Source organism: Streptomyces sp. NRRL WC-3742 (assembly GCF_000720635.1).
Lineage (GTDB): Bacteria > Actinomycetota > Actinomycetes > Streptomycetales > Streptomycetaceae > Kitasatospora.
The window spans coordinates 1-112,873 of the sequence record NZ_JOCF01000036.1 but is presented as its reverse complement, the minus strand read 5'-3'; the positions used below and the strand labels follow the sequence as shown (position 1 = coordinate 112,873).

Annotated in this window: 105 protein-coding genes and 3 riboswitches (1 of these 108 cut by a window edge); of the genes, 65 read left to right on the top strand and 40 right to left on the bottom strand. The window is 72.7% G+C overall.

Going from position 1 to position 112,873, the window contains the following annotated elements; translation table 11 throughout:
- Positions 1–445, bottom strand: the 5' portion of a protein-coding gene (locus IH61_RS0120840; protein ID WP_031071970.1) for a DUF3043 domain-containing protein. 155 nt of this gene lie to the left of the window's left edge; 445 of the gene's 600 nt are visible here — the first part of the coding sequence; the start codon lies at positions 443–445; its stop codon lies off the left edge, out of view.
- Between the two features lie 301 nt (positions 446–746).
- On the opposite strand from IH61_RS0120840, the gene IH61_RS0120835 reads away from it, so the two are divergent.
- Both IH61_RS0120835 and pspAA read left to right on the top strand, forming a co-directional pair.
- Positions 747–1,559, top strand: coding sequence for a PspA/IM30 family protein (locus IH61_RS0120835; RefSeq protein ID WP_078911275.1), 813 nt, complete (start codon positions 747–749; stop codon positions 1,557–1,559).
- A 32-nt stretch (positions 1,560–1,591) separates the two neighbouring features.
- Positions 1,592–1,885: a PspA-associated protein PspAA gene (pspAA, locus tag IH61_RS0120830; RefSeq protein WP_031071967.1), complete on the top strand. Its 294-nt coding sequence runs from the start codon at positions 1,592–1,594 to the stop codon at positions 1,883–1,885.
- Positions 1,886–1,990: 105 nt separating this feature from the next.
- Here the strand turns inward: pspAA and nadA are convergent, their stop codons facing one another.
- Positions 1,991–3,175 carry a quinolinate synthase NadA gene (gene nadA / locus IH61_RS0120825; protein WP_031071965.1) on the bottom strand — a complete coding sequence of 395 codons (1,185 nt, stop codon included), beginning with the start codon at positions 3,173–3,175 and terminating at the stop codon, positions 1,991–1,993.
- Between the two features lie 337 nt (positions 3,176–3,512).
- Between nadA and IH61_RS0120820 the strand changes: the two genes are divergently transcribed.
- Both IH61_RS0120820 and IH61_RS0120815 read left to right on the top strand, forming a co-directional pair.
- On the top strand, positions 3,513–3,977 hold the full coding sequence (locus IH61_RS0120820; RefSeq protein ID WP_051837564.1) for an Lrp/AsnC family transcriptional regulator: 465 nt from the start codon (positions 3,513–3,515) through the stop codon (positions 3,975–3,977).
- Positions 3,978–4,166: 189 nt separating this feature from the next.
- On the top strand, positions 4,167–5,534 hold the full coding sequence (locus IH61_RS0120815) for a pyridoxal phosphate-dependent decarboxylase family protein (RefSeq protein ID WP_234327269.1): 1,368 nt from the start codon (positions 4,167–4,169) through the stop codon (positions 5,532–5,534).
- Between the two features lie 59 nt (positions 5,535–5,593).
- On the opposite strand, the gene IH61_RS0120810 is transcribed toward IH61_RS0120815, so the two are convergent.
- The gene (locus tag IH61_RS0120810; protein WP_031071958.1) at positions 5,594–6,454 is read right to left on the bottom strand and encodes a GNAT family N-acetyltransferase; all 861 of its coding nucleotides are present in this window, start codon (positions 6,452–6,454) and stop codon (positions 5,594–5,596) included.
- A 245-nt stretch (positions 6,455–6,699) separates the two neighbouring features.
- Here IH61_RS0120810 and IH61_RS0120805 point away from each other — a divergent pair, with 245 nt between their 5' ends.
- The gene (locus IH61_RS0120805) at positions 6,700–7,053 is read left to right on the top strand and encodes an iron-sulfur cluster assembly accessory protein (RefSeq protein ID WP_031071956.1); all 354 of its coding nucleotides are present in this window, start codon (positions 6,700–6,702) and stop codon (positions 7,051–7,053) included.
- Between the two features lie 66 nt (positions 7,054–7,119).
- Here the strand turns inward: IH61_RS0120805 and IH61_RS0120800 are convergent, their stop codons facing one another.
- Positions 7,120–7,776 carry a hypothetical protein gene (locus IH61_RS0120800; RefSeq protein ID WP_031071954.1) on the bottom strand — a complete coding sequence of 219 codons (657 nt, stop codon included), beginning with the start codon at positions 7,774–7,776 and terminating at the stop codon, positions 7,120–7,122.
- A gap of 117 nt (positions 7,777–7,893) precedes the next feature.
- Positions 7,894–8,103, bottom strand: coding sequence for a hypothetical protein (locus tag IH61_RS0120795; protein ID WP_031071952.1), 210 nt, complete (start codon positions 8,101–8,103; stop codon positions 7,894–7,896).
- A gap of 279 nt (positions 8,104–8,382) precedes the next feature.
- Between IH61_RS0120795 and IH61_RS0120790 the strand changes: the two genes are divergently transcribed.
- Positions 8,383–9,360: a carbohydrate kinase family protein gene (locus tag IH61_RS0120790; protein ID WP_031071950.1), complete on the top strand. Its 978-nt coding sequence runs from the start codon at positions 8,383–8,385 to the stop codon at positions 9,358–9,360.
- On the opposite strand, the gene IH61_RS0120785 is transcribed toward IH61_RS0120790, so the two are convergent.
- Positions 9,353–10,879 (bottom strand): cysteine desulfurase/sulfurtransferase TusA family protein, encoded by a 1,527-nt coding sequence (locus tag IH61_RS0120785; protein ID WP_420713987.1) that lies wholly within the window; start codon positions 10,877–10,879, stop codon positions 9,353–9,355. The two genes, IH61_RS0120790 and IH61_RS0120785, sit on opposite strands and share 8 nt — an antisense overlap.
- A 363-nt stretch (positions 10,880–11,242) precedes the next feature.
- Between IH61_RS0120785 and coxB the strand changes: the two genes are divergently transcribed.
- The 4 genes from coxB (at position 11,243) to IH61_RS0120765 (ending at position 15,716) form a co-directional block, all read left to right on the top strand.
- Positions 11,243–12,097 carry a cytochrome c oxidase subunit II gene (gene coxB, locus IH61_RS0120780; RefSeq protein ID WP_031071946.1) on the top strand — a complete coding sequence of 285 codons (855 nt, stop codon included), beginning with the start codon at positions 11,243–11,245 and terminating at the stop codon, positions 12,095–12,097.
- The gene (ctaD, locus tag IH61_RS0120775) at positions 12,094–13,869 is read left to right on the top strand and encodes a cytochrome c oxidase subunit I (RefSeq protein ID WP_031071943.1); all 1,776 of its coding nucleotides are present in this window, start codon (positions 12,094–12,096) and stop codon (positions 13,867–13,869) included. The genes coxB and ctaD overlap by 4 nt, the downstream gene beginning before the upstream one ends.
- Positions 13,869–14,285: a cytochrome c oxidase subunit 4 gene (locus IH61_RS0120770; RefSeq protein WP_031071941.1), complete on the top strand. Its 417-nt coding sequence runs from the start codon at positions 13,869–13,871 to the stop codon at positions 14,283–14,285. Before ctaD ends, IH61_RS0120770 begins: the two co-directional genes overlap by 1 nt.
- Before the next feature lie 171 nt (positions 14,286–14,456).
- A complete protein-coding gene (locus tag IH61_RS0120765; protein WP_031071939.1) occupies positions 14,457–15,716 on the top strand; it encodes a L,D-transpeptidase in 1,260 nt (419 codons plus the stop codon).
- Positions 15,717–15,766: 50 nt separating this feature from the next.
- Here the strand turns inward: IH61_RS0120765 and IH61_RS0120760 are convergent, their stop codons facing one another.
- The 5 genes from IH61_RS0120760 to IH61_RS0120740 all read right to left on the bottom strand — a co-directional run bounded on the left by IH61_RS0120760 (position 15,767) and on the right by IH61_RS0120740 (position 20,579).
- Positions 15,767–16,138 (bottom strand): GntR family transcriptional regulator, encoded by a 372-nt coding sequence (locus IH61_RS0120760; RefSeq protein WP_031071937.1) that lies wholly within the window; start codon positions 16,136–16,138, stop codon positions 15,767–15,769.
- A gap of 101 nt (positions 16,139–16,239) precedes the next feature.
- The gene (locus IH61_RS0120755; RefSeq protein ID WP_031071935.1) at positions 16,240–17,904 is read right to left on the bottom strand and encodes a cytochrome b; all 1,665 of its coding nucleotides are present in this window, start codon (positions 17,902–17,904) and stop codon (positions 16,240–16,242) included.
- Positions 17,901–18,953 (bottom strand): ubiquinol-cytochrome c reductase iron-sulfur subunit, encoded by a 1,053-nt coding sequence (locus tag IH61_RS0120750; protein ID WP_031071933.1) that lies wholly within the window; start codon positions 18,951–18,953, stop codon positions 17,901–17,903. Before IH61_RS0120750 ends, IH61_RS0120755 begins: the two co-directional genes overlap by 4 nt.
- Positions 18,954–18,961: 8 nt before the next feature.
- Positions 18,962–19,771, bottom strand: coding sequence for a c-type cytochrome (locus tag IH61_RS0120745; RefSeq protein WP_031071931.1), 810 nt, complete (start codon positions 19,769–19,771; stop codon positions 18,962–18,964).
- Positions 19,772–19,958: 187 nt separating this feature from the next.
- Positions 19,959–20,579 (bottom strand): cytochrome c oxidase subunit 3, encoded by a 621-nt coding sequence (locus tag IH61_RS0120740; protein WP_031071929.1) that lies wholly within the window; start codon positions 20,577–20,579, stop codon positions 19,959–19,961.
- A 341-nt stretch (positions 20,580–20,920) separates the two neighbouring features.
- Between IH61_RS0120740 and IH61_RS0120735 the strand changes: the two genes are divergently transcribed.
- The 3 genes from IH61_RS0120735 (at position 20,921) to IH61_RS0120725 (ending at position 24,218) form a co-directional block, all read left to right on the top strand.
- A complete protein-coding gene (locus tag IH61_RS0120735; RefSeq protein WP_031071927.1) occupies positions 20,921–21,346 on the top strand; it encodes a hypothetical protein in 426 nt (141 codons plus the stop codon).
- A gap of 155 nt (positions 21,347–21,501) precedes the next feature.
- A complete protein-coding gene (trpD, locus tag IH61_RS0120730; RefSeq protein WP_031071926.1) occupies positions 21,502–22,578 on the top strand; it encodes an anthranilate phosphoribosyltransferase in 1,077 nt (358 codons plus the stop codon).
- Positions 22,579–22,686: 108 nt separating this feature from the next.
- A riboswitch (SAM riboswitch) is annotated at positions 22,687–22,804 on the top strand.
- Positions 22,805–22,856: 52 nt separating this feature from the next.
- A complete protein-coding gene (locus IH61_RS0120725) occupies positions 22,857–24,218 on the top strand; it encodes an aminotransferase class V-fold PLP-dependent enzyme (RefSeq protein ID WP_031071924.1) in 1,362 nt (453 codons plus the stop codon).
- 15 nt (positions 24,219–24,233) lie between these two features.
- On the opposite strand, the gene IH61_RS0120720 is transcribed toward IH61_RS0120725, so the two are convergent.
- Positions 24,234–24,515 carry an Lrp/AsnC family transcriptional regulator gene (locus tag IH61_RS0120720; protein WP_031071922.1) on the bottom strand — a complete coding sequence of 94 codons (282 nt, stop codon included), beginning with the start codon at positions 24,513–24,515 and terminating at the stop codon, positions 24,234–24,236.
- Positions 24,516–24,555: 40 nt separating this feature from the next.
- Positions 24,556–25,338: a rhomboid family intramembrane serine protease gene (locus tag IH61_RS0120715; RefSeq protein ID WP_078911274.1), complete on the bottom strand. Its 783-nt coding sequence runs from the start codon at positions 25,336–25,338 to the stop codon at positions 24,556–24,558.
- Between the two features lie 204 nt (positions 25,339–25,542).
- Between IH61_RS0120715 and IH61_RS0120710 the strand changes: the two genes are divergently transcribed.
- The 6 genes from IH61_RS0120710 to IH61_RS0120685 all read left to right on the top strand — a co-directional run bounded on the left by IH61_RS0120710 (position 25,543) and on the right by IH61_RS0120685 (position 32,720).
- Positions 25,543–25,815, top strand: coding sequence for a hypothetical protein (locus IH61_RS0120710; RefSeq protein ID WP_031071917.1), 273 nt, complete (start codon positions 25,543–25,545; stop codon positions 25,813–25,815).
- A gap of 228 nt (positions 25,816–26,043) precedes the next feature.
- Positions 26,044–27,408, top strand: coding sequence for an NYN domain-containing protein (locus IH61_RS0120705; RefSeq protein WP_031071915.1), 1,365 nt, complete (start codon positions 26,044–26,046; stop codon positions 27,406–27,408).
- Between the two features lie 208 nt (positions 27,409–27,616).
- The gene (locus tag IH61_RS0120700; protein WP_031071914.1) at positions 27,617–28,654 is read left to right on the top strand and encodes a C40 family peptidase; all 1,038 of its coding nucleotides are present in this window, start codon (positions 27,617–27,619) and stop codon (positions 28,652–28,654) included.
- A 316-nt stretch (positions 28,655–28,970) separates the two neighbouring features.
- A riboswitch (cyclic di-AMP (ydaO/yuaA leader) is annotated at positions 28,971–29,121 on the top strand.
- Positions 29,122–29,131: 10 nt separating this feature from the next.
- On the top strand, positions 29,132–30,241 hold the full coding sequence (locus IH61_RS0120695; protein ID WP_031071912.1) for an NlpC/P60 family protein: 1,110 nt from the start codon (positions 29,132–29,134) through the stop codon (positions 30,239–30,241).
- 227 nt (positions 30,242–30,468) lie between these two features.
- The gene (locus tag IH61_RS0120690; RefSeq protein ID WP_031071910.1) at positions 30,469–31,515 is read left to right on the top strand and encodes a C40 family peptidase; all 1,047 of its coding nucleotides are present in this window, start codon (positions 30,469–30,471) and stop codon (positions 31,513–31,515) included.
- A gap of 149 nt (positions 31,516–31,664) precedes the next feature.
- A complete protein-coding gene (locus tag IH61_RS0120685; RefSeq protein ID WP_051837562.1) occupies positions 31,665–32,720 on the top strand; it encodes a hypothetical protein in 1,056 nt (351 codons plus the stop codon).
- A 5-nt stretch (positions 32,721–32,725) separates the two neighbouring features.
- On the opposite strand, the gene IH61_RS0120680 is transcribed toward IH61_RS0120685, so the two are convergent.
- Entirely contained in the window at positions 32,726–34,102 is a 1,377-nt protein-coding gene (locus IH61_RS0120680) for a glycosyltransferase 87 family protein (RefSeq protein ID WP_234327268.1), read from the bottom strand.
- A 238-nt stretch (positions 34,103–34,340) separates the two neighbouring features.
- Here IH61_RS0120680 and IH61_RS0120675 point away from each other — a divergent pair, with 238 nt between their 5' ends.
- Entirely contained in the window at positions 34,341–35,477 is a 1,137-nt protein-coding gene (locus tag IH61_RS0120675; RefSeq protein WP_031071905.1) for a glycosyltransferase family 4 protein, read from the top strand.
- Between the two features lie 65 nt (positions 35,478–35,542).
- Here the strand turns inward: IH61_RS0120675 and IH61_RS0120670 are convergent, their stop codons facing one another.
- Positions 35,543–37,336 (bottom strand): AMP-dependent synthetase/ligase, encoded by a 1,794-nt coding sequence (locus IH61_RS0120670; protein WP_031071904.1) that lies wholly within the window; start codon positions 37,334–37,336, stop codon positions 35,543–35,545.
- Positions 37,337–37,683: 347 nt separating this feature from the next.
- On the opposite strand from IH61_RS0120670, the gene IH61_RS0120665 reads away from it, so the two are divergent.
- From IH61_RS0120665 to IH61_RS0120645, 5 genes are all read left to right on the top strand, one after another.
- Positions 37,684–38,142: an SRPBCC family protein gene (locus IH61_RS0120665; protein WP_031071902.1), complete on the top strand. Its 459-nt coding sequence runs from the start codon at positions 37,684–37,686 to the stop codon at positions 38,140–38,142.
- A 25-nt stretch (positions 38,143–38,167) separates the two neighbouring features.
- On the top strand, positions 38,168–39,340 hold the full coding sequence (locus IH61_RS0120660) for an ArsA family ATPase (RefSeq protein ID WP_031071900.1): 1,173 nt from the start codon (positions 38,168–38,170) through the stop codon (positions 39,338–39,340).
- Positions 39,341–39,413: 73 nt separating this feature from the next.
- Positions 39,414–39,785, top strand: coding sequence for a DUF5304 family protein (locus tag IH61_RS47050; RefSeq protein ID WP_051837560.1), 372 nt, complete (start codon positions 39,414–39,416; stop codon positions 39,783–39,785).
- Between the two features lie 192 nt (positions 39,786–39,977).
- Complete coding sequence (locus IH61_RS0120650) at positions 39,978–40,922, top strand: ROK family glucokinase (RefSeq protein ID WP_031071897.1); 945 nt, start codon at positions 39,978–39,980, stop codon at positions 40,920–40,922.
- 7 nt (positions 40,923–40,929) lie between these two features.
- Complete coding sequence (locus IH61_RS0120645; RefSeq protein WP_031071895.1) at positions 40,930–41,697, top strand: endonuclease/exonuclease/phosphatase family protein; 768 nt, start codon at positions 40,930–40,932, stop codon at positions 41,695–41,697.
- A gap of 21 nt (positions 41,698–41,718) precedes the next feature.
- Here the strand turns inward: IH61_RS0120645 and IH61_RS0120640 are convergent, their stop codons facing one another.
- Positions 41,719–42,444 (bottom strand): hypothetical protein, encoded by a 726-nt coding sequence (locus tag IH61_RS0120640; RefSeq protein WP_051837558.1) that lies wholly within the window; start codon positions 42,442–42,444, stop codon positions 41,719–41,721.
- 10 nt (positions 42,445–42,454) lie between these two features.
- Complete coding sequence (locus IH61_RS0120635) at positions 42,455–43,249, bottom strand: alpha/beta hydrolase (RefSeq protein ID WP_037973149.1); 795 nt, start codon at positions 43,247–43,249, stop codon at positions 42,455–42,457.
- A gap of 148 nt (positions 43,250–43,397) precedes the next feature.
- On the opposite strand from IH61_RS0120635, the gene IH61_RS0120630 reads away from it, so the two are divergent.
- Genes IH61_RS0120630 through IH61_RS0120620 form a run of 3 tightly spaced genes read left to right on the top strand, consistent with a single transcriptional unit; the run spans position 43,398 to position 46,130 of the window.
- Positions 43,398–44,231, top strand: a complete 834-nt coding sequence (locus IH61_RS0120630) for a lysophospholipid acyltransferase family protein (RefSeq protein WP_031071889.1) — start codon at positions 43,398–43,400, stop codon at positions 44,229–44,231.
- A 31-nt stretch (positions 44,232–44,262) separates the two neighbouring features.
- Positions 44,263–45,456 carry a MacS family sensor histidine kinase gene (gene macS, locus IH61_RS0120625; RefSeq protein WP_234327267.1) on the top strand — a complete coding sequence of 398 codons (1,194 nt, stop codon included), beginning with the start codon at positions 44,263–44,265 and terminating at the stop codon, positions 45,454–45,456.
- Positions 45,456–46,130 carry a response regulator gene (locus IH61_RS0120620; RefSeq protein WP_031071885.1) on the top strand — a complete coding sequence of 225 codons (675 nt, stop codon included), beginning with the start codon at positions 45,456–45,458 and terminating at the stop codon, positions 46,128–46,130. Before macS ends, IH61_RS0120620 begins: the two co-directional genes overlap by 1 nt.
- A gap of 79 nt (positions 46,131–46,209) precedes the next feature.
- Here IH61_RS0120620 and IH61_RS0120615 read toward each other — a convergent pair whose 3' ends face one another.
- Positions 46,210–48,168: an anthranilate synthase family protein gene (locus IH61_RS0120615; protein ID WP_031071884.1), complete on the bottom strand. Its 1,959-nt coding sequence runs from the start codon at positions 48,166–48,168 to the stop codon at positions 46,210–46,212.
- A gap of 327 nt (positions 48,169–48,495) precedes the next feature.
- Here IH61_RS0120615 and IH61_RS0120610 point away from each other — a divergent pair, with 327 nt between their 5' ends.
- Both IH61_RS0120610 and IH61_RS43065 read left to right on the top strand, forming a co-directional pair.
- The gene (locus tag IH61_RS0120610) at positions 48,496–49,830 is read left to right on the top strand and encodes a class II 3-deoxy-7-phosphoheptulonate synthase (protein WP_031071883.1); all 1,335 of its coding nucleotides are present in this window, start codon (positions 48,496–48,498) and stop codon (positions 49,828–49,830) included.
- A gap of 256 nt (positions 49,831–50,086) precedes the next feature.
- Positions 50,087–50,377, top strand: a complete 291-nt coding sequence (locus tag IH61_RS43065; RefSeq protein WP_420713985.1) for a (2Fe-2S)-binding protein — start codon at positions 50,087–50,089, stop codon at positions 50,375–50,377.
- 16 nt (positions 50,378–50,393) lie between these two features.
- Here the strand turns inward: IH61_RS43065 and bfr are convergent, their stop codons facing one another.
- Positions 50,394–50,873: a bacterioferritin gene (gene bfr / locus IH61_RS0120600; RefSeq protein WP_031071881.1), complete on the bottom strand. Its 480-nt coding sequence runs from the start codon at positions 50,871–50,873 to the stop codon at positions 50,394–50,396.
- Positions 50,874–51,115: 242 nt separating this feature from the next.
- Between bfr and IH61_RS0120595 the strand changes: the two genes are divergently transcribed.
- Complete coding sequence (locus tag IH61_RS0120595; protein ID WP_031071878.1) at positions 51,116–51,745, top strand: molybdopterin-dependent oxidoreductase; 630 nt, start codon at positions 51,116–51,118, stop codon at positions 51,743–51,745.
- Positions 51,746–51,758: 13 nt separating this feature from the next.
- Here IH61_RS0120595 and pknB read toward each other — a convergent pair whose 3' ends face one another.
- The 4 genes from pknB to thiO form a co-directional block, all read right to left on the bottom strand.
- Complete coding sequence (gene pknB / locus IH61_RS0120590; protein ID WP_158845122.1) at positions 51,759–53,549, bottom strand: Stk1 family PASTA domain-containing Ser/Thr kinase; 1,791 nt, start codon at positions 53,547–53,549, stop codon at positions 51,759–51,761.
- 108 nt (positions 53,550–53,657) lie between these two features.
- Positions 53,658–54,455, bottom strand: a complete 798-nt coding sequence (locus IH61_RS0120585) for a thiazole synthase (RefSeq protein WP_031071875.1) — start codon at positions 54,453–54,455, stop codon at positions 53,658–53,660.
- 3 nt (positions 54,456–54,458) lie between these two features.
- Complete coding sequence (gene thiS, locus IH61_RS0120580; protein ID WP_051837575.1) at positions 54,459–54,698, bottom strand: sulfur carrier protein ThiS; 240 nt, start codon at positions 54,696–54,698, stop codon at positions 54,459–54,461.
- 11 nt (positions 54,699–54,709) lie between these two features.
- Entirely contained in the window at positions 54,710–55,879 is a 1,170-nt protein-coding gene (gene thiO, locus IH61_RS0120575; RefSeq protein WP_031071869.1) for a glycine oxidase ThiO, read from the bottom strand.
- Positions 55,874–55,986, bottom strand: a riboswitch (TPP riboswitch). Its footprint overlaps the gene before it by 6 nt.
- 76 nt (positions 55,987–56,062) lie before the next feature.
- On the opposite strand from thiO, the gene IH61_RS0120570 reads away from it, so the two are divergent.
- Genes IH61_RS0120570 through thiE form a run of 3 tightly spaced genes read left to right on the top strand, consistent with a single transcriptional unit; the run spans position 56,063 to position 58,314 of the window.
- Positions 56,063–57,262: an FAD-dependent oxidoreductase gene (locus tag IH61_RS0120570; RefSeq protein ID WP_031071867.1), complete on the top strand. Its 1,200-nt coding sequence runs from the start codon at positions 56,063–56,065 to the stop codon at positions 57,260–57,262.
- A gap of 33 nt (positions 57,263–57,295) precedes the next feature.
- Positions 57,296–57,661 (top strand): Rv2175c family DNA-binding protein, encoded by a 366-nt coding sequence (locus IH61_RS0120565; RefSeq protein WP_031071865.1) that lies wholly within the window; start codon positions 57,296–57,298, stop codon positions 57,659–57,661.
- Entirely contained in the window at positions 57,661–58,314 is a 654-nt protein-coding gene (thiE, locus tag IH61_RS0120560) for a thiamine phosphate synthase (protein WP_031071863.1), read from the top strand. Before IH61_RS0120565 ends, thiE begins: the two co-directional genes overlap by 1 nt.
- An 84-nt stretch (positions 58,315–58,398) precedes the next feature.
- On the opposite strand, the gene IH61_RS0120555 is transcribed toward thiE, so the two are convergent.
- The gene (locus IH61_RS0120555) at positions 58,399–59,505 is read right to left on the bottom strand and encodes a polyprenyl synthetase family protein (RefSeq protein ID WP_031071861.1); all 1,107 of its coding nucleotides are present in this window, start codon (positions 59,503–59,505) and stop codon (positions 58,399–58,401) included.
- Positions 59,506–59,690: 185 nt separating this feature from the next.
- Between IH61_RS0120555 and metF the strand changes: the two genes are divergently transcribed.
- Together metF and IH61_RS0120545 are read left to right on the top strand one after the other, a co-directional pair.
- Positions 59,691–60,605, top strand: coding sequence for a methylenetetrahydrofolate reductase [NAD(P)H] (gene metF / locus IH61_RS0120550; protein ID WP_031071859.1), 915 nt, complete (start codon positions 59,691–59,693; stop codon positions 60,603–60,605).
- A gap of 165 nt (positions 60,606–60,770) precedes the next feature.
- On the top strand, positions 60,771–61,688 hold the full coding sequence (locus tag IH61_RS0120545) for a hypothetical protein (RefSeq protein WP_031071857.1): 918 nt from the start codon (positions 60,771–60,773) through the stop codon (positions 61,686–61,688).
- A gap of 30 nt (positions 61,689–61,718) precedes the next feature.
- Here the strand turns inward: IH61_RS0120545 and IH61_RS0120540 are convergent, their stop codons facing one another.
- Entirely contained in the window at positions 61,719–62,861 is a 1,143-nt protein-coding gene (locus IH61_RS0120540; RefSeq protein WP_051837551.1) for a phytoene desaturase family protein, read from the bottom strand.
- A 398-nt stretch (positions 62,862–63,259) separates the two neighbouring features.
- Positions 63,260–63,895 (bottom strand): DUF4126 domain-containing protein, encoded by a 636-nt coding sequence (locus IH61_RS0120535; protein ID WP_031071854.1) that lies wholly within the window; start codon positions 63,893–63,895, stop codon positions 63,260–63,262.
- A 658-nt stretch (positions 63,896–64,553) separates the two neighbouring features.
- Here IH61_RS0120535 and IH61_RS0120530 point away from each other — a divergent pair.
- The 3 genes from IH61_RS0120530 to IH61_RS0120520 all read left to right on the top strand — a co-directional run bounded on the left by IH61_RS0120530 (position 64,554) and on the right by IH61_RS0120520 (position 66,760).
- Positions 64,554–65,105, top strand: coding sequence for an SAV_6107 family HEPN domain-containing protein (locus tag IH61_RS0120530; RefSeq protein ID WP_063763236.1), 552 nt, complete (start codon positions 64,554–64,556; stop codon positions 65,103–65,105).
- A gap of 46 nt (positions 65,106–65,151) precedes the next feature.
- Complete coding sequence (locus IH61_RS0120525) at positions 65,152–65,904, top strand: methyltransferase domain-containing protein (protein ID WP_037973148.1); 753 nt, start codon at positions 65,152–65,154, stop codon at positions 65,902–65,904.
- A 466-nt stretch (positions 65,905–66,370) separates the two neighbouring features.
- A complete protein-coding gene (locus IH61_RS0120520) occupies positions 66,371–66,760 on the top strand; it encodes a DUF3040 domain-containing protein (RefSeq protein WP_031071848.1) in 390 nt (129 codons plus the stop codon).
- Between the two features lie 106 nt (positions 66,761–66,866).
- Here the strand turns inward: IH61_RS0120520 and IH61_RS0120515 are convergent, their stop codons facing one another.
- The 4 genes from IH61_RS0120515 to IH61_RS0120500 all read right to left on the bottom strand — a co-directional run bounded on the left by IH61_RS0120515 (position 66,867) and on the right by IH61_RS0120500 (position 72,459).
- The gene (locus IH61_RS0120515; RefSeq protein ID WP_051837549.1) at positions 66,867–69,305 is read right to left on the bottom strand and encodes a transglutaminaseTgpA domain-containing protein; all 2,439 of its coding nucleotides are present in this window, start codon (positions 69,303–69,305) and stop codon (positions 66,867–66,869) included.
- Positions 69,302–70,582, bottom strand: coding sequence for a DUF58 domain-containing protein (locus IH61_RS0120510; RefSeq protein ID WP_078911277.1), 1,281 nt, complete (start codon positions 70,580–70,582; stop codon positions 69,302–69,304). The genes IH61_RS0120515 and IH61_RS0120510 overlap by 4 nt, the downstream gene beginning before the upstream one ends.
- Positions 70,583–70,628: 46 nt before the next feature.
- Positions 70,629–71,672: an AAA family ATPase gene (locus IH61_RS0120505; RefSeq protein ID WP_031071842.1), complete on the bottom strand. Its 1,044-nt coding sequence runs from the start codon at positions 71,670–71,672 to the stop codon at positions 70,629–70,631.
- Positions 71,673–71,916: 244 nt separating this feature from the next.
- The gene (locus tag IH61_RS0120500) at positions 71,917–72,459 is read right to left on the bottom strand and encodes a beta-class carbonic anhydrase (protein ID WP_031071840.1); all 543 of its coding nucleotides are present in this window, start codon (positions 72,457–72,459) and stop codon (positions 71,917–71,919) included.
- A 550-nt stretch (positions 72,460–73,009) separates the two neighbouring features.
- Here IH61_RS0120500 and rsmH point away from each other — a divergent pair.
- The 16 genes from rsmH to IH61_RS0120415 all read left to right on the top strand — a co-directional run bounded on the left by rsmH (position 73,010) and on the right by IH61_RS0120415 (position 91,634).
- Entirely contained in the window at positions 73,010–73,984 is a 975-nt protein-coding gene (gene rsmH / locus IH61_RS0120495; protein ID WP_031071838.1) for a 16S rRNA (cytosine(1402)-N(4))-methyltransferase RsmH, read from the top strand.
- A gap of 133 nt (positions 73,985–74,117) precedes the next feature.
- Positions 74,118–74,645: a hypothetical protein gene (locus IH61_RS0120490; RefSeq protein ID WP_031071836.1), complete on the top strand. Its 528-nt coding sequence runs from the start codon at positions 74,118–74,120 to the stop codon at positions 74,643–74,645.
- On the top strand, positions 74,642–76,975 hold the full coding sequence (locus IH61_RS0120480) for a peptidoglycan D,D-transpeptidase FtsI family protein (protein WP_078911271.1): 2,334 nt from the start codon (positions 74,642–74,644) through the stop codon (positions 76,973–76,975). Before IH61_RS0120490 ends, IH61_RS0120480 begins: the two co-directional genes overlap by 4 nt.
- A gap of 6 nt (positions 76,976–76,981) precedes the next feature.
- On the top strand, positions 76,982–78,649 hold the full coding sequence (locus IH61_RS0120475) for a UDP-N-acetylmuramoyl-L-alanyl-D-glutamate--2,6-diaminopimelate ligase (RefSeq protein ID WP_078911270.1): 1,668 nt from the start codon (positions 76,982–76,984) through the stop codon (positions 78,647–78,649).
- On the top strand, positions 78,646–80,049 hold the full coding sequence (locus IH61_RS0120470) for a UDP-N-acetylmuramoyl-tripeptide--D-alanyl-D-alanine ligase (RefSeq protein WP_031071829.1): 1,404 nt from the start codon (positions 78,646–78,648) through the stop codon (positions 80,047–80,049). Before IH61_RS0120475 ends, IH61_RS0120470 begins: the two co-directional genes overlap by 4 nt.
- Positions 80,049–81,110 (top strand): phospho-N-acetylmuramoyl-pentapeptide-transferase, encoded by a 1,062-nt coding sequence (gene mraY, locus IH61_RS0120465; RefSeq protein ID WP_031071826.1) that lies wholly within the window; start codon positions 80,049–80,051, stop codon positions 81,108–81,110. The genes IH61_RS0120470 and mraY overlap by 1 nt, the downstream gene beginning before the upstream one ends.
- Positions 81,107–82,558: a UDP-N-acetylmuramoyl-L-alanine--D-glutamate ligase gene (gene murD, locus IH61_RS0120460; protein ID WP_031071824.1), complete on the top strand. Its 1,452-nt coding sequence runs from the start codon at positions 81,107–81,109 to the stop codon at positions 82,556–82,558. The genes mraY and murD overlap by 4 nt, the downstream gene beginning before the upstream one ends.
- Positions 82,559–82,643: 85 nt before the next feature.
- Positions 82,644–84,014 (top strand): putative lipid II flippase FtsW, encoded by a 1,371-nt coding sequence (ftsW, locus tag IH61_RS41160; protein WP_051837544.1) that lies wholly within the window; start codon positions 82,644–82,646, stop codon positions 84,012–84,014.
- Between the two features lie 6 nt (positions 84,015–84,020).
- Positions 84,021–85,127, top strand: coding sequence for an undecaprenyldiphospho-muramoylpentapeptide beta-N-acetylglucosaminyltransferase (murG, locus tag IH61_RS0120450; protein WP_031071821.1), 1,107 nt, complete (start codon positions 84,021–84,023; stop codon positions 85,125–85,127).
- Positions 85,120–85,896 carry a cell division protein FtsQ/DivIB gene (locus IH61_RS0120445; RefSeq protein WP_051837533.1) on the top strand — a complete coding sequence of 259 codons (777 nt, stop codon included), beginning with the start codon at positions 85,120–85,122 and terminating at the stop codon, positions 85,894–85,896. Before murG ends, IH61_RS0120445 begins: the two co-directional genes overlap by 8 nt.
- Positions 85,897–86,260: 364 nt before the next feature.
- Positions 86,261–87,484, top strand: coding sequence for a cell division protein FtsZ (ftsZ, locus tag IH61_RS0120440; RefSeq protein ID WP_031071817.1), 1,224 nt, complete (start codon positions 86,261–86,263; stop codon positions 87,482–87,484).
- Complete coding sequence (gene pgeF / locus IH61_RS0120435; RefSeq protein ID WP_031071815.1) at positions 87,481–88,212, top strand: peptidoglycan editing factor PgeF; 732 nt, start codon at positions 87,481–87,483, stop codon at positions 88,210–88,212. The genes ftsZ and pgeF overlap by 4 nt, the downstream gene beginning before the upstream one ends.
- A complete protein-coding gene (locus IH61_RS0120430; protein WP_078911269.1) occupies positions 88,212–89,018 on the top strand; it encodes a YggS family pyridoxal phosphate-dependent enzyme in 807 nt (268 codons plus the stop codon). The genes pgeF and IH61_RS0120430 overlap by 1 nt, the downstream gene beginning before the upstream one ends.
- A 213-nt stretch (positions 89,019–89,231) precedes the next feature.
- A complete protein-coding gene (locus IH61_RS0120425; RefSeq protein WP_031071810.1) occupies positions 89,232–89,834 on the top strand; it encodes a cell division protein SepF in 603 nt (200 codons plus the stop codon).
- Between the two features lie 97 nt (positions 89,835–89,931).
- Positions 89,932–90,213 carry a YggT family protein gene (locus tag IH61_RS0120420; RefSeq protein ID WP_031071808.1) on the top strand — a complete coding sequence of 94 codons (282 nt, stop codon included), beginning with the start codon at positions 89,932–89,934 and terminating at the stop codon, positions 90,211–90,213.
- A 59-nt stretch (positions 90,214–90,272) separates the two neighbouring features.
- Positions 90,273–91,634 carry a DivIVA domain-containing protein gene (locus IH61_RS0120415; RefSeq protein WP_031071806.1) on the top strand — a complete coding sequence of 454 codons (1,362 nt, stop codon included), beginning with the start codon at positions 90,273–90,275 and terminating at the stop codon, positions 91,632–91,634.
- Positions 91,635–91,835: 201 nt separating this feature from the next.
- Here the strand turns inward: IH61_RS0120415 and ileS are convergent, their stop codons facing one another.
- Entirely contained in the window at positions 91,836–94,967 is a 3,132-nt protein-coding gene (gene ileS / locus IH61_RS0120410; protein ID WP_031071805.1) for an isoleucine--tRNA ligase, read from the bottom strand.
- A gap of 632 nt (positions 94,968–95,599) precedes the next feature.
- On the opposite strand from ileS, the gene IH61_RS0120405 reads away from it, so the two are divergent.
- From IH61_RS0120405 to IH61_RS0120390, 4 genes are all read left to right on the top strand, one after another.
- Entirely contained in the window at positions 95,600–96,058 is a 459-nt protein-coding gene (locus tag IH61_RS0120405) for a TraR/DksA family transcriptional regulator (RefSeq protein WP_234327266.1), read from the top strand.
- Between the two features lie 197 nt (positions 96,059–96,255).
- Positions 96,256–96,885 carry a signal peptidase II gene (lspA, locus tag IH61_RS0120400; protein WP_420713984.1) on the top strand — a complete coding sequence of 210 codons (630 nt, stop codon included), beginning with the start codon at positions 96,256–96,258 and terminating at the stop codon, positions 96,883–96,885.
- 59 nt (positions 96,886–96,944) lie between these two features.
- Positions 96,945–97,883, top strand: coding sequence for an RluA family pseudouridine synthase (locus IH61_RS0120395; protein ID WP_031071799.1), 939 nt, complete (start codon positions 96,945–96,947; stop codon positions 97,881–97,883).
- Position 97,884: 1 nt separating this feature from the next.
- A complete protein-coding gene (locus IH61_RS0120390) occupies positions 97,885–98,346 on the top strand; it encodes a GNAT family N-acetyltransferase (RefSeq protein WP_031071797.1) in 462 nt (153 codons plus the stop codon).
- A gap of 60 nt (positions 98,347–98,406) precedes the next feature.
- On the opposite strand, the gene IH61_RS0120385 is transcribed toward IH61_RS0120390, so the two are convergent.
- Positions 98,407–99,426 carry a mechanosensitive ion channel family protein gene (locus tag IH61_RS0120385; RefSeq protein ID WP_037973145.1) on the bottom strand — a complete coding sequence of 340 codons (1,020 nt, stop codon included), beginning with the start codon at positions 99,424–99,426 and terminating at the stop codon, positions 98,407–98,409.
- Between the two features lie 164 nt (positions 99,427–99,590).
- Here IH61_RS0120385 and IH61_RS0120380 point away from each other — a divergent pair, with 164 nt between their 5' ends.
- The 3 genes from IH61_RS0120380 (at position 99,591) to IH61_RS0120370 (ending at position 103,976) form a co-directional block, all read left to right on the top strand.
- On the top strand, positions 99,591–102,392 hold the full coding sequence (locus tag IH61_RS0120380) for an alpha/beta fold hydrolase (protein ID WP_031071793.1): 2,802 nt from the start codon (positions 99,591–99,593) through the stop codon (positions 102,390–102,392).
- Between the two features lie 11 nt (positions 102,393–102,403).
- Positions 102,404–103,288, top strand: coding sequence for an ABC transporter permease (locus IH61_RS0120375; RefSeq protein ID WP_031071792.1), 885 nt, complete (start codon positions 102,404–102,406; stop codon positions 103,286–103,288).
- Between the two features lie 88 nt (positions 103,289–103,376).
- Positions 103,377–103,976 (top strand): dienelactone hydrolase family protein, encoded by a 600-nt coding sequence (locus tag IH61_RS0120370; protein WP_031071790.1) that lies wholly within the window; start codon positions 103,377–103,379, stop codon positions 103,974–103,976.
- Positions 103,977–104,030: 54 nt separating this feature from the next.
- On the opposite strand, the gene IH61_RS0120365 is transcribed toward IH61_RS0120370, so the two are convergent.
- The gene (locus tag IH61_RS0120365) at positions 104,031–105,314 is read right to left on the bottom strand and encodes an MFS transporter (RefSeq protein WP_051837532.1); all 1,284 of its coding nucleotides are present in this window, start codon (positions 105,312–105,314) and stop codon (positions 104,031–104,033) included.
- Between the two features lie 162 nt (positions 105,315–105,476).
- Between IH61_RS0120365 and IH61_RS0120360 the strand changes: the two genes are divergently transcribed.
- Together IH61_RS0120360 and IH61_RS44695 are read left to right on the top strand one after the other, a co-directional pair.
- Positions 105,477–105,815 (top strand): ArsR/SmtB family transcription factor, encoded by a 339-nt coding sequence (locus tag IH61_RS0120360; protein ID WP_037973152.1) that lies wholly within the window; start codon positions 105,477–105,479, stop codon positions 105,813–105,815.
- Between the two features lie 109 nt (positions 105,816–105,924).
- Complete coding sequence (locus tag IH61_RS44695; RefSeq protein ID WP_078911266.1) at positions 105,925–107,109, top strand: GyrI-like domain-containing protein; 1,185 nt, start codon at positions 105,925–105,927, stop codon at positions 107,107–107,109.
- A 202-nt stretch (positions 107,110–107,311) separates the two neighbouring features.
- On the opposite strand, the gene IH61_RS0120345 is transcribed toward IH61_RS44695, so the two are convergent.
- The 3 genes from IH61_RS0120345 to IH61_RS0120325 all read right to left on the bottom strand — a co-directional run bounded on the left by IH61_RS0120345 (position 107,312) and on the right by IH61_RS0120325 (position 110,343).
- Positions 107,312–108,028: a hypothetical protein gene (locus IH61_RS0120345; RefSeq protein ID WP_031071782.1), complete on the bottom strand. Its 717-nt coding sequence runs from the start codon at positions 108,026–108,028 to the stop codon at positions 107,312–107,314.
- Between the two features lie 8 nt (positions 108,029–108,036).
- A complete protein-coding gene (locus IH61_RS0120340; protein WP_031071780.1) occupies positions 108,037–109,302 on the bottom strand; it encodes a HEAT repeat domain-containing protein in 1,266 nt (421 codons plus the stop codon).
- A gap of 405 nt (positions 109,303–109,707) precedes the next feature.
- The gene (locus IH61_RS0120325; RefSeq protein ID WP_031071777.1) at positions 109,708–110,343 is read right to left on the bottom strand and encodes a TetR/AcrR family transcriptional regulator C-terminal domain-containing protein; all 636 of its coding nucleotides are present in this window, start codon (positions 110,341–110,343) and stop codon (positions 109,708–109,710) included.
- 91 nt (positions 110,344–110,434) lie between these two features.
- On the opposite strand from IH61_RS0120325, the gene IH61_RS0120320 reads away from it, so the two are divergent.
- Complete coding sequence (locus tag IH61_RS0120320) at positions 110,435–111,214, top strand: alpha/beta fold hydrolase (protein ID WP_031071775.1); 780 nt, start codon at positions 110,435–110,437, stop codon at positions 111,212–111,214.
- A 7-nt stretch (positions 111,215–111,221) separates the two neighbouring features.
- Here the strand turns inward: IH61_RS0120320 and IH61_RS0120315 are convergent, their stop codons facing one another.
- From IH61_RS0120315 to IH61_RS47045, 4 genes are read right to left on the bottom strand one after another with little or no spacing between them, the layout of a single operon-like run.
- Positions 111,222–111,479, bottom strand: coding sequence for a DUF6221 family protein (locus IH61_RS0120315; protein ID WP_031071774.1), 258 nt, complete (start codon positions 111,477–111,479; stop codon positions 111,222–111,224).
- 19 nt (positions 111,480–111,498) lie between these two features.
- Positions 111,499–111,819, bottom strand: coding sequence for a DUF6191 domain-containing protein (locus tag IH61_RS0120310; RefSeq protein ID WP_051837530.1), 321 nt, complete (start codon positions 111,817–111,819; stop codon positions 111,499–111,501).
- 53 nt (positions 111,820–111,872) lie between these two features.
- Complete coding sequence (locus tag IH61_RS0120305) at positions 111,873–112,274, bottom strand: Imm50 family immunity protein (protein ID WP_031071770.1); 402 nt, start codon at positions 112,272–112,274, stop codon at positions 111,873–111,875.
- The gene (locus IH61_RS47045; protein WP_031071769.1) at positions 112,267–112,779 is read right to left on the bottom strand and encodes a hypothetical protein; all 513 of its coding nucleotides are present in this window, start codon (positions 112,777–112,779) and stop codon (positions 112,267–112,269) included. Before IH61_RS47045 ends, IH61_RS0120305 begins: the two co-directional genes overlap by 8 nt.
- Between the last annotated feature and the right edge of the window lie 94 nt (positions 112,780–112,873).

Here is a 112,873-nt window from a genome sequence, read left to right as displayed (position 1 = left end):
AGTCCAGGATCACGAAGACGAAGAACAGCAGGAACAGCAGCGTGGAGAGCTGCTGGATCGCGCCGACCTTGACGATGCTCAGCACCAGGATGACCACGGCGGCCGGGAGGAAGAACTCGGCGAGCGACCAGCGGGCGTCCACGAAGTCGCGGGCGAACTTGCGCACCGGGCCCTTGTCGCGGACGGGCAGGTGGCGCTCGTCGCCGTTGAGCAGCGCCTGGCGCTCCTTCTCGCGCTCGGTGCGCATCCGGTCACGCGCCTGGCGGCTGGCCTCCTTGCGGTCCTTGGGGACCGTCACCCGGGTGCGCCGCGTGGCCTCGGCCTCGCTGCGCTTGGGGGTGGGGCGGCCCTTCTTGGCCTCGGGGTGGCGGGCCTGGGGCGTCTCGTCCTGCTTCTCCAGTACGGAGGAGGAGGCGGCGGCATCATCTGAACGGCGTCGGAACACACCACCAGCGTACGGGGTGCGGCGGTGCTTCCACCGGTCCGATCGGACCCAAACGCATATCGATCGGCCGGTCACCCGCCGTGTGGGGGTTTCCGGGGTCCTTCCCGTAGGGGATCAGTCGGATGGAGGATGGGAGGGACGAGCGGCAGATCCACCCGGGGGATGAGGCAATGCCGCTGGTCGCTGTAGCAGTCTTGTTGCAGGCAGGTGCACTGCGGCGGACGGCTCGCTGCACATACACTCGTCGTGTCTGGTAACGAGATTTGAGACCGCAGGCCGGAGAAGGGGGCACCCGAGGCCCATGAGCGACGGAATCATGAAGCGTATGGGGCTGATCTTCCGCTCCAAGGCGAACAAAGCCTTGGACCGGGCGGAAGACCCGCGTGAGACGCTCGACTACTCCTACCAGAAGCAGCTCGAGCTGCTGCAGAAGGTACGGCGTGGTGTCGCGGACGTCGCGACGTCGCGCAAGCGCCTGGAGTTGCAGCTGACCCAGCTCCAGCAGCAGTCGGCGAAGTACGAGGACCAGGGCCGCAAGGCGCTCTCCCTCGGCCGGGAGGACCTGGCCCGTGAGGCGCTGACCCGCAAGGCCAACATGCAGTCCCAGATCAACGACCTGGAGACGCAGTACCAGCAGTTGCAGGCCGAGGAGGAGAAGCTCACGCTGGCCTCCCAGCGGCTGCAGGCCAAGGTGGACGCCTTCCGCACCAAGAAGGAGACCATCAAGGCGACCTACACCGCCGCCCAGGCGCAGACCCGCATCGCGGAGTCCTTCTCCGGCATCTCCGAGGAGATGGGCGACGTGGGCCTGGCGATCCAGCGGGCCGAGGACAAGACCGCCCAGATGCAGGCCCGGGCGGGCGCGATCGACGAGCTGCTGGCCTCCGGCGCGCTCGACGACGCGAGCGGTCTCGGCCGCAAGGACGACATCGAGGCCGAGCTGGAGCGCGTCGCCGGCGGGTCCGACGTCGAGCTGGAGCTGGCCCGGATGAAGGCCGAGCTGTCCGGCGGGTCCCCCTCCGGGCCGGCCGCCATCGAGCAGGGCAAGCCGCAGCAGGCGCCGCAGGACGCGCACCCGCAGGACACCCCGCGCATCAACTACAACAAGGGCTGAGCCCGACCCCACGGACCAGGGAGATGCACGGCATGATCATGAGGGTCATGGGTGAAGGGCAGTTCGTGGTGGGGGAGGACCACCTGAACCTGCTCAACCAGCTCGACTCCGACCTCGTCACCGCTGTCGAGTCGGGTGACGAGGCGCTGTTCCGCCAGGCTTACGGCAAGCTGCTCGACGCGGTGAAGCAGTACGGCACCCCGGTGCCGCTGGATTCGCTGGAGCCGTCCGAGCTGATCCTGCCGAGCGCGGACGCGACCATCGAAGAGGTCCGCGAGCTGCTGATGGCCGACGGCGAGGGCGTGATCCCGGGCTTCCCGGACTAGCACCTCCTGCGGACGCTGCCAGACGAAAGGGCGGGCCCCCTCCGATCGGAGGGGCCCGCCCTTCGGCTGTTGCCCGCCGGCCGGGAGCCCGGGGGCTCCGGACGGCTACGGCAGGGCGAGCATCCGGTCCAGCGCCGCCTTGGCGTACTTCTCGGTCTCCGGGTCGACGGTGATCACGTTCGGCACCCGGCCCTCGACCAGGGACTCCAGCGCCCAGACCAGGTGCGGCAGGTCGATGCGGTTCATGGTCGAGCAGAAGCAGACCGTGCGGTCGAGGAAGACGATCTCCTTGTCCGGGTGCGCCTTGGCCAGGCGGCGGACCAGGTTCAGCTCGGTGCCGATGGCCCACTTGGAGCCAGGCTCGGCGGCGTCCAGCGCCTTGATGATGTACTCCGTCGAGCCGACCATGTCGGCGGCCGCGACGACCTCGTGCTTGCACTCGGGGTGCACCAGGACGGTGACGCCGGGGATGCGCTCGCGCACGTCGGCCACCGAGTCCAGGCTGAAGCGGCCGTGCACCGAGCAGTGGCCGCGCCAGAGGATCATCTTGGCGTCGCGCAGCTGCTCGACGGTGAGCCCGCCGTTCGGCTTGTGCGGGTTGTAGAGGACGCAGTCGTCCAGGGAGAGGCCCAGGTCGCGCACGGCGGTGTTGCGGCCGAGGTGCTGGTCGGGCAGGAAGAGCACCTTCTGTCCCTGCTCGAACGCCCACTCCAGGGCGCGCTGGGCGTTGGAGGAGGTGCAGATGGTGCCGCCGTGCCGGCCGGTGAAAGCCTTGATGTCGGCGGAGGAGTTCATGTACGAGACGGGGACGGTCACGTCGGCTATGCCGGCGTCGGTCAGCACGTCCCAGCACTCGGCGACCTGCTCGGCGGTGGCCATGTCGGCCATGGAGCAGCCCGCGGCGAGGTCGGGCAGGACGACCTGCTGCTTCTCGCCGGTGAGGATGTCCGCCGACTCGGCCATGAAGTGCACGCCGCAGAAGACGATGTACTCGGCCTCGGGGCGGGCCGCGGCGTCGCGGGCGAGCTTGAAGGAGTCGCCGGTGACGTCGGCGAACTCGATGACCTCGTCGCGCTGGTAGTGGTGGCCGAGGATGAAGACGCGGTCGCCGAGGGCGGCCTTCGCGGCCCGGGCGCGCTCGACGAGGTTCGGGTCCGAGGCCGGGGGGAGGTCACCGGGGCAGTCGACGCCGCGCTCGCTGTTCGGGTCGGCCTCACGGCCGAGCAGCAGCAGAGCGAGCGGCGTCGGAGTGGGGTCGACGCCGTGGGTCTCGGTGATGGTGGTGGTCACGGGCGGGTGCCCTTCTGTGCGGCCGATGGAGCGGTGGGCCTTCTCGTCTAACTGACGCTATCTATTCTAACCGGTTAGCGTCAGAGTGACGATGGCCATCCCGTCGATGTGACGAGAACCGCTCGACGCAATGGCGTGCCCGCACGGCCCGGGGCCCGGAATCCCGGGGGTTTCGCTGCGGCTGGATCGATATTTCGAAGGACGCTCCCTTCCCGTCATCTGCCGGCGGTGAAGTCGCACCTGGCATCGGCCAGAATGGGTGGCGAACCGTTTCAGCATGTGTCGGCAGGGCAATGGCGCCCCGCCGGCGCTCGTACGCCCCGTGGAGCCCGCACCGATGACCAGCAGCCGAGCGCACGAGGTGACCGGGGCCGATCTGGACGAGACCGACCGGCTCCTCCTCGCCCGGCTCGGCGCCGACGGCCGCGCCTCGTACGCCGAGATCGGCCTGCAGGTGAACCTCTCCGCCACCGCCGTGCGCCGCCGGATCGACCGGCTGCGGGCCCGGGGCGTGGTGCGCGGCTTCACCGTGGTGCTCGACCCGGGCGTGCTCGGCTGGCAGACCGAAGCCTTCGTCGAGGTCTACTGCCGCGAGCGCACCGCCCCCGAGGAGATCCTCGCCAGCCTGCGCCAGTTCCCGGAGGTCGTCGCCGCCTGGACGGTCACCGGCGACCCGGACGCCCTGGTCCACCTGCGCGCCGCCGACATGCGCCACCTCGAGGCCGTCATCGAGCGCATCCGCCGCGAGCCCGGCGTCCAGCGCAGCCGCTCCTCCGTCGTCCTCTCCCAGCTCATCGGCTGACTCGAACACCCTTGCGCAGGATTCGTGCGCCGGGCGCCCCGAAGACGCCCGAAAGCTGCCTGACCAGCCGCGTTCCGACGCGCGGGGAAGCCCCACCGCTGCCTACGCTGATCAGGTCCGGTCCACGCGGTGAAGCGTCCCGCCGAAACCGGACGGCCCCCTTCACCCCCATCGCCGAGAGGGACCGCCGTGTCCGCAGCACCCGACCGCATGCACCGGCCCGACAACGACCTGGTCGACCTGGTCTTCGACTACATGCGGGAGCGGCTGCAGTACGACCCCGTCCCGCTCGACCACCCCGGCGACGGCGAGCACCTGCGCACCCAGCTGTCCGGCCTGCTCAACCAGGACGGCAACAACCCCGCCGACGTGCTCAAGCTCTACGACCACGAGCTCTCCCGCGCCGTCATCTCCGCCGACAGCCCGCGCTACCTGTCCTTCATCCCGTGCGCCCCCACCAAGGCCGCGCTGCTGTTCGACATGGTCGTCTCCTGCGCCTCCCTCCAGGGCATCTCCTGGCTGGAGGCCGCCGGCGCCATCGCCGCCGAGAACCAGGTGCTGCGCCTGATCGCCGACCGGGCGGGCATGCCCGAGACGGCCGGCGGCTGCTTCGTCTCCGGCGGCTCGGCGGGCAACCTCTCCGCCCTGGTCGTCGCCCGCGACACCGCCCGCCGCAAGTTCAACGTCGGGCCGGAGGCCCGGCTGCGGATAGCCGTCGCCGACCAGGTGCACTCCTCGGTCAAGAACACCTTCAACATCATCGGCGTCGAGGCGTTCAAGGTCCCGACCGTGAACCGCCGCTTCACCGGCGAGGCCCTGCGCGCGGCCCTGGCCGCCGACCCCAACCCGGAGACGGTCATCGCCGTGGTCGGCACGGCGGGCACCACCAACGAGGGCATCGTCGACGACCTCGCGGGCCTGGCCGAGGTCGCCCGCGAGCACGACCTCTGGTTCCACGTGGACGGCGCCTACGGCGGCGCGGGCCTGTTCGCCCCCTCCGTGCGCGAGCGCTACAACGGCATCGAGCACGCCGACTCCTTCGTCGTCGACCCGCACAAGTGGCTCTTCGCGCCCTTCGACTGCGCCGCGCTGATCTACCGCAACCCGCAGCTCGCCCGCGCCGTGCACACCCAGGACGCCTCCTACCTGGACGTCCTGCACACCGAGGGCGACGAGTGGAACCCCACCGACTACGCCTACCACCTCACCCGCCGCGCCCGGGGCCTGCCGCTGTGGTTCTCCCTCGCCGTCCACGGCGTCCAGGCGTACACCGACGCCATCGAGGCCGGCCTCACGCTCGCCCGGGAGACCGCGCAGCTCATCCGTGACACCGAGCACCTGGAGCTGCTGTTCGACCCGCAGCTCTCGGCCGTCTGCTTCAAGCGCCGGGGCTGGACCAACGACGACTACTACCGCTGGTCGCAGCAGCTGCTCGCCGACCAGATCGGCTTCGTCACCCCCACCGGCTGGGACGGCGAGACCGTCGCCCGCTTCGCCTTCCTGCACCCGGGCACCACGATGGACATGGTCCGCGAGATCCTCGACACCATGGCCTGATCCCGAGGCGGTACTACGCCCGTAGTGCCACTACTGCAGTAGTGGCACTACGGGCGTAGTCACAGGAACGCCCCGCTCGGCAGGTACGGCGTCGGCGGCCGCATCCCGCGCAGTCCGACGAACCCGCTGGTCTGCGGTGCCAGCCCGACCTCCAGCCCCACGTCCAGCGCCCACTCCTGCTCGGCGGTCAGGTACTCCACCCGCGCCTCCACCCCGTCCGGCACCCGGGCCAGCGCCTCGCGCAGCAGCCGGGCGGCGATCCGCTTGGAGGTGGCCGCCAGCAGCCGGATCGTGCCGCCGTCCCGGTAGCAGTAGCCGCTGCCGGCCAGCGAGTCCGCGATCAGCAGCTCCTCGAAGTGCCCGAGCATCAGCTCGTGGTCCTCCCCGTGGGCCGAGCCGCGCAGCCGCCGGTCCACCGAGTCCAGCAGGTGCCGGTGGGTGGCGTTGCCCCGGTGCACCGGGATGTCCCCGGGATCGACCAGCCCCTCCCGGTCCACCTTCCCCGTCATCCGCATCGCCGGGTGCAGGGTGAACCCCGCCAGCCGGTAGCGCCGGGCCGCCGCGGCCGAGGAGGAGGCGCAGACCATCCCGCGCAGGCAGCCCCGGGCGTACCCGCCCGCCTGCTCCAGCAGCAGCCGCCCGACGCCCTGGCCCCGCGCGGAGGGCCGCACCGCGAACAGCGAGGGCATCCAGAGCCCCTCCCGGCGCAGCGACAGCACCACCCCGACCGCCTCCCCGTCGACCGAGGCCAGCCAGCAGCCCCCGGGATCGGTGCGCGCCAGGTGTCTGGTCCTGGCCAGCTGCAGGGGCGTCGCCCGGGGCGGGGCCGCGTCGGCGGACGGCTCGGCGAAGGCGGCGAAGGACAGCTCCTGGACGGTCTCCGCGTCCTCGGCGGTGTCCCTGACCTGGCGAAGGATCATGGCCACCATCCTCGTACCCGGGCCGCCGCCGCGGGGCCCGTTCGCCGGGATCGGGCTCCTCGGCGGTGACCGGGCCTCCCGGGTTGTGCGAGCATGGGGAGCGTATGGGGACCCGGGTGACACACCCGGCCCACGGAAGACCACCGCCGACAGGGCGCCGAAAACATCCGCCGTCCGGGAAATGAAACCGGACGGCCGGTGGTTGACACTGGCGGCAGACCGTCGTCAAGACCGGGAGAAAGCAGATGACCGTCCAGGACGAGACCACCGTAGAGAGTGGCATCCTCCTCACCGAGGCCGCCGCGGCCAAGGTCAAGGCCCTGCTGGAGCAGGAAGGCCGCGACGACTTGGCGCTCCGCGTTGCCGTCCAGCCCGGTGGCTGCTCGGGCCTGCGTTACCAGCTGTTCTTCGACGAGCGCTCGCTCGACGGCGACGTGCTCAAGGACTTCGGCGGCGTCAAGGTCGTCACCGACCGCATGAGCGCCCCGTACCTGGGCGGCGCCACCGTCGACTTCGTCGACACCATCGAGAAGCAGGGCTTCACGATCGACAACCCGAACGCCACCGGCTCCTGCGCCTGCGGCGACTCGTTCAGCTAAGCCTGACGCGCGAACGACGGCGGCGGCCCCGGGGATCACCCCGGGGCCGCCGCCGTTTCCCAGGTCCTACTGGGCGCCGTCCGGCGTCACCGGGTCCGGCCCGGCGTGCGCGTCGCCCTGCAGCGGCACGTCCTGGCCGCTCTCCTTGTCGATCACCGTCCGCCCGGCCAGCGGGGAGCGCAGGTCGACGGCCACCGACTGCCGCTTGGCCAGCGCGGTGCACACCTGCCCGGGCTGGGTGACGGGCCGGCCCGGGATCACCATCACCTCGACCCTGCCCTGGGTGGACTCGTCCGCCTTCACCGAGTACGTGGTGCAGACCCCGCCGTAGAAGTAGACGGTCAGGTGGCTGGTGCCGTCCAGGCGGTAGGCGATCGCCGGGCGGGAGGTTCCGGCCGGGTTGGGCTCGCCGGGGGCGATGCCGTTCGGCGGCGGGGTGCCCGGCGTTGACGGCCGCCCGGGCGCGGGGGAGGCCGGGGTGGGGGTGACGGCCGTCGGTGGCTGCCCCGGGGCACTCGGCGCGGCCGCCGAGGACGAGTCGGTGGGGGAAGGGGTCCCCGAGGCCGACGCGGACGCCGAGGCGCTAGGAGTCCCGCTCGCCGCCGCGTCCGAGGCGCTCTTGCCGCCGTCGTCGCACCCGGCCACCGCCATCACCGCCGCCAGCGCCACACCGGCCAGGGCCACCGCCCGGCGACGGCGCCGGGGCATCGTCTCCAGATCCATCTGTACAACCTCCCGAGGGCTCAGCGGCGCCGCTCCTCGGCCGCTCCGCGCGGATCTGACGTGAACCGGGCGAATCCGGTTCCCGGTTCTGGACCGGCCGACAGACGGGGGTCGGTCCTACAGGCCGTACTCGGCCATCCCCGCCACCACGCGCTGCGCGCCCGACGGCACCCGGACCCCGGCCGGCGCCGGGGCGGCGGGCTGCGGGTCGGCCGCGGTCGGCAGCGGCCAGAAGCGCCGCAGCCGCCGGGAGGAGTTCACCAGGGCGTCGAGGGTCTCGTCCGCGTCGGCGCGCACTACGGGCGGGGAGGAGGGGTGGGTGACCATCGGGCATCGCTCCGATCCAGGGCCGTGGCCTCATTGCCACGGCCGACGACGGGGCCCGCCGGGATCGGCGGGGCTCCCTGGGGCCGACCCTAGGCCGGGGCCGTGCGGCCCACCAGTGCTACCCGGAGGTAGTACACGTTCGACGGCGCAGGGTGTCACCATGTCCATGCAGGGTGCCGATCCGCGGCACTCTTGCTGGGGCCCGCGTGTCGCCGGGTACCGTAGGCGGGTTCACCACACCTGCTCGCCGGCCCCGCCGCCACACTGAGGAGACCATTCGTGCGTATCGCCGTCGCCGGCTCGATCGCCACCGACCACCTGATGACGTTCCCCGGTCGTTTCGCCGACCAGCTCGTCGCCGAACAGCTGCACACCGTGTCGCTGTCCTTCCTGGTCGACACCCTCGACATCCGCCGTGGCGGCGTCGCCCCCAACATCGCCTTCGGCATGGGCGTCCTCGGACTGCGCCCCGTCCTCGTCGGCGCGGCCGGCGCGGACTTCGCCGAGTACCGCAGCTGGCTGGAGCGCAACAACGTCGACTGCGACTCCGTCCACATCTCCGAGACGCGGCACACCGCCCGCTTCATGTGCACCACGGACGAGGACCACAACCAGATCGCCTCGTTCTACACCGGTGCCATGGCCGAGGCCCGCAACATCGAGCTCAAGCCGATCGCCGACCGCGTCGGGGCCCTCGACCTCGTCCTGATCGGCGCCGACGACCCGCAGGGCATGGTCCGCCACACCCAGGAGTGCCGCACCCGCGGCTACGCCTTCGCCGCCGACCCCTCCCAGCAGCTGGCCCGCCTCGAGGGCGACGACATCCGCGAGATCGTCGACGGCGCCGCGTACCTGTTCACCAACGAGTACGAGGCCGCGCTGATCGAGACCAAGACCGGCTGGGACGCCGAGGAGGTGCTCACCCGCGTCGGCACCCGCATCACCACCCTGGGCAGCAAGGGCGTGCGGATCGAGCGCAAGGGCGAGGCCCCGATCCTGGTCGGCTGCGCCAAGGAGGAGGCCAAGGTCGACCCGACCGGCGTCGGCGACGCCTTCCGCGCCGGCTTCCTGGCGGGCCTGTCCTGGGACCTCGACCTGGAGCGCTCCGCCCAGCTCGGCTGCATGCTCGCCACCCTGGTGATCGAGACCGTCGGCACCCAGGAGTACGAGCTGCGCCCGGCCGCCTTCCTCAAGCGCTTCGAGGCCGCCTACGGCGCCGAGGCCACCGCGGAGATCCGCGCCCGCCTGGTCAAGTAGTGCGCCGCACGACGAGGTAGGCCGAGCCCCGGTCGCCGCCGTAGTCGGCGGCCGGGGCCTCGCCCGCGTACTCCTGGTCGCGCATCTCGCACCAGGCCGGGATGTCCAGCCGCGCCGCCTCGTCGTCCGCCAGCACGGCGACCGTGCCGCCCAGCGGCACCTCGCCGATCCGCTTGGCCAGCTCGATCACCGGCAGCGGGCAGCGCTTGCCCAGCGCGTCGATGACTGTGACTCGCCCGCTCGCCTCCGGGCGCTCGAACCCGGCGCCGACGCTCCTCGCTCCGGCACTCCCTCCTTCGTCGGTCGCTTGTCGCTCGTCGCTTTCGGCACCGGCGCGCCCTTCGGCCCGGGGCGGGAGCGACCCCGAACTCCCCTGCGGCTGAGTGAGGTTGAGCCCGAGGGGTGCCCTGATCCCGGCGATCAGCTCCGGCAGCACCGCCAGGAAGCGATCCACGTCCGCCTCGGCCGTCCCGTAGGGCAGCGAGACCCGGACGTTCCCCTCGGTGAGCACCCCCATCGCCGCCAGCACATGGCTGGGCGTCAGCGTGGAGGAGGTGCAGGAGGAGCCGGAGGAGACGGCGAAGCCCGCCCGGTCCAGCTCGGTGAGCAGCACCTCCCCGTCGACGTACAGGCAGGAGAAGGTGACGAGGTGGGGGAGCCGGCGCACCGGGTCGCCGACCACCTCGACCTCGGGCACCAGCTGCGGCACCCGGGCCCTGATCCGCTCCACCAGCGCGTGCAGCCGCGCGTTCTCCTGCCGGGCCTCGGCCCGTACGGCGCGCAGCGAGGCGGCGGCCGCCACGATCGCGGGGACGTTGACGTAGCCGGGCACCCGGCCGCCCTCGCGCTCGTCGGCCGGCAGCGGCGAGGAGTAGCGCACGCCCTTGCGCACCGCCAGCACGCCGACCCCGGGCGGGCCGCCCCACTTGTGCGCACTCGCCGTCAGCAGGGACCAGCCGGCGGGGACGTCCACCCGTCCGGCGCTCTGCGCCGCGTCCACCAGCAGCGGGACTCCGGCCTCCGCGCACAGTTCGGCCGTCTCGGCGACGGGCTGGAGCGTGCCCACCTCGTGGTTGGCGCTCTGCAGCGCGGCCAGCGCGGTGTCCGGGCGCAGCAGCGCGCCGAACACCTGCGGGTCGACCCGGCCGGTGCGGTCCACCGGCGCCACCGTGATCTCGCCGCCGCCCAGTTCCAGGCGTTCGGCGACGTGCAGCACGCTGGAGTGCTCCACGGCGGAGTGCACCAGGTGGGAGCCGCGCCGCCGGTTGCCGGTGAGGGCGCCCAGCATGCCGAGCTGCACGGCCTGGGTGCCGCTGGCGGTGAAGGAGACCTCGTCCGGCCGGGCGCCGAGCTCGGCGGCCACGGTCTCGCGGGCCGCGTCGAGCAGCATCCGGGCCTGCCGGCCGGAGCGGTACAGCCGGGCCGGATCGGCCCAGCCCTCGTCCAGGGCGGCGGTCAGCGCCTGCCGGGCGACGGGGTGCAGAGGGGCCGTCGAGGCCACGTCGAAGTACACGGTCACATTTAACGACACACCCGGGTGGCCGGACGGCTGGATTCCCCACCTCACCACCCGTCAGTCGATCACCCCGAATGTCCGCTTCGTCCGCCTCCGACGGGCCGTCACCCACGTTGTCCGAGCTCATCCCCCGATCGGGCGTACGGACCTCGAATGCCTACGATGACCTGCGGTGCAGTGCCTGCCGGGCCTGATCGGGCGACCGGGCGGCGCGTTACCGGGGGCTGCCCGTCAGGAGCGCATAAGGCTGGAGTAGGGTTTGGCCCGCATAAGCATTCAAACCGTGCCCGTGGACGGGTCGCCGGGGAGGCTCACCACCTTTCTCGGGGCGACGCGAAGGCGGGCGAGACTTCGGGAAGGCGCTACGTGAGTCCCAACGGCTCCGACCGCTCGCCGCGGCGCACGATGCGGCGGAAGCTGCCTCAGGCGCTGGCACTGGGCCTCGTCATCGCTACCGCCACCGGCTGCTCGGCCAACGACCTCCCCAGGCTTGGCCTCCCGAGCCCCGTCACCAAGGAAGGGCCGATGGTCCTCCAGATGTGGCAGGGGTCCTGGATCGCGGCGCTGGTGGTCGGCGTACTGATGTGGGGTCTGATCATCTGGAGCGTGATCTTCCACCGGCGCAGCCGCACCGGCGTGGAGGTCCCCCCGCAGACCCGGTACAACGTGCCCATCGAGGCGCTCTACACCGCGGTCCCCATCATCATCGTCTCGGTGCTCTTCTACTTCGTCGCCCGCGACGAGTCGAAGCTGATCAAGGTTTCCGAGAAGCCGCAGCACATGGTCAACGTGGTCGGCTTCCAGTGGAGCTGGGCGTTCAACTACGAGAACACCGAGACCCCCGACCCGGCCAACAAGAACGCCGCGTACGAGGTCGGTACTCCGAAGGACGTGCCGACGCTCTGGCTGCCGGTCAACGAGACGGTGCAGTTCCGTCTCACCTCGCGTGACGTCATCCACGACTTCTGGCCCGTCAACTTCATGATGAAGATGGACGTCGTCCCGGGCGTGGTGAACAAGTTCGAGGTCACCCCGACCGTCAAGGGCGAGTACATGGGCAAGTGCGCCGAGCTGTGCGGCACGGACCACTCGCGCATGCTGTTCAACGTCAAGGTCGTCGACCGCGCCGAGTACGACAAGCACCTGGCCGATCTCCGTGACAAGGGCCAGGCCGGTGCCGTGCCCTCGGGCCTGATCACCATGGGAAGTGAAGAGAAGTGACCATCCTCAACGAGCCCGCCGCGGCCGGCGGGGGCGCCGAGGCCGTCACGGTCGGGGCGCAGCGGACCCGGAAGCCGGGTTCGACCATCATCAAGTGGCTCACCACCACGGACCACAAGACGATCGGCACCCTGTACCTGGGCACGTCGTTCGCCTTCTTCCTGATCGGCGGCATCCTCGCCCTGGTCATGCGCGCCGAACTCGCTCGCCCCGGGACGCAGATCCTGTCGAACGAGCAGTTCAACCAGGCGTTCACGATGCACGGCACGATCATGCTGCTGATGTTCGCGACGCCGCTGTTCGCGGGCTTCGCGAACTGGATCATGCCGCTGCAGATCGGCGCCCCGGACGTGGCCTTCCCGCGTCTGAACATGTTCGCGTACTGGCTGTACCTGTTCGGCTCGATCATCGCCGTCGCCGGTTTCGTGACCCCGAACGGCGCCGCCAACTTCGGCTGGTTCGCCTACTCCCCGCTGTCGGACGCGGTTCACTCGCCCGGCATCGGCGGCGACATGTGGATCATGGGTCTGGCCTTCTCGGGCTTCGGCACGATCCTCGGTGCGGTCAACTTCATCACCACGATCATCTGCATGCGCGCCCCCGGCATGACGATGTTCCGGATGTCGATCTTCGTCTGGAACACCCTGCTGACCGCCGTGCTGGTCCTGCTGGCCTTCCCGGTCCTGGCCGCCGCGCTGTTCGCCCTCGAGGCCGACCGCAAGTTCGGTGCCCACGTCTTCGACCCGGCCAACGGCGGGGCGATGCTGTGGCAGCACCTCTTCTGGTTCTTCGGCCACCCCGAGGTCTACATCATCGCGCTGCCGTTCTTCGGCATCATCTCGGAGATCATCCCGGTCTTCAGCCGCAAGCCGATGTTCGGCTACTCCGGCCTGATCGCGGCCACCATCGCGATCGCCGGTCTGTCTGTGACGGTGTGGGCGCACCACATGTACGTCACCGGCCAGGTGCTGCTGCCGTTCTTCTCGTTCATGACCTTCCTGATCGCCGTTCCGACCGGTGTGAAGTTCTTCAACTGGGTCGGCACGATGTGGAAGGGCTCACTGAGCTTCGAGACGCCGATGCTGTGGACGGTCGGCTTCCTGGTCACCTTCCTCTTCGGTGGTCTGACCGGTGTTCTGCTGGCCTCCCCGCCGATCGACTTCCACGTCTCGGACTCGTACTTCGTCGTCGCCCACTTCCACTACGTGGTCTTCGGCACCGTCGTCTTCGCGATGTTCGCCGGCTTCCACTTCTGGTGGCCGAAGATGACCGGCAAGATGCTGGACGAGCGCCTCGGCAAGATCACCTTCTGGACGCTGTTCTTCGGCTTCCACGCCACCTTCCTGGTGCAGCACTGGCTCGGCGCGGAGGGCATGCCCCGCCGCTACGCCGACTACCTGGCCTCGGACGGCTTCACCACGCTGAACACCGTCTCGACCATCGGCTCCTTCGTGCTCGGCCTGTCGATCCTCCCGTTCCTCTACAACGTGTGGAAGACCGCCAAGTACGGCGAGAAGGTCGAGGTCGACGACCCGTGGGGCTTCGGCCGCTCGCTCGAGTGGGCGACCTCCTGCCCGCCGCCGCGGCACAACTTCCTCACGCTGCCGCGCATCCGCTCCGAATCCCCGGCCTTCGACCTCCACCACCCGGAGATCGCCGCGCTGGACTACCTGGAGAACCACGGTGAGCCGGCCAAGCACCTCGCCGGTGTGACCCCCGCGAAGTACGACGCCCCGAAGCTGGGCAAGGGCAAGACGGAGGGTGACGTCTGATGAAGGAACAGGGAAAGATCTTCCTGGGCCTGTCGGTCTTCGTCCTGGCCATGGCCATCACGTACGGCCTGTGGACGAACAACTCCGACACCGGCATCGAGGCCGCCGGTACGACCGCGCTGTTCCTGGCGTTCTCGCTGTGCGCGTTCATCGGGTACTACCTCGCCTTCACCGCCCGCCGGGTGGACAGCGGCGCGGGTGACAACCCCGAGGCCGAGGTCGCGGACGACTCCGGCGAGCTGGGCTTCTTCGCCCCGCACAGCTGGCAGCCGCTCTCGCTGGCGCTCGGTGGCGCCCTCGCCTTCCTGGGCGTGATCTTCGGCTGGTGGCTGATGTTCTGGGCCGCCCCGATCATCCTGGTCGGCATCTTCGGATGGGTCTTCGAGTTCTACCGGGGCGAGAACCAGAACCAGTAGGTTCCGGCTCACCCCACGAGGGCCGGTCCTCCCGCACGGGAGGACCGGCCCTTTTGCGTTCCCGAGGGTGAGGACCTCACCCGCCCGGGCGAACGAGGGGACGCTCGGATGTCGCTCGACCGAGGGATGTTCCTACGATCTGATCAATCGTGCGAACCCTCGGAGGCGGTCATGGCCGACAGGCGCGGAATAGCGGGTATCGGCGGCATCTCGCTGGCCCTGGCACTGCTGACCCCGCTGGCCGCCTGCTCCTCCGGCGGCGAGGACGATCCCGGCACGCCGCACCGGATCGACGCGGGCCCGCTGGTCCACCTCTCGGCCGAGGGCAAGGCCGACCCGTCCAAGCCGGTCACCGTGACCGCCGTGGACGGCAGCAGGCTCACCGACGTCACCGTGGTCGGCCCGGACGGCCGGGTGGTCGCCGGGAAGCTCGCCGAGGACCAGCGCAGCTGGCAGACCACCGGCCGCCTCAAGGCCGGCACCGCCTACGCCGTGCGGATCTCCGCCGACGACGGGAGGAACGGCCGCGGCGACACCACCGCGAACTTCACCACCCTCGCCGCCCAGCGCCTGCTCACCGCCAAGCTCGGCCCGGACTCCTCCGGCAGCGGCGTCTACGGCGTCGGCCAGCCGCTCACCGTGCAGCTCTCCGAGGCCGTCAAGGACCCGCAGGCCCGTCAGGAGGTCGAGCGGGCCCTCAGCGTCACCTCCCAGCCGGCCGTCACGGGCGCCTGGTACTGGGTGGACGACAAGGACCTGCACTTCCGCCCCGAGGACTACTGGCCCGCCGGGACGACCGTCTCCCTGGCCTTCGAGGGCACCGGCAGCCTGATCTCCGACGGGCTGTACGGCGGGGACCGCAGCGCGCTGCGGCTGAGGATCGGCGAGCGCGTCGAGTCGGTGGTCGACGCGGCCACCCACGAGCTCACCCTCAAGCGCGACGGCGAGGTGGTCCGGACGATCCCGGTCACCACCGGCAAGCCCGGCTTCGACACCCGCAACGGCGTCAAGGTGGTGCTCGGCCAGGAGCGCTCCGTCCGGATGAACGGCGAGACGATCGGCATAGCCGCCGGCAGCACCGAGTCCTACGACCTCGACGTCCTGTGGGCCACCCGGGTGACGTGGAGCGGGGAGTACGTCCACGCGGCGCCCTGGTCGGTCGGCTCGCAGGGCTACGAGAACGTCAGCCACGGCTGCACGGGCATGAGCACCGACAACGCCAAGTGGTTCTACGACAACACCCGGGTGGGTGACCTGGTGACGGTGGTCAACAGCCACGGCGCCGTGATGGAGCCCTTCGGCAACGGCTTCGGGGACTGGAACGTCGCCTGGGCGTCCTGGGTCAAGCACAGCGCCCTGGGCCAGCCCCTCAGCACCACCGGCCCCGCCGCCCAGGCCCCGGCCGCCGGGATCATCCGTCCCGAGGTCTGACCCGAGCGCTGGCCCGAGGTCCGACCCGAGGGGCCTGACGCGCGGACGCCCTACGCCTGCGGCAGGACAGCCCGCAGGGCGCCGTCCACCGCGGCCAGGGCCTCGGCCCGGGTGAGCCCCAGCCGGGCGGCCCGCTCGGCGAACTCGGCGGCGGCCGCGGCGGCCAGCCGGTGCGCGGTGTCCCCGGTGGCGGCGATCAGCGTCCCGCGCCGCCCGTGGGTCTCCACCACCCCGTCCGCCTCCAGCTCCTTGTAGGCCCGGGCGACCGTCCCGGCGGCCAGGCCCAGCTCCTCGGCGAGCGCCCGTACGGTCGGCAGCCGCAGCCCGGTGGGCAGCTCACCGGAACGCGCCCGGTCGGCGATCTGGGCGCGGATCTGCTCGTACGGGGGAGTGGCGGCGGCGGGGTCGACGGACAGCTGCACGGGGGCCTCCAGACACGGTGCGGGTACGGAAAGGCCCGAGGGCCGCCGACCAGATGAACTCTGGTCAGCGGCCCTCGGGGTGACGCTGTGCGCGTACGGGATCAGTGGTGGCCGTGGCCGCTGGTGATCTCGTGGTGCTCCTCGGCGGTCGGCTTGGGGATCTGGCCGGCCTCGCCGTAGAAGCCGCGGGAGAGCTTGGCCCGGGTACGGGTGAGGATGCCGGCCTTGCGGGCCACGCCGTTCTCGTCCGTCTGGGCCGGGAGCTGGACCGGCTGGATCTGCTCGTGGGCGGTCAGCTTGTGCAGGTCGCCCTGCGGCAGCTGGGCGTGCACCTCGACGAACTCACCGTGCGGCAGCCGCTTGATGACACCCGTCTCGCGGCCGTGCAGCACCTTCTCCTTGTCACGGCGCTGGAGGCCGAGGCACCAGCGCTTGGTGACGATGAAGGTGATGACCGGGACGGCAAAGAAGCCGACGCGGACGAAGTAGGTGATGGTGTTCAGCGACATGTGCAGGTGGGTGGCGAACAGGTCGTTGCCACCACCGATCAGCAGCACCAGGTAGAGGCTGATCCAGGCGGCACCCAGGGCGGTGCGGACCGGGGCGTTGCGCGGGCGGTCCAGGATGTGGTGCTCGCGCTTGTCGCCGGTGATCCAGCCCTCGATGAACGGGTAGACCGCGATCGCGACCAGGACCAGCGGGAAGACCACCATCAGCGGGATGAACACGCCCAGGTTCAGGGTGTGACCGCCCCAGACGCTGATCTCCCAGCCCGGCATGACACGGATCAGGCCCTCGGAGAAGCCCATGTACCAGTCGGGCTGGGCGTCGGTCGACACCTGGTCCGGACGGTACGGGCCGTACGCCCAGATCGGGTTGATCGAGGCGATCGCCGACATGGCGGCGATGATGCCGAACACCAGGAAGAAGAAGCCACCGGCCTTGGCCATGTAGACCGGCATCAGCGGCATGCCGACGACGTTCTTCTCGGTCTTGCCCGGGCCCGCCCACTGGGTGTGCTTGTGGTAGAAGACCAGGATCAGGTGCGCCACCAGCAGGCCGAGCATGATGCCCGGGATCAGCAGCACGTGGATCGTGAAGAACCGCGGCACGATGTCGTGGCCGGGGAACTCGCCCCCGAAGAGGAACATCTGGACGTAGGTGCCGATCAGCGGGGTCGCGAGGACCGCGCCCTCCATGAAGCGGATACCGGTGCCCGACAGCAGGTCGTCCGGCAGCGAGTAGCCGAAGAAGCCGTCGAACATGCCCAGGACCAGCAGCAGGAAGCCGAAGACCCAGTTGATCTCACGCGGCTTGCGGAACGCGCCGGTGAAGAACACGCGCATCATGTGCACGAGCATCGCGGCCACGAAGACCAGGGCGGCCCAGTGGTGGATCTGACGGATCAGAAGACCGCCGCGGACCTCGAAGCTGATGTCCACCGTCGACTTGTACGCCTCGGACATGCCGATGCCCTTGAGCGGGATGTACGAGCCGTCGTAGATGACCTCGCCCATGGAGGGCTTGAAGAACAGCGTCAGGTACACGCCCGTCAGGATGATGATGACGAAGGTGTAGAGGCAGATCTCGCCCAGCATGAAGGACCAGTGGTCCGGGAAGATCTTGCGCAGGTTGGCCTTGGCGAGGGAGTAGATCCCCAGCCGGCCATCCGTCCAGTCAGCGGCGGCTTCCCACTTGTTGGCGGGCTTTTCGCGCGTGCTGGAGGGCTTGGCGGCACCGGAGGTGGTGCTGCTCGCGCTACTCATCGAGCACGCTCCCAGAAGCTCGGGCCGACGGGCTCCGCGAAGTCGCCGGTGGCGACCAGGAAGCCCTTCTCGTCAGTGGTGATCTTCAGCTGCGGCAGCGGGTGGCCGGCCGGGCCGAAGATGACGCGCGCGCCGTCCGCCAGGTCGAAGGTCGACTGGTGGCAGGGGCAGAGCGCGTGGTGGGTCTGCTGCTCGTAGAGGCTGATCGGGCAGCCGACGTGGGTGCAGATCTTCGAGTAGGCGAGGATGCCCTCGAAGCCGAGGCCCTTGGACTTCTCGTCCTTGATGTCCTCCGGCGCGATGCGCACCAGCATCAGGGCGTCCTTGGCGATCTGCTGCTGGAAGTCCTCGTCGTGCGTGGTCATACCCTTGGGCATGGCGAAGGTCAGCGACCCGACGACGATGTCCTCGGGCTTCAGCGGCAGCATGGTGCTCATGTTGACGAGCTCCAGCGGCTGGGCCTCGGTGGCCTTCTTCCAGCCGGTCTCGGCCAGCTTCTTCTCGGGCAGCGGGCCCAGGTCGCGCAGCAGGACCACGCCGGAGAGCGGGACCAGCGCCATCGAGCCGATGAGCGTGTTGCGGATCATCTTGCGGCGGCCGAAGCCGGACTCCGCGGCACCGGTCCTGAACTGCCCGATGACGTCCGCGCGGACCTCGTCGTCGGCCTCGATCGGGTGGCGCTCGGCCGGGATCTCGACGTCCGACATCAGGGTGCGGGCCCAGTGGACCGCACCGGCGCCGATCATGAACAGCGCGACGCCCAGGGTCAGGCCCAGCGCGAAGTTCAGCGCGCTGACGTGACCCAGCGGGAAGATGTAGACGATCTTGTCCGGGTCGATGGCCACGTACGAGACGATGAAGCCGACCGTGGCGACCATGGACACCAGGAACATCAGCGAGACCTGGCGCTCGGCGCGCTTGGCGGCTCGCTCGTCGATGTCGGTGCGACGCGGCTCGTGGGCCGGCAGGCCCGGGTCGGCGAACGGGTTGCCGTGGTCGGCGACCTCGCCGGCGGAGCCGTGGGACTCCGGCAGGTTCTCTTCTGACATGTCGTGGCTCATGACTTCTTGGCCTTGGTGGTGTGGGCGGCGACCCAGATCGCGACCGCGATGAGCGTGCCGAGCCCGAAGATCCAGCCGAACAGACCCTCGGTCACCGGACCGAGGCTGCCGAGCGTGAGACCACCGGGGTTGGGCTCCTCGCTGGTGGTGTGGCGGACGAAGGCCACGATCTGCTTCTTCTGCTCCTCGGGCATCGTGCTGTCCGGGAACGACGGCATGTTCTGCGGGCCGGTCTGCATGGCCTCGTAGATGTGCTTGGCGTCGACGCCCTCGAGCGACGGGGCGTACTTGCCCTTGGTCAGGGCACCGCCCTGGCCCGCGAAGTTGTGGCACTGGGCGCAGTTGGTGCGGAACAGCTCGCCACCCTTGGAGATGTCCTCCGGGTTGGTCGAGTTGTACTGCGCCGGCTTCGGCGTGACCGGGCCGGGGCCGAGCGAGCCGATGAACGCGGCGAGCTGGTCGATCTGGGCCTGCGAGTAGATGTTCTTCTTGCGCGGCACCTGGGCGCCGGGCTGCTGGGCGGGCATGCGGCCGGTGCCGACCTGGAAGTCGACGGAGGCGGTGCCGACGCCGACCAGGCTCGGGCCGTCGCTGCTGCCCTGGCCGTTCAGACCGTGGCAGGAGGAGCAGCCGACGGCGAAGAGCTTCTTGCCCTCTTCGATGTCGAGCGACTGCGCGGCGACCTCGGCCTGCGCCTTGTCGGCGGGCGCGAACGCGGCGTACAGCCCCCCGGTTGCCGCCAGGGCGAAGAGTAGGACGACCAGCGCCGCCAATGGGTGGCGCCGTCGTGCGGAGAGCTTTTTCACGGAATAACCCCGGTGTCAGGATCTGGTCGACTGGTGGGTGCACCCGGCGGCCGGTCTGGCCGGCACGAGGCTGCCTCTCTAGGGCTGCGCGCGCGGTCGGTCGGTGGGAGCGTCGGCACCGGCAGAAGCGGCCCTGCGCCGGTGAGGGCGGGGGCCGCAGCCGGTGGCCAGCGACCTGATCAGCTGGTTACTTGATCAGGTAGATGGTCGCGAACAGGCCGATCCACACGACGTCGACGAAGTGCCAGTAGTACGACACGACGATCGCCGCGGTGGCCTGCTCGTGCGTGAAGCGCTTGGCTGCGTACGTCCGTCCCAGGACCAGCAGGAAGGCGATCAGACCACCCGTCACGTGAAGACCGTGGAAGCCGGTGGTCAGGTAGAACACCGTGCCGTACGGGTCGGAGGACAGCGAGAGGCCGTCCTTCTTGACCAGCTCGGTGTACTCGAAGATCTGACCGCCGATGAAGATCGCGCCCATGAAGAACGTCAGGATGAACCACGCGCGGAGCTTCTTCACGTCCCCGCGCTCGGCGGCGAACACGCCGAGCTGACAGGTGAGCGAGGAGAGCACCAGGATCGTGGTGTTGCCCGCGGAGAAGGGGACGTTGAGGGCATGAGCCTTCTCGGTCCAGAACTCGGCCCCCTTGACGGAGCGGAGCGTGAAGTACATCGCGAAGAGGGCCGCGAAGAACATCAGCTCGGAACTGAGCCAGACGATCGTTCCGACGCTGACCATGTTCGGTCGGTTGACCGATCCATGCGCGTGCCCGGTTTCTACTGCTGTTGCTGTCGCCACGACGGACATTATGTCGGTCCCTTATTCCGTCTTCACGCCGGGGGGTGTCCCTCGGAGTGTCCGGTGCGTGCGATATGCCCGCTTGAGGGTGCGTGGGGGGCACCCGGGGGGTGCCGATGGCGGCTGAGCAGGGGCGTGTCCCTTTTCTGACGGTTCCTCGAAGGGGGCCGTTGCACCGTTCGGGTGGACCGGGCCGGAGCGGGTGACGGGGTGTCCTCCAGGCGGGCGAGCGCCGGGCGCGGCGGCTTGAGGAGGAAGGTGTGCGCGGGGGAGCCGGTGAGGGGGTAAAGCGGAGTAGCATCCGGATCAGGCGAACGTGGTCCGGATCACACTTGAGGGAGCAGGGTCCCATGGCGTACACGACCTCCGAGACGCTCACCGTCCTGGTCTACAGCGACGACCGCAACACCCGCGAGCAGGTGCTGACGGCTCTCGGCCGCCGGCCCGCCGAGGACCTTCCGGAGATCTCCTACCTGGAGTGCGCGACCACCCCCGCGGTGATCAAGGCGCTGGAGAAGGGCGGGGTGGACCTCTGCGTGCTGGACGGCGAGGCCGTGCCGGCCGGCGGGCTGGGGCTCGGGCGGCAGCTGAAGGACGAGATCTACGGCTGCCCGCCGGTGCTGGTGCTGATCGGCCGCCCGCAGGACTCCTGGCTGGCCGCCTGGAGCCGGGCCGACGCGGCGATCTCCCACCCGGTGGACCCGGTGGCGCTGGCCGACGCGGCCTCCGTGCTGCTGCGGGCGCGGGTGGCGAAGAGGACCCCGGCCGCGCGCTGAGCGGTCCCCGGCGTCGGCACCGGCGCCGGCCTCGATTCCAGGGCGTCTCAGTACTAGAGAAGACACCGCCGCGGGCGACCCGCCGCTCGATAGGCTGACTTCGACCGAACGGACGTCCCCCGTGGCGGGGGAACCGATGACAGTTGGAGTCAGCCATGGTGAACGTGAACCCTGCGAACGGCGGTAGCGACCCCGCGCAGGTGGTCCGCACCTGGCCGGACCTCCTGTCGGCGCTGTTGAACGGGGAGGACCTCGACCGCTCGGCCACCGCGTGGGCGATGGACCGGATCATGAGCGGCGAGGCTTCCCCGGTCCAGGTGGCCGGCTTCATGGTCGCGCTGCGGGCCAAGGGCGAGACCGTCGACGAGATCACCGGTCTGGTCGACGCGATGTACGCGCACGCCGAGCCGCTGGAGATCCCCGGGCCGGCGGTGGACATCGTCGGCACCGGCGGCGACCGGGCGAAGACCGTCAACATCTCCACCATGTCCGCGATCGTCGCCGCGGCCGCGGGCGCGAAGGTGGTCAAGCACGGCAACCGGTCCGCCTCCTCGGCGAGCGGCTCCTCGGACGTGCTGGAGAAGCTCGGGGTCAGGCTCGACCTGTCCTCCCGGCGGGTGGCCGAGGTGGCCGAGGAGGTCGGGCTCACCTTCGCCTTCGCGGCCAGGTTCCACCCCTCGATGCGGCACGCCGCCCCCGCCCGCAGCGGCCTGGGGGTGCCGACCTCCTTCAACATCCTCGGCCCGCTGACCAACCCGGCCAAGGTCACCGCGCACGCCATCGGCTGCTTCGACACCCGGCTCTCCGGGCTGATCGCCGGGGTGCTCGCCCGGCGCGGCTCCACCGCGCTGGTCTTCCGCGGCGACGACGGCCTGGACGAGCTGACCATCAGCACCACCTCGCGGGTGTGGATCGTGCGCGACGGCGGCGTCACCGAGACCACCCTCGACCCCCGGGACCTGGGCATCGAGCTGGTCGGCATCGAGGCGCTGCGCGGCGGGGACCCGTCGTTCAACGCCGAGGTCGCGCGCCGGCTGCTGGCCGGGGAGCGCGGGCCGGTGCGGGACGCCGTCCTGCTGAACACGGCCTCGGCGCTGGTGGCGCTCGACCTGGGCGAGGCGCCGCTCACCGAGCAGCTGGCGGCGGGCATGGCGCGGGCCGCGGAGGCGATCGACTCGGGCGCGGCGGAGGAGAAGCTGCGTCGCTGGTCGGCGGCCACCTCCCGGATCTGAGGCGGGAGTTGGGGGCCCGTACCGGTGCGCCGGTGCGGGCCCCTTCTCCTGTCCGGATGGTGGATACGCGTTTGACCACCCGACGTACGCGACCTAGAGTCTTCGCCAGGTCATGAGTGACAGCGCCAAGCCCCAGCTTGCTGTCCGGCAACCCTCCGTCCGTGGCGGGGTGCCCTGGGTGAGGACCGGGTCGCGCGGCGAATCGTCCGTGCGGCAAGCGCGGACACCGGACGATCAGCACTCCCGGGGTCCCTCACCCCGTGAAGGAGTGCATCCTCATGTCGATTGCCACCGAAATCTGCGCCCCCCTCGCCGTCCTCGGCGCCGACGTCCAGGTCCCGCTCGCCAGCGGTGACAAGGTCGGCTACGCGGCGCTGGACTACGCGGCCAGCTCCCCGGCGCTCCAGCGGGTGTGGGACGACGTCGCCGCGTACGCGCCGTACTACGGCAGCGTGCACCGGGGCGCCGGGTACCTCTCGCAGCTGTCCACCGACCTGTTCGAGCAGAGCCGCCGCACCGTCGCCGAGTTCCTCGGCCTGCGTGAGGGCGACCAGGTGGTCTTCACCCGGGCCACCACCGACTCGCTCAACCTGCTGGCCTCGGCCCTGCCCGCCGGCACCCGGGTGTTCGCCTTCGAGACCGAGCACCACGCCTCGCTGCTGCCCTGGGCGCACGCCGGACTGGACGTCAGCTACCTGCGGGCGCCGCGCTCCCGGGCCGAGGCGGTGGCCGCGCTGGACGCCGCGCTCGCCGAGGCCCCCGAGGGCCCCAAGCTGCTCTGCGTCACCGGCGCCTCCAACGTCACCGGCGAGCTGTGGCCGGTCACCGAGCTGACCGCGACCGCGCACCGGCACGGCGCCCGGGTCGTGCTGGACGCCGCGCAGCTCGCCCCGCACCACCGGGTGTCGGTGAGCGAGCTGGACGTCGACTGGATCGCCTTCTCCGGCCACAAGATCTACGCGCCGTTCGGCGCCGGCGTGCTGGCCGGCCGGGCGGACTGGCTGGACGCGGCCGAGCCGTACCTGGCCGGCGGCGGCGCGACCCGGACGGTGGCCCGGGAGGTGGACGGCTCGGTGGCCGTCCAGTGGCACACCGGCCCGGCGCGGCACGAGGCCGGCTCGCCCAACGTCATCGGCGCCTACGCGATCGCCTCGGCCTGCCGGGCGCTGACCGAGGCCGGGTTCGACGCGCTGGAGGCCCGCGAGCGGCAGCTGGTGGAGCGGCTGACGGCCGGGCTGGCGGAGATCCCGCAGGTCCGGGTGCTGAACCTGTTCGGCGCCGGCTCCGCGCGGGTGGGCGTGCTGTCCTTCGTCGTCCAGGGCTGGAACAGCTCGCACTTCTCGGCCGCGCTGTCCGCCGAGTACGGCATCGGGGTGCGCGACGGGCTGTTCTGCGCCCACCCGCTGGTGCGCACCCTGCTCGGGGACGAGGACGTCGCGCCGTCCGAGTGCGGGGCGCCGGAGCCCTCGCTGCCGGGCGAGCGCAGCCTCAACGCGATCCGGGTGAGCTTCGGGGCGGGGACGCCGGACGAGCACATCGAGCGGTTCCTGACCGCCGTCCGCGAGCTGGTCACGGACGGCGCGGCCTGGAACTACCGCAACGAGGGCGGGCGTTGCGTCGCCGACACCCGTCGCGGCTGAGACCTCTTCCTACGGCTACTCGTCCAGGCCCAGGGCGAAGGCCGCGTCCAGGTCGTGCTGGGAGTAGGTGCGGAAGGCGATCTGGGTCTCGGTGTGCGCCACGCCCGGGACCTTGTTGAGCCGGCCGGGGATGACGTCCGCCAGGTCGTCGTGCCGCCGGACGCGGACCATCGCCACCAGGTCGTAGCCGCCCGTCACGGAGTACACCTCGCTGACGCCTTCGAGGGCGGCGATGGCCTCGGCGATCTCCGGGATGCGGTCGACGCTGGTCTTGATCAGGACGATGGCGGTGATCACTGTTCGGCTCCTTCGTGAGGTGCCGCCAGCGTATCGGGCGTCAGCCGGGGCGTCGCGGGGGGTGGCCGACCACCGTGCAGGCGTAGAGGAAGCCCGCCGAGAAGCCGATCACGTGGACCAGGTACGCCACCCCCGGCCCGGCCGAGTGCACCGACCACCACTGGAGGGCGAACCAGAGGCCGAGCACCAGCCAGGCCGGGAACCGCAGCGGCAGGAACAGCAGCAGCGGCACGAGCGTCGTCACCCGGGCCCGGGGGTGCAGGCGCAGGTAGGCGCCGAGCACGGCGGAGATCGCGCCCGAGGCGCCGATCAGGACGCGGGTGGAGTCGGGTGAGTGCGCCTCGGCGAGCGCGAAGCCGTACGTGGCCAGGCTGCCGGCGGCCAGGTAGAAGAGGGCGAACCGTGCGCGGCCGAGGCGCTGTTCGACGGTCGGGCCGAACACGTGAAGGAAGAGCAGGTTGCCGAGCAGGTGCAGCCAGCCCGCGTGGAGGAACAGCCCGGTGAGCACCGACAGCGCCGGGTGCTTGCCCGGGGTCGGGGCGGCCGGGCAGCCGGGGACGGGGTCGGGGGCCTGGGCGAGCTGTGCGGACGTCAGGGGCCGGCCCGCCAGCAGCTCCGCCGGGACGGCGCCCCAGCGCTGCTCGTAGCGCTGCTCGGCGCAGACCCTGGCCTGCCCGGTGCCGTACAGCGGGTTGAGCCCGGCGGCCGGGCCGAGCAGGAACACCAGGGTGTTGAGCGCGATCAGGGCGTAGCTGACCGCCGGGACGGGCACGGCCGGGCGGCCGGCCGCGGCGCCGGTGCGGTCTGGGGCCGTGAGCGACACGCCCCTAAGCCTCCCTCCCGGGGCGGGAGATGACGCGGTGCGGTACGGCAGGTGGAGCAACGTTTTCCATCCCCTGAACCGGTGGCCCCGGTGGTTGCCCCAGGCAATAGGCTTGGGGGCGGGCGATCCCGCCTCCCGCCGCCGACGCCGGGGCTCCGGGGGGAGCGCCTGCGCCCACCCAGGGACCACCCGAGAGGACCCCCGATGACCGTCCCCGCCCTGACCCCCGAGACGCGCTGGCGCTGCACGCTGTGCGGCAACCTCACCCGCTTCGACGTGACCCGCACCGCGCGGGTGACCGAGTTCCTGCACTTCGACCTGGCCGGCGATTCCAAGGTCGAGGAGACGCAGGTCCACAGCGAGACGATCGAGTCGGTGCGGTGCCGCTGGTGCAACGCGGTGGACCAGGTCGAGCTGGTGGCCCGTCCGGGTGCCGAGGGCGCTGTCGAGGGTGCCGTCGAGGACGCGCAGGGCTGAGCCCCGCCGGTGCGGCGGCGGTGCGCCGCACGCCCGTCCGCCGCACGGGACAATACAGAACAAGACGCACGGAGCGTGACGACAGGGGCGGCCGAGGTCGCGCCCCGCTGGACCAGGATCGGAGCCGAGGACGTGGTGGACGCAGCGAAGGAGCCCGGCGAAGCGCAGGGGCTTCGGCCCGCTGCGCCGGAGCCGGTGCCGGGGGCGGAGCAGGCACCGTCCGAGCAGGTGCCCTCCGAGCAGGCGCCGTCCGAGCCGTCCGAGGACGAGGCGGAGCGGGCCGTCGAGAAGCTCGAGCGGCCGCTGCCCGAGGGGGTGCGCCGACGCGTCGTCGGCCTGGCCTCGGACGCGCTCGGCGGGCTTCCGGCGGCCGAGCTGCCGCAGAGCCTGCGCCAGTACGCCAAGTTCACCCCCGCGCGGCGGGCCAAGTACGCGGCCACCGCGCTGGCGGCCGCGCTGGAGTCGGAGCCGGCCTTCCGGGTGCGGATAGCGGAGAGGCTACGGCTGGGGCAGCCGGACCTGGTGAAGGCGCTGGAGTCCGGTTCCGTGCCCGGGGCCGCCGATCCGATGGACGTCGCGGCCGCCGCCTACCTGGTGCGCCCGGCCGGCTGGAGCCGGCTGGTCACCGAGGCGGGGGAGGAGGCCGAGCGGGCCGGTGCCGAGGGCGCGGCCGCGGAGGCTTCCCGGCTGGTCGAGAAGCTGCAGGCCGAGCTGGCGGAGCTCCGGGCCGGGGCCCGGGCCGACCTGGACCGCCAGCGGGCCGACGCCGAGGAGGTCCGGCGGGAGGCGGAGTCGCTGCGCAAGAAGGTGCGTTCGCTGGAGAGCGACACGCGCCGGGCGCAGGCCGAGACGCGCAAGCTGGCCGCGGAGCTGGAGGCGGCGAAGGCGCAGGCGTCGGCCGAGCGCAGCGCCGCCGAGGGCGAGGCGCGGCGGCTGCGGCACCGGGTCTCGGAGCTGGAGACCGCCGCCGAGCAGGGCCGCCGCTCGGCCCGCGAGGGGCGCAGCGTCGAGGACATGAGGCTGCGGCTGCTGCTGGACACCGTGCTGCAGTCGGCGCAGGGCCTGCAGCGGGAGCTGGCGCTGCCCGTCTCCCAGATCCGCCCGGCGGACCTGGTGGAGGCGGTGGTGCCGGGGGCGGCCTCGCCGCACGACGTGGCCCGGCGCGGGCTGGCGGAGGACGATCCGGCGCTGTTGGACCAGCTGCTGGCGATCCCGCAGGTGCACCTGGTGGTGGACGGCTACAACGTGACCAAGACCGGGTACCCGACGCTGCCGCTGGAGCAGCAGCGCATCCGGTTGCTGGGCGGGCTGGCGATGCTGGCGCAGCGCACGCAGGCGGAGGTCACCTGTGTGTTCGACGGGCAGGACCTGGACGTGCCGGTGATCATGGCGCCTCCGCGCGGGGTCCGGGTGCGGTTCAGCCGGACCGGGGAGACGGCGGACGAGCTGATCCGGCGTCTGGTGCGGGCCGAGCCGCAGGGCCGTCCGGTGGTGGTGGTCTCCGCCGACCGGGAGGTCGCGGAGGGCGTGCGCAAGGCGGGCGCGCGCCCGGTGGCCTCTGTGCTGCTGCTGAACCGGCTGTCGCGGCCCTGACCGGCCGCGCGGCGGAATGACCGCTGGTCAGCCGCAGGTGGGCGCGGGTGTGCGGATCTGGTGAAGTCAGGGAGAGAAGCGGAGTTCACGCCTTCGGGGGAGTGGCGGAACGCTTCGATCTTCTACTAGGGTCTGGCGTCAAACCTATTTTCCGGATTCTCACTCGTTCAGGTGAGTGTCGGGTCCGATGAAAGAAGGAGCCGGTCCCTTGGCCTCCCACCGCCGTCCCAAGCAGCCGAGCCGCGCGCGGGTCTCCGTGTTCACCGCTGCCGCTGCGACCGCGGTCGCCCTCTCGGCCCAGGTGGCCGCGCACGCTGCGCCCCAGCCGAACAAGGAAGACGTCAAGACGCAGATCGACAAGCTCCAGGAAGAGCAGGAGCAGGCGGCCGAGAAGTACAACGGCGCCAAGGAGCGGGCCGACCAGCTGCGCAAGCAGGCCGCGACGCTCCAGGACCAGGTGGCCCGCAGCCAGGAGCAGATGACGCAGCTGCAGACGGGCCTGGCCGGCGTGGCGGGCGAGCAGTACCGCACCGGCGGCATCGACCCGTCCGTCCAGCTGATGCTCTCCTCCGACCCGTCCGGGTACCTGCAGAAGGCGTCCAGCGTCCAGCAGGCCAGCGCCAGCCAGAGCGAGGCGCTCAAGGGGCTGCTGGAGCAGCAGCGCAAGCTCGACCAGGAGAAGTCCGAGGCGGCCGCCGTGCTGACCTCGCTGGACAGCACCACCAAGGACCTCAACCAGGCCAAGGCGGACGTCAACACCAAGCTCAAGGCCGCGCAGGACCTGCTGAACTCCCTCAGCGCCTCCGACCGCGCCGCGCTGAAGGCCCAGCAGGCCGCCGCCGACCGCGCCTCGCGCGGCTCGGACCGTGCGGACCTCGGCCCGCTGCCGCAGGCGAGCGGCTACGCGGGCGTGGCGGTCACCATGGCGATGAGCAAGCAGGGTTCGCCGTACGTGTGGGGCGCGACCGGCCCGAAGACCTTCGACTGCTCGGGCCTGATGGTCTGGGCGTACGGCCAGGCCGGCATCTCGCTGCCGCGCACCTCGCAGGAGCAGGGCAACGTCGGCACCCGGGTGCCCTCGCTGGACCAGGCCCAGCCGGGCGACCTGGTGATCTACGGCCCCGACCGCCACCACGTCGGGATGTACATCGGCAACGGCATGGTCGTCCACGCGCCGCACACCGGTGACGTGGTGAAGGTGATGAAGGCCGACGCTATGCCGATCAACACCATCCGCCGGGTCTGACGCCCCGACATCTCGTGACGTGCGCCACCTCCCGCCTCGGGGGGTGGTGCTCGCTTTTGACCGTCCCATGGCTGATTCATGAAATCAGATCAGCTATGCGTGGGGACGTGATCACGATCGGTCATTTTCACAAAAGAACTTGGGTAATCTTCCGTCTTTTTTCTGACAAGGATTTGAACGGATCACGGTTCAGTTACTAGGGTCGTGCCTCGAACCACCGCACTGTCGATCGCCCAGCCTGGGTGGCGGCGGTGGTTCCCGCCGAGTTCGCGAAGCAGCGGGGCAGGTCACGACGACTGTCCGACAGGGGAGCCCAGTAGTCGGGGCGCTGTGGAACGGAGCCGGGGAACCACGTTCCTCCGGGGTGAATCGGCGCCAGGTCGGCCGCTGGAACGGCCGTGAGGCGTCGTAGGGCAGCTTCCGGCCCGAACCCGTCAGCTCACCCGGTAGGCGGACGTGAAGAAGGAGCCCGCCTTCGTGGCGTCCCATCGTCGTCCCAAGCCCGCAGGCCGGGCCCGCGTCTCGATCCTGACCGGTGTCGCCGCCGCGGCCGTCGCGCTCTCCGCGCAGTCCGGCGCCCACGCCGACCCGCAGCCGAGCAAGGACCAGGTCAAGGAGCAGGTAGACCAGCTCAACGAGCAGGCCGAGCAGGCGAGCGAGAAGTACAACGCCTCGCAGGAGAAGCAGCAGACGCTGCAGAAGCAGGTCTCCGGCCTGCAGGACAAGATCGCCCGGCAGCAGGCCCAGGTCACCGACCTCCAGGGCGGCCTCGCCGAGATCGCCGGCGAGCAGTACCGCAACGGGGGCATATCCCCGACGGTCCAGCTGATGTTCAACTCCAGCCCGGACACCTTCCTCAACCAGGCCGGCACCCTGAACCAGGTCGGCGGCTCCCAGAAGAACCAGCTCAAGGAGCTCCAGGGCGAGCAGCGCAAGCTCGACCAGGACCGCAACGAGGCCCAGGGCAAGCTCACCGAGCTGGAGAGCACGACCAAGCAGCTCAAGGCCGACAAGGAAGCGCTCCAGGGCAAGCTGAAGGCGGCCCAGGACCTCCTCGCCACGCTGACGGAGCAGGAGCGCCAGCAGATCGCCGCCGCCGAGGCGAAGGCCGCCGCCGACGCCAAGGCCAAGGTCGACGCCGCGCAGCCGGCGCCCGCCCGCGCCTCGCGCGACAGCGCCCGTACCGACCCGGCGGCCTCGTCGGCGACCCCGGCACCCGTGATCGCCCCCGGCAGCTCGCACGGCGCGGCGGCCCTGCAGTTCGCGGCCTCCAAGATCGGCAGCCCGTACGTCTACGGCGCCAGCGGCCCCGGCTCGTTCGACTGCTCGGGCCTGATGGTCTGGGCGTTCAACCAGGCCAACGTCTCGCTGCCGCGCACCTCGCAGGAGCAGGCCCACGCCGGCACCCGGATCGGCGGCGACCTGTCCGGGGCGCAGCCCGGCGACCTCCTGATCTTCTACACCGACGCCCACCACGTCGGCATCTACGCCGGCAACGGCATGGTGCTGCACGCGCCCAAGCCGGGTGCCTCGGTGCGCTACGAGGCGGTCTCCAACATGCCGCTCGTGTCCGTCGTGCGGGTCTGATCCCGTCCGGCTCCTCCAGGCCCGGCCTCCCCTCGCGGGAGGCCGGGCCTGCGGCTTTGCCGGGTAGTCGTCCTGATGTCCGATTGGGGGGCGAATATTCGGGTCGGCGAGGGTTTGGACTCGATTGCCCGGACTCGCTAACGTCTGCCACCGGACTCCCGCTCCAGGGCCGCCCGTTCCGGGGCGGCGGCGAGGGCCCGCGCAGCAGGATAGGAGTCGCAGCCGCCATGCCCGTGCACCGCCGTTCCCGACTGCTCGCCCGTGCGCTGGTGCTGACCGCGGCCGCCACCACCGCCATCGGCGTCACCCCCGGCGGCAGCGCCCAGGCCGCGCCCGGCAGCCCGGACGCGCCCAGCCGCAAGGACGTCAAGTCACAGGTGGAGCAGCTGTACGACGAGGCCGAGCAGGCTTCGGAGAAGTACAACGCCGCCCTGGAGGCCCAGAAGCGCCTCCAGGGCGAGACCACCATCCTCCAGGGTGAGATCGCCACCGCGCAGGACGAGCTCAACGACCTGCGCGGGGACCTCGCCGCCGTGGCCGGCGCCGAGTACCGCGGCGGCGGGATGGCCAGGACCGCCCAGCTGATGCTCTCCAGCGACCCGGAGGGCTACCTCTCCAGGGCCCGGACGCTCGACCAGGCCGCCACCCGCCAGCAGGAGACGCTGCACGAGGTGGTCACCCGTCAGCGCCGCCTCGACCAGCGCCGCGCCGAGGCGGCGGGCAAGCTCGAGGCGCTGGAGCAGACCCGCCGCACCCTGGCCGACAGCAAGCAGGACATCCAGCAGCGCCTGGCCAAGGCGCAGAAGCTGCTCAACAGCCTCAGCGCCTCCGAGCGCGCCAGGATGACCGCCCAGGACGCCCGGGACGCCGAGCAGCGCGCCACCCGCGGCACCGACCGGCTCGACCTCGGCGACGCCCCGGCCGCCTCCGAGCGAGGGGCGGCCGCGCTGGCCGCCGCGGTGCGGATGATCGGCTCGCCGTACGTCTACGGCTCCACAGGGCCCCGTGCGTTCGACTGCTCCGGTCTGATGTACTACAGCTGGCGGCAGGCCGGAGTGACCCTGCCGCGGACCTCGCAGGCCCAGGCGTACGCAGGGCAGCGGATCAGCCTCTCCGAAGCGCGGCCGGGAGACCTGGTGATCTTCTATCGGGACATGCACCACGTCGGCATGTACGCCGGCGGCGGGGTGATCGTGCACGCCCCGTACCCGGGGGCCCGGGTGCGGTACGAGAGCGTCAACGCGATGCCCGTCTCCGGGGTGGTGCGGCTCTGAGCGCGCCGCCCTCCGGCCCGTCCGCCATAGCCGGCCGCACCCTCACCCGGCGCGGGGCCCTGCTCCTCGCCGCCGGAGGGCTGGCCCAGCTCTCCCTGCCGCCCGCCTCCCCGGCGGCGCCCGCCGCTCCCGCGGACGACCGGCAGGCCGTGGTGGAGGGGCTGCTGAGGGATCGGGCCTCGGCGCTGCCGGTGCCCGGGGCGAGGACGGCGCAGTACCGCGAGATCGTCCTCTCGGCGCCGGACGGGGGCCGAACGGACGGGGCCCAGCGGTTCACCGTCTCCGCCGACCTGGCCGTGCGGATCGACGGGTACGACGAGCAGCCGGTGGTGTACCCGCGCCGGCTCGAGGTGGCCCGGGCCGGGGACGGCTGGAGCATCGAGCGCGAGGAGCGGGCGGGCGGCCCCCCGCCCCTGTGGGACCTGGGCACCGTACGGACCGCCTCCGGCGCGCACTGCCGGATCCTCGCCCTCGACGCCGTGCCCGGCCTCATGGCCGTCATGGCGGCCATGACCGCGTTCGGGGACCGCGCCGTCGCGTCCGTCAGTGAGGTCTGGGGCAGCGCCTGGCCGGGCCGGGTGCTGTTCGAACTGCCCGCCACCCAGGCCCAGTTCGCCCAGCTGATGGAGTCCGACCCGGCGAGCTGGACGGGCATGGCGGCCGTCACCGTCGCCGCCCCCGGCGCCCCCGGGCACGCCCCGGCGGATCGGGTCGTCGTCAACCCCGACACCTACGGCAAGCTCAGCGACTTCGGCCGTCAGGTCGTGATCACCCACGAGACCACCCACGTCGCCACCAGGGCCGACACCCGCGCCTGGACCCCGCTGTGGCTCTCCGAGGGCGTCGCCGACTGGACGGCCTACCGGGACTGCGGCCGCACCCCGCAGCAGATCGCCCCCGAGCTGACCAGGGACGTCGCCGCCGGCCGCCTGCCCACGGCCCTGCCCGCCGACCGGGCCTTCGCCGCCGGGGCCGAGGGCATCTCCCAGGCGTACGAGCAGTCCTGGCTCGCCTGCGCGCTGATCGCCCGCCGCCACGGCCCCGACAAGCTGGTCTCCTTCTACCGCGCGGTCGGCGCCGAGGACGGGCAGGGCGAGGACCGCGACCACCGCACCGACCGGCTGCTCAGGGCCGAACTGGGCCTCGGGCTGGCCGAGTTCACCCGGCTCTGGCGGGACGAGGTGGCGGCGCTGGCCGCCTCCTGATCTGATCAGCCGCGCTTGGCCGGGGTGCCGGGCTGCTCGATGCCGTCGAGCAGGTCCTGCTCGTACGCGATGCCCGGGCGCACCGGCCAGGCATGGCCGGCAGGGCCCGCGGGGACCGGCTCGGGCTGCTCCAGCACCACCGTGGCCGGCAGCGGGGCCGCGGCGCGGGTGGAGCGCCACAGGCGGACGCAGGAGACCACGGTGGCGGCCACCAGCAGCAGGTTGCGCAGGCTCAGCACGGTGATCGCCAGCGCGTCGCTGCCGAGGACCTGGGTGAACAGCGTCGGGAACTCCAGCACCGTCAGCGGGCAGGCGAGCAGGATCAGCAGCGCCACCGGCCGCTGGCTGGTGCCGCGCACCGTCAGGCAGACCGCCGCGACGCCGACCAGCCAGACCAGGTACTGCGGGCTGATCACCCGGCTGGTCACGATGAAGATCAGCAGTGCGCACAGCGCCGCGTCGTACATGGTGGCCGCGTTGCGGCGCTTGGCGGTGTAGCGCCAGAACAGCAGCCAGGCGAAGCCCAGCACCGTGCAGGCCATCATCACCTTGCTGATCACCGGTACCCACGGCCCGAGCATCTCGGGGGAGCCGTAGTTCATGGTGACCTTGCCGTCCCAGGCACCGGCCAGCCGGGCGTAGTGCAGCGGAAGCGCGCCCACCGACTCCACCTCGATGCCGCGGGCCCCCTGGAAGGCCAGGAAGCCGAAGGCGCCGTTCATGCCGGCCGCGAGCAGGAAGCCCACCGAGACGGCGGTGGCCGCCGCCAGCGTCCAGGCCCGGCGGGTGCGCCGACCGGACGGGGTGCCGATCAGGCCCAGCAGCGGCCAGATCTTGACGATGCCGCCCAGGCCCAGCAGCAGCCCGCCGACCGCCGGGCGCCGTACCAGCGCCAGCAGGCCGGCCACCGCGAGGGCCGTGACGATGATGTCGAAGCGGTTGTAGATCATCGGGCCGAGCAGCGGCACGGCCACCACCCAGAGCCAGGCGCCGGTCAGCGCCCGCCCCTTGCGCAGGCCCGTGCGCACCAGCACGGCGAGCGCGACGGCGTCGGCGATCCCGCAGATCACCCAGAAGGAGACCAGGTACGACCAGGGCAGCAGGCCCGGCAGCAGGATGATCAGGGCGGCGCCCGGCGGGTACTGCCAGGTGACGTCGTCGAACGGGAAGGTGCCGGTGTGCAGCACGCCGTACCAGGCGTGGTAGATCATCCAGACGTCGGCGGTGACGTCCCCGCCGGGCGCCTTGAGCACGCCGGTCATCAGCAGGACCAGCAGCGTCCTGCCCGCGACCCAGGTCGCGCCGAGCGCCGCCAGCGCCCCGAGCGGGCGGCCGAGTCGGCCGCGCGCAGAACCGGGCTCGGTGGCCGGGGCCAATTCCACTGCGCTCCCTCGTTCGTCTCGACGTCCCCACCGGAGGCGTCGTAAGGACGGACGCCCGGGCCGTGCCTCGAAGCCTCGAAAGCCCGAAGTCCCGAAGGCGGCCTAGGTACTAGGACTGACCCGGGGGTCAAACGGTTGCCGTGTGCGGTTCCGTTCCCGGCGGGCCATGGTGTTGACCTATCGTACGGATCACCCAGCGGTGCGCCGAGCACCCCCCGACCGAGCGAGCCGTGGCCCGATGCACAGAACCTTGATCGTCACCAACGACTTCCCGCCGCGTCCCGGAGGCATCCAAGCCTTCGTACACAACATGGCGGTGCGTCAGCCCGCCGGGAGCATCGTGGTCTACGCCTCCACCTGGCGCGACGGCAGCGAGGTACGGGCCTTCGACGCGGAGCAGCCGTTCCCGGTGATCCGGGACCGCACGAAGGTGATGGTTCCCACACCGCGGGTCACCCGGCGGGCCGCCGAGATCCTGCGCGCCGAGAGGTGCGACTCGGTCTGGTTCGGCGCCGCCGCCCCGCTGGGCCTGATGGCGCCCACGCTTCGCCGTGCCGGGGCCGGGAGGCTGCTCGGCATGACCCACGGGCACGAGGCCGCCTGGGCGCAGCTGCCCGGCTCGCGGCAGCTGCTGCGCCGGATCGGCGCGGGCACCGACGTGCTGACGTACCTGGGGGAGTACACCCGCTCGCGGATCGCCGCCGCGGTGGGGCCGCAGGCCGCGGCCCGGATGGTGCAGCTGCCGCCGGGCGTGGACGAGACGGCCTTCCACCCGGGGTCCGGGGGCGCCGAGGTGCGCCGCCGCCTGGGGCTGGCGGACCGGCCCGTGGTGGTCTGCGTCTCCCGGCTGGTGCCGCGCAAGGGCCAGGACACCCTGATCGAGGCGATGCCGCAGATCCTCGCCGACGTGCCGGACGCCGTGCTGCTGATCGTGGGCGGCGGCCCGTACCGGGCGGACCTGGAGAAGCTGGCGGACGCCCGGGGCGTACGGGACTCGGTGCGCTTCACCGGCTCGGTGCCCTGGGAGGAGCTGCCCGCCCACTACGGCGCCGGGGACGTCTTCGCGATGCCCTGCCGGACGCGGCGCGGGGGCCTGGACGTCGAGGGCCTGGGGATCGTCTACCTGGAGGCTTCGGCGACGGGCCTGCCGGTGGTCGCGGGAGACTCCGGCGGGGCGCCGGACGCGGTGCTGGAGGGCGAGACCGGGTACGTGGTGCCCGGCGGCTCGGCGGCGGCCTCGGCGGAGCGGATCGTGCGGCTGCTGAAGGACGAGGATCTGCGGCGACGGATGGGCGAGGCCGGGCGCCGCTGGGTGGAGCGCTCCTGGCGCTGGGACCTGCTGGCCGGGCGGCTCACCTCGCTGCTGGCGGGCTAGGAACGCGTACGGACGTGGCCCCCGCCTCCTTCCTGGGGAGGCGGGGGCCACGTCCGTACCTGCGACTACCTCTGGTAGATCGCCTCGATGTCGGCGGCGTAGTCCTTGAGCACCACGTTGCGCTTGAGCTTGAGCGAGGGCGTCAGGTGGCCGCTCTCCTCGGAGAACTCGGTGTCCAGCAGGCGGAACTTCTTGACGGCCTCGGCGTGGGAGACGGCCGCGTTGCCGTCGTCGACGGCGGACTGCAGGGCGGCCAGCAGGTCCGGGTCTTCCCTGAGGTCGGCGACGGTGGCACCTGCGGGCTTGCCGTTGAGCTCCTTCCACTTGGGGAAGAAGTCCGGGTCGACGGTGATCAGGCAGGCGATGAACGGCTTGCGGTCGCCGACCACCATGACCTCGCCGACCAGGGCGTGCGCCCGGATGCGGTCCTCGATGACGGCCGGGGCGACGTTCTTGCCGCCGGCCGTGACGATGATCTCCTTCTTGCGGCCGGTGATCGTCAGGTAGCCGTCGCGGTCCAGGGAGCCGATGTCGCCGGTGGCGATCCAGCCGTCCTTGAGGGTGTCGGCGGTGGCCTGCGGGTTGTTCCAGTAGCCGGTGAAGACGTGCGGGCCCTTGAAGAAGACCTCGCCGTCCTCGGCGATCCGCACGGAGGCGCCGGGCACCGGCTGGCCGACCGTGCCGATCTTCGGCCTGTCGGCCGGGTTGAAGGCGGTGGCCGCGCAGGTCTCCGTGAGGCCGTAGCCCTCCAGGACGGTGAAGCCGATGCCCCGGTAGAAGTGGCCGAGCCGCTCGCCGAGCGGGGCGCCGCCGGAGATGGCGTGGGTGGCCCGGCCGCCGAGGGCCGCGCGCAGCTTGCTGTAGACGAGCTTGTCGAAGACGGCGTGCTTGAGCTTCAGGACGAGGCCCGCGCCGCCGGCGTCCAGCGCCCGGCTGTAGGCGATCGCCGTGTCGGCGGCCTTGTCGAAGATCTTGCCCTTGCCGTCGGCCTGGGCCTTGGCGCGGGCGGTGTTGAACACCTTCTCGAACACCCGGGGCACGCCCAGGATCAGGGTCGGCCTGAAGGTGGCCAGCTCGTTGGTGATGTCCTTGATGTCGGAGACGTGGCCGAGCTTGATCGGCGCCATCGCCGGGGCGATCTCGACGATCCGGGCGAACACGTGGGCCAGCGGCAGGAAGAGCAGGACGGAGCTCTCGCCGGTCTTGAACAGCGGGGCCAGGCGCTCCACCACGTTGCCGCACTCGGCCAGGAAGTTGCCGTGGGTCAGCTGGCAGCCCTTGGGGCGGCCGGTGGTGCCCGAGGTGTAGACGATCGTGGCGACCGAGTCGGCGGTGGCGACCGAGCGGCGCTCGGTGACCGTCGTGTCGGCGACCTCGCGGCCGGCCTCGGCCAGCGCGGCTACGGCGCCCTGATCGATCTGCCAGACCTGCGCGAGCCCGGGCAGCCGGTCGCGGACGTCCTCGACGACCTTGCGGTGCTGGTCGGACTCGGTGATCACGGCGACGGCGCCGGAGTCCCCGAGGATCCACTCCACCTGCTCGGCGGAGGAGGTCTCGTACACCGGGACGGTGATCGCCCCGGCCGTCCAGATCGCGAAGTCCAGCAGCGTCCACTCGTAGCGGGTGCGCGACATGATGCCGACCCGGTCGCCGGGGCGGATGCCGGAGGCGATCAGGCCCTTGGCGGCCGACTGCACCTCGACCTGGAACTGGGCGGCGGTCAACTCCTGCCAGCGGCCGTCCACCTTGCGGCTGAGAACGGCGACGTCCGGGTGGCGTTCGGCGTTCTGCTGCACGATGTCGGAGAGGTTACCGTCGCTCGGTACCTGGTAGAGGGCCGGAAGGCTGAAGTCGAGCAAGACTGCTCCTCGTTCGCGACGCTGCGGGACGGCAGGACGTTACTGCCCGGTAGGCGGCTTCGACCAGGGGGGTCGGCTCCGGTGTTCGAAGTGTCACACCCGGCCGGGTCCGACCCGGCCGTGACCAGGTCGTTCGAATGGCACCCTACGACAGACGGGGGGTGACCGGCCGGTAGCTTTCCGCGTCGGCGACCCGCCCCGGGCCCCCTGCGGGCCCCGGCGTACGCCCGCACCGCGCCCGCGCCTCCAGGGCGATCGCCGGGCGCGATAGCCTGCTCCGGGCGAACCGGACCGAGCAGCGCCTCGGCCGGGCCGGCAGGCAGAGGGACGACGCGGAGGGCCATTCCATGGCGGAGCACACCAGGTCGAGCATCATCGTCGACGCGACCCCGACCACGGTCATGGCCGTGATCGCCGACTTCGCCGCCTACCCGGCCTGGACCGGCGAGGTCAAGGAGATCGAGGTCCTGGAAACCGGCGAGAACGGCCGCGCCGCCCAGGTCCGGCTGGTCCTCGACGCCGGCGCCATCCGCGACGAGCACGTCCTGGCCTACACCTGGGACGGCGACCGCGAGTGCTCCTGGACGCTGGTGCGCAGCCAGATGCTCCGCTCCCTCGACGGCTCCTACACCCTCGCCCCGGCGGCCGGCGGCCGTACCGAGGTGACGTACCAGCTCGCCGTGGACGTCAAGATCCCCATGCTCGGCATGATCAAGCGCAAGGCCGAGAAGGTCATCATCGACCGCGCCCTGGCCGGCCTCAAGAAGCGCGTCGAGGACATCGCGGCCGGGCGCGCCCAGGGCTGACGGCAGGAAACGGGGGCCGGACGGCATGACGGCGAAGCGCACCATCCTCATCAGCGGCGACGCCGGCGCGCCCACCGTGGCCGCCGCCACCGCCCTGCACGCCGCCCGGCGCGGCCACCGCACCTGGCTGCTCGCCGCCGACGACCCGCACCGCGCGCTGGACGCCGCCCTCGGCACCCGCCTCGAACCCGAACCGGCGCGCTACGCACCCGGCCTGTACGTCTCCCGGATCGACGAGCAGGCCGCCTTCCGCTACGCCGTCGGCGAGCTCACCGAGAAGCTCCGCCCGCTGCTCGACCTCCTCGGCGCCGACCGCCTCGACCCCGAGGAACTCACCGCCCTGCCCGGCATCGCCCGGCTCGCGCTGCTGCGCGCCCTGCCCGCCGCCGACCAGGACGTCCTGGTGGTGCTCGCCCCGCCGCCCGCCGAGCTGATCGCCACCCTCGCCCTGCCCGAGCAGCTCAACCGCTACCTGGACCGGCTCGTCCCCGAGCAGCGCCAGGCCGCCCGGGCGCTGCGCCCGCTGCTGGCCGGCCTGGCCGGCGTCCCGATGCCCGCCGAGTGGCTGTACGAGGGGCGCGCCAAGGCGTCCGAGGCGCTCGCAGAGTCCCGCGCCGCGGTCGACGACCCCGGCACCAGCGTGCGCCTCGTCGTCCCCGCGGACGGCCACCCGTACGGGGAACTGCGCCGCGTACGGGCCGGGCTCGCGCTGCACGGGCACCGGCCGGACGCCGTGGTGGTGCACGGCGCCCTGCCCGACGGCGCGGCGGAATCGCCCGACCCCTGGCTGGCCGCGCTCGCCCGCCGCCGGGCCGAGGAACTGGCCGCGCTCGCCGCCGAGACGGACGCCCCGGTCCTGGTCACGGGCCTGGCCGAGGTGACGTTGGAAGCCGTCGCCGACCGGCTCTACGGGGACGGCGACGGGCCCGAGCGGCTCGAGGCGCAGCCCTGGCCCGTCGAGGACCGGCTCGCCGAGGAGGGCCTGCTGGTCTGGCACCTGGAACTGCCCGGCGCCGACCGCTCCGAACTGGACCTCGTGCGCCGGGGCGACGACCTGGTCGTCGGCATCGGCTCGCACCGCCGCGTCCTCACCCTGCCCTCGGCGCTGCGCCGCTGCACGGTGGCCGGGGCCGGGCTCGGCGACGGGGTGCTCTCGGTGCGCTTCGCGCCCGACCCCGCGCTCTGGCCGCAGGGCTAGGCGCGGCAGGCCCGTCGGGTAGCGTCGGGGCCGGGGCCGCGCCGTGCGGCCACGGCTTGAGGAGGCGCCCGCGATGACCAGCACCGAGGACCGGACCGAGGGCGAGAACCGTACGGGCGAGCAGAACCCGTTCGGGCCGGAGCTGGGCCCGCTGGTGGACGAGGTGCGCCGCTTCGCCACCGCCGTCGGGGAGAAGGCCCAGGCGGCGAGCGCCGACACCCTGATCACCCTGGCCGGGCTGACCGACCGCCTGCGCACCAGCCGGCCCGAGGTCTACACCCACCTCGCCGCCGCCGGCTCCGGGATCGCCGCCGCCGGCGCCGAACTGCTGGCCGCCTACCGCGCCGCCGTCTCGGGCCACGAGGGCCGCTGGACGGCCGGCCCGGGCGCCTCCACCGAGAAGATCGACCTCGACACGCCTGACGAGCCGTCTGTCAAGCAGTGAATCCGTAACCTTCGAAGCGTGATCGCCCCGCTCGCATGCGTCACCGAACGGCGGAATAGATACGACTTTTGAAGTATCGCGGCCCGGTTGGCCGGGAAATGTCTTCGGTTAATGTATGCGAGGCAGTGTACGGGGGCGCGGTTGGGCGGTACCGTTCCGTCCAGCGGGAACGAGTGAATAGCTGAGGGACACATGGCTCTGACCATCGGCGTCGATGTCGGCGGGACCAAGATCGCGGCGGGCGTCGTCGACGAGGCGGGCACGATCCTCGCCCGCACCCGGGTGCCCACCCCGGCCGACCCGCAGTGGGCGGTCGACGCGATCGCGCAGGCCGTCCGCGAGCTCAAGGAGCAGTACCCCGGCGTCGAGGCGGTGGGCGTCGGCGCTCCCGGCTTCGTGGACCGCGACCGCTCGACGGTGATCTTCGCCCCCAACATCGCCTGGGAGAACGAGCCGCTGCGCGGCCGGATCGAGGAGCTCACGGGCCTCGACACCGTGGTCGAGAACGACGCCAACTGCGCCGCCTGGGCCGAGTTCCGCTTCGGCGCCGCCGCCGAGCACCAGGACATGCTGCTGATCACCGTCGGCACCGGCATCGGCGGCGGCATCGTCCTGGACGGGCGGCTGCACCGCGGCCGCTTCGGCGTGGCCGGCGAGATCGGCCACCTCAACATGGTCCCGGACGGCCTGCAGTGCGGCTGCGGCGGCAAGGGCTGCTGGGAGCAGTACGCCTCCGGGCGGGCGCTGCGCCGCTACGGCCGGGAGAAGGCCGCCGCCGACCCGGTGCGCGGCAAGCGGATGCTGGAGCTCAACGACGGCGTCGCCGAGACCATCCGCGGCATCCACATCACCGAGGCGGCCGAGGCGGGCGACCCGCTCGCCCTGGAGTGCTACGCCGAACTGTCCGACTGGCTGGGCCGTGGCATGGCCGACCTCGCCGCGCTCTTCGACCCGGCCGTCTTCGTCCTCGGCGGCGGCGTCTCCGACTCCGGGCGGCTGCTGCTCGACCCGGTCGCCAAGTGCTTCGAGCACTACCTGACCGGCGGGGTGCACCGCCCGCGCGCCGAGGTCGTCCTCGCCTCGATGGGCTCCGCGGCCGGCATCGTCGGCGCGGCGGACCTCGCCCGCACCCGCTGAGCCTCCCATGACCGCCGCGCCCGCCGCGCCCGTCCGGCCGCCGTCCCCGGGGGCGCGGCGGCTGCGGCTGCTCAGCTACAACGTCCGCTCGCTGCGCGACGACCGGCGGGCGCTCGCCCGGGTGATCCGGGCCTGCGAGCCCGACCTCGTCTGCGTCCAGGAGTCCCCGCGCTACTGGCGGCCCGAGGGGCAGGCGGCCTGGCTGGCCCGCAGCACCGGCACCACGGTGCTCGCGGGCGGGGGCCGTACGGCGGCCGGCCCGCTGCTGCTCGGGCGGCCCGGCGCGGTGGACCTGCTCGGCGTGCACGACCGGCTGTTGCCCAAGACCCGGGGCCTGCACGCCCGGGGCTTCGCCACCGCGCTGCTGCGGCTGCCCGGCGGCGCGCCGTTCAGCGTCACCAGCTGCCACCTGAGCCTGAACCCGGAGGAGCGGTACGGGCAGTTCGAGCTGCTGCTCGACCAGCTCGCGATCGCCGAACTCGGCATCGTGGCCGGGGACTTCAACGAGCACCCGGACGGGCCGGGCTGGGAGCTGCTGGCCTCCCGGCTGCAGGACGGGCACGTCGCGGCGCCCTGGGGCGGGGAGTTCACCTCCGTCCCGGAGCGGCCCTACCAGCGGATCGACGCGGTGTTCGCCACGCCCGGGATCACCGTGCTCGGCTGCGGCGTGCCGCACGGACTGCCCGGCGTCACCGAGGCCGACCTGCGCGCCGCGACCGACCACCTGCCGGTGCTGGCCTTCCTGGAGATCCCCGAGCGTCAGAGCGTCGCTTAGGCCCTGTCGTCCGGACAGGGCCTAGACGACCGCGCCGTGGTTCGGGTCCTCGGGCTCGTCCTCGTCGCGGTCCTTCATCCGGGCGACCAGGGTGACGAAGCCGCCGAGGAAGGCGGTGATGCCGACCCAGGCGGGCCAGCCGGAGACCTCCTGCCAGACCACCGCGTCGACCAGCAGCAGCGCCGGGCCGCCGAGGACGGCCAGCCAGGCGAACTTGGCGGTCACGTCGGCCGAGGGCAGCGGCGGGGGCTCCGGCGGGACGAAGTGGCCCTCGTCGCTCTCCTCGGTCAGCTCGAAGTCGCGCGGGCCCGGGGTCGCCGCCGGGAGCACCGGCTTGCCGGAGCGGGGGCGGGGCTGGGGGGCGAGGTCGGCGAAGTCGTCCCCGCCGGCCTTGCGGTCGGGGCCGTCCTTGTAGCCGCCCTTGAGCTCGTTCTGGGCGCGGAGGTTCTCGACCTCGGGCCAGTTGGGGTTGTTGAGGTCGACGGGGTCGTCGAACTGGGCGATCAGGGCGGCGAAGATCTCGTCCTGCTCGGCCTGGCTGCGCTCGGGGGTGCGGCGCGGTGCGGGCTGCTCGGGCGCGGGCTCGACGGAGTCGCCCCCGGGGCCCTTCGCGGGGCCGTCCGCGGGAGGGCGCGTCAGGCCGCCGCCCGGCTCGGTGCCGCCGTTGACAGGGCCGTCCTCGCGGGGCGGTGTGCCGTCCTCGCGGGGAGTCTCGTCCCCGCCGCCCGCCGTGCTGCTCTCGTGCACTTCCGGCCCTTCAGCCATGGTGATCGTCCGATTCGATCCGGGTGACGCCCGCCGCGTGCGCGGGGGCCAGCCGTTGGATGAAGTCCAGGCTCGCCGCGAATATTTCCCCCGCGTCGTGATCCAGCGTCGCGACGTGGAAGCTGCGTTGGCACAGCCGCTCCGTCACCTCCGTCGAGGATATCCGGGCCAGCACCAGTTCCGAGTTGGCCGCGGAGACCACGTGGTCCTGAGGGCTGTGGAAGAGCAGCACGGGCTGGGTCACCTCGGGCAGCCGCGCCTGCACCTCCTTCCACAGCCGGGACAGCGACCAGGCGGCGTGCAGCGGCGTACGGTCGTAGCCGTGCTCGCTGACGTCCGGGCGGGCGATGTCGTCGGCGATCCCGGGCAGGCTCGGGACGAGGTGGCGCAGCACCGGAAGCAGCACACTCGCGGGGGTGTCCGAGCGGACCGACGGGTTGACCAGCACCAGCCCGGCGACCTTCGGGCCGTGCACGGCCGCCAGCCGCAGCGCCAGCGCCCCGCCCATCGACAGCGCGCAGACGAAGACCCGCTCGCAGGTGCGCGTCAGCTCCAGCAGTTCCCGCTCGACCTCGGCGTACCAGTCCTCCCAGCGGGTGACCTGCATGTCCTGCCAACGGGTGCCGTGCCCGGGCAGCAGCGGCAGCGAGACGGTGTACCCCGCGGCGGCCAGCTCCTCGGCCCAGGGCCGCAGCGACGCGGGGGACCCGGTGAAGCCGTGGCACAGCAGCACCCCCACCGCCGAACCGCGGTGGCGGTAGGGCTCGGCACCGGGCAGCAGCGGCATGGCGGACTCCTACGCTGGGGGGACACGCATCGTCCCATGCACCGTGCGGGGCGTACACCCCCACCGGCCGCCCCCATCGGCGGGCCCGGGCGCGGCCCGGGTCCGCGGGGCATTAGGATCGACCGGTCCGCATAACAGGAGGCCCCGGTTGTTCTACCGACTGATGAAGTTGATCGTCGCGCCACTGCTTCGGATCTTCTTCCGGCCGTGGATCGAGGGTGAGGAGAACATCCCCACCGAGGGTGCGGCGATCATCGCGAGCAACCACCTGTCCTTCTCGGACTCGTTCTTCTTCCCCGCGCTGATCAGGCGCCGGGTCACGTTCATCGCGAAGGCCGAGTACTTCAACACCCCGGGCCTCAAGGGCCGGCTGACGGCCGCCTTCTTCAAGGGCGTCGGCCAGCTGCCCGTGGACCGTTCTGGCGTGCGCGGCGCCGGCGAGGCCGCGATCCGCAGCGCGATCGCCGTGCTGGACCGCGGCGAGCTCTTCGGCGTCTACCCGGAGGGCACCCGCTCGCCCGACGGCAAGCTGTACCGGGGCAAGGTCGGGGGCCTGGCCCGCGTCGCGCTGGCCACCGGCGCGCCGGTCATCCCCGTCGCCATGATCGACACCGAGAAGGTCCAGCCGCCCGGCCAGGTGGTCCCCAACTTCGGCATCCGCCCCGGGATCCGGATCGGCCGCCCGCTGGACTTCTCCCGCTACCACGGCATGGAGAACGACCGCTTCATCCTGCGTTCGGTGACGGACGAGGTGATGTACGAGATCATGCGGCTCTCCGGCCAGGAGTACGTCGACATCTACGCGACGGCCGCCAAGCGCCAGATCTCCGACGACAAGAAGAAGGCCGACGCCGAGCGCAAGGCCGCCCTCAAGGCCGAGAAGGCCGAGGCGGAGAAGGCGGCCGAGGCGGAGAAGGCCGAGGCGGAGAAGGCGGAGAAGGCCGAGCAGGAGCAGCAGCAGAAGGAGAACGGGTCGGCCTGACCGGCCGGCCCGTTCCGGGGGAGGGGCGGGGATGACGGACGGCGGTCGCGGGGCGACGGCCGTCGGCGGCACGGTGGCCGCCGGCGGCATGTCCGTCGAACTCCCGCTCTGGCGGGCCATCTCCTACTTCCGGGTGCTGGCCCTGGCCTACGCCCTGCTGCGGTACGTCAACTCCTACCTGCACTTCCTGCACCCCGTCGCCGGCTGGATCTTCCTCGGCGCGCTCGCCCTGTGGACGCTCGCCACCACCCGCGCCTTCGGCGACCCGGAGCGCTGCACCTGGTACGTCCTGGGCGTGGACCTCACCCTCGTCGTCACCGGCATCGTGATGAGCGGCCTGACCGACACCCCGGCCCGGATCAACCACGGCGCACCCACCCTGCCGACCATCTGGGCCGCCGGTACGGTGCTCGGCTTCGCCGCCAAGGGCGGCTGGCGCCCGGCGGCGGCCGCGGGCTCGGTGATCGGCGTCGCCAACGTCCTCGGCCACGGCGGGCCGACCGGCGACAACCTCCACAACATCGTGCTGCTGCTGGTCGCCGGCTGCGCGATCGGGTACGTGATCGAGCTGGCCCGGGCCAGCGAGGCGACCCTCACCCGGGCCCTCCAGGTCGAGGCCGCCACCCGGGAGCGCGAGCGGCTCTCCCGCGACATCCACGACGGCGTGCTCCAGGTGCTCGCCCTGGTCCAGCGGCGCGGCGGCGAGCCGGGCGGCGCGGAGGGGATCGCCGAACTCGGCCGCCTCGCAGGCGAGCAGGAGCGGGCGCTGCGGGCGCTGATGACCGGCGGCCCGCTGCCCGCCCAGCGCGCCGCGGCCCCCGACGCGGACGAGCCGCGGGACCTCACCGCGCTGCTGCGCCCGTACGCCGACGAGCGGATCACGCTCTCCGCCCCCGGCACCCCGGTGCTGCTGCCCGGCCCGGCGGCGGGCGAGCTGGCGGCGGCGGTCGGCGCGGCCGTGGACAACGTGCGCCGGCACGCCGGGGAGCGGGCCCGGGCCTGGATCCTGGTCGAGGACGAGCCGGAGGCCGTCACGGTCAGCATCCGCGACGACGGGCCCGGCTTCGCGCCCGGGCGGCTCGGCGAGGCGGAGCGGGCCGGGCGCCTGGGCGTCTCCCAGTCCATCCGGGGCCGGCTGCTGGACCTCGGTGGCACGGCCGAGCTGTACTCGGCGCCCGGGGAGGGCGTCGAGGTGGAACTGCGGGTCCCGAGGGAGGGCGAGTGATGACCGGAGAGCCGGTGCAGGCCGTGCGCGTGATGGTGGTGGACGACCACCCGATGTGGCGCGAGGCCGTCTCGCGGGACCTGGCCGAGGCCGGGCTCGACGTGGTGGCCACGGCGGGGGACGGCGAGGAGGCCGTGCGCCGGGCCCGGGCCAGCTCGCCGCAGGTGATCGTGCTGGACCTCAACCTGCCGAACCTGCCCGGCGTCGAGGTGTGCCGCCAGGTCGTCGCGAGCGACCCGTCGGTGCGGGTGCTGGTGCTCTCGGCCAGCGGCGAGCACCAGGACGTGCTGGAGGCGGTGAAGTCCGGCGCCACCGGGTACCTGGTGAAGTCGGCCGGACGGGACGAGCTGCTGGAGGCCGTGCGCCGTACGGCCGTCGGCGACGCGGTGTTCACCCCCGGCCTGGCCGGGCTGGTGCTCGGGGAGTTCCGCCGGCTGGCCTCCGAGCCGGCCCCGGCCTCGGCGCCGGATGTCCCGAAGCTGACAGCGCGTGAGACCGAGGTGCTGCGGCTGGTGGCGAAGGGGCTGTCGTACCGGCAGATCGCCGACCGGCTGGTGCTCTCGCACCGGACGGTGCAGAACCACGTGCAGAACACCCTGGGCAAGCTGCAGCTGCACAACCGGGTCGAGCTGGTCCGCTACGCGATCGAGCAGGGGCTGGACGAGGAGCTCTGAACTCCCCGTCCAGCCCGATCAGTTCGGCCCGATCGGTTCAGCGTGATCGGTTCGGCGTGATCGGTTCGGCGCGACCGGTTCAGCCCCGGACGGCCGTCGCCTCGTGCAGCAGGCCCGCGACGATGTCCAGCCCGTCGCGGGTGAGCACCGACTCCGGGTGGAACTGGAGGCCCGCGAAGCCGGGGCCGCGCAGGGCGTGCACGTCCCCGGTGGCCGCGTCGCGGGCGACCTCGACACCGGCGGCGGCGAGCCGCTGCGCCTCGGCGTCGGTGCAGCGGGCGGTGAAGGTGTTGTAGAAGCCGACCGTCCGGCGGGTGCCGAACAGGTCGACCGACTCCTGTGCCCCCTGGTACGGGACGGCCTTGCGGGCCAGCGGCAGCCCGAGCTCGGCGGAGAGCAACTGGTGGCTGAGGCAGACGGCGAGCAGCGGCGCCGTGCGGGCGCCGGAGCGGACGGCGGCCAGGGAGTCGGCGACGATCGGCCGCAGCAGCGCCATCTTCGGGTCCTCGGCGAGCGCCGGGTCCCCCGGGCCGGGGCCGAGCACCAGCGGGCCCCGGTGGGCGGCGACGCGCTCCCGAAGCCCCGGCTCGTCGAAGCGGGCGACGTCGACCTGGTGGCCGAGCGAGGTGAGCAGGTGGGCGAGCATCGCGGTGAAGGTGTCCTCGCCGTCCACGACCAGGGTCGGCAGGGCTTCGGTGACCGTGGCCGCCGCCTGCATCCGCAGCCAGAACGGCGCGAGGTCGGCGCGGCGGGAGTCGAGGGCGGCCTGCACCCGGTGGTCGTCGCCGAGGCGCGGGCCGCTGGGGCCGGTCGGACGGGTGGGCGCGGGCAGGGCGCCGATCGCGGTGAGCACCCCGGCGGCCTTGGCGTGGGTCTCGGCGACCTCGGAGCGCGGGTCGGAGTGGCGGACCAGGGTGGCGCCGGCCCGGACGACCACCCGGCCGGTGGCCGGGTCGATGTCGACGGTGCGGATGCAGATCGGCGAGTCGAGGAGCTGCCCGCCGCTGGCGGAGCGGCCGATCAGGGCGAGGGCGCCGGAGTAGTAGCCGCGCCCGGTGGGCTCGTAGCGCTTGATGACCCGGGTGGCGTTCTGCACCGGGCTGCCGGTGACGGTGGCGGCGAACATCGTCTCGCGCAGCACCTCGCGCACGTCCAGGGAGGTGCGCCCGCGCAGCTCGTACTCGGTGTGGGCGAGGTGGGACATCTCCTTGAGCCGGGGGCCGAGGACCTGGCCGCCGAGGTCGCCGACCGTGCACATCATCTTGAGTTCCTCGTCGACGACCATGGTCAGCTCCTCGAGCTCCTTGGGGTCGTGGAGGAAGCGGAGCAGGGAGTCGAGGTCGGCGCCGGCGGCCGGGTAGCGGTAGGTGCCGGAGATCGGGTTCATCACGACGGTGCCGCCGCTCTGGCGGACGTGCACCTCGGGGGAGGCCCCGACCAGCACCCTGTCGCCGGTGTGCACCAGGAACGTCCAGTAGGCGCCGCGCTCCTGCTCCAGCAGGCGGCGGAAGAGGGAGAGCGCCAGCGCGGGCGAGCAGTGTCCGGTTCCGGCTCCGCCGGGGGCTTCCAGGGTGGCGTGGAAGTCGCGCCGGATGACGAAGTTGGCGCCCTCGCCGTTGCCGATCTCCTCCTCGATCACCGTGCGGACGATCTCCGCGTACGCCTCGTCGTCCACGTCGAAGGCGCCGCCGGTGAGGTTGACCGGCAGGTGCGGCAGGGCGGCGGCGATTTCGGCCAGAGGCAGGGCGTACTGCTCCTCGACGGAGAGGGCCCGCAGCGGGGCGCCGTCGTCGTGCGCCTCGAACCCGCGCTCGCGGATCTGCCGGTACGGGACGAGCGCGAGCAGGTCGTGCGTCGGGCCGCCGACCGGGACGCCCTCACGTACGGGCAGGTCGGCGAGGTGCTCGTGGTCGGCGACGGTGCCCAGCAGCACCTCGACGGTGTCGGGGGCGTGCCGCGGGGTGCGGCGGTGCAGCAGGGCGAAGGCGGGGGCGCCGGGGGAGGTCAGGCGGGCGAGCAGTTCGACGGCGGTCGTCACGGTACGGCTTCCTTCCGGGTTACCGGGATGGATGTTTCCGGGATGGATGGCGAGGGCGGTGCTGGGTCCGCTCCCGGAGGGCCGTCTGCTCCAACGAGAACGGCCGCCCCGAGGGGCGGCCGTTCGTGTTCGTCTAGGAACGCGCGATCGGTGGGCCGCCCAGGAGGGGGGTCCACCACCAGGAGTGGGTGCGGTGCGCGTGCATGGGGCTGAGCGTAGCGGATCACATCAACGCGTCTACGCCGCGCCGGAATGGTTGTCCGGAAGGTGTCTCATCCACCGGGCAATGGTCACGGATCACCGGGCTCACCCCGTAGCCTTGCCCGTGTGACCGCAACGAATCTTCACTCATGGCAGTCCCTGCCCGCGGCGCAGCAGCCTGAATGGCCGGACCAAGAGGCTCTGCGCAAGACCCTTGCCGAGCTCGCCTCGTATCCGCCGCTCGTCTTCGCCGGCGAGTGCGACCAGCTGCGCGCCCGGCTCGGAGCCGTGGCGCGTGGGGAAGCGTTCCTCCTGCAGGGCGGTGACTGCGCCGAAGCCTTCGACGGTGTCTCGGCGGAGCACATCCGCAACAAGCTGAAGACCCTGCTGCAGATGGCCGCCGTCCTGACGTACGCCGCCTCGGTGCCGGTCGTGAAGGTCGGCCGCATCGCCGGGCAGTACTCCAAGCCGCGCTCCAAGTCGACCGAGACCCGCGACGGCGTGACCCTGCCGGTCTACCGGGGCGACTCGGTGAACGGCTTCGACTTCACCCCCGAGTCCCGCATCCCGGACCCGGAGCGGCTCAAGCGGATGTACAATGCGTCCGCCGCGACCCTGAACCTGGTGCGCGCCTTCACCACCGGTGGGTACGCCGACCTGCGCCAGGTGCACGCCTGGAACCAGGACTTCGTGCGCAACTCCCCGGCGGGCCAGCGCTACGAGCAGCTCGCCCGGGAGATCGACAACGCCCTGGCGTTCATGAACGCCTGCGGCGTGGCGCCGGAGGAGTTCAGGACCGTCGAGTTCTTCTCCTCGCACGAGGCCCTGATCCTGGACTACGAGACCGCGCTGACCCGCGTGGACTCGCGCACCGGCGAGCTGTACGACGTCTCCGGCCACATGGTGTGGATCGGCGAGCGCACCCGGCAGCTGGACCACGCGCACATCGAGTTCGCGTCCAGGATCCGCAACCCGATCGGCGTCAAGCTCGGCCCGACCACCACGGTCGACGAGGCGCTCACGCTGATCGAGAAGCTGGACCCGGAGCGCGAGCCCGGCCGCCTCACCTTCATCACCCGGATGGGCGCGGGCAAGGTCCGCGAGCACCTGCCCACCCTGGTGGAGAAGGTCACCGCCTCCGGCGCCCAGCCGGTGTGGATCTGCGACCCGATGCACGGCAACACCTTCGAGGCGTCCAGCGGTCACAAGACCCGCCGCTTCGACGACGTGCTCGACGAGGTCAAGGGCTTCTTCGAGGTCCACCGGGGCCTCGGCACCCACCCGGGCGGCATCCACGTGGAGCTGACCGGCGACGACGTGACCGAGTGCGTCGGCGGCGGCGACGAGGTGCTGGTCGACGACCTGCACCAGCGCTACGAGACGGCCTGCGACCCGCGGCTCAACCGCAGCCAGTCGCTGGACCTCGCGTTCCTGGTGGCGGAGACCTACCGCAACCAGTGACGGTCCGCGCCCCGCCCCGAGCCGAAGGGCCGCGCCGGTGCCGAAAGCGACGAGCGACCAGCGACGAAGGAGCGCCGGAGCGTGGAGTGTCGGCACCGGGTCGGAGCGGCCCGGAGGCGAGCGGGCGAGTAACTGTGACGAAGGCCCCTCCGGATTCGGGACTCCCGAAGCCGGAGGGGCTTTTTCGTACCCGGAATGCCAGGTAAGGTGAGGCTCAGTGAACTAAGGCTTGCCTTAGTCAAGATCCACTCAGTCCTTGGGAGAGACCGCGATGTACGTGTGCATGTGCCATGCGGTCACCGAGGACCAGGTGAAGAAGGCGATCGACGCCGGTGCGAACTCCCCGCGCCAGATCGCCAAGGGCTGCAAGGCGGGCACCGACTGCGGCTCCTGCGTCCGGCGGATACAGGCCCTGCTCGGCGAGCACGGCGCCCGGCCCTGCCCGACCGCCCGGCTGGCCGCCAAGCTGGGGCTCGCCGACCCGGAGACGCAGGACGCGGCTACGGAGTCATCCCTGGCCCCGGTGCTCCCGCTGCGCGTGGCCTGAGAGGGGCTCGTCGGCCTCAGGACTCCGGCTGCTCGATGAGCTGGGCGAGGTAGAGCGCCTCGCCGAGCTTCTCCAGGAGCTCCAGCTGGGTGTCCAGGTAGTCGATGTGGTGCTCCTCGTCGGCCAGGATGTCCTCGAAGATGTTCGCCGAGGTGACGTCGTTCTTGGCCCGCATCACCACGATCCCGCGCCGGAGCCGGTCGATCGCCTCGACCTCGACCTGGCGGTCCGCCTCGAACATCTCCTTGACCGTCTGCCCGATCCGGACGTGGAACAGCCGCTGGTAGTTGGGCAGCCCGTCCAGGAACAGGATGCGGTCGGTGAGGGTCTCGGCGTGCTTCATCTCGTCGAAGGACTCGTGCCGGGTGTACTTGGCGAGCTTCGTCCAGCCGAAGTTCTCCTGCATCTTGGCGTGCAGGAAGTACTGGTTGATCGCGGTGAGCTCGGCGGTGAGCTGCTCGTTGAGGAACTCGATGACCTCTGGATCGCCCTGCATGGTGGTGCCTCCCGGTGCCTACGTCCTGCGGTGCCCTGCGGTCGGGCCTGCGCTGCGAATCCTGGCACCGTGATGGGAGGTAATTCCAGTAAGTTCACACTCACTAGGACATGTGTCGGAATATCCGATTTGCACCGCTGTCCGAGAGTGTGCGATCGACCGTTGGCCCATATGGGCGGGGCGTGAAGGAGGGGTGAAGGGGCGCGCGTCGGGCCTCGGCCGCCGTCTGTCACCATGGACCCATGGGTCAGTCCGAGAAAGAACCGATTCCGCCACCTGACCCGAGGCTCCCCCCGGGGCAGCGCGGGCAGCGCGGCTGGCCCGCCCTGTACTACGGATCGGTGCCCCGCTTCAACCGGCTGACCTGGGACCTCCAGGTGTTCGGCGCCACCGCCTCCGCCGAGAAGCACACCTGGACCTTCGAGGAATTCGGCGCCCTGCCGCGCGCCACCGTCCACGGGGACCTGCACTGCGTCACCAAGTTCTCCGTCCTCGGCAACGAGTGGACGGGCGTGCCCGCCGCCGCCCTCCTCGAGCTGGCACCCCCGGCGCCGGGCGTCACCCACGTGATGGTCTGGGCCGAGTACGGCTACAGCGCCAACCTGCCGCTGGACGTCTTCGCGGACGGGAGCACCCTGCTCGCCACCCACCGCGACGGCGAGGTGCTCACCGCCGAGCACGGCTTCCCCGTGCGGCTGGTCGTGCCCCGGCTGTACGCCTGGAAGGGCCCCAAGTGGGTCCGCGCGGTGGAGTACATGCGGGCCGACCGCCGCGGCTTCTGGGAGGAGCGCGGCTACCACAACCTCGCCGACCCCTGGCGCGAGCAGCGCTACTCCCACCAGGAGGAGCCAGGCGACGGGCCCTTGCGCTAGAGGGCCGGCGGGCTTACAGGAACGGGAAGTTGACCGTCACGACGGTCTTCTGCGGGCGCCGCTCCCCGGCCGCCGGGGACTGGCCGGAGACCTTCCCGGTGCCGAACAGGTTCACCCCGGAGGTCTGCATCGAGAAGCCGGCCGCCTGGAGCGTCCGCTGGGCGTCCTCCTTGGACATCCCGGTGACGTCGGGGACGGGCACCATGCCCTTGCTGACCACCAGCGAGACCGAGCTGTTCTCCGGCAGCAGTTGCCCGGCCGCCGGGGAGCTGCTGATCACCGTGCCCTCGGCCACCGAGTCGTTGTACGTCTGCGTCACGTTGCCCTTGATCAGCTGCACGCCGGTCAGCGCCGAGACGGCCTGGTCGGTGGTCTTGCCGGTGACGTCCGGCACCGCTATCCGCTTGGGGCCCTTCGAGACCGTGACCGTCACCGTGTCGCTCTTGCGGGTTCGGGCGCCGATCCCCGGGTCCGTGGAGATGACCTGCCCGGCGGGGACGGACTCGCTGAACACCTCGACGAACCTGGCGTGCATGCCCTGCCCGTCCAGGTCGCGCTGCGCCTCGGCGCGGTCCTTGCCCAGCACGGCCGGCACCGACCCGTACAGGCCCTGGTTCAGCCCGTACGTCGCGCCGCCGACCAGCAGCACCAGCGCCGTCAGCGCGCCCGCCCAGATCAGCGGCCTGCGGGGCAGCCGGCGCAGCCGGGGCGGGCGGGTGCGGCGCACCGGGGTGGGCTCGTCGTACGGGCGGGGCTCGGTGAGCAGCTGCTCCATCAGGTCGGCCGGCACGTCCAGGACGCTGGTGCGCTCGGGCGGCGCGGGCCGGAGGTCGGCGGGCGCGGGCCGCTGCCGCAGCACCGAGGTGGCCTCGCCGGTCGGGTAGCGGGGGCTGGGCCGGGTGGAGGCGGGCGGCTCGGCGTCGAGCTCGGCGGGGGTGAGGGTGCGGCGCACGCGCTGGAGGGCGGCGAGCAGTTCGACGGCGTCGTACGGGCGGGCCTCGGCGGCGCGGGCGCAGGCGAAGGCCACTATGGCGTCCAGCGCCGGGGCGACGGCGGGGGCGACCAGCGAGGGGGCGGGGACGTCCTCGTGCAGGTGCTTGTACATGACCTGGACGGGGTTGTCGCCGGTGTGCGGGCGGCGGCCGGTGAGCATCTCGTACAGCAGGATTCCGGCCGCGTAGACGTCCACCCGCTGGTCGGTGGGGGCGTCCGGGAGGATCTGCTCGGGGGCCAGGTAGGAGACGGTGCCGAGGACGGTGCCGCCGGTCGAGGTGGTCACCGAGGTGGGGGCGCCGTCCGCGGTGCCGAGCACCCGGACGAGGCCGAAGTCGGCGACCTTGACCAGGCCCCCGTCGGTGATCAGCACGTTCTCCGGCTTGACGTCCCGGTGGACCAGCCCGGCGCGGTGGGCGGCGCCGAGGGCGGCGAGCACCGGCTCCAGGACGTCCAGGGCGGCGCGCACCGACAGGGCGCCGCGGTCGCGCAGCAGGTCGCGCAGGGTGCGGCCGGGGACGTACTCCATGGCGAGGAAGACGTTCCCGCCGTCCGCGCCCTGGTCGAAGACGTTCACCACGTTGGGGTGGGTGAGCCGGGCGATCGCCTTGGCCTCGCGGATGAAGCGGGCGGTGAAGCCCTCGTCGCCGGCCAGCTGCGGGTGCATCACCTTGAGGGCGACGACCCGGTCGAGCCGGGTGTCGGTGCCCTTGTACACGGTGGACATCCCGCCTGCGGCGATGCGCTGCTCGACCTGGTAACGGCCGTCGAGCAGGGTACCGATCAGGGGGTCGTGCATTCCCGTGTCCACCCGGGGGAGTCTAGTGGCGCGCTCCGATCCCGGACCCGGAGGGCGCCGCCTCCGGGACCGGGTTGTGACATGCGTGACGTGCCCGTGCGAGGTGCCCGGGCGAGGTGCCTAGAACGCGGGCTGCTCCCGGGTGTCGAGGTCCGCGCGGCCGGCCATCGCGGAGGACGCCTCCGCGTGGAAGCGGCGCGGGATGCGGCCGGCCCGGTGGGCCAGGCGTCCGGCCTCGGCGGCGTGCCGCATGGCCTCGGCCATCAGGACCGGGTCCTGCGCGCGGGTCACCGCGGAGGCGAGCATCACCGCCGAGCAGCCCAGCTCCATCGCCAGCGCCACGTCGGAGGCGGTGCCGGCGCCCGCGTCCAGGACGACGGGGACGTTCGCGGCCTCCACGATCAGCTGGAAGTTGTGCGGGTTGCGGATGCCCAGGCCCGAGCCGATCGGCGAGCCCAGCGGCATGATCGCCGCGCAGCCGACGTCCTCCAGCTTGCGGGCCAGCACCGGGTCGTCGTTGGTGTACGGCAGGACGGTGAAGCCGTCGTCGACGAGGGTCTCGGCGGCGTCCAGCAGCTCGATCGGGTCCGGCAGGAGGGTGCGCTCGTCGGCGATCACCTCCAGCTTCACCCAGTTCGTGCCCAGCGCCTCGCGGGCCAGGCGGGCGGTCAGCACCGCCTCGCCGGCGGTGAAGCAGCCGGCCGTGTTGGGCAGGACGCGGATGCCGTTGCGGGTCAGCACGTCCAGGACGGAGCCCTGGGTGGTGGCGTTCACCCGGCGCATCGCGACGGTGGTCAGCTCGGTGCCGGAGGCGAGCAGGGCGCGCTCGAGGACCTCGAGGCTGGGGGCGCCTCCGGTGCCCATGATCAGCCGGGAGGAGAAGGTCGTCCCGGCGATGGTCAGCAGGTCGTCGGCCATCGGTCAGCCTCCCTGGACGGCGGTGAGGATCTCGATCCGGTCACCGCTGCTCAGCGGCGTGCCGGACCACGAACTGCGCGGCACCACAGCCTCGTTGAGCGCGGCGGCGACGCCGGTGTTGGCGGCGCTGACGGTGGCCACCAGCTCGGCGAGGGTGGTGGCGGCGGGCAGCGTGCGGGGCTCGCCGTTGACGGTCAGGGCGATCTCGGTCGGGCGGGTGTCGGTCGGGCGGCTCTGGGTCATGGGGTTCTCGGTCATGCGGCGGCCTTCGTGGCGAAGCGGGTGGGGGTGAACGGCTGTGCCAGGTCCGGGAGTTCGCCGGTGGCCAGGTACTCGCCGAGCAGGTCGGCGGTCACCGGGGTGAGCAGCACGCCGTTGCGGTAGTGGCCGGTCGCGGCGACCAGGCCGGGCAGGGACGTCGGGCCGAGCAGCGGGGCGTTGTCCGGCGAGCCCGGGCGCAGGCCCGCAGCCGTCTCCACGAGCGGGAGTTCGGTGATCCCCGGGACCAACTCGTGGGCGTCGCGCAGGAGTTCGTACACCCCGCCGGCGGTGACGGTGGTGTCGTAGCCCTGCTCCTCGCTGGTCGCGCCGATCACCAGCTCGCCGTCCTCGCGCGGGACGACGTACAGGTGCTGCCCGCGCACCACCGCGCGGACGTTGCGGGAGAGGAACGGCCGGTACGCCTGCGGGACGCGCAGGCGCAGGATCTGGCCCTTCACCGGACGGATCGCGGGCAGCACACCCTCGGGCAGGCCCGGCAGTCGGTGGCTCCGCGGGCCGGCGGCCAGGACCACCTGGTCGGCGGTGACGCTCTCGCCGGTGCTCAGCCGGGCGCCGGTCGCGCGGCCGTCCTCGATGAGCAGCTCGAGGGCCTCGGCCCGGTGGAGCAGGACGTTCGCGCCCTCGCAGGCGGCGTACAGGGCCTTGAGCAGGCGGCGGGGATCGACCTGGTGGTCGTCGGCCGCGTACAGGGCGCCGCGCACGCCGGGGGCGAGCATCGGTTCGAGTTTGCGGGCCTCGCGGCCGGTGAGCCAGGTCGAGTCCAGGCCGAGGCGCTGGTGGAAGGCGTGCAGGTCGCGCAGTTCCTCGCGGTCGTCGGAGTCCAGGGCGACGGCGATCGTGCCGCAGCGGCGGTAGCCGGTGTCCAGGCCCCCGCTCGCCTCGGTGAGTTCGGCGGCGAAGGCCGCGTAGCGCTCGTTCGAGGCCGTGTTCAGGCGCAGCAGCGGCTCCTCGCCGTACTGGACCTCGGTGACCGGGGCGAGCATCCCGGCCGCGACCCCGGCGGCGCCGTGGCCGTGCGAGGGGTCCACCACGATCACGCGCCCTGCTCCGTGCTGCGCCGCGCGCCAGGCGACGGCGAGGCCGATGATGCCTCCGCCGATCACCAGCACCTCGGTGTGGGCATCCTTCAGCAAGCGTGACAAGGCTGCTCTTCTCCCTTCGCCGGTATGACCCGGATCAGGTTCGGACGGTCGCAGGCCGTGCCAGCCCGCCTCTCAGCCCGGTTCGCCGGGCTCCCGTGTGGTGCTCCCACCTTAACTCCGGGCGTCTGCCTGCCCGAAGGCCCGTACGAAGGGTGGGACAAAGCCCTGAGTACAGTGACGGGCGTGGCAGAGCTGAGCGGAAATGAGCGGATCGCGGTCGTCGTCGGCGCCGGGCTGGCCGGGGCGCAGTGCGTCCTGAAGCTGCGGCAGGGCGGCTGGCGGGGGCGGATCGTGCTGGTCGGCGAGGAGCCGCACGCGCCGTACGACCGGCCGCCGCTCTCCAAGGACGTCCTGCTCGGCAAGGCCGACGCCACCACTCTCGACGTCGACTACGACGCCCTCGGCGTCGAGCTGCTCCTCGGCCGCCGCGCCACCGGGCTGGCCCCCGGCACCCTGCACACCGACGCGGGCGACCTGCCGTACGACGCCCTGGTGATCGCCACCGGCGCCGTCCCGCGCGCCCTGCCCGGCGCCGAGCGGGCCCACCTGCTGCACACCCTGGACGACGCGCTGGCGCTGCGGGCCCTGCTGCGCCCCGGCCGCCGGCTGGTGCTGGTCGGCGCGGGCTGGATCGGCGCCGAGGTGGCCACCGCCGCCCGCCAGGCCGGCTGCGAGGTGACCGTGGTCGAGGCCGGACGGGCCCCGCTGCCGGGCGCCCTGCCCGCCGAGATCGGCCGGGCGATGGCCCCCTGGTACGCCGAGGCCGGGATCGACCTGCGCTGCGGCGTCGGCGTGGAGGCCGTCGAGCCGGGCTCGGTCCGGCTGGCGGACGGCTCGCACCTGCCCGCCGACGAGGTGGTCGTCGGCATCGGCGCCCGGCCCGCGACCGGCTGGCTGGCCGGCTCCGGCGTCGAGCTGGACGCGAGCGGCGCGATCGTGGTGGACGGGCGGCTGCGCACCGGCGTGCCCGGCGTCCTCGCGGCTGGGGACTGCGTCAGCTACCCCTCCGCCCGCTCCGGCGCCCGGCTGGCCGTCCAGCACTGGGACCACGCTCTGCACTCCGGCGGCGCGGCGGCCGCCGCCCTCCTCGGCGAGGACGCGGCGCCGTACGACCCGGTGCCGTACTTCTGGTCCGAGCAGTTCGGCCGGATGGTCCAGTACGCCGGCCGGCACGCCGAGGGCGACGAACTGCTGTGGCGGGGGAGCCCGGAGGACGGCTCCTGGTCGGTGCTCTGGCTGCGCGGGGGCGTGCCCAGCGCCCTGCTGGCCGTGGACCGGCCGCGCGACCTCGCCCAGGGGCGCAAGCTCATCGAGCGCGGCGCCGCCCTCGACCCGGCCCTCGCGGCGGACCCGGCGGTGGCGCTCAAGGGGGCCACCGTTTAGCTCCGGACGGCGCGGAGGTGGCAGTCTGGTGGCGTGAGCGAGATCGAAAGCAAGATTGAAACCCTGGTTTCCGAGTGGATGTACCTCCCCGACATCTCGGAGCAGTGGGGGGTGCGCGTCACCGAGGTGCGCGACCTGGTGCGCAGCGGCGGGCTGATCGCCGTCCGGCGGGGCCCGAACAAGTCGCTGCAGGTCCCTGCGGCGTTCATCGACGGCCCGGGGCTGGTCAAGCACCTGTCCGGCACCCTGACCGTGCTGCGCGACTGCGGGTACAGCGACGAGGAGATCCTGGAGTGGCTCTTCACCGAGGACCCGTCGCTGCCCGGTAGCCCGATCCAGGCGCTGCGGGAGAACCGTGGCACCGAGGTCAAGCGCCGTGCCCAGGCGATGCTGATCTGATGGCGGCGGACACGCGGCGCGCCCGTCTGGCGGACGCCCGGCTCTACCTGTGCACCGACGCCCGCCGCGCGCAGGGCGACCTGGTCGACTTCCTGGACGAGGCGCTGGCCGGCGGGGTGGACATCGTCCAGCTCCGCGACAAGGGCCTGGAGGCGAAGCAGGAGCTGGAGGCGCTGGAGGTCTTCGCCGACGCCTGCCACCGCCACGGCAAGCTGCTGGCCGTCAACGACCGCGCCGACGTCGCCCACGCGGCCCGGCCGGACGTGCTGCACCTCGGCCAGGACGACCTGCCGGTGGCCGCCGCCCGGGCGATCCTCGGTGACGACGTGCTGGTCGGGCGCTCCTGCCACGCCGAGTCCGAGGTGGACGCGGCGATCGCCGAGCCGGGCGTGGACTACTTCTGCACCGGCCCCGTCTGGCCGACCCCGACCAAGCCGGGCCGCCCGGCGCCGGGCCTCGGCCTGGTCTCGTACGCGGCGAAGCAGGCCACCGACCGGCCGTGGTTCGCCATCGGCGGGATCGACCTCGGGAACCTGGACGAGGTCCTGGCGGCCGGTGCCCGCCGGATCGTCGTGGTCCGGGCCGTCACCGCGGCCGAGGACCCCCGGGCGGCCGCCGCCGAGCTCGCCCGCCGGGTGCGCGCGGCGGTCTGACCGCAGAGGCTTCCATCGTCCGCCGGTACAGGCAGTACGTACCGGTACGTACTGCCTGTACGTGCCTGTACGTGCCAGTACGTGTCAGTACTTTCGGACGGTGGAAGCCTCCGCCAGCGCCAGCAGCACCTCGCGGGCCTTCTCGTCGGCGAGCGGCGCCGCCGCCAGCGCGGCCAGGGCCTCGCGCATCAGCTCGGAGATCCGTTGCTCCACCAGCTCGGCCGCGCCGCTGCGCTCCACCAGCTCCCGCAGCTCGGCGACCTCGGCGGCGGCCAGGTCGGGGGCACCGAGGCGCTCGTCCAGGTGACGGGCGTCGGCGGCGGGCAGGGCGCGCATGGCGTGGGCGACGAGCAGGGTGCGCTTGCCCTCGCGCAGGTCGTCCCCGGCGGGCTTGCCGGTGACGGCCGGGTCCCCGAAGACGCCGAGCAGGTCGTCGCGCAGCTGGAACGCCTCGCCCAGCGGCAGCCCGAACGCGCCGAGCGCCTCGACCGGTTCGGGCCCGGCCCCGGCGAGCAGCGCGCCGACCTGCAGGGGACGCTCGATGGTGTACTTCGCCGACTTGTAGTGCAGGACTGTCCGCGCGCGCTCCAGCGCGCCCTCGTCGGCCGAGTCCCCGGCCACCGGCTCCAGCACGTCCAGGTACTGGCCGACCATGACCTCGGTGCGCATCAGGTCGAACACCGGCTTGGCAGCGAGGACGGCGGCCGGCTCCAGGCCCGAGCGCATGAACAGCTCGTCGCACCAGATCAGCAGCAGGTCGCCCAGCAGCACCGCCGCCGAGGCGCCGTACTGCTCGCGGTCGCCGCGCCAGCCGCGCTCGCGGTGCAGGGCCTCGAAGCGGCGGTGGACGGAGGGCAGGCCCCGCCGGGTGTCGCTGCGGTCCATCAGGTCGTCGTGGACCAGGGCGCTGGCCTGGAGCAGTTCCAGGGCCGCGGCCGCGTGGGCGATCCCCTCACTGGCGGCGGACCCGCCGGCGGCGCGCCAGCCCCAGTAGCAGAAGGCCGGGCGCAGCCGCTTGCCGCCGTCCAGCAGGAAGTCGCGCAGGGCGTCGGCGGCGGGGGCCAGCTGGAGCGAGATCTTGTCGAGCAGGGCGGACTGGCCGTCCATGAACGCGGCGAGGGCGCCGTTGACGCGTGTGCGGACGTCCTCCACGTCAATGGGGTTGGCCGGCCGGGTGCTGGACGAGGTCACGATGAGGCTCCGCTGTTTCGCTGGGATGCGGCAAGCCTAGCTGGGGTACTGGGAACAGACGTGCGAGCCGGGCCGGGGCGGAGGGCGGTGCACGGGACCTGCGTGAACGGAACGCCGTCCACCGCCCGTCTCATTCCGTGGGACCCGCTTGTGACGTCCCGGTCACCGGCCGATAACCTGCCATCATGGCACTCGGTATCGCTTCCACCAGAACGGACCGCGCACAGACGGTCCGCGACCTCCTGGCGGCCGGAAAGCGGTCATTCTCCTTCGAGTTCATGCCCCCTCGCACCGAGGTCGGTGAGCAGAGACTCTGGGACGCCATCCGCCGTCTCGAGCCGCTCGACCCGAACTTCGTCTGCATGACGTACGGCGCCGGCGGCTCCTCGCGCGAGCGCACCGTCAACATGGTCGGCCGGATCGCCACCGAGACCACGCTCACCCCGGTCGCCCACCTGACCGCCGTGGACCACTCGGTGGCCGAGCTGCGCAACATCATCGGCCACTACGCCGACCAGGGCGTGCGAAACGTCCTCGCCGTCCGGGGAGACCCGCCCGGCGACCCGACGGGCGAGTGGGTCAGGCACCCGCAGGGCGTCACCTACGCGTACGAGCTGGTCGAGCTGATCAAGGGCATCGGCGACTTCTGCGTCGGCGTCGCGGCCTCGCCCAACATGCACCCGCGTTCGACGAACTGGGACGACGACATCCGGCACTTCGTCGCGAAGTTCCGCGCCGGCGCGGACTACGCGATCACCCAGATGTTCTTCGAGGTCGACGACTACCTCCGGCTGCGCGACCGGGTCGCCGCGGCCGGCTGCGAGGCGCCGATCATCCCGGAGATCATGCCGGTGACCAACGCCAAGCAGCTGGAGCGCTTCCCGCAGCTCAGCGGCTCGGCCTTCCCGCCCGCGCTGGAGGCCAGGCTGCGCGCCGCCGTCGACGACCCGGCGGCCCTGCGGGCGGTCGGCATGGAGCACGCCACGGCGATGGCCGAGCGGCTGCTGGCCGAGGGCGCGCCGGGCCTGCACTTCATCACGCTGAACCACTCGACGGCGACGCTGGAGATCTACCAGAACCTGGGGCTGCACCAGCGCTGACCGGGTGTTCACGAGCCCGTCACCGGTTGGACGGTGGCGGGCTCGGCCGTGTGCGCGCGGGTGCGGCCGGGGGTGGGAACGCGATGCGGTGCCCGGGCCGTTGAACCGGTACAGTCGCCGCACACGCGCGGCGAGCGCGGGCACGCGACTGGAGGTAGCGGGCGGATGGGCATCGGATTCCTGCTGCTGTACGTCGCGTTGGCGGTGGTGGCGCTCTGGCTGGTCGCCGAGGTGCTGCTGCAGAACCGGGCCCCGGTGCACTGGCGGGTCCTCGCCCTGGTGGGCTTCCTCGGCGTGGCCGCCGGGATGTCCCTCGACTCGGTCGTGGTGATCGGCGCGGGCGCCGCCCTGTTCGCACTCGGCCAGACCTTCGTCACCCTCTCCGTCAAGCGCGGCTTCCGGGCCGGCTGGTCCCTGCGCAAGCCGGACGGCAGCCTGCCGGGCCCGCTCTCCAAGGTGCCGCTGCTGGGCGCGCTGACCGGCGGCGCGACGGCCGTGGCGGCCGCCGCCGTCGCGGAGGAGCGCGTCGGCGAGGTCAGCTCGGTGGAGGAGCCCGAGACGGCCCTCGAACCGGCCCTCGAACCGGACTTCGGGCCGGACTTCGGGCCGGACTTCGGACAAGCCTCCGAGGACGCCCCCGCGGTGGAGCAGACGGCGGCCTTCGAGCTGCAGGAACTCGCCCAGGACGGCATCTACGCGCCGACGTACTACGAGCAGCAGGGCCAGCAGCAGCCTCAGCCCCAGCAGCAGGACCCGTACGCCGCCGGCTACCAGGGCGGGTACGACCAGCAGCAGTGGCAGCAGCAGCCCGCCTACGCCTCCTACGACCAGCAGCAGTACGGCGGTTACCCGCAGCAGCAGCCCCAGCAGCAGGACCCGTACGCGGCCGCCTACCAGGGTGGGTACGACCAGCAGCAGTGGCAGTCCCAGCCCCAGCAGCAGCCCCAGCAGGAGCCCGGCTGGGACCCGAACGCCCAGCAGCAGCAGTGGGAGCAGCACCCCCAGAGCGGCATCCCGCAGCAGCCGGGCTACGACCAGGCGTACGGCTACCAGCAGCAGAACACCTGGCCCTCACACGGCTGACGGGCCCAGGCCCTCCCGAAAGAGAGGGCCTCAGGCCGGGCCGATCAGCCCTGCGGTGATGCACGCCGACATGCCGACGCGGGCGAGCCCGCCACCCGGATGGGCGCCACCGCCGATCAGGTAGAGGCCGGGGACGGGGGACTCGTTGGCGGCCTTGAGGCGCGCCGTCGGGCCGAACCCGCCCGCCAGCGAGGGCCCGGCGACGGCGCCGTACACCGCGCCGGTCTCCCGCAGGGTGTCCGTGGGGGTGCGCACGACCCGCCACAGCACCCGCTCGCGCAGGCCCAGGCCCGCCGCGTCGACGTGGGCGAGCAGCCGGTCGGCGTAGTGCTCGGCGAAGCCGGGGGCCGTCCAGTCCACCTCGTCCTGGGCCGGGACGGTCGCGGTCAGCACCACGCTCTCGTGGGCGTCGTCCGGGCGCAGGGTCGGGTCGTCCGGGCGCAGCACCTGCACGGTGGGGCGCTCGCAGGGCGGCCGGTTGTGGGTGAGGGCGTTCTCCTCCGCCGCCGGGTCCGCGGCATGGACCACCGTCCGGTGCGCGGTGCCCGCCGGGCGGGGGCCGCGCAGGGCCAGCAGCACGCTGAACCGGCCGGGCACCTCGACCGGCTCCCACTCCTCGGCCGGCACGCCGGGCCACTCGGCCAGGCCGCCCCTGAACAGGGCGTCGGTGTCCATCGCGGAGACCACCAGGTCCGCCTCGATCCGGCCCTCAGCCGTCTCCACGCCCCGGGCCCGGCCCTCCTCGACGACCACCCGGGTCACGGGCGTGTCGAAGCGGAACCCGACCCCGCGCAGCTCGCAGCGCCGGTACACGGCCTCCGCCAGGGCCCGCATCCCGCCCCGGACGTACCAGACGCCGAAGGACTGCTCCATGTACGCCAGCACGGCGGCCCCGGCCGGGGCCTGCCCGGGCACCAGGCCGTACCGCAGCGCCGGCTCGCCCAGCAGGGCGGTCAGACCGGGGTGGCCGCCGAGCTGCCTGCGGGCCACCGTGTCCAGGGTCCACGGGACGGGCCTGCGCAGCCGGGCCAGGCCCGTGCGCGGCGGCAGGGGGTAAGGGTCGGTGTCCAGCCGCTCGCGGTCCGCCGGGCTCAGCACGCCGTGCTCGGCGGGCAGCGGCTCCTCCAGCAGGGGGCGGCGGGTGGCCTCCCAGACGGCGCGGGCGTGGTTCATGACCTCGCTCCACCGGGCGCCGGAGCCCTCGCCGAAGGCGGCGTCCAGGGCCTGGCTGACACCGCCGCGCGAGGCGTTGGGCAGGGTGAGGCCGGTGCCGTCCGGGAACAGGTGCCGGCTCTCCGGCGCGACCGGCGTCAGCTCGACCAGCTGCTCCAGCGGCTCCCTGCCGGTCTTGAGCGCGAGGTCGCGGTAGACGGCGGGCAGCGAGAGCAGGCCGGGGCCGGTGTCGAAGGCGAAGCCGTCGCGCTCGTACCCTCGACGGCTTCTCGTCGGTCACCAATGTCCCCCAGCCTTCGGCCGGGAGGTGCCCCCACCGCAGTGGCTCCCTCCTCGGCACCGCCGATGCACGCACCCCAACGCCGCCCGCTGATCCGACGTGATCCGAAAGACACGCCCTAGAGCTGCCGCTGCGGGTACACCCCGGGGGCGGGCCCCACGGCCCCGGCCGCCTTCGCGGTGCGGCGTTCGCGGCGGCGGGCGCGGAAGGCGCGGATCTTCTTGATCACCAGCCGGACCAGCAGGATCCCGGCCAGCAGGAGCACCGCGGCGATGGAGGCGGCCAGCCACGGGTGGAAGATCGCCAGGGTGATCAGGCCGGCCACCCCGAGGTCCTCCGTGACGCTCACCAGGATGTTGCTGAACGGCTCCGGCGTGGTGTTGACGGCCATCCGCAGCGACGCCTTCACCAGGTGGCTGACCAGTGCCGAGGAGCCGCCGATCGCGCCCGCCGCGACATCGCTGAGCGAGCCCGGGTCGTGGCTCGCGATCAGCACGCCCACGACGGCGCCGGCGATCGGCCGGATCACGGTGTGCACGACGTCCCAGACGCTGTCCACGTACGGGATCTTGTCGGCCACCGCCTCCAGCAGGAACAGCACCCCGGCCACGACCAGCACGTCCGTGCGCTCCAGCGCGGGCGGCACCGATCCGGCGTCGGCGAACCGGCCGAGCAGCCCCATCAGCAGCACCACCGCGTACGCGTTGATGCCGCTGGCCAGTCCGCTGGTGAAGATCAGCGGCAGGATCGTCATGGCACTCCCTCGTCGCCCGGTGCTCCGGCCGTACGCTACCCGGCCCGCGAACCGGGACGCTCACGTTCCGGGGGCCGGTTCCCGGACTGAGTACGGGTACTCAGATCAGGGGTTGAGTACCCGAGCGGATGCCCTCCGACCTGCCGGGACGGGAGAGTGGTGGCACCCGGGAGGACGGCGCGTCGGGCGCCGCCCGCCCGGCCACGGGCGCCGGTCACGGGCCCCGCACCGCCGGCACGGGGCGGCGGAGCGGGCACGGGGGAGAGACCGGCCACCCGAGGGGGGATTCGCTCCGCCGCCGTGGGGGAGGGCGGAGCGAACGGCACACGGCGGCGGCGTGGGACCGGGGTCCGTCTTCGGGCTCACGTCGTCCGCCCGGAGGGCGGGCGGGGCGGCGTTGGGGTGCGTGCATCGCAAGGCGGAGGAGGGAGCCACTGCGGAGCATTGGCGACCGACGACAACGCGGCGAGGTGCGTGCCCCGGCGGCGGCGGCCCGCAGGCGGGAGCCCGAAGACGGACCCCAGGGGCGATGGGTCCGCGCCCGCCGCCGGGATGCCTTCCGGGATGCCTGCGGCGGGCGGATTTGTCAGTGGTCCCGTTCACGATGGAGGGGCACGGATCATCCGGTCCGCGCGCTGCCTCGGAACCGGGGGAGACCATGACCATCAGCCATCCTGAGCCCGTCACCGCCCGCCTCCACTCCGCCGCCCTGCCGTACGACCGGGGCCCGCGCCCCACCGGCGGGGACGTCCATCCCGTGCTGCGCCGGATCGCCGCGCCTCCGGCCGCCCTCGACCTGCTCACCGACGCCCACCGCACCCTCGCCAGGGCCCGCGCCCTGGAGGACCCGCTGGAGCGCTACGCCACCGCCCACCTGGCCGCGCTGCGCACGGTGGCGGCCGTCCTGGCGGTGCGCGGGCGGCCCGAGAAGAGCGAACGCCGGCGCAAGGCGATCCGCCCCGCCTGGGACGTGCTGCCCGAGGTGGCCCCGGAGCTGTCCGAATGGGCGCTCTACTACGGCGCCGGCGCCCGCCGCCGGGCCGCCGCCGAGGCCGGGATCAGGGGAGCCGCCTCCGCCCGCGAGGCCGACGACCTGATCCGCAACTCCGCCCTGTTCCTGCGCCTGGTCGAGCGCCTCCTCGGCCTGCGCGCGACCCCGCCTGCGCCCCGCCTGCCCCTGGACGACGGGGAGGCGCCCGGCACGCCTTAAGGTGGGGAGCAATCCTGATCGAACTCCCCTGTCAAGGAGCCCGACCGTGTACCCGACGCGTCCCCGCAGTGCCCTGCGTACCGCCGTGGTGTGGGAGGTGGTGCGGGCGGCCCTGGAGAAGCGGGCGGCCGAGCTGGACCAGCCGGTGCTCGACGTGGTCGACACCGGCGGCGGCACCGGCAACTTCGCCGTGCCCGTGGCCAGGCTCGGCCACCGCGTCACCGTGGTCGACCCGAGCCCGGACGCGCTGTTCGCGCTGGAGCGCCGGGCCGCCGAGGCCGGGGTGACGGACCTCGTCCACGCCGTCCAGGGCGACACCCAGACGCTGCCCGAGCTGGTCGCTCCCGGCACCGTGGACGCGGTGCTCTGCCACGGCGTGCTGGAGGTCGTGGACGACCCGGCCGAGGCGCTCGGCAGCCTGGCCGCCGCCCTGCGCCGGGGCGGCTTCGTCAGCCTGCTGGCCGCCAACCGCAACGGTGCCGTCCTGGCCCGCGCCCTCGGCGGCCACTTCAACGAGGCCCGCGCGGCCCTCACCGCCCCGGACGGCCGCTGGGGCGAGCAGGGTCCGATGCCGCGCCTGTTCACCGGCGAGGAGCTCGGCCGTCTGGCCGAGGGCGCGGGCCTGCGGGTGCAGTCGGTGCACGGCGTACGGGTCTTCGCCGACCTGGTGCCCGGTGTGCTGGTGGACACCGAGCCGGGCGCGCTGGAGGCCCTGCTGAAGCTGGAGGAGGCGGCCGCCGCCCAGCCGGCCTTCCATTCCGTCGCCACCCAGCTGCACCTGCTCGCCACCCTCGCCTGAGTCCGGGGCCGGCCTCGAGCCGGTCCGGAGCCGGCGCGGAGCGCGCCCACTGCCGCCGTACGGTCCCGGACCGTACGGCGGCGGCCCGTTTCCGCCGCCTCGCGCAGGCGCCCGTGCCGTTCTCCCGCCGTTCGTCCGCCGTCCGCTCGCGAAGCTCCCCAGCTCCGGACGGATCCCACCCGTTCGGGCACTTGTCCGACCATCGGGGCGTTGAGTCCGGTGCGGCCCCGCCCGGCCGAAGTGGCCTGGCCCACGCGACGCGGACCACTCCGTTACCGGGCCCCGGACCGTATGATCTGGGTAAAGCCGGAAAGCATGACAGCCGGACGCGTGGGGCATATGGACGACACGGACCAGGACCCCCGCACAGGCGTCCGACCGTGGTGCCCCATGGCTGATTGGACTTTGCCTCCCCGACCGGGGAGGCGGACCGGTCGCACCCGCGACCGACGAGTAGGAGGACTCCGTGCCGCTCTCGGAGCACGAGCAGCGACTGCTCGACCAGATGGAGCGAGCGCTGTATGCCGAAGATCCCAAATTCGCGTCGGCGCTCGAGGGAACCGGGCTGCGCACGTTCACCCGTCGGCGGGTCTATCTGGCCGTCGCCGGCTTCGTGGTGGGCGTCGCCCTGTTGATGGGCGGCATGGTCGTCCCGGACCAGATCTGGGTCAGCGTCGTGGGCTTCCTGGTGATGCTCGGCTGCGCGGTGTTCGCCGTGACGGGCTGGCGCCGCGGCCCGGCCGGTCAGGGCTCCGGCCCCCGTCCGGCCCCCGCCCCGCGCCGCAAGGCCGGGATGATGGACCGGGTGGAGCAGCGCTGGCAGCGCCGCCGGGACGAGCAGACCGGCGGGTTCTGAGCCTCACCGCATCACGATCCCACCGCATCACGGTCCCACCGCATCACGTCGAAACGCCGGGGCGGGCAGTCGATCCGACTGCCCGCCCCGGCGTTTCCGTGTCCGCTCAGCCCTGCGGGCCCTTGGGCCTTCGGGCGAACATCCGCCGCAGCGGGGTCATGACCGCCGCCGAGGCCCGGCCGACGCGCTCGCCGACCGCCGCCCGGGCCACACCCAGGGCGTCGGAGAACCGCCACCACAGCTGCACCGAGGACGGCGGCATCAGCAGCGCCCGCAGGCGCCGCCGCCGGTCGGCCTGGGCCAGCAGGCCCTGCCGTACGGTGCGCACGTCGGCCGCGACGGGGGCGGTGGTGAGCCGGCCGGAGGGCGCGTACATCACGCGCTCGGTGGCCAGCGCCAGCCGGCCGGTGGCCGCCGACGCCTCCGCGTCCAGCTTGGAGCCGACGCTGATGCGCTGGGCGGTGGAGCGCGGGGTGCGGGACTCGTCCGGGGCGAGGCCGAGGTCCCAGGCGGAGTCGATCAGCTCCTCCCAGGCGGCCAGCACCTGGGCGTCCGTCAGCTCCACCGGTCCGCCGCCGCCCGGTCCGCCCGGGCCGCGCTTCCCGCCTCCGCCGCCGAGGCGGCGACGGCGCAGCGCGGTGCGCCAGAACATCGGGGCGAGCAGCAGCAGGACGACCAGCACCCCCGCGCCGACGATGGTCAGCAGCTGCCAGGACGGCAGCCAGGACCCGTCCGAGGCGTTGTTCGCCGTCTTGCTCTGCGGACCGCAGTCGCCGAGCTGCTGCTTCCCGGTGCAGGCGCTGCTCTTGGACGGCGCCGGGGCGGCCGAGACGCTGGGCGCGGCCGAGGTCGGCTGCGCGGTCGGTGTGGCCGTCGGGGTGGGGGTCGTCTCGGTGTACTTCGCCGGGGTGCCCCGGTTCGGGGTCGGCTCGAAGCGCAGCCAGCCGTAGCCGGAGAAGTACAGCTCGGGCCAGGCGTGGTACATCCGGCCGGTGACGGTGTAGACGTTGCTGCCCTTGGTGTCGCCGGGGGTGAAGCCGACGGCCACGCGGGCCGGGATGTTCAGCGTGCGGGCCATCGCCGCCATGGCGGAGGCGTAGTGCACGCAGAAGCCGCGGCGGTCGCGCAGGAAGACGGCGATGGCGTCGTTGCCGGTGCCGGGGGTGATGGAGGTGTCGTACTTGAACTGCGGGCCGGTGAAGTAGTTCACCAGGGCCGTCGCCCGGTCGAAGTCGTTCTGCGCCCCGGCGGTGATCGCCTTGGCCTGCTCGGCGACCACGGCGGGCATCTCGGAGGGCACCGCGGTGTAGCGGTCGCGGATGTCCTGCGGGGCGAGGGCGGCGCCGCGCAGCTCGTTGGCGGTGGGGCGCAGGTCCAGCGAGCTGACGTGGTAGCTGAGGCCGCGGATCGCCTTGTCGCTCGTGGGGACCACGGTGCGGGTCAGCTGGTCGAGCTTCCACTCGCCCCGGTTGGGGACGCTGACGGAGGCGGCCGGGTACGGCATCGGCAGCCAGCTGGCCCCGCCGAGGCGGTCGCCGATCCGGACGTCGGTCTCCAGCCGGGGGACGGCGGCGTCGCGCAGGCCCTCGGGGTTGGGCAGGGTGGCCGGCAGCCCGGAGAAGGTGGTGCTGCTGAGCTTCCAGCGGGCGCCGTCGAACTGGTCGAGCGAGCCGGTGCGCAGGTAGGTCTGGTCGGCCTGGGTGCTGTCCATCGTGTAGGTGAACAGTTCGTCGTCGGTGGGTTTGACGATCGCGGATTCCAGGCTGACCATCGGGTCGAGGTTGCCGCTCGAGATTCCGCCGACTCCGGTGCCGCTGCCGTCGGCCGACTCGTGGGAGCCGCCGCCGATCAGCCCGGACCCGCTCTGCGGGACGAGGACGGACAGCACCACGGCCGAGGCCAGGGCCAGCACGCCGACCATCTGGCCGGCGGGCCGGACGGTCCCGGTGCTGACGGTGCCCGCCGCGCCGCGGAAGATGCGGCCCCAGCGGGTGGCGCGGTCCTGCCCCTCGGCGAACAGCAGCAGCAGGTACCCGGCGGCGGCGAACGCGAACCAGATCCAGCTGCCGCGCTCCGCGGCGAGGCCGTTGCCGACGGAGAACAGCGCCAGCAGCGGCAGCCCGGCCAGGGCCGCGCGCCGGTAGGTGACGGCGACGGTGTCCACGATGACGGCGATCAGGCCGACGGCGGAGAGCAGGATCAGCCGCAGGCCCGGGGTGGCCGGGGCCGGCATGGCGTAGCTCTGGATGTCGGAGACGCCGTCCGCGAAGACCCGCGTCAGGGTGCGCATCATGTCCAGCCCGAGGCCGCCGGAGCTCGCGAAGCCGATCAGCATCATCAGCAGCAGCACGAGCAGCTGGGCGATCGGGATGCTCCAGCCGAACAGCGGGGAGCGGCGCAGGCCCGCGCCGACCGCCGAGATCACGGCGATCACCACGAACGAGTAGGTGAGCCAGCCGTGCTCGCTCACCAGGGGCAGCAGGCAGAGCGAGGCGAGGGCGGTGGCCAGCGCCGAGTAGACGGTCAGTTTGGCCCGAGTGGTCACGCGCCGGCTCCTTCCCGGTGGCGGGCGGTGGTCTTGGTGCCGTCGACGGCCTGCCAGAGGTCCGGCAGGGAGTCACCGGCGCGCACGGGGATGACGGTCCAGCCGGCTTCGCGCAGCTGCCGTTCCCTGGCGCGGAACTCGTCGCCGCCGGTCTGCGGGGCGAGCAGGCGCAGGCCCGTCCAGGTGCCGGTGTCCAGCAGGAAGGCGATGGCCCCGCCGGTGCGGCTGCGCAGCCGGCCCAGGCGGGTGGCCTGGGTCTCGTCCAGCTCGCCGAGGACGGCGACCAGCAGGCCCTCGCCGCCGATGCGCAGCGGCTCCTCGGCGCGGGAGAGTCCGCCGCCGTCCGACAGGTCGGTGACGGCGAGGGCGTCCAGGATCAGCCCGGAGGTGTCGGCGGCGCTGTGGTTGCCGCTGCCGGGCCCGGGCACCCACTCGCCGGTGTCGGTGAGCAGGTGGGTCTGGTAGCCGCGCTCCAGCAGGTGCGCGGAGACGGAGGCGGCGCAGCTGACGGCCCACTCGAAGGAGGAGGCGGGGCCGCTGCCGCGGTGGCCGAACTCGCGGGTGTCCAGCAGGACGGTGGCCCGGGCCTTCTGCGGCTGCTCCTCGCGGCGCACCATCAGTTCGCCGTAGCGGGCGGTGGACTTCCAGTGCACCCGGCGCAGGTCGTCGCCCGGCCGGTACTCGCGCAGGATGACGTCGTCGTCGCCGGCCAGCGCGAGGGAGTGGCTGGCGCTCTCGCCCTGGCCGCCCCAGGCGCCGAGGAGCCGTACGTACGGCAGGGCCTGGACCTGGGGGACCACGGTGAGGGTGTCGGAGGCGGTGAAGGCGCGGCCGACCTCGCACATGCCGAAGGGGTCGGACAGGCGCAGCTGCAGCGGCCCGAGCGGGTAGCGCCCGCGCAGGTCGGAGCGGACGCGGTAGGACACCTCGCGGAAGCCGCGCGGCTCGACGCGGTCCAGGACGAAGCGCGGGCGCGGCCCGAGCACGTACGGCACCTGGTCCTCGAGCAGCAGCACCCCGGTGGGCACCCGGGAGACGTTGTCGACCCGCAGGTGGACCCTCGCCTCCTGACCGGCGACCGCCCGGTGCGGGTTGAGCCGGCGTCCGCTGGCCACCCGGTAGCGGGTGTTGGCGACGATCACCACGGCGATGACCGGCAGCGTGGCCAGCAGGAAGCCGACCTTCAGCAGCGCGTCCTGGCCCAGCACGTAGGCGCAGGCGATCGAGGTGATCCCGGCGGCGAGGAAGGAGCGGCCCCGGGTGGTGAGGCCGCGCATCGCGTCCCGCAGGCCCGACGTCTGGTCGGAGGGGGGTGGGGTCACCTCAGCCCCTCCGGACGGCCGGGCCGCCCTGCGGGCGCGGCAGGGGCAGCCTGGCGACGATCTCGGCCACGATCTGCTCGGTGGTGCGGCGGTTGAGCTGGGTCTCGGCGGTCGGCATCAGGCGGTGCGCGAGGACGGGCACGGCCAGGCGCTGGATGTCGTCCGGGATGACGTAGTCGCGCCCGTCGAGCGCGGCGGCGGCGCGGGCGGCCCGCACGAGGTGCAGGGTGGCGCGCGGCGAGGCGCCCAGGCGCAGCTCGTGGCTGTTGCGGGTGGCGCCGACCAGGTCGACGGCGTAGCGGCGGACCGGGTCGGCGATGTGGACGGCGCGCACCAGGTCGATCAGCTTGAGGATGTCGGCGGCGTGCGCGACGGGCTGGAGGTCCTCCAGCGGGTCGGCGCCGCCGTGCACGTCCAGCATCGCGAACTCGGCCTCGGGGCTGGGGTAGCCGATCGAGATCCGGGCCATGAAGCGGTCGCGCTGGGCCTCGGGGAGGGGGTAGGTGCCCTCCATCTCGACCGGGTTCTGGGTGGCGACCACCATGAACGGCGAGGGCAGCTCGTAGCTGGTGCCGTCGATGGTGACCTGGCGCTCGGCCATGGACTCCAGCAGCGCGGACTGGGTCTTGGGCGAGGCGCGGTTGATCTCGTCGCCGATGACGATCTGGGCGAAGATCGCGCCGGGGCGGAACTCGAAGTCGCGCTGGTGCTGGTCGTAGATGTTGGTGCCGGTGACGTCCGAGGGCAGGAGGTCCGGCGTGAACTGGATGCGGCGCACCGTGCAGTCGACGGACTTGGCCAGCGCCTTGGCCAGCATGGTCTTGCCGACGCCGGGCACGTCCTCCAGCAGGAGGTGGCCCTCGGCGAGCATGACCGTCAGCGCGATGCGGATGGCCTCCGGCTTGCCCTCGATGACGCTCTCGACGTTGGTGCGGACCCGGTCCACGACCGCGGCGAGTTCGGGCAGCCCGACCCGGTGGTACCCGTCCGTCCCCTGGCCCCCCGCAGGACCGCCGATACCGGCCTGATCGTTGTAGCTCGTCACCCGTTTACGCTCCCTGGCACCCTGTGCCCGCCTCACCCCGAGGCCGGACCCCACCCCTGCTGGACGCGGCCGTTCCCGGGAGCGGTTCCGTGAGGGGGACCGGCGCCGGTGGCGGCCTGCGGCCGGGCCGCCCCAGGTGGTTCGGGGTCCGACCGGCAGGCGCATTCTCCCCCGGGCGGCGGCTGAAAGTCACCCTGACGGCGAGGGTGCCCGGGATGCCCGGGTTGCCTGGTTCGGATACGGGTCAGTCGATCTCGCGCAGCAGGCCCGTGTGGACGTCGAAGACGAAGCCCCGGACGTCGTCCGTGTGCGGCAGGAACGGGGAGGTGCGCACCCGCTGCATGGACTGGCGCACGTCGCCGTCCAGGTCGACGAAGGACTCCACCGCCCACTGCGGGCGCTGGCCCACCTCCAGCTCCAGCTCGCGGCGGAAGTCCTCGGTGAGCCCGAGCAGGCCGCAGCCGGTGTGGTGGATCAGCGCGATGGAGCGGGTGCCCAGGGCGCGCTGGCTGATGGTCAGGGAGCGGATGGTGTCGTCGGTGACGACCCCGCCCGCGTTGCGGATGACGTGGGCGTCGCCCAGTTCGAGGCCGAGCGCCGCGAACAGGTCGAGGCGGGCGTCCATGCAGGCGACGACGGCGATCCTCTGGACCGGTCGGGCGTCCATGCCGCCGTCCCGGAAGGTCACCGCGTACTCCCGGTTGGAGGAGACGAAGCGGTCGATGATCGTGGGTCTGTCGGTGGTGGCAGCGGCGTGCGGCCCGGGCCGGTCGGGTGTCACTGTCATGACGGCGACGTTAGTGCGATTCGGTCGAGCGCGGTGGGGTGAACAGCTACAGAACCGGCGGCTGTGATCGAGCACATAGCCACAACGGGAGGGTTTGTCCCGGCTGGTCCCGGACCGGTCCCCGACGTCCGTGCGGCGGTTCCTCCGGTGGGGGCGCGCGGCGGCGCCCGGAGGCCGTCGCGGAGGACCCTGCGGAGCCGACCCGGCCGCTGCGACCTGCGACGATCCGTACCGCCGCCCGGGTGGTGCGCCGGAGCGGACCATTGACTGCCGGGGCCCGCGCGATAGAGTTCGCAACGCGGTGGAGCACAGCCGCCGGGGTCCCGTCAACCGGGCGCCGCCGGTCGGTGCCGGGCTCTGCCGACGCGGCCCGTGGCCTCCTCCCGCTCCGCGCTCACCTGGCGCACCTTCCCCGGTGCCGGGCGGGCGCGTCCTTCCCCTCGAGCGGGCGGGGACCACGGGCCGCGTCGTGGTGCCGGGCGGCGGTGGGCGAGAATGGTCACAGCTCCCGGACGTCGGGCTGCTCCACCGAGGAAGGGCGCCACCGCGCATGACCAGCAACGACTCCGGCCCCAAGCACGTTCCGGTGATGCTGCAGCGGTGCATGGACGCGCTGGCGCCGGCGATCTCGCGCCCGGGTGCCGTGGTCGTCGACGCGACCCTCGGCCTCGGCGGGCACAGCGAGGCGCTGCTGACCCAGTTCCCCGAGGTGCGCCTCGTCGCGGTGGACCGCGACCCGCAGGCGCTCAAGCTCGCCGGCGAGCGGCTGGCCCCCTTCGGCGACCGGGCCACCCTGGTGCACGCCGTCTACGACGAGATCCCCGAGGTGCTGGAGCGCCTGGGCATCGACCGGGTGGACGGCGTCCTGTTCGACCTCGGCGTCTCCTCCATGCAGCTGGACGAGGCCGAGCGCGGCTTCGCGTACGCCCAGGACGCCCCGCTGGACATGCGGATGGACCAGACCCGGGGGATCAGCGCGGCGGAGGTGCTCAACACCTACGGCCACGGGGACCTGGCGCGGATCCTCAAGGTGTACGGCGAGGAGCGCTTCGCCGGGAAGATCGCCTCGGTGATCCTGCGCGAGCGCGAGAAGGAACCGTTCACCAACAGCGCGCGTCTGGTCGAGTTGGTCCGCAACGCGATTCCGGCCGCCACCCGCCGTACGGGAGGGAACCCGGCCAAGCGGACGTTCCAGGCCCTGCGGATCGAGGTCAACGGCGAGCTGGAGGTCCTGGAGCGGGCGATCCCGGGCGCCCTGGACGCCCTGGCGCTGGGCGGGCGGATCGTCGTGATGTCCTACCAGTCGCTGGAGGACCGCCTGGTGAAGCAGTTCCTCGCCGCGGGGGCCACCAACACCGCGCCCCCGGGACTGCCGTTCATCCCGGAGGAGCACCAGCCCTGGCTGAAACTGATCACCCGCGGTGCCGAGCTGGCCACCGAGCAGGAGATCGAGGAGAACCGGCGCGCCGCGCCCGTACGGCTGCGGGTGGCGGAGAGGATCAGGGACCGAAGCAAGCGGGGCTGACGGAACGGCCCCGGCGGGGTCCGAAGGGCGGAGGAGAGCAGTGGGGCCGGTGGCCGGTGGGGTCCGGACGGGGCGGGGAACGCTCGCGGGACAGGGCAGGGCGCGCATCACGGTCAGGCCGGGGCGGCGCCCCGTGCGGGGGCGCACGCCGTTCGCCGTGCTCGTGGTCGCGCTGCTCGCGGGCGGGCTCTTCGGCCTGCTGGCGCTGAACACCGCGCTCAACGAGGGCTCCTTCGAGCTGTCCCGGCTGCAGAAGCAGACCACCAAGGCCACCGACGAGCAGCAGGGCCTCCAGCACGAGATCGACCGGTCCTCGGCGCCGGACGCGCTCTCCAAGCGGGCCGCCGAACTGGGCATGGTCCCGGCCGGCGGGATGGCGTTCCTGGACGTGCCGAACGGCGGCAAGGTGATCGGCACGCCGGGCCCGGCCCAGGACAGCCCGCCGGTGAAGCGCTCGGGCGTCGAGCCGTGGCCGACGAAGGGCACCCCGGGCGCCGCGCCCGCCGCCCAGCCGAGCCCCGCCGCGCCCGCCGCCCCGCCGGCCGCACCGGCCGCGCCTTCGGGGGCGCCGAGCCCGGCGGCCTCCAGCGGCGACCCGGTGGCCCAGCTCAACCCCGTCGCGCCCGCGCAGCCGCAGAAGAGCGGAGGTGCGGCCCGATGACCACGCCCCGTCAGCCAGGTTCCGGAGGCTCGGGCGGCTCGGGCGGCGGCCGCCGCCAGCCGCCGCGCGGCGCCGTCCCCCGCTCCGGCAGCGGGCGGGTCCAGCCGCCCAGGGGCCAGAGCCCCCGTGGGCAGTCGGCCCAGTCGGCCAAGGGCCAGCCCACCAGGGGCCAGGGCGCCAAGCCGCCGGCCGCGGGTTCGAACGGTGCGGGCAGGGTGCAGCCGAGCCGCTCGGCGCAGCCCGGCCGGGGGGCGACCGCCAAACCGTCCGCCGCGGGTGCGGGCAAGGCCCAGCCGGCCCGCTCGGCGCAGCCCGGCCGCGGCCCGGCCGCCAAGGCGGGCGCCGCCCGTGCACCGCGCGCCCCGCAGCAGCGCCAGGGCGACGCGCGCAGGCCCCCGGCCGCCCGGCCGCGCCCCAGGCCCCGGCTGCCCCAGCGGCCCAAGGCCCTGCGGCTGGCCGAGCCCAGGCGCCGGCTGCGGGTGATCACCGTGGTGATGTCGCTGGTGTTCTCCGTGTTCGCCGGCCGCCTGGTGCAGCTGCAGCTGCTGGACTCCGACGCGCTGGCCGCCGACGCCAACACCAACCGCTACCTGAACATCCCGATCACCGCCGAGCGCGGCTCGATAACGTCCTCGGACGGCGTGGCGCTGGCCGCGACCGTCGACGCGTACGACATCACCGCGGACCCGGCCATGTTCACGCCGGAGGCGACCGGCGTCCCGGACGCGCCGGAGCAGGCCGCGGCCCTGCTGTCGCCGATCATCGGCGTCCCCAAGGAGAAGCTCGCCGCCGACCTGCACACCCCCAAGACCCGCTACAAGCGGCTCGCCGCCCAGCAGACCCCGGCCGCCAAGAACCAGATCAGCGACCTCAAGGCGGGCCTGGAGAAGCAGGCCGGCAGCCGCACCTGCCAGGCCCAGAAGAAGCTGATGGGCAAGCCCGCCGAGCAGGGCGGGCGCACCCGGGTCGACGACCAGTGCGCCAACCCGCTGGCCGGGGTGTTCAACCGGGAGACGCAGAAGCGGATCTACCCGGCGGACGGGCTGGCCTCCAACCTCGTCGGCTTCGTCAACGGCGAGGGCGAGGGCGCCGGCGGCCTGGAGCTGCAGTTCCAGAAGCAGCTCGCCGGCAAGGACGGCCGCAGCAGCTACGCCCAGGCGGGCGGGCGGCTGGTGCCCACGGCCGGCGGCTCGATGGACCCGGCCGTGCCCGGCAGCGACTTCCGGCTGACGATCAACCGGGACATCCAGTGGGCCGCCCAGAAGGCGATCACCGACCAGGTGGCCAACTCCGGCGCGGAGAAGGGCTACGTCGTCGTCCAGGACGTGAGGACCGGCCAGGTGATCGCGATGGCCACCGCGCCCGGCTTCAACCCGGGCGACCTGTCCGGCGCCAAGCAGTCCCAGCTGGGCAACGCCGCGCTCCAGGACGCGTACGAGCCGGGCAGCACCGCCAAGTTGATGAGCCTGGCCGCCGTCCTGGACTCCGGCAAGGCCAACTGGGACACCAGGGTCACCGTGCCCAACCGGCTGGTGCGCGCCGGGCAGCAGTTCAAGGACGACGTCGAGCACGGCGACTGGTACCTGACCCTGGCCGGGGTGCTGGCCAAGTCCTCCAACATCGGCACCATCGAGGCCGTCGAGGCGCTCGGCGACGGCGACCAGGCCAAGGCGAACCAGGCGCTGGACGCCTACATGCGCAAGTTCGGCGTGGCCCGGCCGACCGGCCTGAACTTCCCCGGGGAGACCCCCGGGATGCTCAAGAAGCCGGAGGACCTGGTCGCCTCGGAGAAGTACAACATCGCCTTCGGCCAGGGCCCGCTGCAGATGAACGCCCTGCAGGCGACCTCGGTGTACTCCACCATCGCCAACGGCGGGGTCCGGGTGGCGCCCAGCATCGTCCAGGGCGTCACCGGCCCGGACGGGAAGTACGCGCCGACACCGGCGGGGGAGGAGACCCGGGTCGTCAGCGAGCAGACCGCGAAGACCCTCACCTCGATGCTGGAGTCCGTCGTCGACGACGAACAGGGCACCGGCGGCAAGGCCGCCATCCCCGGCTACCGCGTCGCCGGCAAGACCGGTACGGCCAACCGGGGGGCCGCCGACGGCAAGGGCTACGACGGCTACACCGCCTCCTTCATCGGCTTCGCCCCCGCCGACGCCCCCCGCTACACCGTCTCCTGCACCCTCCAGGGCCCGGTCAACGGGCACTTCGGCGGACAGCTGTGCGGCCCGGTGTTCAAGCAGGTGATGGAGTTCACCCTGAAGACCATGCAGGTCCCGCCGAGCGGAAGCCAGGCACCGAACCTGCCCGTCGAGTGGAAGCCGTGAACGAGCATGGACGAGCAGCGCACCGGCCGCGGCGGCGGCGCGGCGAAGGCCCGGTTTGGCCCTGGGCACCCTTCGGCGGATAGCCTTCCCGCCGTGCCGAAACCCGATCAAACCACCGTGACTCCGCCCCGCCCGACCGGGACCACCGCCCTGCCGCTCGCCGAACTGGCCACGCGGATGGGCCTGCCGCCCGTCGAGGGCGGCGCCGTCACCGGCGTCACCCACGACTCCCGCGCGGTGCGCCCGGGCGACGTGTACGTGGCCTTCCCGGGCGCCAACCACCACGGCGCGGCCTTCGCCGACAAGGCCGCCGCGGCCGGCGCGGTGGCGGTGCTCACCGACCCGGCCGGGGCCGAGCTGGCCGCCGGGACGGGCCTGCCGCTGCTGGTCGTCGACCGGCCGCGGGCCCGGATGGGGGAGCTGGCCGCGATCGTCTACGGCCACCCGTCCGAGCGGCTGCTGATGATCGGGCTGACCGGCACCAACGGCAAGACCACCACCTCCTACCTCGTCGAGGGCGGCCTGCGCGGCGCCGGGCGCAGCCCGGGCGTCATCGGCACCGTCGAGATGCGGGTCGGCGAGGAGCGGATCAAGAGCGAGCGCACCACCCCCGAGGCCACCGACCTGCACGCGATCCTCGGCGTGATGGCCGAGCGCGGCGCCGACGCGGTGGCCATGGAGGTCTCCAGCCACGCCCTGGTCTTCGGCCGCACCGACGGGGTGGCCTACGACGTCGCGCTGTTCAACAACCTCACCCCCGAGCACCTCGACTTCCACCCGGACATGGAGGACTACTTCCAGGCGAAGGCCCGGCTCTTCCAGCCCGGCAAGTCCCGCCTGGGCGTGGTCAACCTGGACGACGCGTACGGCCGCCGGCTCGCCGCCGAGGCCGAGATCCCGGTGACCACCTTCTCCGCCGCCGACGCCCCCGAGGCCGACTGGCGGGCCGTGGACGTGCAGCTCGGCCCGGCCGGCTCCACCTTCCGGGTGGTCGGCCCGGACGGCGCCGGGGCCGACGCCTCCGTGCCGCTGCCCGGCCCGTTCAACGTCGCCAACGCGCTCGCCGCGATCACCGCGCTGGCCGCCGCCGGGCTGCCGCTGGAGCAGGCCGTGGCCGGCGTCGCCGCCGTCCCCGGCGTCCCCGGCCGGCTGGAGCGGGTGGACGCGGGCCAGCCGTACGTCGCCGTGGTCGACTACGCGCACAAGCCGGACGCCCTGAGCGCCGTCCTCGGCTCGCTGCGCGAGGTCACCAAGGGCCGGCTGCACGTCGTCGTCGGCTGCGGCGGCGACCGCGACCCGCACAAGCGCGGCCCGATGGGCGACATCGCCGCCCGCCTCGCCGACACCGCTGTGCTGACCAGTGACAACCCGCGCAGCGAGGACCCGCTGGCGATCCTCGCCAGCATGCTGAACGGCGCCGCCGCCGTCCCCGAGGCCGAGCGCGGGGCCGTCCTGGTCGTGCCCGACCGGGCCGAGGCGATCGGCCTGGCCGTCGCCCGCGCCCAGGCGGGCGACACCGTGCTGGTGGCCGGCAAGGGCCACGAGCTCGGCCAGTACGTACGAGACGAGATCCGCCCCTTCGACGACCGGGAGGTGCTGCACGAGGCGATCAGGAAGAGCGCGATCGTGCGGACCACGGCCGCCCGGGGCGACCGAGGAGTAGAGCAGCAGTGATCGCACTGACCCTCGCCGAGGTGGCCGCCGCGGTCGGAGGCACCCTCGACGGTGCCGACCCGGACACCCCGGTCACCGGCCCGGTCGAGGTCGACTCGCGCAAGGTGACCCCCGGCGGCCTGTTCGCGGCCTTCATCGGCGAGCACGTCGACGGCCACGACTACGCGGCCACCGCGGTCGAGGCCGGCGCCGTCGCCGTGCTGGCCTCCCGTCCGGTCGGCGTCCCCGCCGTCCTGGTCGACAGTGTGGTGGACGCGCTCGGCAAGCTGGCCCGTGCCGTGGTCGCCCGCGCCGAGGGCACCGCCGTGGTCGCGCTGACCGGCTCGGCCGGCAAGACCAGCACCAAGGACCTGATCGCCCAGCTGCTCCAGCGCCTCGGCGACACCGTCTACCCGCCGGGCTCGCTCAACAACGAGATCGGCCACCCGATGACCGCGCTGCGGGTCGAGGCCGGCACCCGGCACCTGGTGATGGAGATGGGCGCCCGGCACAAGGGCGACATCGAGTACCTCACCTCGATCACCCCGCCGAACATCGCACTGGTGCTCAACGTCGGCACCGCGCACGTCGGCGAGTTCGGCTCGCAGGAGGCGATCGCCGAGGCCAAGGGCGAGATCGTCGAGGCGCTCCCGGCCGACGGCACCGCGATCCTCAACGCGGACGACCGGCTGGTGCGCGCCATGGCTTCCCGGACCAGGGCGAAGGTCGTGTACTTCGGCGAGTCCCCGGACGCCCACGTGCGGGCGACCGACGTTCGCCTGGACGCCACCGGACGGCCATCGTTCACGCTCACCACCCCGGCCGGTTCCGCGCCCGTGCAGCTGCGCCTGTACGGTGAGCACCACGTCTCGAACGCCCTCGCCGCCGCCGCGGTGGCGACGGAGCTCGGGATGACCGTCGACGACACCGCCGCCGCCCTGGGCGAGGCGGGTGCGCTGTCCCGCTGGCGCATGGAGGTCGTCGACCGGGCCGATGGTGTCACCGTCGTCAACGACGCCTACAACGCGAACCCCGACTCGATGCGGGCCGCGCTGCGGGCGCTGGTCTCGATGGGGGGCCGGGGCCCGGAGCGCCGCCGTACCTGGGCGGTGCTCGGGGAGATGCGGGAGCTCGGCGAGGAGAGCCTGGCCGAGCACGACGCCATCGGACGGCTCGCCGTCCGGCTGGACGTCACCAAGCTGGTGGCGGTCGGCGGACGCGAGGCGGCCTGCATGGAACTCGGCGCGAGGAACGAAGGTTCGTGGGGTGAGGAGTCGGTGCTGGTGTCCGACGCGGACGCGGCGGTCGAACTGCTGCGCAGTCAGCTGCGGCCCGGGGATGTGGTCCTGGTGAAGGCGTCCCGTTCGGTGGGGCTGGAGAAGGTGGCCGAGGCGATCCTGGCGGACGGTGCTGCCCGATGATGAAGCAGATCCTGATCTCCGGGATGATCGGTCTGATCCTCTCGCTGATCGGCACCCCCGCCCTGATCAAGCTGCTCGCCCGTCAGGGCTACGGCCAGTACATCCGCGACGACGGCCCCAAGGCGCACCACAGCAAGAAGGGCACGCCCACCATGGGCGGCATCGCCTTCATCCTGGCGACCCTGATCGCGTACTTCGGCACGAAGGCGATAACGGGCGACAGCCCGACCGCCTCCGGCCTGCTGGTGCTCTTCCTGACGACCGGTCTGGGCCTGGTCGGCTTCCTCGACGACTACATCAAGGTCGTCAAGCGCCGCTCGCTGGGCCTGCGGGCCAAGGCGAAGCTGGCCGGACAGTCGATCGTCGGCCTGGCCTTCGCCGTCCTCGCGCTGCAGTTCCACGACGACCGGGGCCTCAGCCCGGCCTCGGAGAAGCTGTCCTTCGTACGCGACTTCAGCTGGTCGATCGGCCCCGTGCTGTTCGTCATCTTCGCCTACTTCATGATCGCCGCGACCTCCAACGGCGTGAACCTGACGGACGGTCTGGACGGCCTGGCCACCGGCGCCTCGGTGATGGCCTTCGGCGCCTACACCTTCATCGGGCTCTGGGAGTACTCGCAGAGCTGCGCCTACTTCATCTCCGCCACCGGCGCCTGCTACGACGTCCGCGACCCGCTGGACCTCGCGGTGGTCGCCGCCGCCCTGATGGGCTCCTGCTTCGGCTTCCTGTGGTGGAACACCTCGCCCGCCAAGATCTTCATGGGCGACACCGGTTCGCTCGCCCTCGGCGGCGCCCTGGCCGGCCTCGCGATCTGCTCGCGCACCGAGCTGCTGCTGATCATCCTCGGCGGCCTCTTCATGATCATCACCCTGTCGGTGATCATCCAGGTCGGCTCCTTCCGGATGACCGGCAAGCGCGTCTTCAAGATGGCGCCGCTGCAGCACCACTTCGAACTCAAGGGCTGGAGCGAAGTCCTGGTCGTGGTCCGCTTCTGGATCATCCAGGGCCTCTGCGTGGCCGTCGGCCTCGGCCTCTTCTACGCGGGATACCGAGCGGGATGACCAACACCGACACCGACACCGACTTCACCGATCTGCCCGTCGTCGTCGCCGGGCTCGGCGTCTCCGGCATCAGCGCCGCCCGCGTCCTGCGCGGCCTCGGCGCGAGCGTCACCGTCGTCGACGGCGGCAGCGGCGCGGGCCTGCGGGCGCGCGCCGCCGAGCTGGAGGCGCTGGGCGTCGCCGTGCGCCTGGGCGACGGCGACAGCCTGCCCGAGGGCACCCGGCTGATCGTCACCTCGCCCGGCTGGGCACCCGACAGCCCGCTGTTCGCCGCCGCCGCGGCGGTCGGCGTCGAGGTCTGGGGCGACGTCGAACTCGCCTGGCGCCTGCGCAAGCCGCTGCCCGCCACCGGCGAGCCCGCCCCCTGGCTGGCCGTCACCGGCACCAACGGCAAGACCACCACCGTCCAGATGCTCGCCTCGATCCTGGCCGCCGCCGGCAAGCGCACCGCCGCCGTCGGCAACGTCGGGGTCTCGGTGCTGGACGCGGTGCTCGCCGAGGAGCCGTACGACGTCCTCGCCGTCGAGCTCTCCAGCTACCAGCTGCACTGGGCGCCCTCGCTGCGCCCGTACTCGGCCGCGGTGCTCAACCTGGCGCCCGACCACCTCGACTGGCACGGGTCGATGGAGGCGTACGCCGCCGACAAGGGCCGGATCTACGAGGGCAACGTCGTCGCCTGCGTGTACAACCTGGCCGACCCGGCCACCGAGGCGCTGGTCATGGAGGCCGACGTCGAGGAGGGCTGCCGGGCGATCGGCTTCGGCCTCGGCGCGCCCAGCCCGTCGAACTTCGGCGTGGTGGACGGGCTGCTGGTGGACCGGGCCTTCGTCCAGGACCGGGCCACGAACGCCGCCGAGCTCGGAGCCGTCGAGGACGTCAACCCGCCCGCGCCGCACAACATCGCGAACGCGCTCGCCGCGGCGGCGCTGGCGCGCTCGTACGGGGTCGACGCGAAGGCGGTCCGCGAGGGCCTGCGGGCCTTCCGCCCGGACGCCCACCGGATCGCCGAGGTCGGCACCGTCCGCGAGATCACGTACATCGACGACTCCAAGGCCACCAACACCCACGCCGCGGCCGCCTCGCTGGCCGCCTACCGGCCGATCGTCTGGATCGCCGGGGGACTGGCCAAGGGCGCGACCTTCGACGACCTCGTCCAGGGCGCGGCCGAGCGGCTGCGCGCGGTGGTGCTGATCGGCCAGGACCGCGCGGTGATCCGCGAGGCCCTGGAGCGACACGCTCCGGATGTGCCGGTGGTCGAGGCGGCAGAGGGCCAGACTGGCGCGGTGGCGATGGCCGAGATCGTTCGAACGGCCGCGTCGCTCGCCCGATCGGGTGACACGGTGCTGCTGGCGCCGGCCTGCGCCTCGATGGACATGTTCACCAACTACGGCGAGCGCGGCGACATGTTCGCGGCGGCCGTCCGGGAGCTGGCGGACCCCGGGGAGTGAGCCGAAGGCCCGCGCCGACGACCGTCGGCGTCGGGTCAGAGCGGGCCGGAGGCGAACGAGCCGTCGGTAGGGAGAGCGGGGACTGGTGGCGGGGCAGGGCAGGGCGGATTCCGGGGCGACGAAGCAGGACCCCGCCGAGCCGTGGCGCGTGATCTCCGCCACCACGACCAAGTACAAGTCGGCCGGTCCGCTGGCCCGGCTGCGGGCCTTCCGGGCCGGGGTCGGGTACTGGCTGGACCGGCCGCTCACGCCCTACCTGCTGGTGCTGGGCACCGTCCTGCTGCTGCTCGTGCTCGGCCTGATGATGGTCTTCTCGGCCTCGCAGATCCTGGCGCTGAACCAGCACCACACCGCGCAGTACTACTTCCTCAAGCAGCTGATCGCGGCCATCCTCGGCCTCGCCCTGCTGATCGGCTTCGCCTCCGTGCCGCTGGCGGTGCTGCGGGTCATCGTCTACCCGGTGATGTTCGGGGTGATCGGCGCCCTCGCGCTGGTCGCCGTCCCCGGCATCGGGGTGCGGATCAACGGCAACCAGAACTGGCTGGACTTCGGCTTCTTCCAGTTCCAGCCCTCCGAGTTCGCCAAGCTCGCGCTGGTCCTCTGGGGCGCCGACCTGCTCGCCCGCAAGCAGAAGGCCGGCACCCTCAACTCGTGGAAGCACCTGCTGGTGCCGCTCGTGCCCGGCGCCCTGCTGCTGCTCGCGCTGATCATGATCGGCGGCGACATGGGGACCTCGATGATCCTCGTCGCCATGGTCTTCGCGCTGCTGTGGATGGTCGGCGCGCCCCTGCGCCTGTTCGTCGCCACCCTCGGGGTGGCCGTCGTGGTCTGCACCGCCCTGGTCGTCACCGTCCCGCACCGGGCGGAGCGGCTGGGCTGCATCGGCGTCACCAAGCTCGACCCGGACGGCGCCTGCTTCCAGGCCCTGCACGGCGCCTACTCGTTCGCCCTCGGCGGCGGCTTCGGCACGGGCCTGGGCGCCGGTGTGGAGAAGTGGGGGCAGCTGCCCGAGGCGCACACCGACTTCATCTTCGCCGCCACCGGCGAGGAACTCGGTCTCGTGGGGACGCTGTCGGTGATCGGTCTCTTCGCGGCACTAGGCTACGCGGGTATCCGTGTGGCCATCGGTACGAAGGACCCCTTCGTCAGGTACGCCGCGGGAGCCGCCACCACCTGGATCATGGCTCAGGCCATGATCAACCTGGGGTCGGCGCTGGGACTGCTGCCCATCGCGGGCGTCCCGCTCCCGCTGTTCTCCTACGGCGGTTCCGCCATGCTGTCGGCCATGTCCGCGATCGGGGTGCTGCTCTGCCTGGCACGCAGCTCCTCGGGCGCGAAGGCGGCCCTGGCCGCCCGGAGCAAGAACTCCCGGATCAGGAAGCGACTGGCCCGGGTGCTGCCACGACGACGAACCACAGCGCGCCCGGCCCCGGGGCCGGCACGCAGGGAGCGGTGAATTTCGGTGCATGTCGTACTCGCCGGCGGGGGGACCGCCGGTCACATCGAACCGGCCATGGCCCTCGCGGACGCACTCCGCAGGCACGACCCGTCCGTCGGGATCACCGCCCTGGGCACCGAGAGGGGCCTGGAGACCCGGCTGGTACCCGAGCGCGGCTACCAGCTGGAGCTGATCCCGGCCGTCCCGCTGCCCCGCAAGCCCACCCCCGAGCTGATCACCGTCCCCGGCCGGCTGCGCGGCACCGTCCGGGCCGCCCAGGAGATCATCGAGCGGGTCAACGCCGACTGCGTGGTCGGCTTCGGCGGCTACGTGGCCATGCCCGCCTACCTGGCCGCCAAGCGCGCCGGCGTGCCGATCGTCGTGCACGAGGCCAACGCCCGCCCGGGCCTGGCCAACAAGATCGGTGCCCGCTACTCCGACTTCGTCGCCGTCTCCACCCCGGACAGCAAGCTGCGCGACTCCCGGTACATCGGCATCCCGCTGCGCCGGACCATCGCCACCCTGGACCGGGGCGCCACCCGGCCCGAGGCCCGCCAGTACTTCGGCCTCGACCAGCGGCTGCCCACCCTGCTCGTCTCCGGCGGCTCCCAGGGCGCCCGGCGGCTGAACGAGACGATCACCGCGATCGCCCCGAGGCTGCAGCAGTACGGCGTGCAGATCCTGCACGCCGTCGGCCCGAAGAACGAGCTGCCGCAGGTCGCGGACGTCCCCGGGATGCCGCCGTACCGCCCGGTGCCGTACATCGACCGGATGGACCTCGCCTACGCGGCCGCCGACCTGATGCTCTGCCGGGCCGGCGCCATGACCGTGGCCGAGCTGGCCGCCGTGGGCCTGCCCGCCGCCTTCGTGCCGCTGCCGATCGGCAACGGCGAGCAGCGGCTGAACGCCCAGCCGATGGTCAAGGCCGGCGGGGGCCTGCTGGTGGACGACGCCGAGCTGACCACGGACTGGGTGCTCCAGAACGTGCTGCCGGTGCTCACCGACCCTCAGCGGCTCTGGGACATGAGCCGGGCGGCCGCCGAGTTCGGCCGCCGGGACGCCGACGACCTGCTGGTCGGCATGGTCTACGAGGCCATCCAGGCCCACCGCGGCGGCCGCCGCCGTGGCTGACGGTCGGCTCGCCGACCCCCTCGAGGAGGAGCTGGAGGACGAGGAGAACGCCCCTCGCCTCCGGCTCTCCCGGCGGGGCGTCGTGGTGCTGAGCGTGTTCGGCGCCGCGGTGGTCGGTGTGCTGGCCTGGCTGGTGTTCTACTCCTCGGTGCTGGACGTGCGCAGCGTCGCCGTCCAGGGCGCGCCGGACGACAACCTGACCCCGGACCAGGTGCGGGGGTCGATCGGCGCGCTGGCCGACGGCCCGCTGGCCCGGGTCGACCTGGACGAGGCCCGGCGCCGGGTGGAGGCGATCCCCCGGGTGGCGAAGGCCGAGGTGTGGCGGGGCTGGCCGCACACCCTGCGTGTCAAGGTCGTCCAGCGCACGGCGGCGGCCGCCGTCAAGGGGGAGGACGGCAGATTCACCCAGGTGGACGCTTCGGGAGTGAGCTTCGCCACCGAGGCGGCCCCACCGGCAGGAGTGCCGGTGGTGGAGCTGCGGCTCAGTCAGCCGGCCCTGGACGTGGAGTCGGTGATCTCCCGTCCGCAGCTGGTGCGCGGGGCGGTGGCGGTGGCCGCCGGACTTCCGCCGGACCTCGCCAAGCGGGCCGGATCGGTGCTCGTGCACTCCTACGACGACATCGAACTGCAGCTCAGCGGCGGTGCGACGGTGCGCTGGGGGAGCCCGGACCAGATCGACCGCAAGGCCCGGCTGCTGGTCGCACTGATGAACCAGAAGGGCACGAACTACGACGTGAGTGCGCCGGAGGCGCCGGCGGTGTCCGGCTGATCCGGTAGGTTCTGTGGCTGAGGGAGGGGTTGACGCCTCGAAGTGTCGGCCCGACCCTTGGTGGTCACCCCGGTTTCGTAAGCCGGCCGATGATCACATAGGCTCAAAAGAAAAAGGGAAGCTCGGCGTGTTCGTTGAAACACGTGCCCGGAGCCACCTAGTGTCCTGTGTCACCAGACTGTGTCCCCTGGTGATGTGACGGTGGCGCAGCACTAACCCTAAAGGTCAAGTTTAGGGTTGGGGTCGGTGGTCGGCATTTCGGACATTCAGTCAGAAACCGCGCTCCCTACCCATCGACATCCGTCGGTACGTCCCCCCACTGGGTCGAGCCGACCCGGAAATTCGAGGCGAGAGGGCCTTCGACGTGGCAGCACCGCAGAACTACCTCGCAGTCATCAAGGTCGTCGGAATCGGCGGCGGTGGTGTCAACGCCATCAACCGGATGATCGAGGTCGGTCTCAAGGGCGTCGAGTTCATCGCGATCAACACCGATGCGCAGGCCCTCCTGATGAGCGACGCCGACGTCAAGCTCGATGTGGGCCGTGAACTCACCCGGGGCCTCGGCGCCGGAGCCAACCCCGAGGTCGGCCGCAAGGCCGCCGAGGACCACCGCGAGGAGATCGAGGAGGTCCTCAAGGGGGCCGACATGGTCTTCGTGACGGCCGGCGAGGGCGGTGGCACGGGCACGGGCGGCGCGCCCGTCGTCGCCAACATCGCGCGCTCCCTGGGCGCCCTGACGATCGGTGTGGTCACCCGCCCGTTCACCTTCGAGGGCCGCCGCCGCGCCAACCAGGCCGAGGACGGCATCGCCTCGCTGCGCGAGGAGGTCGACACCCTCATCGTGATCCCCAACGACCGGCTGCTGTCCATCTCGGACCGCCAGGTCAGCGTGCTCGACGCGTTCCGCTCGGCGGACCAGGTCCTGCTCTCCGGTGTCCAGGGCATCACCGACCTGATCACCACCCCGGGTCTGATCAACCTCGACTTCGCCGACGTCAAGTCCGTCATGTCGGACGCCGGTTCGGCGCTCATGGGCATCGGCTCGGCCCGCGGCGAGGACCGCGCCAAGGCCGCCGCCGTGATGGCGATCTCCTCCCCGCTGCTGGAAGCCTCGATCGACGGCGCCCGCGGCGTGCTGCTGTCCATCTCGGGCGGCTCCGACCTCGGCCTGTTCGAGATCAACGAGTCGGCCCAGCTGGTCAGCGAGGCCGCGCACCCCGAGGCGAACATCATCTTCGGCGCCGTCATCGACGATGCGCTCGGCGACGAGGTGCGCGTCACCGTCATCGCGGCCGGCTTCGACGGCGGGCAGCCGCCGGCGATCGTCCGCGACCCGGTGGTCAAGGCCACCGCCTCCACGCCGTCCACCCCCGCGGCCGCCCCGGAGCGCCCGGCCTCCCGCCCGTCCTACGGCGGCATCGGCTCGGTGACCTCCCGCTCGGAGAGCGAGACCCCGGCGTCGGCCCGTTCCGCCGAGACCCCGGCCACCACGACGGCCGCCCCGGTGCCGCCGCAGGTCCAGCCGGCCCGGCAGCCGTACGTGGAGAGCCCGGCGGAGGAGCTCGACGTACCGGATTTCCTTAAGTGATCGATCACTCGATCCGCGCGGGTGCTCACTTCGCCTTCACCGACCGGTGGGGCGGGGTGAGCACTTCGCCGTACGGGGAGCTCAACCTCGGCGGTGCGGTGGGGGACGATCCGGAGGCCGTCCGGGAGAATCGGGTGCTGGCCGCCCGGGAACTGGGGATCGAACCGGCCGACGTGGTCTGGATGAACCAGGTGCACGGGGCCGAGGTGTCCGTGGTGACGCGGCGCCAGGCGGACGGGCAGGCGCCGACCGTGGACGGGGTGGTCACCGACCGGCCGCTCGCGCTGGCGGTGCTGACCGCCGACTGCACCCCCGTGCTGCTGGCCGACCCGGTGGCGGGCGTGGTGGGCGCGGCCCACGCGGGCCGGCCCGGGCTGGCGGCCGGGGTGGTGCCCGCGACCGTACGGGCGATGGTCGAACTCGGGGCCGAGCCGGCGCGGATCACCGCCGCCACCGGCCCCGCGGTCTGCGGCCGCTGCTACGAGGTGCCGGCCGGGCTGCGCGCCGAGGTCGCGGCCGTGGTGCCGACGGCCTTCGCCGAGACCTCCTGGGGGACCCCGGCGCTGGACGTGGCGGAGGGCGTCGCGGCGCAGCTGGCCGAGGCGGGCGTCACCTCGCTGGTGCGCTCACCGGTCTGCACGCTGGAATCGACCGACCACTACTCCTACCGGCGCGAGCGGCGCACGGGCCGGCTCGCGAGCTACGTCTGGTTGGGCTCTGATCACTGATGACGAACGACATCTACGGACCGTTCCCGGGCAGCCCCGGCAGCTTTCCTGATCAAAGGTGGCTCGGAGCGCTGACGGAGGGCCAGCGGGCCCGCTACGAGGAGCTGGGCACCAACCTCGAGGTGGTCGAGCGCCGGATCGCGGACGCCTGTGCCGCCGCAGGGCGCCCCCGCGAGGACGTGACCCTGGTCGTCGTCACCAAGACCTACCCCGCCGAGGACAGCGCCCTGCTGGCCGGGCTGGGGGTGAGGGACGTCGCGGAGAACCGGGACCAGGACGCCGCACCCAAGGCGGAGCAGTGCAGAAACCTTCCTCTTGACTGGCACTTCGTCGGGCAGCTGCAGACCAACAAGGTCCGCTCGGTCGTCCGGTACGCGAACCGTGTGCACTCGGTGGACCGGCTGCGGCTGGTCGAGTCGCTCTCGGCCGCCGTGCTGAAGGCGGAGCGCCCCGAGCTGGGGTGCCTGGTGCAGGTCGCCCTCGACAAGGAGCACGGGGAGGGCGAGCACCGGGCCGGGGTCGCGCCGGAGGACGTGGCCGAACTGGCCGACGCGATCGCCGACGCGCCCGGGCTGCGACTTGACGGTGTGATGACCGTCGCTCCGCTCGCCGGTCCGCTGGCCGGGGACCCGGCCCGCGCCTTCGATCGACTGGTGGAAATCGCAACCGGCGTACGGACGACCCATCCGGCTGCCACCATGGTTTCCGCAGGGATGAGCGGGGATCTTGAGCAGGCGATTGCCGCCGGTGCGACACATGTACGCGTCGGTACGGCGGTACTCGGAGTGAGGTCACCCCTCAGGTAACGTCACCGGGTAGTAGATCAGACTGCAGGACAAAATAGGACAGAATCTAGCAGCTCCTCGGGGCGGCTAGCGAACCGTGGATCGCAGCTCCGCGGCCCCCACTCCACGAACCCTGACAGGCCGTCGGCCTGACGCGCCGTCGTGGGGGGACCGCGGAATCCGCTGGTCAGGGCCGTGGCCCGGCGGTCCACCACAAGCGGAGGAGACAGGAGCATGGCCGGCGCGATGCGCAAGATGGCGGTCTACCTCGGCCTCGTGGAGGACGAGACGTACGACGGCCAGGGGTACGACCCCGACGACGACTACGACGCGGACCCCGAGCCGATCCGCACGGGACAGCGCACCGAGGACATCCCGCGGCCCGCCGCCGCGCCCGCCCCGGTCTCCTCGATCACCCCGCAGCCGGTGCCGGCCGCGGTGCCGATCCGGCAGGAGACTCCGAGGATGGCCCCAGTGTCGTCCATCACACCCGAACGCCGCCACAACCTGGAGAAGAGCGCCCCGGTGATCATGCCCAAGGTAGTGAACGAACGAGAGCCCTACCGCATCACCACGCTGCACCCTCGGACCTACAACGAGGCCCGCACCATCGGGGAACAGTTCCGTGGCGGGACCCCGGTGATCATGAATTTGACCGAGATGGACGACACCGATGCGAAGCGGCTCGTAGACTTCGCGGCTGGACTGGTCTTCGGTCTGCACGGCAGTATCGAGCGCGTGACACAGAAGGTGTTCCTGCTGTCGCCTGCTAACGTCGATGTCACGGCGGAGGACAAGGCTCGGATCGCCGAGGGTGGGTTCTTCAACCAGAGCTGACCCGGCCACGACTGTACGTGTGGATCTGATCAACAGTGGGTCAACGACAGGTGACGAGCGGCGGCCCTAGGGCCAACGCCGGGGAGAGGGAAGCGCGATGAACATCGTGTGGGCGGTGCTCTACTACGCCCTTGTCGTCTTCCTGGTGTTCCTGCTCGTGAGGCTGGTGATGGACTGGGTCTTCCAGTTCGCGCGTTCGTGGCGCCCCGGCAGGGCCATGGTCCTGGTGCTGGAGGCCACGTACACTCTCACCGATCCTCCGCTCAAGCTTCTGCGGCGGTTCATCCCGCCGTTGCGTTTCGGGGGCGTGGCGCTCGACCTGTCCTTCTTCGTACTGATGATCATTGTGTATGTCCTGATCTCGCTTGTGCACCCCTAGTCGTAGGTGAGCGATGCGACAGGATGCCGGTGTGCCGACGATCACGTTGAGGTGAAGAGATGCCATTGACCCCCGAGGACGTTCGGAACAAGCAGTTCACGACCGTCCGCCTGCGTGAAGGCTATGACGAGGACGAGGTCGATGCCTTCCTCGACGAGGTCGAGGCGGAGCTGACCCGCCTCCTCCGGGAGAACGAGGACCTGCGGGCCAAGCTCGCGGCCGCGACTCGCGCCGCCGCGCAGAACCAGGCCAACATGCGCAAGGAGCCGCCGCAGGACTCGCGTCCCGGCGCCCCCGTGCCGGCCGCCATATCCGGCCCGCCGGTCCCCGGCCAGCAGGGCCCGGGTGGACCGCAGCAGATGGGTCCGGGTGGCCCGCAGCAGATGGGCCCCGGCGGTCCGCAGCAGCAGATGGGCCAGCCGATGGGCGGCCAGACCATGGGTGGCCAGCAGCAGATGGGCGGCCAGCAGCCGCTGGGCCTGCCCTCCGGCGCGCCGCAGCTCCCCGCAGGCCCCGGTGGCCAGCAGCAGATGGGCCAGACCATGGGCGGCCAGCAGCAGCTGGTCCAGCCGATGGGCGGTCAGATGCTCCAGCCCATGGGCGGTCCCGGTGGCCCGCAGCAGATGGGCAACCCGATGGGCCAGGGCATGGGCCAGCAGCAGATGCAGCCGATGGGCGGCCCCATGGGCGGCCCGCCGCAGATGGGCGGCCCCCTCGGTGGCCAGGCTCCGATGCAGCAGCAGGGCCCCGGTGGCGACAGCGCCGCCCGCGTCCTCGCCCTCGCGCAGCAGACCGCCGACCAGGCGATCTCCGAGGCCCGCTCCGAGGCCAACAAGATCGTCGGCGAGGCGCGCAGCCGGGCCGAGGGCCTGGAGCGCGACGCCCGTGCCAAGGCCGACGCCCTGGAGCGGGACGCGCAGGAGAAGCACCGCGTCGCGATGGGGTCGCTGGAGTCGGCCCGGGCCACGCTGGAGCGCAAGGTCGAGGACCTGCGGGCGTTCGAGCGTGAGTACCGCACGCGTCTGAAGTCGTACCTGGAGACCCAGCTGCGCCAGCTGGAGTCGCAGGCCGACGACTCGCTCGCTCCGCCGCGGATCCCCGCCACCGCCTCGCTGCCGCCGGCGGCCTCGTCGATGGCGCCGGCCGGTGCCAGCGCGATGAGCTCCGCTCCGTCGTTCGGCGGGAACCAGCAGTCCTTCGGCGGCGGCTCGCCCTCCTTCGGCGGGCAGAGCGCCTTCGGTGGAGGTGCTCAGTCGCCGAGCTTCGGCGGGCAGGCTGCCGGTGGCAGTGGTGCTCCGCAGATGCAGCCGGCCGGGATGACGCAGCCGATGGCGGCCGTCCGGCCCCAGCCGCCGCAGCCGATGCAGCAGGCTCCGGCGCCGATGCGCGGCTTCCTGATCGACGAGGACGGCGACAACTGAGGTTGTAGCCGGGCTCTTTGGGAGCGCCCCCTTTCCGACCCACGGGTCGGGGAGGGGGCGCTCTTCTGTGCGTCCTGCGCCGTCCGGTGAGTCCTGTGCGTCGGGGGCGGGGATACGGCGAAGCCGCCGTCATCCCGGGGGACGACGGCGGCTTCGGCGGGCTGTGCCTTGTTGTGCCTCGCTACGCCTCGCTGTGCCTTGCTACGCCTTGCGGAGCTGGAAGGCGAGGCCGAGGGACTCGTCGGTGAAGGTCTCGGAGGTCCAGTCGGCCGCACCGGCGGCGAAGTCGGTGGCGAGCACCTCGTCGGCGACGAGGGCGCCGTGCTCGGCGATGGCCTCGGCGGTGTCCTCCTCGGTGGCGCGCCACCGGAGGACGATGCGGTCGGCGACGTCGAGGCCGGAGTTCTTGCGGGCCTCCTGGATCTGGCGGATGGCGTCGCGGGCGATGCCGAGGCGCTTGAGCTCCGGGGTGATGGCCAGGTCGAGGGCGACGGTGGCGCCGGACTCGTTGGCGACGGCCCAGCCCTCGCGCGGGGTCTCGGTGATGATCACCTCGTCGGGGGAGAGGGTGACCGTCTCGCCGTTCAGCTCGACCGAGGTCTCGCCGCCGGCGCGCAGCTCCGCGGCCAGGCGGGCGGCGTCGGTGGCGGCGACCGCCTTGGCGACGTCCTGGACGCCCTTGCCGAAGCGCTTGCCCAGCGCGCGGAAGTTGGCCTTGGCGCTGGTGTCGACCAGCGAGCCGCCGACCTCGGAGAGGGACTCCAGGGTGGAGACGTTGAGCTCCTCGGCGATCTGCGCGCGCAGGTCGGCGGGCAGCTCCTCCCAGCCCTGGGCGGCGACCAGCGCGCGGGAGAGCGGCTGGCGGGTCTTCACGCCGGACTCGGCGCGGGTGGCCCGGCCCAGCTCGACCAGGCGGCGCACCAGCGCCATGTGCTTGGAGAGCTCGGCGTCGATCAGGGTCTCGTCGGCCACCGGCCAGGTCGACAGGTGCACCGAGGCCGGGGCGTCGGGGACGACCGGGACGACCAGGTCCTGCCAGACCCGCTCGGTGATGAACGGGGTCAGCGGGGCCATCAGGCGGGTGACCGTCTCCAGCGCCTCGTGCAGGGTGGCGAGCGCGGCCGCGTCGCCCTGCCAGAAGCGGCGGCGGCCGCGGCGGACGTACCAGTTGGAGAGGTCGTCGACGAAGCCGGAGAGCAGCTTGCCGGCGCGCTGGGTGTCGTACGCCTCGTAGGCCGCGTCGACCTCGCGGACCAGGGTGTTCAGCTCGGAGAGCACCCAGCGGTCCAGCTGCGGGCGGTCGGCCGGGGCCGGGTCGCTCGCGGAGGGCGCCCAGTTCGAGGTGCGGGCGTACAGGGCCTGGAAGGCGACGGTGTTCCAGTAGGTGAGGAGGGTCTTGCGGACCACCTCCTGGATGGTGCCGTGGCCGACGCGGCGGGCCGACCAGGGCGAGCCGCCGGCCGCCATGAACCAGCGGACGGCGTCGGCGCCGTGCTGGTCCATCAGCGGGATGGGCTGCAGGATGTTGCCCAGGTGCTTGGACATCTTGCGGCCGTCCTCGGCCAGGATGTGGCCCAGGCAGACGACGTTCTCGTAGCTGTTCCTGTCGAACACCAGGGTGCCGACGGCCATCAGTGTGTAGAACCAGCCGCGGGTCTGGTCGATCGCCTCGGAGATGAACTGCGCCGGGTAGCGCTTCTCGAACAGCTCCTTGTTCTGGTACGGGTAGCCGTACTGGGCGAAGGGCATGGAGCCCGAGTCGTACCAGGCGTCGATGACCTCGGGCACGCGGGTGGCGGTGCCGCCGCACTCGCGGCAGTCGAAGGTGACCGCGTCGATGAACGGGCGGTGCGGGTCGAGGCCGCTCTGGTCGGTCCCGGTGAGCTCGCTGAGCTCGGCGAGGGAGGCGACGCAGGTGAGGTGGTTCTCCTCGCAGCGCCAGATCGGCAGCGGGGTGCCCCAGTAGCGGTTGCGGCTGAGCGCCCAGTCGACGTTGTTGTTCAGCCAGTCGCCGAAGCGGCCGTGCTTGACCGTCTCGGGGAACCAGTTGGTGGCCTCGTTCTCGCGGATCAGCGCGTCCTTGACGGCGGTGGTCCGGATGTACCAGGACGGCTGCGCGTAGTAGAGCAGCGCGGTGTGGCAGCGCCAGCAGTGCGGGTAGCTGTGCTCGTACGGGACGTGGCGGAAGAGCAGGCCCCGCTCCTTGAGGTCCTTGACCAGGTCCTCGTCGGCCTTCTTGAAGAACTGGCCGCCGACCAGGGGGACCTCGGGGGCGAAGGTGCCGTCCGGCAGGACGGGGTTGACCACCGGCAGGCCGTAGCGGCGGCAGACCGCGAGGTCGTCCGCGCCGAAGGCCGGGGACTGGTGGACGATGCCGGTGCCGTCCTCGGTGGTGACGTAGTCGGCGTTGAGGACGAAGTGCGCGTTCTCGATCGCGACCAGCTCGAAGGGGCGCTGGTAGTTCCAGTGCTCCATCTCGGCGCCGGTGAAGGACTCGCCGGTGGGCTCCCAGCCCTCGCCGAGGGCCTTGGCGAGCAGCGGCTCGGCGACGACCAGCTTCTCGTCGCCGTCGGTGGCCACCACGTAGGTGACCTCGGGGTGTACGGCGAGGGCCGTGTTGGAGACCAGGGTCCAGGGGGTGGTGGTCCAGGCGAGCAGGGACGCCCGGCCGGCCAGCGGGCCGCCGGTGAGCGGGAAGCGGACGTAGACCGAGGGGTCGACGACGGTCTCGTAGCCCTGGGCCAGCTCGTGGTCGGACAGGCCCGTGCCGCAGCGGGGGCACCAGGGGGCGACGCGGTGGTCCTGGACCAGCAGGCCCTTGTCGAAGATCTGCCGGAGCGACCACCAGACGGACTGGACGTAGGACGGGTCCATCGTCCGGTACGCCTCGTCGAGGTCGACCCAGTAGCCCATCCGGGTGGTGAGCTCGGCGAAGGCGTCGGTGTGGCGGGTCACCGAGTCGCGGCACCTGGCGTTGAACTCGGCGATGCCGTACGCCTCGATGTCCTGCTTCCCGGAGAAGCCCAGCTCCTTCTCGACGGCCAGCTCGACCGGGAGGCCGTGGCAGTCCCAGCCGGCCTTGCGGGCGACGTGGTAGCCCTTCATCGTCCGGTAGCGGGGGAAGACGTCCTTGAAGACGCGGGCCTCGATGTGGTGCGCGCCGGGCATGCCGTTGGCGGTCGGCGGGCCCTCGTAGAACACCCACTCGGGGCGGCCCTCGGACTGCTCCAGGCTGCGCTGGAAGATCTTGTTGTCCTGCCAGAACGACAGGATCTGGTGCTCCAGGGCAGGCAGATCCACCTGCGCGGGAACGGGGTTGTAGGAGCTGCTCATCGCGGGCGTCTACCTCCGGCGGATGCTGGGACTGGATCCTCCGGAGGGACGAGACGGCCTTCGCCGACCCGCGGTACCACCCTCCTTGGCCGCGGTGGTGCGGTGCGGCCCTCTTGTTTGGGTTGCTGCCGGGTCTAGTGGGCCGCCTCGCGGTGGCCGTTCTTCCGGCGGCTCCGGGGTGATCTTCCCGCCGTGCACACCCCCGGGCTCACACCGTCCCCGGGTCGCTGGTGGCTGCGTACGTCGGTACTCGTCCCATCTGCGCCTTGCAGGCACAAGTGTATCGGCCTGCCGCAAGTCGATTCCGCCACGCGGGCCGGGGGTGGTGCGGGGGTGCGCGGCGGGCGGGTTCGGGGGGCGGTTAGGCGGGGGTGATCTGGGCAGAAGTCTGTCAGCGCGAGGGGCGTGGCGATTGGGGCGGCTGCCTGGGTGGGATCACTGTGAGGCGCCGGTATGTCATGTTGTGACCGGTTTTGATCAGGATTATCGTTCCGGCACTGGAGGCCGCCGGGAACCGGCGGCTCGATTCGTTCGTAGATGGGGTCGAAGCCATGGCTGAGAAGGCAACCGGCGCGGGCACCGCCACCAAGCGGGCACGCAAAGCCTTGGCGGTCGATCCAGGGGAGGGGATTGTGACCACAACAGCACCGAAGACCGGCACCGACACCGTGGCGCGGGGCGCCGAGTCGGTGGACCCGGCCACGCTGCCCGTGCGGCCCGGCGAGGAGCCGTGGACCGCCGAGGAGGTCCACGAGCTGCACGACGAGCTGATCAGCGACCTCGAGCGGCTGCGCGGCGAGATCGACGCCGCCGACGCCGCCATCGCGGGCCTGATGCGCGACTCCAACGACGGAGCCGGCGACGACCAGGTGGACGCCGGGACGAAGAACATCTCGCGCGAGAGCGAGCTGGCGCTGGCCAACAACGCCCGCGACAGCCTCGCCCAGACCGAGCGGGCGCTGGGGCGGCTGGAGGGCGTCGGCTTCGGGGTCTGCGAGTCCTGCGGGCAGGCGGTCGGCAAGGCCCGGCTGCAGGCGTTCCCCCGGGCGACGCTCTGTGTGCAGTGCAAGGCCAAGCAGGAACGCCGCTGAACCCGGCCACCGGGGCGACGTGGGGGGTCGGGCTTGCCGTACGCTCGACCCCGTAACGTCGGTCGGCGCGTTCGCGGACGCGCCCAGGTCCTCAGCGGACCATTTCATCGGCAGCGGAGCGGATCATCAGTACGCAAGGTTCCCCCCAGACCCGGGACGACGCCGTCCCGAACCAGGCCGATGACGTGGAGGCGGCCGTGACCGAACCCGTCGAGCCCGTCGAGCCGGTCGGGCCGGTCGAGCCGGCATCCGTGGAGGCGACGTCCGTGGAGGCGGCTCCGGAGGGCGGGGCCACGGCGGCGGGCAAGGGCAAGGGGCCGCGCCGGGTCGGCGTGCTGCTGGTCGTGGCGGTGCTCGCCTTCCTGATCGACCTCGGCAGCAAGCTGCTGGTCGTCGCCAGGCTGGAGAACCACGCGGCGATCAAGGTGATCGGCGACATCGTCACCTTCCAGGTGATCCGCAACTCCGGCGCCGCGTTCGGCATGGGCCAGGCGCTGACCGTCGTCTTCACGATGATCGCCTCGGCCGTCATCGTGGTGATCTGGCGGATCGCCCGCCGGCTGTACAGCCTGCCCTGGGCGATCGCGCTCGGGCTGCTGCTCGGCGGGGCGCTCGGCAACCTCACCGACCGGCTGTTCCGGTCGCCCGGCGTCTTCCGCGGGCACGTGGTGGACTTCATCTCCGTCCAGCACTTCGCGGTGTTCAACCTCGCGGACTCGGCCATCGTCTGCGGCGGCATCCTCGTCGTGCTGCTCTCCTTCCGGGGCAGCAACCCGGACGGCAGCGTCCACCAGCCGGCCGAGAAGGCCGGGAAGAAGGACGAGTAGGGCCGGTCGCACGCCCTTCGGGGGAGGGGCGGGCCGCCGCTTCCGGCATACTCGTACGGGTGAGTACCGCAGCGCAGATCCGCAGCCTCCCCGTTCCCGACGGCCTGGAGGGCGAGCGCCTCGACGCCGCCCTCGCCCGGATGTTCGGCTTCTCCCGGACCAAGGCCGCCGAACTGGCCGCCGAGGGCAAGGTGACGCTCGACGGCGCGGTGGCCGGAAAGTCGGACCGGGTGACCGCCGGCTCCTGGCTGGAGGTCGAGATCCCCGCCCCCGCCGCCCCCGTGCGGATCGTCGCCGAGGCGGTCGAGGGCATGCGGATCGTCCACGACGACGAGGACATCGTGCTCGTCGACAAGCCGGTCGGCGTCGCCGCGCACCCCAGCCCCGGCTGGACCGGCCCCACCGTGATCGGCGGGCTCGCCGCCGCCGGCTACCGGATCTCCACCTCGGGCGCCGCCGAGCGCCAGGGCATCGTGCACCGGCTCGACGTCGGCACCTCCGGGCTGATGGTCGTCGCCAAGTCCGAGCGCGCCTACACCGACCTCAAGCGGCAGTTCCACGACCGGATCACCGACAAGCGCTACCACACGCTCGTCCAGGGCCACCCGGACCCGATGAGCGGGACCGTGGACGCGCCGATCGGGCGGCACCCCAGCTCGGACTGGAAGTGGGCCGTCACCAAGGAGGGCAAGCCCTCCGTCACCCACTACGACCTCATCGAGGCGTACCGGGCGGCCTCGCTGCTCGCCATCAAGCTGGAGACCGGGCGCACCCACCAGATCCGCGTCCACATGTCCGCGCTGCGCCACCCCTGCGTCGGCGACCTCACGTACGGGGCCGACCCGACGCTCGCCAAGCGGCTCGGGCTGACCCGGCAGTGGCTGCACGCGGTCTCGCTCGGGTTCGAGCACCCGGCGGACGGGCAGTGGGTCGAGTTCAGCAGCGACTACTCGGCGGACCTGCAGAAGGCGCTGGACATCATCGCGGCGGAGAGCTGAGATGACCGTCTCCATCCGGACGGCCTCGGGGGAGGCCGACCTCGCGCTGGTGTGGGAGGTCCGGCGGGCGGTGTTCGTCGTCGAGCAGCACGTGCCGGAGGAACTGGAGTGGGACGAGTACGACGCCACCTCGGTGCACCTGCTGGCCCTCGCCGAGGACGGTTCCGCGCTGGGGACGGCGCGGCTGATCTTCGGGGAGCAGGCGCGCAAGGAGACCGGGGGCGTCGCCGGGCGGGTGCTGCTCGGGCGGCTCGCGGTCGTCGAGGCGGCCCGGGGGACGGGGCTCGGGGCCCGGCTGGTGCGGGCGGTCGAGGCCGAGGCGCGTGAGCGGGAGGCCCTGGAGGTCGAGCTGCACGCGCAGGTGCGGGCGCTCGGGTTCTACGAGCGGCTCGGGTACGTGGCCGAGGGGCCGGTGTACGACTCGGTGGGGATCCCGCACCGGATGATGACGAGGACGCTGTAGCGGGTACCGCGCTGCGTCGAGAGGTCCCCGCACCCCTCAGGGGTGCGGGGACCTTCTGTTTCAGCCGTCGCCGGTGCGCAGGCGCGGGAGCGCGCCGGGGTGGTGGTCGCGCAGGTGGGCGACCAGGTGCTCGCGGACGTCGAAGCGGAGCTGGGCGGCGTCGTCGGGGTTGCGGGTGGTCATCGTGGCGCGGACGACGATCGTGCTGGGGGTGGTGTCGGTGACGTTGAGGGCCCAGTCGGCGCCGTCCCAGAGCGGGTGCTCCTCCAGGCGGGCGTGGAGGGCGGCGCGCAGCTCGTCCACCGGGGTGGTGTGGTCGAGGTGCAGCAGGACGGAGGCGAGAAGGCCCGGGTCGCGGCGGGTCCAGTTCTCGAAGGGCTTGCTGACGAAGTAGGAGACCGGGACGATCAGCCGGCGGGAGTCCCAGAGCCTGACCACCAGGTAGGAGAGGGTGATCTCCTCGACGGTGCCCTGCTGGCCCTCCACCACCACCGTGTCGTCGATGCGGACGGTGTCGCCGAAGGCGATCTGCAGGCCCGCGAAGAAGTTGCCCAGGGTGCTCTGGGCGGCGATGCCCGCGACGATGCCGATGATGCCGGCGGAGGCGAGCAGGCTGGCGCCGACGGTGCGCATGGCGGAGAAGGTCAGCAGCATCACGGCGAGGGTGACCACGACGATCACCGCGCTGACCACCCGGCGCAGCATGCCGATCTGCGTCCGTACCCGCTGGACGCGCGCGGGGTCGGCGGCGACGCTCTCGTAGCGGCTGAGCAGGGCCTCCAGGACGGCGGCCACCACGCGGACGGTGAGCCAGCCGAGGGAGGCGAGCAGGAGCAGCAGGAGGAGGTGGCGGGCGCCCTCCTCCTCGGCGAGGTGGAGGATCCGCCGGAGCGGGTGGGTGGCGAGCAGCAGGGCCGTCACGACGGTGAGCTGGAGCGGGATGCGGCAGCGGCGCAGCTGCGCCCAGACCGGGGCCTCGGGGTGGCCGGCGGCCAGGCGCTGGAGGGCCTGGTCGACGATCCAGCCGATCGCCAGGGTGGCGGCGACGGTGGCGAGCAGGGTGAGCAGCGACCGGAGCACGGGACCTTCTCGGGGTGGGCGTGAGCCGTACGATACCCGGGCGTTACGGGGTGAAGCGGACATCGGCCCGGGGCCCGTTCCCGGACTTCCGCCCGGGGGAGTCCGTGGACGGGCTTCGGGGCCTTATCGGGTGCCTACCGTGGTGGCCGATACGATCAACGGTCATGGAGTTCGGTGGGGCGTGGCGTCGCTTGCGCGGCCGGGGTACGTCCGTCAGACGCAGGGTGCTGGCAGGGGTCGTGGCCCTGGTGGCGGTGGCCGGGGTCGGCACGGCGACGGTCGCCTCGGGCGGTCAGCAGGCCGTCCGGGAGGAGGACCGTTTCCTCAGCATGCCGGAGACGCCCGGCAGCTCCCAGCAGGTCCAGCTGGACACCTCGTTCTTCACCACGGGCGACGGCCGGCGGCCCGCCGTGCTGCTGGCGCACGGGTTCGGCGGGTCCAAGGAGGGTGAGCGCGAGCGCGCCCAGCAGCTGGCCCGGCAGGGGTACGCGGTGCTGACCTGGTCGGCGCGGGGCTTCGGGCGCTCGGGCGGGAAGATCGGGCTGAACGCGCCGGACCGCGAGGTCGAGGACGTCAAGCACCTGGTCGACTGGCTGGCCCAGCGGCCCGAGGTGCAGCTCGACGGCGCCGGGGACCCGCGGGTGGGCATCACCGGCGCCTCGTACGGTGGGGCGATCGCGCTGCTCGCCTCCGCGTACGACGACCGGATCGACGCGGTGTCCAGCCAGATCACCTGGTGGAACCTGGCCGACGCGCTGTTCCCGCAGAACGTGCAGGGCTCGGGCGCGGCCGACGGCGTGTTCAAGAAGCTGTGGGCCGGGATCTTCTTCACCACCGGCTCCGCGGGGGACCTCGGGCCCTCGGGCGGCTCGCCGCGCGGTGGCGGGGCGAAGCCGGCGGAGGCCGGGGCGGCCGGAGACGTCGGCTGCGGGCGGTTCCTGGAGTCGCTGTGCGCGATGTACGACCGGGTCGCCACCGCCGGGCACGCCGATCCGGAGGCCGTGGCGCTGCTGGAGCGCTCCAGCCCGTCCTCGGTGGCCGGGCGGCTCAAGGTGCCCACGCTGGTGGTGCAGGGGCAGCAGGACTCGCTGTTCCCGCTCGACCAGGGGGACCGCATCGCCAAGGCGGTGGCGGCCAACGGGGCGCCCGTCGCGGTGGACTGGTTCGCGGGCGGGCACGACGGCGGGACGGACACCAGCGCGCGGGTGGACGACCGGGTGACGGCCTGGTTCGACCACTTCTTGAAAAATGGCGGCCTGATGGGCGGCGAGGGGACGGACACCGGCCCGGCGTTCCGGGTGACCCGCACCGGCGGGGTCGACTCGACGGGCTTCCAGGCCGTGCTGCGCGGCGCCTCCACCAACCGCTACCCGGGGCTCGGCGGGACGGGCAGCCGCACGGTCGAGCTGACCGGCGGCGAGCAGACCGTCGCCAACCCGCCCGGCGGGGCCCCGCCCGGCATCTCGACGCTGCCCGGGATCGGCGCGCTCAGCCAGGCCGCCTCGCTGGGCGCCGGGCTGTCCCTGGACTTCCCCGGGCAGAACGCCGCCTTCGACTCCGCGCCGCTGGACAAGGCGCTGCACCTGACCGGGCAGCCGACCGTACCGGTGAAGGTGTCGGCGGACCGGGCGGACGCGGTGCTGTTCGCGAAGCTGTACGACGTCGGCCCGGACGGGAAGTCGGTGCTGCCGCAGCAACTGGCCGCCCCGCTGCGGGTGACCGGCGCGGACGCCGGGCGGACGGTGACGGTGGCGCTGCCCACCGTGGACCACACCTTCCCCGCCGGGCACCGGGTGCGCCTCGTCCTGGCCGCCACCGACCTGGCGTACGCCTCGCCGGTGGAGCCGGCCGTCTACAAGGTCGCGCCGGCCGGGGCGCTGAGCGCGCCGACCGTGGAGGAGCTGGTCACCGAGGCGGCGCCGCTGCCCGCGCGGACCTGGCTGCTGCCGATCGGGGCGGCGCTGGTGGCGGCCGCGCTGGTGCTGGTGCCCGGGCTGCGGCGCCGGCGGGCGGCGCGCGGGACCGACTTCGACCCGGAGCTGGCCGGGGTGCCGCTGCAGATCACCGGACTGAGCAAGCGCTACAAGGGCTCCCAGGACCGGTACGCCGTCCGGAAGTTGGGCTTCCGGGTGGAGCAGGGGCAGGTGCTCGGGCTGCTCGGGCCCAACGGCGCCGGCAAGACCACCACCCTGCGGATGCTGATGGGCCTCATCCGGCCGGACGCCGGGGAGATCCGGATCTTCGGGCACCTGGTGAAGGCCGGGGCGCCGGTGCTGTCGCGCGTCGGCGCGTTCGTCGAGGGCGCGGGCTTCCTGCCGCACCTCAGTGGGCGGGCCAACCTGCGGCTGTACTGGCAGGCGACCGGCCGGCCCGAGGCCGACGCGCACTACGAGGAGGCGCTGGCGATCGCCGGGCTCGGCGAGGCGCTGGACCGCGCGGTGCGCACCTACTCGCAGGGCATGCGGCAGCGGCTCGCCATCGCGCAGGCGATGCTCGGGATGCCGGACCTGCTGATCCTCGACGAGCCGACCAACGGGCTCGACCCGCCGCAGATCCGGGAGATGCGCGAGGTGATGATCCGGTACGCGGCCGCCGGGCGGACCGTCATCGTCTCCAGCCACCTGCTGGCCGAGGTCGAGCAGAGCTGTACGGACCTGGTGGTCATGGACCGCGGGCGGCTGGTGACGGCCGGGCCCGTGAGCGAGATCGTCGGGGCCGGGGAACTGCTGATCATCGGGGTGGCCACCTCCGGCGACCCGGAGACGGCCGCCGAGAAGGTGGGCGCGCTGGCCGGGGTCGGCTCGGCGGAGGCCGTCGAGGGCGGGCTGCTGGTGCGGCTCGACGGCCTCGCGGCGAGTGAACTGCTGGCGGAACTGGTGCGGATGGGCGTGCCGGTGGAGAGTGCGGGGCCGCAGCGGCGGCTCGAGGACGCGTTCCTGTCGTTGATCGGAGGTGGTGCGGCGTGAGCGCCGTCTCGATGGACCACGGCTCGACGGACCACGGCTCGACGGGCCACGGTTCGACGGACCATGCCGAGGGCTACAAGGCGAGCCGGACGCTGCCGCTGCGGGTGGAGGCGATGCGCCAGCTGCGGCGTCGGCGCACCCTGGTGATCGGGGCGGTGCTGGCGGCGATGCCGTTCGTCATCCTGGCCGCCTTCCAGATCGGCGGCACGCCCTCGCGGCCGGACCGGACCACCTTCATCGACCTGGCCACGGCTTCCGGGGCGAACTTCGCCGTCACCATGCTGTTCGTCGGCACCGGGTTCATGCTGGTCATTCCCGTGGCGCTGTTCTGCGGGGACACCGTCGCCTCCGAGGCCAGCTGGTCCTCCCTGCGGTACCTGCTCGCCGCGCCCGTGCCCAGGGCGCGGCTGCTCGCCCGCAAGTTCGCCGTCGGGCTGGCGTTCTCGGCCGTGGCGGTGGTGATGCTGCCGCTGATCGGGCTCGCCGTCGGCACCGCCGCGTACGGGTGGGGGGACCTCAAACTGCCCGCCGGGATCAGCCTGCCGGCCGGGCAGGCGCTGCCCCGGATCGCCATCGCCGTCGCGTTCGTGTTCCTGAGTGAGCTGGTGATCGCCGCGCTGGCGTTCTGGCTCTCGACCGCCACGGACGCGCCGCTCGGGGCCGTCGGCGGGGCGGTGTTCGTGTCGATCATCACCGGGGTGCTGGACGCCGTCACCGCGCTCGGGGACCTGCGGCAGTGGCTGCCCGCGCACTGGCAGTACGCCTGGGCGGACGCGCTGCAGCCGCAGTTGGAGTGGGGCGGGATGGTGCAGGGGGTGTCGGTGTCGCTCTCGTACGCGGTGGTGCTGCTGGCGCTGGCGTTCCGGGGGTTCGCGCGCAAGGACGTGGTGTCGTAGGGGGTCGGCGGGGGTGGGGACCGTCGGCCGGGGTGGGGGATCATTGGTGCGTACCGCCTCTGATTCCGTCTGGTGAAGGACCCGTACCGTGGCCCAGATCGTCCTCTTCCACTCCGCCCACGGGCTGCGCCCGGCCGTGCACGCCGCCGCCGACCGGCTGCGCGCCGCCGGGCACACCGTGCACACGCCGGACCTGTTCGAGGGGCGGACCTTCGACGACACGGGGGAGACGACCGCGTACGAGGCCGCGAGCGCGTACCAGGAGGAGATCGGCGGCAGCGACGAGCTGCTGAAGCGGGCCGTGACGGCCGTCGCGCCGCTGTCGGCGCAGGGGCTGGTGTACGCCGGGTTCGCGCTCGGCGGGGCGGTGGCGCAGAACCTGGCGCTGGCCGACGAGAAGGCGCGCGGGCTGCTGCTCCTGCACGGCACCTCCGACCTGCGGGAGGACGCGTCGACGGAGATCCCGGTGCAGCTGCACATGGCCGAGCCGGACCCGTTCGAGCCGGAGGACTGGGTGAACGCCTGGTACCTGCGGATGGTGCGGGCCGGGGCGGACGTGGAGGTGCACCGGTACCGGGGTGCCGGGCACCTGTTCACGGACACGGACCTGCCGGACTACGACGCGGCGGCGGCCGGGCGGGCCTGGGCGGCGGCGCTGGCGTTCCTGGAGGAGCTGGACCAGTCGTAGTGGCGTTGCGGAAGGCCGGGGGCGGGCGCTCCCGGCCTTCCGGTGTTGTGGGGGTCAGGAGGGGTCGGTGACCTGGGGGCGGGCGGCGCGGACCACCAGGCCGCCGAGGAGGGCCAGGACCAGCAGGACGGCGCCGAAGACCGTCGCGCCGTCCGTCAGGCCGACGGCGTCGCTGAGGTAGCCGGCCGAGACGGGCAGGGCCCCGGCCGGGAGGTAACCGCCCACGTTGAGCGCGGCGTTGGCCTCGGCGAGGCGCTGCGGCGGGACGGCCGAGTTGAGCAGCGACAGGCCCCCGAGCTGGCCCGTGCCCTGGCCTGCCCCGGCCAGCAGGGCGGCCAGGACGAGCAGGGCCACGGCCTCGGTGCGGACGGCGGCGATCAGGGTGACCATGCCGAGGGCCGTGCTCGCGGCGCTCGTCAGCAGGATGGTGCGGCGGCGCAGGCGCTGGACGGCGAACTGCACTCCGGTGGCGGCGAGGAACATCGCGAAGGCCATCGCCCCGGCGACGATCCGGCTGGTGGTGCCGAGCAGGCCCGACAGGAGGGACGGGCCGAGCGAGAGCACGAACGAGGTGGCGGTGATGCCGGGGGCGAACACCGCGATGCCCAGGGCGAGTTGGCGGCCGTTGCCGCGAGGGACCGCGGGGATGCGGATCCAGGTGCTCGTGTTCGTGCTCGTGTTCGTGCTTGTGGTCGTGGTCGTGGTCGTGCTCGTGGTCGTGCGGGCTTCGGGGCGGCGGAGCGGCATGCGGAGGACGGCGAGGACGGCGGTGGCCAGCAGGACGGCCTCGACGGCGAAGACGGTGGTGGTCGGCGCGGGCGCGAGTTCGGAGAGCACCCCGGCGAGCAGCGGGCCGAGGCCCGCGCCGAAGACCATCGCGCAGGAGGCGAGCAGGGCGGCCGTGCGCCTGCGCTCCGGTCCCGCGACGTCGGTGACGGCGGCCATGCCGGCCGAGACGGCGGCGCCGACGGCGATGCCGGTGAACAGCCGGGCCACGATCAGGGCGGCGACGCTGGTGGCGGTCGCGAAGATCAGGCAGGCGGCGAGGGCGAGTGCGAGGGCGGGCAGGAGGACGGGCTTGCGGCCCACGCGGTCGGAGACCACGCCCGAGACGAGCAGGGACCCGATCAGCCCGACGATGTAGAAGGCGAAGACGACGGTCAGGGTGCCCTTGGAGAAGCCGATGTCGTGCTGCCACAGGACGTAGAGGGGGGTGGCGGCGTTGGAGAGGACGAACACGGCGGTGACCGGCCAGGCGGCGAGCCAGATCCACCGTAAGGGGGCTTCGGGGGTGGGGAGTTGGGTGTTCTGCTGCCGGGTCGTGAGGGTTGCGGGCATGGCGGTGCCTCCCGTTCGGGGCGCGGGCTCCTGCAGTACGAGTTGAGTCGAACTTAGCATGCAGTACGATTGGAGTCGTACTAGGAGATCGGATGGGAGGAGGCGGGCGTGTCCGCTGTGTCTGCTGTATCTGGTGTGTCCGCCGTGTCCGCCGTGAAGGTGATGCCCGAACCGCCCGGGCTGCCGGAGCCGTTGGCGGAGCCGGGGGTGGACGAGCTGCGCCTGGAGGTGGTGCTCGGTGCGCTCAGCGATCCGCTGCGGCTGACCATCGTGCGCAAACTGCTGCTGGAGTCCGAGGACTTCGACCACTCCTGCGGCTGGTTCGGGCTCGACCGGCCCAAGTCCTCGCTCACGCATCACTTCAAGGCGCTCCGCGAGGCCGGGGTCACCCGGCAGCGGCAGTACGGGCTGGAGCGGCGCAGTCAGGTGCGGGTGGCGGACCTGAACGCGCGCTTCCCGGGGCTGCTGGACCTGGTGGCGGCCTGGACTCCGGCCGGCTGAGGGGCGTTTGAGGATTTCGGTGCCCGGTGGTGTGAACTGCCGGGCGCCGGAAGGCTCTTGGTGGCTCCGGCGCGGCTATCCCAGCGCTAGGATAGCCGCCGTGGATCGCATGGACATGGGGCTGACCGCCGCCGAACTGGCGCTGCTCGGCCTGCTGGTGGAGAAGCCGAGGCACGGGTACGAGCTGGAGAAGGTGATCGCCGAGCGGGGGCTGCGGGAGTGGACGGAGATCGGGTTCAGCTCGATCTACTACCTGCTCACCAAGCTCCGCGAACGCGGACTGATCGCCGAGGCCGACGCCGCAACTCCCGTACGGGGCAAGGGTCGCAAGGTGTACGCGGCGACGGCGGAGGGTCGGCGGGCGTGCGCGGCGGGGGCGGTGGCGGCGATCGCCGAACCGCACCCTCTGTTCCCCCGCGTGCTGGTCGGGCTGGCCAACCAACCGGCCATCGACGGTGGGGAGTTGCTCGACGCCCTGCGGCGGCGGGCCGAGGCGCTCGCCGAGCGTGCGGAGGCCGTCCGGCGGGCCTCGGAGGCGGAGGCGGACGCCCCGGAGTTCGTGCGGGCGATCTTCGACTACTCGCTCGGCCAACTGGCCGCCGAGCAGGAGTGGTTGGAGCGGTACCGGGCGTCGATGGCCGGCGCCCCCGGGGAAGGAGGGAGTGCGACCGTGGCACCGTACGACATCAAGCGGGAGCTGAAGGAGTTCTACGCGCCCAGGAACACCGAGTGGGCCGTGGTGGACGTGCCGGAGATGCGGTACCTCGCCGTCGACGGCAGCGGGAACCCGAACACCGCGCCCGCGTACACGGCGGCCGTGGAGGCGCTGTACGCGGTGGCGTACACGCTGAAGTTCGCGGAGAAGGGCGCGGGGCGGGACTTCGTGGTCGGGCCGCTGGAGGGGCTCTGGTGGGCGGACTCGTACGAGGTGTTCACCAGGCGGGACAAGGACGCCTGGAACTGGACGATGCTCATCGGGCTGCCGGAGTGGATCACCGAGGAGGCGGTCGAGGAGGCCGGGCGGGCGGCGCTGGCGAAGAAGAAGGCCCCCGCGATCGGGGAGGTCCGGTGGCTGGTCCTGAACGAGGGGCCGAGCGCGCAGGTGCTGCACGTCGGGCCGTACGACGAGGAGGGGCCGGTGCTGGAGGAACTGCACGAGCGGTACCTGGCGGCGAACGGGCTGCGGCCGGCCGGGCTGCACCACGAGGTCTACCTGGGCGATCCGAGGCGGACCGCGCCGGAGAAGCTGAGGACCGTGGTGCGTCAGCCGGTCGAGCGGGTCGGATCGGCCTGACCTCAAGGCGGCTTGAGATTCTCGCGTGAGGCCCGTTCCGTGGTTCGCGAGCTGGTTCGCGAGCTGGTTCGCGAGGGCGGCGTGATGACGCTGACGGAGGCGGGCGAGGCGGGGCGGCTGCGGGCGCGGGAGCGGAACCTGCCGTCCTGAGGGTGCGCTGCGCAGGAAGTCGGTGGGGTCGACTTCCTGCGCACGCCCGCGTTCAGGAGCAGGTGGTGGCGACCTGGCGGAGGAGGTGGGCGGAGGAGGCGGTGACGGCGTACCAGGTGTTCTCGGTGTCGTCGTCGGCGTCCGTCCAGGCGGTGACGACGGGGAGTTCGCAGTGGTCGCCCGGGTTGAGTGGGGGCAGGCGCCAGGTGATGCCGTGGCGGCTGTCTCCGAAGTCGATGCCCCAGGTGGTGTTGGTGCGGTCGTACGCCTCGTCGATCAGGGCCGCCCAGTGGCTGGGGGTGGTGCTGCCGGCCGCCTCGCAGAGGACCACTTCGTCGTCGCCGCCGAGGGAGAGCCGGGTGTGCCGGTCCTCGACGGTGACGGCGGCGAGGGACTGGCCGCCGTCCCAGTAGGCGTCGGCGCCGTCCGGGAGGTGGCGGGGCAGGGCGGCGGTGAAGCGGACGCGGGCGAGGGCGGAGCGCGTCTCGATGCGCCAGACGGCGGCGTGGGCGGCGGTGAGGGGGCTCCAGGTCTCGGGGTCGAGGTCGGCGTCGTACGGGGTGAGCAGCAGCTCGACCGTGGTCGCGTGGGTGGTCCAGCGGGCGAGGGTGCGGCCGGTGCCCGGCAGCGCGAACAGCGCGTCGGGCACGGGCGGGAGGGTGGTGCCGTCGAGGGTGGTGGTGAAGGTCAGCGGGCCGAAGGGGGTGTCGACGGACGGGCGGGTGGCGGACCCGTGGGCACGGGTGCGGGGGACGGTGGGGAGCAGCACGGCGGGCCTCAGGCGGTGTGGGCGGCGGTGGTCGGGTGGCGGGCGCTCAGGAGGCGGTCGATCTCGTCGAGGCGGGAGGCCGTACGGCTGCGGGGGCCGGTGAGGGCGCTGCGGATCTCCTCGAGGACGGCCGGGCCCCGGTCGTCGCCGCGCAGGGCGAGGGCGGCGGCGGCCTCGAGACGGGCGTCGGGGCAGGCATCGGTGAGGGCGGCGGCCAGGGCTTCGCGTAGCTCGGGGGAGTCGGTCGGCTGGCGGGTGAGGGCGTGGGCGGCGGCGTCGCGGACCTCGGGGTCGGGGTCGGCGGCGAGGCGGGTGAGGGTGGGCAGGACCTCGGGGTGGGGGACGGTGGCGCCGGTGACGAAGGCCATGGCGACGCTGCGGCGGACGGCCGGGGCGGGGTGGCCGGCGTGGGGGAGGACGGCGGGGAGCTCGTCGGGGCGGCAGTAGGAGGCGAAGGCGGCGATGGCGGTGCGGAGGGCGTGCGGGTCCTGCTCGCCGTGGTCGGGGTCGAGGAGGGGGCGGAGGAAGGCGAGGGCCTCGGCGGTGTAGGGGGGTTCCTCGTCGGCCTCGTCGGCCTCGTCGTCTTCGTTGCTTTCGTTGTTCTCGTTGTTCTCGTTGTTTTCGGCGGTGTCGTCGTCGTCCAGGCCGAAGCTCAGGGTGTTGATGACGTCGAGGCCGAAGCGGCGGCGGTCGAGGGAGACGGGGTCGCTCGCGGTGGCGCGGGCCCAGTCGAAGGTCTCCTGGCCTCCGCGGAAGGTGAGTTGGAGGACGGAGGCGAACCAGTCGTCGTGCTCGGGGAGGGCGTGGACGAGGGCGCGGGCGAGGAGTTCGTCCGGGGTGCGGTGGACGCCGAGCCGGGCCTCCAGGTCGGTGACGATCGCCAGGTGGGCCGGGGGGTTGGGGCCGGTGGCGGCTTGGGCGGCTTGGGCGGCCTGGGCGTCGAGGTGGGCCTGGGCGATGGCGAGGGCTCGGCGGTAGGTGTCGGCGCCGCTGCGGGGGGAGGGGGCGAGCAGGGAGTAGAGGATCTCGTACGCGCCGCGCTCCGCCGCCCAGGTGACGGGGTCGGTGCCGTCCGGCCAGGGGCGGGCGATGTCGGCGCCGTGGGTGACGAGGGCCCAGACGAGCTCGGGGAGTCCGGCGTGCGCGGCGGCGTGGAGGAGGGTGCTGCCGTCCTCGCCCTCGAGGTCGTGGTCCGGTACGGCGTCGAGGAGGAGGTCGAGGGCGGCGGGTTCGTCGGCCTGCTCTATGGCGGTGAGCAGCGGAGGGAGGTTCACCGGGGGATTGTGCCCGGACGGATGGTCGTGGGGCGAACTCTTAATCGGGAGGCGGGCAGGGGCGGGGCCGGGTCATGATGGCGGGATGGACGATGAGGCTGCGTACGTCGACGAGTGGGTGACGATGTTCGGCTTCCGGAACATCCCCGGCAGCCCCAAGCCCGGTCCGATGATCGTCCTTTGACTGCGTGACCGGGGGATCGACTGGTGGCCGTTCGAGGATGAGGACCACCGGATCGATCTGATGCGGTGCGAGGGCCCGGACGGGGGCATTCAGTGCGTGACCGCCGTGCGCTTCCGGGCCGAGGCGCTGCGGCGGCTCGGGCTGCACCCGGACCAGCCGACCTCGGCCGCGGCCGAGCCGCCGGCGCCGAAGTGGTGGGGCCCGTGGGGGCGTCCGCGTTCCTAAGCCGGCGGCGGGTCGGTGCGGAGGCCGGCGCGGAGGCCGGCGCGGAGACCGTCCAGGAGGAAGCTGAGGCCGGCGGCGAAGGACCGGTCGTTGTCGGCGGGCTTCTCGGCGATCCAGCGCGCCAGGTTGGGGTGGTGTTCCAGGCTGATCTCGGGGAGCGGGCCCGGCGGGGTGGGGGGCGCGGCCTGCTCCTGGAGGACGAAGCCGGTGACGTAGCAGGTGACGGCGTGGCCGAACTGTGCGGCCTTGGCCAGGGGCAGGCCCGTGGCACGGAGGAGGGCGAGGCCCGCCTCGGTGGCCTCCAGGGACTCCGCGCTGAGCGGGAGGTGTCCCGCGACCACCCGGGCGCCGTCGCGGTGGGCGAGCAGGGCGCGGCGGGTGCGGTGGGCGAAGGCCGTGGTCTGCGCGGCCCAGTCGCCCGATCGCCCGTGCGGGGGCGGGGTGAAGGCCGGGCGCATGATCTCCTCCGCGACGGCGCTCAGCAGCTCGGCCTTGCTCCGTACGTGCCAGTACAGCGCGCCCGCCGCGACGCCGAGGCGGGTGGTCAGGGCGCGGGTGGTGAGCCTGTCCAGGCCGACCTCGTCGAGGAGTTCGACGGCGCTGCGGATGACGTCTTCGCGGGTGAGTCGCACGGGACTTGAGCTTAGCTCAGGTGTGTGGGGTACGCTGCCGGGCATACTTGAGCAATGCTCAGGTCTTCGTCTCCAGGGAGGGAAGGACGTCATGGGGGAGTACCTGACGGTCGACGGGCTGCGGACCTACTACGAGGTGCTCGGCGAGGGCGAACCCGTCGTGCTGCTGCACGGGGGCGGCGTGACCGCCGACAGCTGGTTCGGCCAACTCGGTGCGCTGGCCGAGCGGTACCGGGTCTACGCGCCCGAGCGTCGCGGACACGGGCGCACCCACGACCTGCCCGGGCCGGTCGACACCGGGCTGATGGCAGAGGACACCGAGGCTCTGCTCACGGCTCTCGGCACCGGCCCGGTGCGCCTGGTCGGCTGGAGCGCCGGCGGCACCGTCGCACTGCGGCTGGCGCTTCGACGGCCGGACCTGGTGCGGCAGTTGGTGCTGATCGGCACCGGCGTCAGCCGTGACGGCGCGACCGGGGCCGACCTGGGGCTGATCGACGAGGCCGGGGAGGAGGCGCTGGAGTCGATGTTCCGCCCGCAGTACGAGCCGCTCTCGCCGGACGGGCCCGGCCACTTCCCGGTCGTCTTCGCGAAGTGGCTGCGGATGTGGCGCGAGGAGCCCGACATCGGGCTCGAGGCCCTCGCCGGGCTGCCCATGCCGGCGCTGGTGATGCAGGGCGACGACGACGGCGTGCGGATCGAGCACGCCGCGGCCATGGCCAGGGCGCTGCCCGACGCCGAACTCGCCGTGCTGCCGGGGACTTCGCACGCCGCGCCGATCGAGAAGCCGGAGCTGGTGAACCGGCTGCTGCTGGACTTCTTCGCGCAGGAGCGGCCCGCCCGGCTGTTCCCCCTGGGGGCGCTGAAGGGCTGAACTCGCCTCAGGGGCGCCATTCCTCCTGGTACTCGGGGTGGTGGGAGTGCGACTGGGCGAGGGAGCGCAGGGCGTAGGCGAGGCCGGGGCGGCGGGGGTCGGAGGGCGGCATGGCCTCGTAGTCGGCGGCGAGCATGTCGACGAGGTCGAGCATGGGGAGGTGGCTGTCCAACAGGGCACGCCCGCCGAAGAGTTCGGCGACGTCGACGTAGGCGTGGTTGTCGTCGGTGCAACGGGCGCGGATGAACGCCAGGAGTTCGTTCACGAGGTGGTCGTCGGTCCGTTCAGGGGCGTCGGAAGGTGGCGGTGCCGGCGTCGAGGTCGATGCCGGCGTGGGGCGGGGCGCCGCTGTGGTCGTCGTCGCGCAGGGTGAGCCGGGTGCGGCGCTCCTCGATCTGGACGCGCTTGTTGGCGTTGAAGAAGGAGTGGAGTTCCTCGGTCGCGGTGGCGCCGAGACCGAGGCCCGTACCGGGGGTTCGGGCGGCGAGGCGGCGGGCCAGGCGTGCGGGGCGGCCCGATCGTACGATCACCTGCCGGAGTGCGGCGAAGGTGAAGGGCACGATCACCAGGATCGCCATGAGGAGTAGGCCGGCTGTCATCACCATGCCGACCCAACGTGTGGGCGTGGTGCGGGTGTTCCTGCTGTCGACTCCGAGGATCACTGGCTGTGGGAGGCGAGGTGCCCGGCGGGGGCCTCGGCGTGGAACCCGGTGGCGGTGAAGGTGATCTGCATGCCCCGCCCGGCGAGTGCGACGGAGCCGGTTCGAGGGGTGAGGGTGGCGGTGGTCATGGGGTAGCCGGACCAGCCGTCCACGGCGAAGCCTGCCACGCCGGTGCAGACGAGGGTGAACTCGACGGCGTTGTGGCGCCTCTCCTGCCAGAGGTGTGCGGCGGCGGACGGGACGAGGAAGGCGAAGAAGCGCAGGGTGACGGAGGTCCGGCGTTCGTCGACGAGGACGGAGGTGAGGTCGAAGTCGGTGAGGGGCGGGGGCGGTGAGCCCAGGACGCGGCGGACCGGACCGGGGTCGGCAAGGGCGGCGGACCAGTCGACGTCAGCCATGGAACGCCTTCGACGTGACGGGCGGCTGCGCCCGGTGGAGGCGCTGGTCGAAGGGGCTCACGAACCATCGCGGCGCGGTGGCGGGATCGGGGTCGGTGGAGCGGTAGGCGTTGAGGTGGACGGCCTTGATCGCGGCGTACGCGGTGAAGGAGAGGCGGATCGCGGTCCCGGTGACGGCGACGGAGATCCGGGGCTCCCGGATGCGGGGGAGGGTGGCGAGGGCGAGGTCCACGGCGGTGCCGTCGGGGGTGCCGCGCATGTGGAGGTCCTCGGCGACCGCCGTGAACTCGAGCTGGAGCTCGAGGCGGTCGCAGCCGGCCTCGGTCCAGGCGGCGGGGGCGAGGTCCGGGAAGCGGGGGAGGTCGACGCGCAGCTTCACGCCGGCGCCGTACGGGCTCAGGTGGACCGACCTGAGCGGCAGTTGGCGCAGGGGTGGCAGGTCGGTGCAGAGCGCGGTGAGGCGGTCGGAGTCGACCAGGAGGTCGGTCCAGGCGGCGGCCGGCATCGGGGCTCGTCTCGGGGGTGGGGGTGGCGGGGAATTCGTCGAAATTGTAGGGCAGGCGCGGTACGGGAAGGGCCCTTCGCGGGCCCGGGAGGGG

Excerpts from the sequence above, each read along its gene's own strand:
- IH61_RS0120835 (WP_078911275.1), top strand. The coding sequence starts at position 747 with ATGAGCGACGGAATCATGAAGCGTATGGGGCTGATCTTCCGCTCCAAG.
- pspAA (WP_031071967.1), top strand. The coding sequence starts at position 1,592 with ATGATCATGAGGGTCATGGGTGAAGGGCAGTTCGTGGTGGGGGAGGAC.
- IH61_RS0120820 (WP_051837564.1), top strand. The coding sequence starts at position 3,513 with ATGACCAGCAGCCGAGCGCACGAGGTGACCGGGGCCGATCTGGACGAG.
- IH61_RS0120810 (WP_031071958.1), bottom strand. The coding sequence starts at position 6,454 with ATGATCCTTCGCCAGGTCAGGGACACCGCCGAGGACGCGGAGACCGTC.
- IH61_RS0120805 (WP_031071956.1), top strand. The coding sequence starts at position 6,700 with ATGACCGTCCAGGACGAGACCACCGTAGAGAGTGGCATCCTCCTCACC.
- IH61_RS0120800 (WP_031071954.1), bottom strand. The coding sequence starts at position 7,776 with ATGGATCTGGAGACGATGCCCCGGCGCCGTCGCCGGGCGGTGGCCCTG.
- IH61_RS0120795 (WP_031071952.1), bottom strand. The coding sequence starts at position 8,103 with ATGGTCACCCACCCCTCCTCCCCGCCCGTAGTGCGCGCCGACGCGGAC.
- IH61_RS0120770 (WP_031071941.1), top strand. The coding sequence starts at position 13,869 with ATGAAGGAACAGGGAAAGATCTTCCTGGGCCTGTCGGTCTTCGTCCTG.
- IH61_RS0120765 (WP_031071939.1), top strand. The coding sequence starts at position 14,457 with ATGGCCGACAGGCGCGGAATAGCGGGTATCGGCGGCATCTCGCTGGCC.
- IH61_RS0120755 (WP_031071935.1), bottom strand. The coding sequence starts at position 17,904 with ATGAGTAGCGCGAGCAGCACCACCTCCGGTGCCGCCAAGCCCTCCAGC.
- IH61_RS0120750 (WP_031071933.1), bottom strand. The coding sequence starts at position 18,953 with ATGTCAGAAGAGAACCTGCCGGAGTCCCACGGCTCCGCCGGCGAGGTC.
- IH61_RS0120740 (WP_031071929.1), bottom strand. The coding sequence starts at position 20,579 with ATGTCCGTCGTGGCGACAGCAACAGCAGTAGAAACCGGGCACGCGCAT.
- IH61_RS0120735 (WP_031071927.1), top strand. The coding sequence starts at position 20,921 with ATGGCGTACACGACCTCCGAGACGCTCACCGTCCTGGTCTACAGCGAC.
- trpD (WP_031071926.1), top strand. The coding sequence starts at position 21,502 with ATGGTGAACGTGAACCCTGCGAACGGCGGTAGCGACCCCGCGCAGGTG.
- IH61_RS0120725 (WP_031071924.1), top strand. The coding sequence starts at position 22,857 with ATGTCGATTGCCACCGAAATCTGCGCCCCCCTCGCCGTCCTCGGCGCC.
- IH61_RS0120710 (WP_031071917.1), top strand. The coding sequence starts at position 25,543 with ATGACCGTCCCCGCCCTGACCCCCGAGACGCGCTGGCGCTGCACGCTG.
- IH61_RS0120690 (WP_031071910.1), top strand. The coding sequence starts at position 30,469 with ATGCCCGTGCACCGCCGTTCCCGACTGCTCGCCCGTGCGCTGGTGCTG.
- IH61_RS0120675 (WP_031071905.1), top strand. The coding sequence starts at position 34,341 with ATGCACAGAACCTTGATCGTCACCAACGACTTCCCGCCGCGTCCCGGA.
- IH61_RS0120665 (WP_031071902.1), top strand. The coding sequence starts at position 37,684 with ATGGCGGAGCACACCAGGTCGAGCATCATCGTCGACGCGACCCCGACC.
- IH61_RS0120660 (WP_031071900.1), top strand. The coding sequence starts at position 38,168 with ATGACGGCGAAGCGCACCATCCTCATCAGCGGCGACGCCGGCGCGCCC.
- IH61_RS47050 (WP_051837560.1), top strand. The coding sequence starts at position 39,414 with ATGACCAGCACCGAGGACCGGACCGAGGGCGAGAACCGTACGGGCGAG.
- IH61_RS0120650 (WP_031071897.1), top strand. The coding sequence starts at position 39,978 with ATGGCTCTGACCATCGGCGTCGATGTCGGCGGGACCAAGATCGCGGCG.
- IH61_RS0120645 (WP_031071895.1), top strand. The coding sequence starts at position 40,930 with ATGACCGCCGCGCCCGCCGCGCCCGTCCGGCCGCCGTCCCCGGGGGCG.
- IH61_RS0120635 (WP_037973149.1), bottom strand. The coding sequence starts at position 43,249 with ATGCCGCTGCTGCCCGGTGCCGAGCCCTACCGCCACCGCGGTTCGGCG.
- macS (WP_234327267.1), top strand. The coding sequence starts at position 44,263 with ATGACGGACGGCGGTCGCGGGGCGACGGCCGTCGGCGGCACGGTGGCC.
- IH61_RS0120620 (WP_031071885.1), top strand. The coding sequence starts at position 45,456 with ATGACCGGAGAGCCGGTGCAGGCCGTGCGCGTGATGGTGGTGGACGAC.
- bfr (WP_031071881.1), bottom strand. The coding sequence starts at position 50,873 with ATGCAGGGCGATCCAGAGGTCATCGAGTTCCTCAACGAGCAGCTCACC.
- IH61_RS0120595 (WP_031071878.1), top strand. The coding sequence starts at position 51,116 with ATGGGTCAGTCCGAGAAAGAACCGATTCCGCCACCTGACCCGAGGCTC.
- IH61_RS0120585 (WP_031071875.1), bottom strand. The coding sequence starts at position 54,455 with ATGGCCGACGACCTGCTGACCATCGCCGGGACGACCTTCTCCTCCCGG.
- thiS (WP_051837575.1), bottom strand. The coding sequence starts at position 54,698 with ATGACCCAGAGCCGCCCGACCGACACCCGCCCGACCGAGATCGCCCTG.
- thiE (WP_031071863.1), top strand. The coding sequence starts at position 57,661 with ATGGCGGCGGACACGCGGCGCGCCCGTCTGGCGGACGCCCGGCTCTAC.
- metF (WP_031071859.1), top strand. The coding sequence starts at position 59,691 with ATGGCACTCGGTATCGCTTCCACCAGAACGGACCGCGCACAGACGGTC.
- IH61_RS0120545 (WP_031071857.1), top strand. The coding sequence starts at position 60,771 with ATGGGCATCGGATTCCTGCTGCTGTACGTCGCGTTGGCGGTGGTGGCG.
- IH61_RS0120540 (WP_051837551.1), bottom strand. The coding sequence starts at position 62,861 with ATGAACCACGCCCGCGCCGTCTGGGAGGCCACCCGCCGCCCCCTGCTG.
- IH61_RS0120535 (WP_031071854.1), bottom strand. The coding sequence starts at position 63,895 with ATGACGATCCTGCCGCTGATCTTCACCAGCGGACTGGCCAGCGGCATC.
- IH61_RS0120530 (WP_063763236.1), top strand. The coding sequence starts at position 64,554 with ATGACCATCAGCCATCCTGAGCCCGTCACCGCCCGCCTCCACTCCGCC.
- IH61_RS0120510 (WP_078911277.1), bottom strand. The coding sequence starts at position 70,582 with ATGCGCGGCCTCACCACCCGGGGCCGCTCCTTCCTCGCCGCCGGGATC.
- IH61_RS0120500 (WP_031071840.1), bottom strand. The coding sequence starts at position 72,459 with ATGACAGTGACACCCGACCGGCCCGGGCCGCACGCCGCTGCCACCACC.
- rsmH (WP_031071838.1), top strand. The coding sequence starts at position 73,010 with ATGACCAGCAACGACTCCGGCCCCAAGCACGTTCCGGTGATGCTGCAG.
- IH61_RS0120480 (WP_078911271.1), top strand. The coding sequence starts at position 74,642 with ATGACCACGCCCCGTCAGCCAGGTTCCGGAGGCTCGGGCGGCTCGGGC.
- IH61_RS0120475 (WP_078911270.1), top strand. The coding sequence starts at position 76,982 with ATGGACGAGCAGCGCACCGGCCGCGGCGGCGGCGCGGCGAAGGCCCGG.
- mraY (WP_031071826.1), top strand. The coding sequence starts at position 80,049 with ATGAAGCAGATCCTGATCTCCGGGATGATCGGTCTGATCCTCTCGCTG.
- murD (WP_031071824.1), top strand. The coding sequence starts at position 81,107 with ATGACCAACACCGACACCGACACCGACTTCACCGATCTGCCCGTCGTC.
- IH61_RS0120430 (WP_078911269.1), top strand. The coding sequence starts at position 88,212 with ATGACGAACGACATCTACGGACCGTTCCCGGGCAGCCCCGGCAGCTTT.
- IH61_RS0120425 (WP_031071810.1), top strand. The coding sequence starts at position 89,232 with ATGGCCGGCGCGATGCGCAAGATGGCGGTCTACCTCGGCCTCGTGGAG.
- IH61_RS0120420 (WP_031071808.1), top strand. The coding sequence starts at position 89,932 with ATGAACATCGTGTGGGCGGTGCTCTACTACGCCCTTGTCGTCTTCCTG.
- IH61_RS0120415 (WP_031071806.1), top strand. The coding sequence starts at position 90,273 with ATGCCATTGACCCCCGAGGACGTTCGGAACAAGCAGTTCACGACCGTC.
- ileS (WP_031071805.1), bottom strand. The coding sequence starts at position 94,967 with ATGAGCAGCTCCTACAACCCCGTTCCCGCGCAGGTGGATCTGCCTGCC.
- IH61_RS0120390 (WP_031071797.1), top strand. The coding sequence starts at position 97,885 with ATGACCGTCTCCATCCGGACGGCCTCGGGGGAGGCCGACCTCGCGCTG.
- IH61_RS0120380 (WP_031071793.1), top strand. The coding sequence starts at position 99,591 with ATGGAGTTCGGTGGGGCGTGGCGTCGCTTGCGCGGCCGGGGTACGTCC.
- IH61_RS0120375 (WP_031071792.1), top strand. The coding sequence starts at position 102,404 with ATGGACCACGGCTCGACGGACCACGGCTCGACGGGCCACGGTTCGACG.
- IH61_RS0120365 (WP_051837532.1), bottom strand. The coding sequence starts at position 105,314 with ATGCCCGCAACCCTCACGACCCGGCAGCAGAACACCCAACTCCCCACC.
- IH61_RS0120360 (WP_037973152.1), top strand. The coding sequence starts at position 105,477 with ATGCCCGAACCGCCCGGGCTGCCGGAGCCGTTGGCGGAGCCGGGGGTG.
- IH61_RS44695 (WP_078911266.1), top strand. The coding sequence starts at position 105,925 with ATGGACATGGGGCTGACCGCCGCCGAACTGGCGCTGCTCGGCCTGCTG.
- IH61_RS0120320 (WP_031071775.1), top strand. The coding sequence starts at position 110,435 with ATGGGGGAGTACCTGACGGTCGACGGGCTGCGGACCTACTACGAGGTG.
- IH61_RS0120310 (WP_051837530.1), bottom strand. The coding sequence starts at position 111,819 with ATGGTGATGACAGCCGGCCTACTCCTCATGGCGATCCTGGTGATCGTG.
- IH61_RS0120305 (WP_031071770.1), bottom strand. The coding sequence starts at position 112,274 with ATGGCTGACGTCGACTGGTCCGCCGCCCTTGCCGACCCCGGTCCGGTC.
- IH61_RS47045 (WP_031071769.1), bottom strand. The coding sequence starts at position 112,779 with ATGCCGGCCGCCGCCTGGACCGACCTCCTGGTCGACTCCGACCGCCTC.